The organism is Shewanella sp. SG44-2, assembly GCF_014164215.1.
Lineage (GTDB): Bacteria > Pseudomonadota > Gammaproteobacteria > Enterobacterales > Shewanellaceae > Shewanella > Shewanella frigidimarina.
In genome coordinates this window covers 115344-230686 of the sequence record NZ_JACJEU010000005.1, presented here as the reverse complement: position 1 = coordinate 230686, position 115343 = coordinate 115344, and the positions used below count along the sequence as shown (strand labels likewise).

98 protein-coding genes, 1 tRNA gene and 1 riboswitch (1 of these 100 only partly in view) are annotated in these 115343 nt (G+C 41.5%); of the genes, 44 read left to right on the top strand and 55 right to left on the bottom strand.

Translation table 11 applies throughout. The annotated features are described in order from the left end of the window. The first annotated feature begins 410 nt into the window (after window positions 1-410). Complete coding sequence (locus tag H5181_RS06040) at window positions 411-3407, top strand: UvrD-helicase domain-containing protein (RefSeq protein ID WP_182750504.1); 2997 nt, start codon at window positions 411-413, stop codon at window positions 3405-3407. A gap of 141 nt (window positions 3408-3548) precedes the next feature. Here H5181_RS06040 and fis read toward each other — a convergent pair whose 3' ends face one another. The 3 genes from fis to prmA form a co-directional block, all read right to left on the bottom strand. Beyond that, on the bottom strand, window positions 3549-3854 hold the full coding sequence (gene fis, locus H5181_RS06035; protein ID WP_011635942.1) for a DNA-binding transcriptional regulator Fis: 306 nt from the start codon (window positions 3852-3854) through the stop codon (window positions 3549-3551). A 23-nt stretch (window positions 3855-3877) separates the two neighbouring features. After that, window positions 3878-4840: a tRNA dihydrouridine synthase DusB gene (dusB, locus tag H5181_RS06030; RefSeq protein ID WP_011635943.1), complete on the bottom strand. Its 963-nt coding sequence runs from the start codon at window positions 4838-4840 to the stop codon at window positions 3878-3880. A gap of 297 nt (window positions 4841-5137) precedes the next feature. Then, on the bottom strand, window positions 5138-6019 hold the full coding sequence (gene prmA / locus H5181_RS06025) for a 50S ribosomal protein L11 methyltransferase (RefSeq protein WP_182750503.1): 882 nt from the start codon (window positions 6017-6019) through the stop codon (window positions 5138-5140). Window positions 6020-6539: 520 nt separating this feature from the next. Here prmA and H5181_RS06020 point away from each other — a divergent pair. From H5181_RS06020 to H5181_RS06010, 3 genes are read left to right on the top strand one after another with little or no spacing between them, the layout of a single operon-like run. Next, window positions 6540-7283, top strand: coding sequence for a fumarate reductase cytochrome b subunit (locus tag H5181_RS06020; protein WP_182750502.1), 744 nt, complete (start codon window positions 6540-6542; stop codon window positions 7281-7283). 9 nt (window positions 7284-7292) lie between these two features. Then, entirely contained in the window at window positions 7293-9293 is a 2001-nt protein-coding gene (locus H5181_RS06015; protein ID WP_182750501.1) for a fumarate reductase flavoprotein subunit, read from the top strand. Between the two features lies 1 nt (window position 9294). Beyond that, a complete protein-coding gene (locus H5181_RS06010; RefSeq protein WP_182750500.1) occupies window positions 9295-10020 on the top strand; it encodes a fumarate reductase iron-sulfur subunit in 726 nt (241 codons plus the stop codon). A gap of 786 nt (window positions 10021-10806) precedes the next feature. Here H5181_RS06010 and rho read toward each other — a convergent pair. Further along, window positions 10807-12069 carry a transcription termination factor Rho gene (gene rho, locus H5181_RS06005; RefSeq protein ID WP_011635948.1) on the bottom strand — a complete coding sequence of 421 codons (1263 nt, stop codon included), beginning with the start codon at window positions 12067-12069 and terminating at the stop codon, window positions 10807-10809. A 222-nt stretch (window positions 12070-12291) separates the two neighbouring features. Further along, window positions 12292-12618: a thioredoxin TrxA gene (trxA, locus tag H5181_RS06000; protein WP_182750499.1), complete on the bottom strand. Its 327-nt coding sequence runs from the start codon at window positions 12616-12618 to the stop codon at window positions 12292-12294. Window positions 12619-12771: 153 nt separating this feature from the next. Between trxA and rhlB the strand changes: the two genes are divergently transcribed. Together rhlB and H5181_RS05990 are read left to right on the top strand one after the other, a co-directional pair. Next, complete coding sequence (gene rhlB, locus H5181_RS05995; RefSeq protein WP_011635950.1) at window positions 12772-14076, top strand: ATP-dependent RNA helicase RhlB; 1305 nt, start codon at window positions 12772-12774, stop codon at window positions 14074-14076. 3 nt (window positions 14077-14079) lie between these two features. Next, the gene (locus tag H5181_RS05990; RefSeq protein ID WP_182750498.1) at window positions 14080-15021 is read left to right on the top strand and encodes an exopolyphosphatase; all 942 of its coding nucleotides are present in this window, start codon (window positions 14080-14082) and stop codon (window positions 15019-15021) included. Between the two features lie 116 nt (window positions 15022-15137). Here H5181_RS05990 and H5181_RS05985 read toward each other — a convergent pair whose 3' ends face one another. The 13 genes from H5181_RS05985 to rraA all read right to left on the bottom strand — a co-directional run bounded on the left by H5181_RS05985 (window position 15138) and on the right by rraA (window position 26700). Beyond that, on the bottom strand, window positions 15138-15689 hold the full coding sequence (locus H5181_RS05985) for a thioredoxin family protein (protein ID WP_123778068.1): 552 nt from the start codon (window positions 15687-15689) through the stop codon (window positions 15138-15140). Window positions 15690-15915: 226 nt separating this feature from the next. Continuing rightward, on the bottom strand, window positions 15916-16929 hold the full coding sequence (gene hemB / locus H5181_RS05980; protein ID WP_011635955.1) for a porphobilinogen synthase: 1014 nt from the start codon (window positions 16927-16929) through the stop codon (window positions 15916-15918). A gap of 14 nt (window positions 16930-16943) precedes the next feature. Further along, window positions 16944-18869, bottom strand: a complete 1926-nt coding sequence (locus H5181_RS05975) for a diguanylate cyclase (RefSeq protein WP_182750497.1) — start codon at window positions 18867-18869, stop codon at window positions 16944-16946. Beyond that, window positions 18869-19684, bottom strand: coding sequence for a TatD family hydrolase (locus H5181_RS05970; RefSeq protein ID WP_011635957.1), 816 nt, complete (start codon window positions 19682-19684; stop codon window positions 18869-18871). Before H5181_RS05970 ends, H5181_RS05975 begins: the two co-directional genes overlap by 1 nt. A gap of 18 nt (window positions 19685-19702) precedes the next feature. Then, window positions 19703-20239, bottom strand: a complete 537-nt coding sequence (locus tag H5181_RS05965; RefSeq protein WP_123778065.1) for a hypothetical protein — start codon at window positions 20237-20239, stop codon at window positions 19703-19705. Between the two features lie 45 nt (window positions 20240-20284). After that, a complete protein-coding gene (gene tatC / locus H5181_RS05960) occupies window positions 20285-21031 on the bottom strand; it encodes a twin-arginine translocase subunit TatC (RefSeq protein WP_011635959.1) in 747 nt (248 codons plus the stop codon). Window positions 21032-21043: 12 nt separating this feature from the next. Beyond that, on the bottom strand, window positions 21044-21448 hold the full coding sequence (gene tatB, locus H5181_RS05955; protein ID WP_011635960.1) for a Sec-independent protein translocase protein TatB: 405 nt from the start codon (window positions 21446-21448) through the stop codon (window positions 21044-21046). A gap of 6 nt (window positions 21449-21454) precedes the next feature. Then, window positions 21455-21700 carry a Sec-independent protein translocase subunit TatA gene (gene tatA, locus H5181_RS05950; RefSeq protein ID WP_011635961.1) on the bottom strand — a complete coding sequence of 82 codons (246 nt, stop codon included), beginning with the start codon at window positions 21698-21700 and terminating at the stop codon, window positions 21455-21457. Window positions 21701-21809: 109 nt separating this feature from the next. Beyond that, the gene (gene ubiB, locus H5181_RS05945; protein WP_182750496.1) at window positions 21810-23459 is read right to left on the bottom strand and encodes a ubiquinone biosynthesis regulatory protein kinase UbiB; all 1650 of its coding nucleotides are present in this window, start codon (window positions 23457-23459) and stop codon (window positions 21810-21812) included. Then, on the bottom strand, window positions 23456-24076 hold the full coding sequence (locus tag H5181_RS05940) for an SCP2 domain-containing protein (RefSeq protein ID WP_059747506.1): 621 nt from the start codon (window positions 24074-24076) through the stop codon (window positions 23456-23458). Before H5181_RS05940 ends, ubiB begins: the two co-directional genes overlap by 4 nt. Further along, complete coding sequence (ubiE, locus tag H5181_RS05935) at window positions 24076-24831, bottom strand: bifunctional demethylmenaquinone methyltransferase/2-methoxy-6-polyprenyl-1,4-benzoquinol methylase UbiE (RefSeq protein WP_182750495.1); 756 nt, start codon at window positions 24829-24831, stop codon at window positions 24076-24078. The genes H5181_RS05940 and ubiE overlap by 1 nt, the downstream gene beginning before the upstream one ends. 256 nt (window positions 24832-25087) lie before the next feature. Next, on the bottom strand, window positions 25088-26122 hold the full coding sequence (locus H5181_RS05930; protein WP_404948493.1) for a formimidoylglutamase: 1035 nt from the start codon (window positions 26120-26122) through the stop codon (window positions 25088-25090). Between the two features lie 92 nt (window positions 26123-26214). Next, window positions 26215-26700, bottom strand: coding sequence for a ribonuclease E activity regulator RraA (gene rraA, locus H5181_RS05925; protein WP_011635966.1), 486 nt, complete (start codon window positions 26698-26700; stop codon window positions 26215-26217). Between the two features lie 386 nt (window positions 26701-27086). On the opposite strand from rraA, the gene H5181_RS05920 reads away from it, so the two are divergent. From H5181_RS05920 to H5181_RS05910, 3 genes are all read left to right on the top strand, one after another. Next, window positions 27087-27335, top strand: a complete 249-nt coding sequence (locus tag H5181_RS05920; protein WP_011635967.1) for a YgjV family protein — start codon at window positions 27087-27089, stop codon at window positions 27333-27335. 456 nt (window positions 27336-27791) lie between these two features. Then, the gene (locus tag H5181_RS05915) at window positions 27792-28304 is read left to right on the top strand and encodes a phosphatase PAP2 family protein (RefSeq protein WP_011635968.1); all 513 of its coding nucleotides are present in this window, start codon (window positions 27792-27794) and stop codon (window positions 28302-28304) included. A gap of 157 nt (window positions 28305-28461) precedes the next feature. Next, complete coding sequence (locus tag H5181_RS05910; protein WP_123778060.1) at window positions 28462-29511, top strand: MJ1255/VC2487 family glycosyltransferase; 1050 nt, start codon at window positions 28462-28464, stop codon at window positions 29509-29511. Between the two features lie 72 nt (window positions 29512-29583). Here the strand turns inward: H5181_RS05910 and H5181_RS05905 are convergent, their stop codons facing one another. Further along, a complete protein-coding gene (locus H5181_RS05905) occupies window positions 29584-30051 on the bottom strand; it encodes an Rsd/AlgQ family anti-sigma factor (protein WP_011635970.1) in 468 nt (155 codons plus the stop codon). A gap of 456 nt (window positions 30052-30507) precedes the next feature. On the opposite strand from H5181_RS05905, the gene hemE reads away from it, so the two are divergent. Further along, window positions 30508-31572, top strand: a complete 1065-nt coding sequence (gene hemE / locus H5181_RS05900) for a uroporphyrinogen decarboxylase (RefSeq protein ID WP_101086245.1) — start codon at window positions 30508-30510, stop codon at window positions 31570-31572. A 652-nt stretch (window positions 31573-32224) separates the two neighbouring features. Beyond that, on the top strand, window positions 32225-32512 hold the full coding sequence (locus tag H5181_RS05895) for a hypothetical protein (protein WP_059747517.1): 288 nt from the start codon (window positions 32225-32227) through the stop codon (window positions 32510-32512). Between the two features lie 177 nt (window positions 32513-32689). On the opposite strand, the gene H5181_RS05890 is transcribed toward H5181_RS05895, so the two are convergent. The 4 genes from H5181_RS05890 to H5181_RS05875 form a co-directional block, all read right to left on the bottom strand. After that, window positions 32690-34147, bottom strand: coding sequence for a HAMP domain-containing sensor histidine kinase (locus tag H5181_RS05890; RefSeq protein ID WP_182750493.1), 1458 nt, complete (start codon window positions 34145-34147; stop codon window positions 32690-32692). After that, window positions 34147-34881 (bottom strand): response regulator transcription factor, encoded by a 735-nt coding sequence (locus H5181_RS05885; RefSeq protein ID WP_182750492.1) that lies wholly within the window; start codon window positions 34879-34881, stop codon window positions 34147-34149. The genes H5181_RS05890 and H5181_RS05885 overlap by 1 nt, the downstream gene beginning before the upstream one ends. A 110-nt stretch (window positions 34882-34991) precedes the next feature. Then, window positions 34992-35717, bottom strand: a complete 726-nt coding sequence (locus H5181_RS05880) for a spondin domain-containing protein (RefSeq protein ID WP_182750491.1) — start codon at window positions 35715-35717, stop codon at window positions 34992-34994. 11 nt (window positions 35718-35728) lie between these two features. After that, window positions 35729-36430, bottom strand: coding sequence for a spondin domain-containing protein (locus H5181_RS05875; RefSeq protein WP_182750490.1), 702 nt, complete (start codon window positions 36428-36430; stop codon window positions 35729-35731). A gap of 183 nt (window positions 36431-36613) precedes the next feature. On the opposite strand from H5181_RS05875, the gene H5181_RS05870 reads away from it, so the two are divergent. Together H5181_RS05870 and H5181_RS05865 are read left to right on the top strand one after the other, a co-directional pair. Continuing rightward, window positions 36614-37165, top strand: coding sequence for a GNAT family N-acetyltransferase (locus H5181_RS05870; RefSeq protein ID WP_182750489.1), 552 nt, complete (start codon window positions 36614-36616; stop codon window positions 37163-37165). A 40-nt stretch (window positions 37166-37205) separates the two neighbouring features. After that, the gene (locus H5181_RS05865; protein ID WP_182750488.1) at window positions 37206-38546 is read left to right on the top strand and encodes an FAD-binding oxidoreductase; all 1341 of its coding nucleotides are present in this window, start codon (window positions 37206-37208) and stop codon (window positions 38544-38546) included. 34 nt (window positions 38547-38580) lie between these two features. On the opposite strand, the gene nhaC is transcribed toward H5181_RS05865, so the two are convergent. The 4 genes from nhaC to purH form a co-directional block, all read right to left on the bottom strand. Beyond that, window positions 38581-40080, bottom strand: a complete 1500-nt coding sequence (nhaC, locus tag H5181_RS05860; protein ID WP_011635979.1) for a Na+/H+ antiporter NhaC — start codon at window positions 40078-40080, stop codon at window positions 38581-38583. A 359-nt stretch (window positions 40081-40439) separates the two neighbouring features. Beyond that, the gene (locus tag H5181_RS05855; RefSeq protein ID WP_011635980.1) at window positions 40440-40658 is read right to left on the bottom strand and encodes a hypothetical protein; all 219 of its coding nucleotides are present in this window, start codon (window positions 40656-40658) and stop codon (window positions 40440-40442) included. A 256-nt stretch (window positions 40659-40914) separates the two neighbouring features. After that, on the bottom strand, window positions 40915-42216 hold the full coding sequence (gene purD / locus H5181_RS05850; protein ID WP_011635981.1) for a phosphoribosylamine--glycine ligase: 1302 nt from the start codon (window positions 42214-42216) through the stop codon (window positions 40915-40917). A 226-nt stretch (window positions 42217-42442) separates the two neighbouring features. Further along, a complete protein-coding gene (gene purH, locus H5181_RS05845; protein WP_123778053.1) occupies window positions 42443-44032 on the bottom strand; it encodes a bifunctional phosphoribosylaminoimidazolecarboxamide formyltransferase/IMP cyclohydrolase in 1590 nt (529 codons plus the stop codon). 307 nt (window positions 44033-44339) lie between these two features. On the opposite strand from purH, the gene zntR reads away from it, so the two are divergent. Continuing rightward, window positions 44340-44801, top strand: coding sequence for a Zn(2+)-responsive transcriptional regulator (zntR, locus tag H5181_RS05840; protein WP_101086235.1), 462 nt, complete (start codon window positions 44340-44342; stop codon window positions 44799-44801). A 2-nt stretch (window positions 44802-44803) separates the two neighbouring features. Then, window positions 44804-46336 (top strand): SO_0444 family Cu/Zn efflux transporter, encoded by a 1533-nt coding sequence (locus tag H5181_RS05835; protein ID WP_182750487.1) that lies wholly within the window; start codon window positions 44804-44806, stop codon window positions 46334-46336. Between the two features lie 561 nt (window positions 46337-46897). Here H5181_RS05835 and H5181_RS20685 read toward each other — a convergent pair. Both H5181_RS20685 and H5181_RS05830 read right to left on the bottom strand, forming a co-directional pair. Next, on the bottom strand, window positions 46898-47020 hold the full coding sequence (locus H5181_RS20685) for a hypothetical protein (protein ID WP_011635985.1): 123 nt from the start codon (window positions 47018-47020) through the stop codon (window positions 46898-46900). A 273-nt stretch (window positions 47021-47293) separates the two neighbouring features. Further along, window positions 47294-48232: a LysR family transcriptional regulator gene (locus tag H5181_RS05830; protein ID WP_011635986.1), complete on the bottom strand. Its 939-nt coding sequence runs from the start codon at window positions 48230-48232 to the stop codon at window positions 47294-47296. A gap of 96 nt (window positions 48233-48328) precedes the next feature. On the opposite strand from H5181_RS05830, the gene H5181_RS05825 reads away from it, so the two are divergent. The 4 genes from H5181_RS05825 to H5181_RS05810 all read left to right on the top strand — a co-directional run bounded on the left by H5181_RS05825 (window position 48329) and on the right by H5181_RS05810 (window position 51981). Beyond that, window positions 48329-49423, top strand: coding sequence for an HlyD family secretion protein (locus tag H5181_RS05825; RefSeq protein WP_182750486.1), 1095 nt, complete (start codon window positions 48329-48331; stop codon window positions 49421-49423). Window position 49424: 1 nt separating this feature from the next. Beyond that, a complete protein-coding gene (locus H5181_RS05820) occupies window positions 49425-51056 on the top strand; it encodes a DHA2 family efflux MFS transporter permease subunit (RefSeq protein ID WP_182750485.1) in 1632 nt (543 codons plus the stop codon). Between the two features lie 46 nt (window positions 51057-51102). After that, window positions 51103-51567, top strand: a complete 465-nt coding sequence (locus H5181_RS05815; protein ID WP_182750484.1) for a GNAT family N-acetyltransferase — start codon at window positions 51103-51105, stop codon at window positions 51565-51567. 96 nt (window positions 51568-51663) lie between these two features. Then, complete coding sequence (locus H5181_RS05810; RefSeq protein WP_182750483.1) at window positions 51664-51981, top strand: putative quinol monooxygenase; 318 nt, start codon at window positions 51664-51666, stop codon at window positions 51979-51981. Window positions 51982-52176: 195 nt separating this feature from the next. On the opposite strand, the gene H5181_RS05805 is transcribed toward H5181_RS05810, so the two are convergent. Further along, window positions 52177-53220 (bottom strand): porin, encoded by a 1044-nt coding sequence (locus H5181_RS05805; RefSeq protein ID WP_011635991.1) that lies wholly within the window; start codon window positions 53218-53220, stop codon window positions 52177-52179. 790 nt (window positions 53221-54010) lie between these two features. Between H5181_RS05805 and tcdA the strand changes: the two genes are divergently transcribed. Then, the gene (gene tcdA / locus H5181_RS05800; RefSeq protein ID WP_011635992.1) at window positions 54011-54814 is read left to right on the top strand and encodes a tRNA cyclic N6-threonylcarbamoyladenosine(37) synthase TcdA; all 804 of its coding nucleotides are present in this window, start codon (window positions 54011-54013) and stop codon (window positions 54812-54814) included. Between the two features lie 22 nt (window positions 54815-54836). Here tcdA and H5181_RS05795 read toward each other — a convergent pair whose 3' ends face one another. After that, complete coding sequence (locus H5181_RS05795) at window positions 54837-56417, bottom strand: ATP-binding protein (RefSeq protein WP_182750482.1); 1581 nt, start codon at window positions 56415-56417, stop codon at window positions 54837-54839. A 230-nt stretch (window positions 56418-56647) separates the two neighbouring features. Between H5181_RS05795 and H5181_RS05790 the strand changes: the two genes are divergently transcribed. Next, on the top strand, window positions 56648-57259 hold the full coding sequence (locus H5181_RS05790) for a superinfection exclusion B family protein (RefSeq protein ID WP_059747553.1): 612 nt from the start codon (window positions 56648-56650) through the stop codon (window positions 57257-57259). A gap of 187 nt (window positions 57260-57446) precedes the next feature. Here the strand turns inward: H5181_RS05790 and H5181_RS05785 are convergent, their stop codons facing one another. After that, on the bottom strand, window positions 57447-57578 hold the full coding sequence (locus H5181_RS05785; RefSeq protein ID WP_011635995.1) for a DUF3149 domain-containing protein: 132 nt from the start codon (window positions 57576-57578) through the stop codon (window positions 57447-57449). Between the two features lie 399 nt (window positions 57579-57977). Between H5181_RS05785 and H5181_RS05780 the strand changes: the two genes are divergently transcribed. Next, a tRNA-Leu gene (locus H5181_RS05780) sits at window positions 57978-58062 on the top strand. Window positions 58063-58436: 374 nt separating this feature from the next. Here H5181_RS05780 and H5181_RS05775 read toward each other — a convergent pair. From H5181_RS05775 to H5181_RS05760, 4 genes are all read right to left on the bottom strand, one after another. Beyond that, window positions 58437-60074: a sigma-54-dependent Fis family transcriptional regulator gene (locus tag H5181_RS05775; RefSeq protein WP_182750481.1), complete on the bottom strand. Its 1638-nt coding sequence runs from the start codon at window positions 60072-60074 to the stop codon at window positions 58437-58439. Between the two features lie 198 nt (window positions 60075-60272). After that, window positions 60273-60530: a cytochrome c3 family protein gene (locus tag H5181_RS05770; RefSeq protein ID WP_165871062.1), complete on the bottom strand. Its 258-nt coding sequence runs from the start codon at window positions 60528-60530 to the stop codon at window positions 60273-60275. Between the two features lie 137 nt (window positions 60531-60667). Next, the gene (locus H5181_RS05765) at window positions 60668-61870 is read right to left on the bottom strand and encodes a DcaP family trimeric outer membrane transporter (RefSeq protein WP_182750479.1); all 1203 of its coding nucleotides are present in this window, start codon (window positions 61868-61870) and stop codon (window positions 60668-60670) included. Window positions 61871-61939: 69 nt separating this feature from the next. Continuing rightward, window positions 61940-63472, bottom strand: coding sequence for a flavocytochrome c (locus H5181_RS05760; RefSeq protein ID WP_102037321.1), 1533 nt, complete (start codon window positions 63470-63472; stop codon window positions 61940-61942). Between the two features lie 913 nt (window positions 63473-64385). Between H5181_RS05760 and H5181_RS05755 the strand changes: the two genes are divergently transcribed. Continuing rightward, complete coding sequence (locus tag H5181_RS05755; protein ID WP_011636000.1) at window positions 64386-65084, top strand: hypothetical protein; 699 nt, start codon at window positions 64386-64388, stop codon at window positions 65082-65084. Window positions 65085-65186: 102 nt separating this feature from the next. Here H5181_RS05755 and H5181_RS05750 read toward each other — a convergent pair whose 3' ends face one another. The 5 genes from H5181_RS05750 to H5181_RS05730 form a co-directional block, all read right to left on the bottom strand. Beyond that, entirely contained in the window at window positions 65187-69059 is a 3873-nt protein-coding gene (locus H5181_RS05750; RefSeq protein ID WP_182750478.1) for a S8 family serine peptidase, read from the bottom strand. Between the two features lie 293 nt (window positions 69060-69352). Further along, window positions 69353-69814 carry a transcriptional regulator AsnC gene (gene asnC / locus H5181_RS05745; RefSeq protein ID WP_182750477.1) on the bottom strand — a complete coding sequence of 154 codons (462 nt, stop codon included), beginning with the start codon at window positions 69812-69814 and terminating at the stop codon, window positions 69353-69355. A gap of 100 nt (window positions 69815-69914) precedes the next feature. After that, window positions 69915-70592 carry a bifunctional tRNA pseudouridine(32) synthase/23S rRNA pseudouridine(746) synthase RluA gene (gene rluA / locus H5181_RS05740; RefSeq protein ID WP_011636003.1) on the bottom strand — a complete coding sequence of 226 codons (678 nt, stop codon included), beginning with the start codon at window positions 70590-70592 and terminating at the stop codon, window positions 69915-69917. 94 nt (window positions 70593-70686) lie between these two features. After that, window positions 70687-70977, bottom strand: a complete 291-nt coding sequence (locus H5181_RS05735; protein ID WP_011636004.1) for a hypothetical protein — start codon at window positions 70975-70977, stop codon at window positions 70687-70689. Between the two features lie 32 nt (window positions 70978-71009). Next, on the bottom strand, window positions 71010-71429 hold the full coding sequence (locus H5181_RS05730; RefSeq protein WP_011636005.1) for a hypothetical protein: 420 nt from the start codon (window positions 71427-71429) through the stop codon (window positions 71010-71012). 577 nt (window positions 71430-72006) lie between these two features. Between H5181_RS05730 and H5181_RS05725 the strand changes: the two genes are divergently transcribed. Both H5181_RS05725 and H5181_RS05720 read left to right on the top strand, forming a co-directional pair. Beyond that, window positions 72007-72996 carry a 2-hydroxyacid dehydrogenase gene (locus H5181_RS05725; RefSeq protein ID WP_011636006.1) on the top strand — a complete coding sequence of 330 codons (990 nt, stop codon included), beginning with the start codon at window positions 72007-72009 and terminating at the stop codon, window positions 72994-72996. 100 nt (window positions 72997-73096) lie between these two features. Continuing rightward, a complete protein-coding gene (locus H5181_RS05720) occupies window positions 73097-73834 on the top strand; it encodes a dienelactone hydrolase family protein (protein ID WP_011636007.1) in 738 nt (245 codons plus the stop codon). Window positions 73835-73903: 69 nt separating this feature from the next. On the opposite strand, the gene H5181_RS05715 is transcribed toward H5181_RS05720, so the two are convergent. Then, window positions 73904-74443: a mechanosensitive ion channel family protein gene (locus tag H5181_RS05715; protein WP_102036968.1), complete on the bottom strand. Its 540-nt coding sequence runs from the start codon at window positions 74441-74443 to the stop codon at window positions 73904-73906. A gap of 151 nt (window positions 74444-74594) precedes the next feature. Between H5181_RS05715 and H5181_RS05710 the strand changes: the two genes are divergently transcribed. The 9 genes from H5181_RS05710 to H5181_RS05670 all read left to right on the top strand — a co-directional run bounded on the left by H5181_RS05710 (window position 74595) and on the right by H5181_RS05670 (window position 88470). Continuing rightward, the gene (locus H5181_RS05710; RefSeq protein WP_011636009.1) at window positions 74595-75338 is read left to right on the top strand and encodes a spermidine synthase; all 744 of its coding nucleotides are present in this window, start codon (window positions 74595-74597) and stop codon (window positions 75336-75338) included. 220 nt (window positions 75339-75558) lie between these two features. After that, window positions 75559-76128: an alkyl hydroperoxide reductase subunit C gene (gene ahpC / locus H5181_RS05705; protein ID WP_011636010.1), complete on the top strand. Its 570-nt coding sequence runs from the start codon at window positions 75559-75561 to the stop codon at window positions 76126-76128. A gap of 112 nt (window positions 76129-76240) precedes the next feature. Continuing rightward, window positions 76241-77806, top strand: coding sequence for an alkyl hydroperoxide reductase subunit F (ahpF, locus tag H5181_RS05700; protein WP_182750476.1), 1566 nt, complete (start codon window positions 76241-76243; stop codon window positions 77804-77806). Window positions 77807-78253: 447 nt separating this feature from the next. Continuing rightward, a complete protein-coding gene (locus tag H5181_RS05695; protein WP_011636012.1) occupies window positions 78254-79873 on the top strand; it encodes a methyl-accepting chemotaxis protein in 1620 nt (539 codons plus the stop codon). 349 nt (window positions 79874-80222) lie between these two features. Then, entirely contained in the window at window positions 80223-83942 is a 3720-nt protein-coding gene (locus H5181_RS05690) for an ATP-binding protein (protein WP_182750475.1), read from the top strand. Continuing rightward, window positions 83942-84595 (top strand): condensin complex protein MksE, encoded by a 654-nt coding sequence (locus H5181_RS05685; protein ID WP_011636014.1) that lies wholly within the window; start codon window positions 83942-83944, stop codon window positions 84593-84595. The genes H5181_RS05690 and H5181_RS05685 overlap by 1 nt, the downstream gene beginning before the upstream one ends. Further along, window positions 84592-85812 carry a phosphoenolpyruvate carboxylase gene (locus H5181_RS05680; protein WP_102035819.1) on the top strand — a complete coding sequence of 407 codons (1221 nt, stop codon included), beginning with the start codon at window positions 84592-84594 and terminating at the stop codon, window positions 85810-85812. Before H5181_RS05685 ends, H5181_RS05680 begins: the two co-directional genes overlap by 4 nt. Further along, entirely contained in the window at window positions 85800-86804 is a 1005-nt protein-coding gene (locus H5181_RS05675) for a hypothetical protein (RefSeq protein WP_182750474.1), read from the top strand. Before H5181_RS05680 ends, H5181_RS05675 begins: the two co-directional genes overlap by 13 nt. 406 nt (window positions 86805-87210) lie before the next feature. Beyond that, window positions 87211-88470 (top strand): dicarboxylate/amino acid:cation symporter, encoded by a 1260-nt coding sequence (locus H5181_RS05670; protein ID WP_123884128.1) that lies wholly within the window; start codon window positions 87211-87213, stop codon window positions 88468-88470. A gap of 146 nt (window positions 88471-88616) precedes the next feature. Here the strand turns inward: H5181_RS05670 and H5181_RS05665 are convergent, their stop codons facing one another. Further along, a complete protein-coding gene (locus H5181_RS05665; protein WP_182750473.1) occupies window positions 88617-89804 on the bottom strand; it encodes a hypothetical protein in 1188 nt (395 codons plus the stop codon). Window positions 89805-90009: 205 nt separating this feature from the next. Further along, entirely contained in the window at window positions 90010-91002 is a 993-nt protein-coding gene (locus H5181_RS05660; protein ID WP_182750472.1) for a class 1 fructose-bisphosphatase, read from the bottom strand. A gap of 175 nt (window positions 91003-91177) precedes the next feature. Here H5181_RS05660 and H5181_RS05655 point away from each other — a divergent pair, with 175 nt between their 5' ends. Further along, window positions 91178-93481: a S9 family peptidase gene (locus tag H5181_RS05655; protein ID WP_182750471.1), complete on the top strand. Its 2304-nt coding sequence runs from the start codon at window positions 91178-91180 to the stop codon at window positions 93479-93481. An 89-nt stretch (window positions 93482-93570) separates the two neighbouring features. Here H5181_RS05655 and arcA read toward each other — a convergent pair whose 3' ends face one another. Further along, window positions 93571-94287 carry a two-component system response regulator ArcA gene (arcA, locus tag H5181_RS05650; protein WP_011636021.1) on the bottom strand — a complete coding sequence of 239 codons (717 nt, stop codon included), beginning with the start codon at window positions 94285-94287 and terminating at the stop codon, window positions 93571-93573. A gap of 676 nt (window positions 94288-94963) precedes the next feature. Here arcA and H5181_RS05645 point away from each other — a divergent pair. From H5181_RS05645 to H5181_RS05635, 3 genes are all read left to right on the top strand, one after another. Then, on the top strand, window positions 94964-95407 hold the full coding sequence (locus H5181_RS05645) for a DUF3293 domain-containing protein (protein ID WP_182750470.1): 444 nt from the start codon (window positions 94964-94966) through the stop codon (window positions 95405-95407). 275 nt (window positions 95408-95682) lie between these two features. Then, window positions 95683-95857: riboswitch (Lysine riboswitch) on the top strand. A gap of 134 nt (window positions 95858-95991) precedes the next feature. Then, window positions 95992-97371, top strand: a complete 1380-nt coding sequence (lysC, locus tag H5181_RS05640) for a lysine-sensitive aspartokinase 3 (RefSeq protein WP_182750469.1) — start codon at window positions 95992-95994, stop codon at window positions 97369-97371. Between the two features lie 370 nt (window positions 97372-97741). Beyond that, entirely contained in the window at window positions 97742-98860 is a 1119-nt protein-coding gene (locus tag H5181_RS05635; protein ID WP_182750468.1) for a succinylglutamate desuccinylase/aspartoacylase family protein, read from the top strand. A gap of 71 nt (window positions 98861-98931) precedes the next feature. Here the strand turns inward: H5181_RS05635 and H5181_RS05630 are convergent, their stop codons facing one another. The 10 genes from H5181_RS05630 to H5181_RS05585 all read right to left on the bottom strand — a co-directional run bounded on the left by H5181_RS05630 (window position 98932) and on the right by H5181_RS05585 (window position 109571). Next, window positions 98932-100068 carry a site-2 protease family protein gene (locus H5181_RS05630; RefSeq protein ID WP_182750467.1) on the bottom strand — a complete coding sequence of 379 codons (1137 nt, stop codon included), beginning with the start codon at window positions 100066-100068 and terminating at the stop codon, window positions 98932-98934. 216 nt (window positions 100069-100284) lie between these two features. Then, window positions 100285-100665 carry a DUF4144 domain-containing protein gene (locus H5181_RS05625; protein WP_182750466.1) on the bottom strand — a complete coding sequence of 127 codons (381 nt, stop codon included), beginning with the start codon at window positions 100663-100665 and terminating at the stop codon, window positions 100285-100287. Window positions 100666-100691: 26 nt separating this feature from the next. Further along, window positions 100692-102359: a DUF342 domain-containing protein gene (locus H5181_RS05620; RefSeq protein ID WP_182750465.1), complete on the bottom strand. Its 1668-nt coding sequence runs from the start codon at window positions 102357-102359 to the stop codon at window positions 100692-100694. A gap of 177 nt (window positions 102360-102536) precedes the next feature. Next, the gene (locus H5181_RS05615) at window positions 102537-103574 is read right to left on the bottom strand and encodes a methyltransferase (RefSeq protein WP_011636028.1); all 1038 of its coding nucleotides are present in this window, start codon (window positions 103572-103574) and stop codon (window positions 102537-102539) included. Between the two features lie 104 nt (window positions 103575-103678). After that, a complete protein-coding gene (locus tag H5181_RS05610; RefSeq protein ID WP_404948492.1) occupies window positions 103679-104971 on the bottom strand; it encodes an alkaline phosphatase in 1293 nt (430 codons plus the stop codon). An 83-nt stretch (window positions 104972-105054) separates the two neighbouring features. After that, window positions 105055-106008, bottom strand: a complete 954-nt coding sequence (gene gshB / locus H5181_RS05605; protein WP_182750463.1) for a glutathione synthase — start codon at window positions 106006-106008, stop codon at window positions 105055-105057. Window positions 106009-106046: 38 nt separating this feature from the next. After that, window positions 106047-106787 carry a 16S rRNA (uracil(1498)-N(3))-methyltransferase gene (rsmE, locus tag H5181_RS05600; RefSeq protein WP_182750462.1) on the bottom strand — a complete coding sequence of 247 codons (741 nt, stop codon included), beginning with the start codon at window positions 106785-106787 and terminating at the stop codon, window positions 106047-106049. Window positions 106788-106837: 50 nt separating this feature from the next. Then, entirely contained in the window at window positions 106838-107602 is a 765-nt protein-coding gene (locus H5181_RS05595; protein ID WP_102035890.1) for an endonuclease, read from the bottom strand. Between the two features lie 93 nt (window positions 107603-107695). Beyond that, window positions 107696-108307, bottom strand: a complete 612-nt coding sequence (locus H5181_RS05590; protein WP_182750461.1) for a SprT family zinc-dependent metalloprotease — start codon at window positions 108305-108307, stop codon at window positions 107696-107698. 82 nt (window positions 108308-108389) lie between these two features. Next, window positions 108390-109571: a hypothetical protein gene (locus H5181_RS05585; protein ID WP_102035888.1), complete on the bottom strand. Its 1182-nt coding sequence runs from the start codon at window positions 109569-109571 to the stop codon at window positions 108390-108392. 568 nt (window positions 109572-110139) lie between these two features. Between H5181_RS05585 and H5181_RS05580 the strand changes: the two genes are divergently transcribed. The 6 genes from H5181_RS05580 to H5181_RS05555 form a co-directional block, all read left to right on the top strand. After that, a complete protein-coding gene (locus H5181_RS05580; protein WP_182750460.1) occupies window positions 110140-111465 on the top strand; it encodes a sigma-54 dependent transcriptional regulator in 1326 nt (441 codons plus the stop codon). A gap of 338 nt (window positions 111466-111803) precedes the next feature. Further along, entirely contained in the window at window positions 111804-112421 is a 618-nt protein-coding gene (locus H5181_RS05575) for a hypothetical protein (protein ID WP_102035886.1), read from the top strand. Window positions 112422-112446: 25 nt separating this feature from the next. Further along, a complete protein-coding gene (locus H5181_RS05570) occupies window positions 112447-113517 on the top strand; it encodes a hypothetical protein (RefSeq protein WP_182750459.1) in 1071 nt (356 codons plus the stop codon). A gap of 95 nt (window positions 113518-113612) precedes the next feature. Next, a complete protein-coding gene (locus H5181_RS05565; RefSeq protein WP_259396951.1) occupies window positions 113613-114272 on the top strand; it encodes a C39 family peptidase in 660 nt (219 codons plus the stop codon). Between the two features lie 10 nt (window positions 114273-114282). Beyond that, complete coding sequence (locus H5181_RS05560) at window positions 114283-114996, top strand: hypothetical protein (RefSeq protein ID WP_102037225.1); 714 nt, start codon at window positions 114283-114285, stop codon at window positions 114994-114996. A gap of 29 nt (window positions 114997-115025) precedes the next feature. Continuing rightward, window positions 115026-115343 carry the start of a transporter gene (locus H5181_RS05555; protein WP_219622078.1) on the top strand. It continues 1023 nt past the right edge of the window, so the window shows 318 of its 1341 coding nt (coding positions 1-318); it begins with the start codon at window positions 115026-115028; its stop codon lies off the right edge, out of view.

Below are 115343 nucleotides of genomic sequence, written 5' to 3'. Positions count from 1 at the left end.
TGAGATTGCAACAAGCCAGAGTAACAAAAATAATAGAATCATTGTGATGTCTTTTTACATAAAACGGCCATGCGGTTGTTGATGTTATTTTATAGCGTAAACGTGAAATTTTGCTTGTATGTGCTGTTTTTTTATCATGAAATTAATACAACATCATTCGCCATAGTGTCTCAAACACCGTTGATCATCAAACTGCTTACAGCATGTTAACGTTATATTGAGTCAAACTACCGCTATAAAAAATACCCGTTTTGTTTGTTTAGGGTAAGCCGAGTTTTACCAACCGTATTCCCTGAAACGCTCACAGCGGGTATTATCAAGTTAAATCCATCATTGCTCATTATTTACTGTCACGTTATCTTAAATATGAGTCGGTTACCCCCTGAAACCATTTAGTCGTAGGTTTTACTTTGTCATCAGAAAATTCAGTTAGCTTTATCCCTCATAGTTGGTTTGGGCATTTGTATCAGCGTGACGTAAATGCGATCAAATTGACGCAAGAGGGTATTACTTTTATACCTAGCCATGGCCAATTTTTAGCAAGATTTCGGCATAACAATAAACAGCTTATTATTGGGCAGTTATCATGGCAGCAATTAGATCACCCGCCACTGTTTAGTGCCAGTTTACTCGGTAACTTACTGAGTTTTAGGGCCGCTGGTGCCCATTATCAAATTCCATTTTTAAGTTATTTTGCTAAATCTGATTTTAAGCAACAGGTCGAATTACTCTGGGCTTTATCTCATCAAAAATCGCTGTGCGATTTGATATTACGAGTTGAAAAAGCCACATCGAGTCGGTATTTACGGCAGTCATTAGTAGACAAAATGCGCGCTAGAATTGAACGTGAGTACTTTCGCTGGTTCCCTTGGAGTGAAGGGGCAGAGCTACCCGCCAATATACGTACCGCATTAATTCAACTACACGGTTTTTACCACTGGAATAAAGCTGATATAGATCGCCTACGTGAAGGCTATATTCAATCGCAGTTACTCGCATTTGCAGACTTTTTTGATCATGTTGAGTCAAATCCACTAACCAATAAACAGCGTCGAGCATGTATTATCGATGATGATAATAATCTGCTGCTCGCGGGCGCTGGAACGGGGAAAACCAGCGTAATGGTGGGCCGAGCAGGTTATCTAGTGAATAGTGGTCAAGCTCAAGCTAATGACATTCTATTGCTTGCTTATGGCAAAAAAGCCGCCATGGAAATGGATCTGCGAATTAAACATAAGCTGGGCAGTGATGATATTAAGGCCAGTACTTTTCACAGTTTAGGCCTGAAAATTATTGCCGATGTTGAAGGTGTGAAACCTAGCTTATCAGCGTGGGTAAATGATGAACCCGCCAAAGACAAATGGGTGCATGATAGATTAGAAGTTTTGATTAAAAATGAATCTTATCGTAAACAACTTTTTGACTATTTCAGTCGTTATTATTACGTTGAAAAAAGCCCATTCGAATTTTCAACACATGGTGAGTATTTTGAATATTTAAATGATAATGATATTCGCTCATTGAAAGGTGAAAGAGTCAAAAGTTTTGGTGAGTTGAATATCGCCAATTGGCTGTTTACCAATGGCATTGAATATCAATATGAAGCCAAGTATGAATTTGATGTCAGCACGGTTGATTTTCGCCAGTATCAAGCTGATTTTTATCTACCTGAATATGAGGTTTATATTGAATATTATGGCATTGATGAAGCCAATAATACGGCTCCTTATATCGATCAAGCTGCATATTTAGCATCAATGGAATGGAAACGGCAGTTACATCATCAGCGCCAAACCAACTGCATCGAATTATTTTATTATCAGCACAAGAAAAGTCAGTTAATTAATAAGCTTGAACAAGCTTTAACGGTATTTAAGGTTAACTACTCACCTTTACCCGATGAAGCGATATTGGCAACTCTTTATGAACTGGGACGAGTCACTGAACTGGCAAAATTGTTTAGCCAGCTCATTGGCTTGTACAAAGCAGCTTGTGTTGACGAAGCCGGGCTGGAAAAGGTATTTGCCAATGCTGCTGATGCTACCCAAACGCGTAAAGCATTTGAATTACTCCAACCCATTTTACAGCAGTATCAACAGTATTTATCTGCTCACGGTGATATCGACTTTGAGGACATGATAGCCAAAGCGCTCGCATACCTGCAAAGTGGTCAATATGTCAGCCCATGGCGATATATCATGGTCGATGAGTTTCAAGATATTTCAGAACCCAGAGCACGTTTAGTGCGAGCCTTGCGAGATTCGCGCACGAAAAAAGGTAACAGCGATACTTCATTATTTTGTGTTGGTGACGATTGGCAGGCGATTTATCGCTTTAGTGGTGCGGATGTCCGTTTGACGACTCAATTTAAACGTTATTTTGGCCATGCCAGCGAAACGCATTTGGATCTTACTTTTAGATTTAATAACCTTATCGGTGAAGTGGCTAGCGCTTTTGTGAGTAAAAATCCGCATCAACTCAACAAAGATATCCATTCATTGGTACAAGTTGCCAAGCCTGCAGTATCAATACTTCGTCGTGGCACCAATGAGGGCGCAACTAAAGATGAGCCGAGTAACAACGCATTAGAGCAAGCCTTAAATGCTCTGGCCGTCCGCGTTACTCAAGCTGTTGATAAGCTTAAAGCTAAACCGACAGTATATTTACTGGCACGTTTCTGGTTTCAGTTGCCAGATAAAGACATGTTGCGTCAGTTAACGGCTAAATACCCGATGTTCGTGATTGAGTGTTTATCGTTTCATGCTTCAAAAGGTAAAGAGGCCGACTATGTGGTGATTATGGGGATGACCCAAGGTATACATGGATTTCCGTCGAAAAAAATAACGCCACCTTTACTTGATGCGTTTTTACCTAAAGCTGAAAATTTTGAGTTTGCAGAGGAACGGCGTTTATTCTATGTCGCGCTAACCCGTGCAAGGCACCGAGTTTACGTTATCGCCGATATGACCAATGTGAGCCCATTTATTGTGGAACTGATCCAACAAGATTATGCCGTTGAACAACGAGAATTTAGTACGTCTTTAGTGCAATCCTTGTTCGAACAAATTAACTGTGTCCGATGTACAACTGGGATATTAAAACCACGAGTGGGCAAGTTCACATCATTCTTTTCTTGCTCACACTTTCCATTATGCGATCACAAAGAAGCAGGCTGTGACGAATGCGGCAGTCCGATGACACGCAAACGTTTTGTCGGTTTCAAGGTATGCCTCAATGACAGTTGTGCCCATATGGCGCCGCTATGTAACGTCTGTGGCGGTGATATGAGCTTAAGAGAAAGTGCTAGAGGGGCTTTTTGGGGCTGCAAAAATTATCGGGGTAACAACGTGCCTAGTTGTAGCAATACCATTAATACAGCCAAAATATCTCCGCAACAGGTGCAGTAGTCATTAGACATGAATGACCGTTTCTACTCGTATTTAACACTTGCTGATAAGTGGTGTGTTACTACGAGTGTAACTGATAAAACAAAACGGGCTTATCATTGCTGATAAGCCCGTTTCATTACAATCACTTAGACGCTAGTCTTAGTTCATGCCGTATTTCTTTAATTTCTTACGTAAAGTACCACGGTTGATACCTAACATATTAGCAGCGCGCGTTTGGTTGCCACGAGTGTGTTGCATGATGATGTCTAGTAAAGGTGCTTCAACTTCGCACAATACCATTTCATATACTTCAGAAGCTTCCTGACCGTCTAACTGAGAGAAGAAGTTAGTTACGGCACGTTTAACTGCGTCACGTAATAACTGCGGCTTGATAGTGCCGTTTGCTGTTTCGATTTTGCCTACGGTAAGCTGGTGAACTTCTGTGTTAGTTGTCTGATCAAACATTCTATTCTGCTCTTTATTAAATTCTAAACTAATTCATCAAAATAACATTCTACGAGGGAATGTTGCTGGGCAGCGGTTTCAAGCCGATTGAAGTCAGCACGAAATTGGCGCTGTTCCTCATGGTTTAGGTACCACCCGACATGCTTTCTAGCAAATCGGACACCTTTGTATTCGCCATATAAGTCATAAAGTTTCTTAAGGTGTTCAAGCATCACACTGCGTTGCTCTTCTGCCTTAATTGGCGCTAACTTTTTACCTGTTTCCAGATAATGTAGGATTTCTTTAAAAATCCAAGGCCGTCCTTGTGCACCTCTTCCTATCATCAGGGCATCGGCGCCAGTGTAGTCAAGTACAAACTTGGCTTTCTCTGGTGTGTCGATGTCCCCGTTAGCGACAACAGGAATTGAGACATTCTGTTTAATTGCTTTAATGGTGTCGTACTCGGCAAAGCCTTTGTACATACATTGTCTGGTTCGGCCGTGAACGGCGAGCGAGACAATGCCACAATCTTCAGCAATTTGGGCTATTTCAACACCATTACGATGTTCAGGCTCCCAACCTGTGCGTATCTTTAACGTTACTGGCACATCTACTGCAGCAACCACAGCTTGTAAAATCTCTTTTACTAAGCTGGGGCTTTGCATTAACGCAGAACCAGCAAATTTTTTATTCACTTTCTTTGCTGGGCAGCCCATATTGATATCAATGATGTGCGCACCTTGTTCAACGTTGAACTTAGCGGCATTAGCCATTAAATCAGGATCTGCACCTGCTATTTGTACGGAGCGTATACCTTCTTCACCAGAATGCATCATGCGCTGGCGGCTTTTGTCGCTGTCCCAAACGTCGGGATTCGATGAAAGCATTTCTGATACGGCTAAAGCTGCGCCATAGCGTAAACAGAGATTTCGGAAGGCCTGATCGGTGACACCTGCCATTGGTGCCACAATCAGCTGATTAGACAGTTGATACGGGCCAATTTGCATTTCGGACTTCACCTTGCTCTCCAAAGGGGCGCTATAGTAGCCCTTTTTTACGGCCGTGAAAAGGTCAATAAATGACCTAAATGCAACTTTTTTGCTTGACTTTTATTAGCCATCACATCTTTGACTAATAAATGGCGTTTTTTGGCCATTTTTGAGCACTGGTGCGTGTTGCAGAGAGATGTTTTCCTATATACAAGTGTCAATTATGAATGTTAACAACCTGTAAACGAGAATTTACGCACTCAATTAGCTCGTAATATAGCCAATTATTGAGTGCGTTTTAGGCTTGCGAGCTGACTACTTGCGTATTCCTGTTAAGCGACTCCAGTCTTCTTTGTTACTTACTGGATCCATGATGAACCATTGGCTGTAGAAGTCGGATACTTCTTGTGCTTGTTCTTGCAATAAACCCGATAGTGCCAGTTTGCCACCTATTTTGACTTTCTCAGCTATCAAATGTGCTAGCTCTTTTAACGGGCCAGCAAGAATATTAGCGACTAATACGTCTGCTTGTAAGTTGGCTGGTTGATCTTCTGGTAAATATAGGGCCAATTTATCAACTACATCGTTACGTTCAGCATTGGCTTTTGAAGCGTCAATAGCTTGATAATCAATATCAACACCGGTCACTTTTTTGGCGCCGAGTTTAATGGCGGCAATAGCTAAAATACCAGAGCCACAACCAAAATCGATGACTTCTTGGTTTGATAAATCAAGGCTGTCCAACCATTCTAAACATAAGGCGGTGGTAGGGTGAGTACCTGTACCAAACGCTAAACCTGGATCGAGAATGACGTTAACAGCGGTCGGGTCAGGAATTTCACGCCAGCTAGGGCAAATCCATAAGCGTGAACCAAATTGGATTGGGTGAAAGCTGTCCATCCATTCGCGGATCCAGTCTTTATCTTCGACTTGTTCAATTTTATGATTAAAGCCTTTGCCTAAAAATGGCATTGATTCTAAAAACTCGATTGTTGGTGCTAAGTCAGTACCCGCATCAAATAATGCAATCATTACGGTATCTTGCCACAGTGGTGTTTCACCTAATTTTGGTTCGAAAATAGGCTCGTCTTGGCCATCTTCGTAGGTGATGGAAAGTGAACCGTGATCCATTAATAAGTCGCCAAGCAAGTCGGCGTTATCGCGATGAGTGTGAATGCGTAATTGGATCCAAGCCATGGGAATTTCCTAACTGTGGTAAAAGTAATATCAAATTGGCGCTTATTATACCCAAGTTATTTTAAGATGCTCGTTTAGGTGAGAGTTTATTGGTTTTTTGCTCGGTTAAGATGGGCCATTTTGGTCACGTTTATATTAAAAATTGCCCAGGATATTGCTGATGATTAGAAAACAGGTAAGTTAGTTGCGTTAAATTTGATCTGTTCTAGTCGCGATCATATCACCCCGGTCATGTTGTTATTACGCGATAAGTTACGTCAATATTGCCAATAATTATTACCATAAAGTCACATTTTTAGTTAAAACACGCGATTGTCTTTTCTACCGAAAACTCGTTTCGGTTTTTAGTTAACTATCAGTATTGTTTAAGTTTTTATTTGCTAGTTGGTGTGACCCGCTTCTAACTCCCGCTTAATAATAGGTGAACTTTATCACGGTTTGATCATTGTTCATTGCCGCTATTCAAAAACTCCTGATATGGTCAATACTTGTGATTGTGTATAACAGGATATGATGATTTATGGCTGCGAATTCTTTGCAAACGAAAGTCGACAGTGCGGTAAATACCGATAAAGGTTTTGCTCACCCTCTTTGGGCTGCTCGTGCTGATAAACTACAGAGTCTGTCTGGTGTATTACTGGGGCTTTTTCTAGTGATGCATTTGCATTTTGAGTCGAGTATTTTGTTTGGTAAAGAAGCCTTCTACCAAGTGGCACAGTTTCTTGAGGGTGGCATATTCAGTGAAACTGGCCATGGCTATCCTCTGGTAACAAAAATTTTTTCCTGCTTTATGCTATTGATTGTGCTGATCCATGCGGTATTTGCATTACGGCGTTTTCCGACTCAATTAGGGCAATGGCGAGCCTTACGAAATCAAATGCGTTTTTTACCCCATGAAGATACCAAAATTTGGTTTTGGCAAATGATCACTGGTTTTTTATTGTTCTTCCTCGTACCAACGCACTTATTCACCATGATAACCAACCCTGAAATAGGCCCACATCTTTCGGCTGAACGGGTGTATCACCTCAATGCTTGGGTTTTATATATCCTGCTATTACCTGTTGTAGCAGTGCATGCCGTATTTGGTTTATATCGCGTAGTGGTGAAATGGGGCTTGGTTGAGCAACGTTTTGCTATGCTCAAATTTGCCAAGGTGTTGCTAGTGTATTTAATGGTGCTAGGTGTGGCGAGTTTGCTGACGTATATTTTTATTGGCCGCTCTTTAGCATTACCTGTAGTGCCATATGTGTCGATGTTGTAAGGAATTAATATGAAAATTATTTATACCGACACCTTGGTGGTTGGCGCCGGACTAGCAGGATTAAGAGTCGCGATAGCCTCAAAAGAGCGCGGTCTTGATACCTTGGTGTTATCGCTGGTTCCCGCTAAGCGATCACACTCTGTAGCTGCCCAAGGTGGCATGCAAGCCAGTTTAGCCAATACCATAAAAGGCGAAGGTGATGATGAAGACATCCATTTTCAAGATACGGTTAAAGGTTCCGATTGGGGCTGCGATCAAGATGTTGCTCGAATGTTTGCTCACTGTGCACCCAAAGCGGTAAGAGAGTTAGCTCAGTGGGGCGTTCCTTGGACACGAATAACTAAAGGCGATAGACAAGTAATTGTTAACGCTGAAAAAGTGACCATTACCGAGGCTGAAGCGGCTCATGGACTCATCAATGCGCGTGATTTTGGTGGTACCAAAAAGTGGCGTACTTGCTATACCGCAGACGGTGCAGGTCATTCTTTATTGTATGCCGTCGATAATAAAGCCATTTCGTTAGGCATTCCTGTGCATGAAAGGATGGAAGCATTATCGCTTATTCATGATGGTGAGCGTTGCCACGGTGTAATCGCTCGCTGCTTAATTACGGGTGAATTACGCGCTTACATTGCTAAATCGACCACTATTGCCACAGGCGGATACGGACGAATCTATTCTGTATCAACCAATGCCGTTATTTGTGAGGGGATTGGCCAAGCGTTGGCGCTAGATACCGGTGTCGCGACACTAGGAAATATGGAAGCGGTACAGTTTCACCCTACGGCTATTGTTCCGGTAGGCATTTTAACGACGGAAGGTTGCCGTGGTGATGGCGGCGTACTGCGTGATAAAGACGGTTACCGCTTTATGCCCGACTATGAACCAGAGAAAAAAGAACTGGCTTCGCGAGATGTTGTGTCACGTAGAATGACCGAACATATGCGCAAAGGTAAAGGAGTAAATAGCCCTTATGGGCCGCATTTATGGCTGGATATTACTTTATTAGGTCAAAAGCACATTGATACCAATTTGCGTGAAGTTAAAGAGATTTGTGAGAGTTTTTTAGGTATTGATCCGGTTAAAGATTGGATCCCAGTTCGGCCTACACAACATTATTCTATGGGTGGTATTCGTACTAAAGCCAATGGCGAAAGCCCGCAATTATCAGGGCTGTTTAGTGTTGGAGAGGCTGCTTGTTGGGATATGCACGGCTTTAATCGACTCGGTGGCAATTCCCTAGCAGAAACGGTTGTTGGCGGAATGATTATCGGTAAGTACGTTGCTGACTTTGGTGAGCAAAATAGTTTGATCGTTGATACCAATTTAATCGCCCAGTTTGGTAAGCAGTTACAAACAGAAGTTGATCAGCTTATTGCGGGTGAAGGAACAGAAGATCCATTTAAACTTAAAGCTGCAATGCAAAAAATCATGATGGATTACGTCGGGATTTTCCGCAATGGGCCTGAACTTGAACTGGCTGTTACCCAATTAACTGAACTGCTTGAACGTTCGAAAAACCTTGGGTTAAAGTGCAAAAAACGTCACGCTAACCCTGAGCTTGTTGAAGCGTTACGCGTCAAACGAATGTTGAAAGTCGCAGTGACCGTTGCATGCGGGGCGCTTGCTCGTACCGAAAGTCGGGGCGCGCATTCTCGCGAAGATTTTCCACAACGTAATGACCAAGACTGGTTGAACCGTACCTTAACAAGTTGGCCAGATGTTAATAGTTTACGACCAGAAATCAGTTATGAAGCTCTTGATGTGATGCGAATGGAATTACCGCCTGGTTACCGAGGCTATGGTGTTGATAATGCGATTGCTCATCCTGATACCCAAAAACGTCAGCAACAGGTTGAAGCTATTTTAGCTGAATTAGGTGACGATGCTGATAGGTATACCAAGCAAGCTGCATTAATGCCTTTTGAGTTACCTGAAGAATATCAACCACGTAATCAGCGCTTCACTGATACTTTAACTAAAACCAACGCAGAGTCTGGAGAAAAGTAATATGAGCCAAGCACGCACGTTAACTTTTTCCATTTTTCGTTATGATCCGCAAGAGCCTGGCGACAAACCTAAAATGGTGACTTACAGCTTAACAGAAGCACCCGGTATGACGGTTTTCATCGCGTTGAATCAACTACGCGAAACACAAGACCCATCACTACAATTTGATTTTGTTTGTCGCGCGGGTATTTGCGGCAGTTGTGCGATGGTGATTAATGGTTTCCCGACGTTAGCTTGTCGAACTTTAACCGCTAATTATCCAGATGGACATATTAAATTAATGCCATTACCTGGCTTTGATTTAATTGGCGATCTGTCGGTGAATACCGGTAAATTTATGCGCGAATTATCTGAGCGTTTAGCGCTGTGGTTACATCCTAATAGCACAGATAATGATATTCATCGTATAGAAGCGCCGATGTCACCAGAGGAAGCCACTAAACTTTATGAGTTAGAGCGATGTGTAGAATGTGGTGTATGTGTTTCTGCTTGTGCGACTAAACAAATGCGTGACACTTTTGTTGGCGCAGTCGGTATGATGAAAATTGCCCGTTTTGAATTAGACAGCCGTGATACTCGAACCGCTGATGATTTTTACCATGTCATAGGTAATCAAGATGGTGTGTTTGGTTGTATGACGTTGCTCGGCTGCCAAGATACTTGCCCGAAAGATTTACCGCATATGCAGCAAATTGCGTATTTACGCCGGAAAATGGCATCAGTTTAGGGCTGAACGGTAACAGGCGATAGCAAGCGGAAAGACTAGATGCTAGAAACTATACGAGCTAAAGCTTTAAAGGCTGGAAGATCGATAACAAGCGGTAGAGTGATAACAGGCGATGGCAAGTGGAAAGACTAGATGCTAGAGCGCTTCGCTGCTAGAAACTATACGAGCTAAAGCTTTAAAAGCTGGGGGATCGATAACAAGCGGTAAAACGATAACAGGCGATGGCAAGTGGAAAGACTAGATGCTAGAGCGCTTCGCTGCTAGAAACTATACGAGCTAAAGCTTTAAAGGCTGGAAGATCGATAACAAGCGGTAGAATGATAACAGGCGATGGCAAACGGAAAGGCTAGATACTAGAGCGCTTCGCTGCTAGAAACTATACGAGCTAAAGCTTTAAAGGCTGGAAGATCGATAACAAGCGATAGAATGATAACAGGCGATGGCAAGTGGAAAGGCTAGATGCTAGAGCGCTTCGCTGCTAGAGGCTATACAAGCTAAAGCTTTAAAAGCGGGGGGATCGATAACAAGCGATGGCAAACGGAAAGGCTAGATGCTAGAGGCTATACGAACTAAAGCTTTAAAGACGGGCAGAGTGGTAACAAGCAGTGAATGATAACAAGCGATAGCAAGCGGGAAAGGCCAGATGTTACTGCATTTATCGCCGCGAAGCGAAGTTGCAGGACTTAGTCTGCTCTAGGTCTTAGATATATTTTATCGATAATTAGACATAAAAAATGCCGCTAAATTAGCGGCATTTTTGCGATTATTTTGCGTTTAGGTAATGAATTACTTAGCGCGCTTCATTGCAGTGAAAAATTCTTCGTTAGTTTTGGTCATAGCCAATTTATCGATTAAGAATTCCATTGCAGAAACTTCGTCCATTGGATGTAAGATTTTACGTAAAATCCACATTTTCTGAAGTTCTTCTGGCGTCGTTAGTTTTTCTTCACGACGAGTACCAGAGCGATTGAAGTCAATCGCAGGGAATACGCGTTTTTCAGCAGCTTTACGAGAAAGGTGTAACTCTTGGTTACCAGTACCTTTAAATTCTTCGTAAATTACTTCGTCCATTTTCGAGCCTGTATCAACCAGGGCTGTGGCGATAATGGTTAAGCTGCCACCGTGTTCAATGTTACGTGCAGCACCAAAGAAACGCTTAGGACGATGTAATGCGTTAGCATCAACACCACCGGTTAACACTTTACCCGATGAAGGGATGACGGTGTTATAAGCACGGGCTAAACGAGTAATCGAATCTAACAAAATGACGACGTCTTTTTTATGCTCAACTAAACGTTTTGCTTTCTCGATAACCATTTCGGCTACTTGAACGTGACGGCTGGCTGGTTCATCAAAGGTAGAAGCAATGACTTCGCCTTTAACCATACGCTGCATTTCTGTCACTTCTTCAGGACGTTCATCGATAAGTAATACCATTAACACCACATCTGGGTTGTTATAAGTAATACTTTGAGCAATATTCTGTAGTAACAATGTTTTACCGGCTTTTGGCGGTGCAACAATCAAACCACGCTGGCCTTTACCTATTGGAGAACAAAGATCAAGGATGCGAGAGGTGATGTCTTCTGTTGAACCATTACCGCGCTCCATGCGAAGACGTTCTTCTGCATGTAATGGGGTTAAGTTTTCAAACAGGATTTTATTGCGAGAGCTTTCTGGTTTATCAAAGTTGACTTCACTGACTTTCAACAGTGCAAAATATCTTTCGCCTTCTTTCGGCGGTCTGATTTTACCAAAAATACTGTCACCAGTACGCATGTTAAAGCGACGAATTTGACTTGGAGAAACATAAATATCGTCAGGACCCGCAAGGTATGAGCCATCTGAACTTCTTAAAAATCCAAATCCGTCTTGGAGGATTTCTAATACACCGCCACCGAAGATGTCTTCTCCGCTTTTAGCGTGAGCTTTCAAAATTGAGAAGATGATATCTTGTTTACGGGTACGAGCCATATTTTCCAGATTCATGCTTTCAGCAAGCGAAACTAGATCTGAAATTGGCGTGTCTTTTAATTCTGTTAAATTCATGTATGGGAGTCTTGTTTTGCGCGACGAAGCTTACCGCAATCAATCAGCAAGTTTGAAAAGATATTTTATGATTGATAAACGAGAAGAGGTTAATTGAAAAAATCTGATGAATAAATTAGCACTTTATGTGTTGGTCGTCCAGAAATTTAGCGTAAATAAAACCTAAAAATGGCACAAGTTGCTCAAAACTTGTGCCATTTAACGTTTCTAGGCTAATTCTCGTTAGATCTTAGCGTCAATGAACTCTTTTAATTGCGTCTTTGATAGTGCACCAACTTTAGTTGCTACTAGCTCGCCGCTTTTGAACATTAACAATGTTGGAATACCGCGTACGCCGTATTTCGCTGGTGAAACGTTGTTTTGGTCAACGTTTAGTTTTGCGACTGTAAGTTTGCCTGCGTATTCTTCAGCAACGTCGTTTAGGATTGGGGCAATCATTTTACAAGGACCACACCACTCAGCCCAGAAGTCGACTAATACTGGTGTTTCAGACTTTAATACGTCGTTTTCAAAGCTGTCATCGCTTAGGTATACAATTTTATCGCTCATGTAGTTCTCCAGATTTGGTTCCATTGCTAGTTTATTAATGGCTTACCATGTATATTGGGTCAGTTAAATAGCTTTTCAAGAGACCGTTTTAGTAATGTAGCTATTTCAAACGATCGAATCTTTTTTTGCAACCCCTACAGGTATGCTTGTGCTATGAGCCAAACACATTTATCGACCAAGAAATTCGCCGACTTCCCTTTAAAGCCCGAAATACTCGCGGCATTGAACGAGAACGGCTTTGAGTTTTGCACGCCAATACAGGCGTTATCTTTACCTATTTTACTTAATGCAAAAGATATTGCCGGACAAGCCCAAACCGGCACCGGTAAAACTATGGCATTTTTAGTGGCCACATTTAACCACTTACTTAATGTTGCTGCACCTGAGAGTCGCAAAGCAACTGAACCCCGCGCTATTATTATGGCGCCTACACGTGAATTAGCAATTCAGATTGCTAAAGATGCCAAGTTATTAGCGGCACATACAGGCTTAAAAGTTGGTATCGTTTACGGTGGCGAAAGCTATGAAACTCAGCGCGCTGTATTAGACAAAGGCGTTGATATTCTAATTGGTACCACCGGACGTATTATTGATTATGTGCGTCAGGGAGTGATTAGTTTAAGCCACATTCAAGCCGTTGTGCTTGATGAAGCTGACCGTATGTTTGATCTTGGCTTTATTAAAGACATTCGCTTTTTATTCCGCAGAATGCCTGATGCTAAGTCACGCTTGAATATGCTGTTTTCTGCCACGCTTTCAATGAAAGTGCAGGAATTAGCATACGATCATATGAATGATCCTGAAAAAGTTGAAATCGAACCGTTAGAAAAAACCTCTAAAAATATCAAAGAGGAAATTTTCTACCCGTCGATGGAAGATAAGATGCGTTTATTACTGAGCCTAATTGAAGAAGATTGGCCAGATAAAGCGATTGTGTTTTCGAACACAAAACACAGCTGTGAAAAGTTGTGGTCTTATTTAGAAGGTGACGGTCATCGTGTGGGTTTATTAACCGGTGATGTTCCGCAAAAGAAACGTATCCGTATTCTTGAGCAATTTACCTCTGGTGAAATCGATGTATTAGTGGCAACAGATGTAGCCGCACGTGGGTTACATATTTCTGATGTGTCACACGTATATAACTATGATTTACCTGATGATTGTGAAGATTATGTGCACCGTATTGGCCGAACCGGTCGTGCGGGACAAAAAGGTATTTCAATCAGTTTTGCTTGCGAAGAATATGCACTGAATTTACCTGAAATTGAAACCTATATTAACCATTCTATTCCTGTGTCTAATTACGATAAAGATGCGCTATTAGATGATATTCCGCCTCCGGCGCGTATTCATCGTAAGCCTCCTACATCTCGGACTCGTGATGGTGGAAGTAAAGGTGCTCATCGTAGTGGTGGAAATACTTCACGTCCGCCACGCCATAGGACCCGTAGACCATAGTCAATGTCATTGTTAACGGTATCTCAGCCCTATGCGGCGATAACATTAGGTTCTAACAGTTTTAATATGTTAGTGGCTAATTCGGTAGGTAATAAGCCGATTGTTATCGCTAAATATAAACGTAAAGTGCGCCTTGCCGAAGGTATAGGCGAAGATGGCATGTTGTCTGAACATGTTATGCAGCGTGGTTTAGAATGCTTAGCCATGTTTGCCGACATGTTAGCGCAGCACCATATCGATAGCGCTAATGTGGCTGTATTTGCTACCGCTACTTTGCGTGTTATCCGTAATGCCGATGAATTTCACCAGCGAGCGATGCCAATATTGTTGCATCCAATCGAGGTCATTTCGGGGTTGCGCGAAGCTGAACTGATTTATCAAGGTATGGTGGCCACCACTAAAGGTGAGGGACGCCGGTTAGTGATTGATATTGGCGGCGCTAGTACCGAGTTTATTATTGGTGACGGCAATCAGGTGTTGTTTAAAACCAGTTTGCCAATGGGGTGCGTGCTATTTAATCAACGATTTTTTAGTCATGCGCCGCTTCAAGCCATCGACTTTGAACAGGCCGTAGATTACGTTAATACGATTTTAGCAGAACATCGTCCTCACTTACTCGATTTAGGTTGGCAAAGTGTTGTGGGGGCTTCTGGTGCGGTTCAATCAGTGGTATCGGTGTTACAGCATCGACAACGGTCAGAAGTGATTACCCTTAAGATTTTGTTTGGTTTTCGTAATGAGATATTATCGCAAGCAGATGCCAGACTTAGTGGCATTAACGGCTTAAATGCCGAACAAGCTCCTACATTTTCTGCGGGGGTTGCGATATTAATTGCGTTGTTTGAAAGCTTATCAATTAGTCGTTTACATCTTGCTGGTGGCGCACTTCGCGAAGGCGTATTACAACTGTTAGCTGATCGCATAGCAGCAAAAGTCTCGATATAGTCACTGCATAATCGTAATAAAAAATAGGTCGCCAATGGCGACCTATTTTTTATTACGATTATTAAGTTATTACTTTTAGTTGTTTAAACAAACATTTTCAATAACTTCTTACATAACTACTTTAAAATCTCAACTAAATCGGCTTCCAATGTAGCTTGAGGGCGTTCAACGATACGGCCTAGCTCTTTGCCTTGTTGCTTAACGATAAACGTTGGGATTCGGCTGAACGCATATTTTGCCGCTAAACCTTCAGGGTCTTGTTTACTTCGATCGACACCAATGTATTCAACTTCAATATTGGGATTGGCTGCCGCTTCAATGATTCGCATAAAGTGCGGTGTTTCGCGATGGCAATCTGGGCACCAAGTGCCAATAATCACGACTATTTGCGTCGGTTCTTTAATGGCTTTGAGTACATCGATCGCTTGCGCATCAACTTGGTAATTGGTAAACCCTTCAGTATAGCCGGGTAATTCAGTTGTTAGAGTTTGTGGTTGGATTACGCCAGTTAAAATCACTTCTTGTTTCTCCTCGCTGCATGTTGCAATAAAGCCTTGTTGATCTTTTTCAAATGCGCAACCTGAATTCGCTGATGCGGCCATAGGCAGCATTTGGCTACTGAAAAAGAGCGCTGTTGTGGCCAATAATGTTCTAACGTTATTGTGCATGATAATGTCTCGGTTAAGAAGAAAATACTGTACTTGACTGTATTCAAGCATGCTTAAACAGGGCTGTTAAGAGACTATGACTTATGATGTAGAGTTGATCACGATAATGAGATGTATGAGACTTGCCTTATGATGTAATTGAATTGCAATTGACGTAGTGCGCAGTGTTAAAATAAAAAAGCCAACCCTAGATGGATTGGCTTTATAACTACGCAATATCGGAGGTTTACGAGTTTTGCTCTTTAAGCCACTGAGCAGCACGTTTGGCAAAGTAGGTTAGAATACCGTCCGCTCCAGCGCGCTTAAAGCAAAGTAATGACTCCATCACAATGGCTTTTTCTGCTAACCAACCGTTTTGAATAGCAGCCATGTGCATGGCGTACTCTCCGCTGACTTGATAAGCAAATGTTGGCACTGCTAATTCTGTTTTGACACGGTGTACAATGTCTAAATAAGGCATCCCTGGTTTAACCATTACCATGTCGGCACCTTCTTGGATATCTAATGCCACTTCGTGTAAGGCTTCGTCGCTGTTAGCTGGATCCATTTGGTAGCTGTGTTTATTGCCACCTTTTAAGTTACTAGCCGATCCGACAGCATCGCGAAAAGGACCGTAATAACTTGATGAATACTTAGCGGAGTAAGCCATGATTTGAGTATTCACAAAGCCATTTTCTTCAAGTGCTTGGCGGATTGCACCGATACGACCATCCATCATGTCTGATGGCGCGACAATATCTGCTCCTGCAGCGGCATGAGATAAAGCCTGCTTGACTAGGATCTCGGTGGTGATGTCATTCATGATATAGCCAGTGTCATCGATAATACCGTCTTGACCATGAGTCGTGTACGGATCTAAAGCTACATCCGTCATGATACCAAGCTGTGGAAATGCCTGCTTTAATTCACGGACTGCACGTTGTACTAATCCATCAGGATTGTAAGACTCTTCTGCAAGTAAACTTTTTTTATCTGCTGGCGTCACGGGAAATAGTGCAATAAGCGGAATGCCAAGCTCAACAAGCTCAGCGGCTTCTTTTAATAATAGATCAACCGAGAAACGCTCAATTCCTGGCATTGAAGCAATTTTTTCTGAGCGTTGAAAACCTTCTAACACGAACATCGGATAAATGAGATCGTTAACTGTTAAGGTATTTTCAGACATTAAACGACGGCTAAATTCATGTTTACGCATGCGGCGCATTCTGCGCTGTGGAAAGGCACTAGTAATAATATTCAATTTCGACTCCTGGTTTAGATCTCGTCTGTTTCGAGCGGGTAATAGCAGACTTTGTTTCGGCCGCTGCGTTTAGCTTTATACAGGGCTTTATCTGCTTGTTCTAGTAATAGCATTGGGTGCTCATCACTTTCGATAATTGTTTCACTGACACCGATACTGACCGTTAAGGGTATCGTGTGGCCATTATGGACAATAGTAAGCTCGCTGATGGCTTGGCGAATTTGCTCTGCAACTAGCAGGGCACCTTCAATATCTGTACAAGGTAAAATAATAGCAAATTCTTCACCACCAAAACGTGATACGAGATCCGTTGGACGTTTTACGTATTCACATAATGTATTTGCAATCATCTTTATGGTGTAGTCGCCACTAAGGTGGCCGTATTGGTCATTGATATTTTTAAATTTATCGATATCAATCATTAACAAAGACATAGGTGTTTGTTGGCGACGGCTAATACGGCCTTCTGCAATTAGACGACGATCAAAAGCACTACGATTTTTCACTCCGGTAAGGCTGTCTATAGTGTTTTGCTCAGTCAGCTTTTGATTGACCTCATTGAGTTCGCGTAAGGTAATTTCTAATTCAAGTGTTCGTTCTTGTACCATTTGTTCAAGTTTTTCACTGTTTTCAGCTTCGTTACGCAGCGCTTCTTCACGGATCTCTCTAAGTCGTTGTGCTTGTTCTAATGTCTGTTGCTGGATCTCAAATTTAGCTTTTCGCTCATCGTTATAACGTAAGGCGAGCACCGCAGCCATAGTGATTACTTCAAAAGTGAGCCCTATCATTACGGGTATCTGTGGCGATATGCTCAGAGTGATTAGGCCGAGATAAATTAGCCCTGTGATAATGCACCCAACCATTAAACCCATACGGCCTATGGCGTATAAAGGAGCATTACGTTGGCCGCCAAAAGCTTGGATCAAGGAGAAAGCCATTAAAATTGTACTGATAGTTAATACTACAAATGCTAGAAAATACAGTGCAAAACTGTAGTTAATAAATGGCATGATGATCGTTAAGCCAAAACAAAGCACTGCCATGATGCGACAAATACGCAACATCCTTTGATTATGATATTTTAGCTGTAATACTTTTTCAGTAAACATCAATGAAAATCCCAGTGTTAATGGGATGAGTATGATGAATATATACTGCTGTATTATGGGCCATTGAGGCCACAAATAGCGAAATGATACGCCATGAATTGTCGCAGTGAGTAACGTCAGTCCTAATACATAACCGCTGTAATAACTGTAACTATAAGATGCCGACGCAAGGGCAATAAATAAACTGAACAAGCAAATAGCGAGTAATAAGCCTATTTGCATACCACTAAACAAGTTCTTGGTTTCGGTTAGCCGCGTTAGGTCGTTTGATGACCACAACACTAATGGCAAACTGATACTACCTTTACTGTCTATTTTCAGATAAAAAGTATGAGTTTCACCAGGTTCAAAATTAACTGGATATAAAAAGATATTGCTTTCTAATGGTCGTTGCTTAAATGGCAAGGAGTCGCCCATGATTTCAGTACTGACCAGTTCCCCATTGATCAGGTGGTATATTTTAACACTGTCGAGTAATGGATTATCTAAGGCTATAATGCGTGATAAATGGTCGTTGGGATTAAATATACTAAAACTCACCCAATAGTTTTTAATGCCTATTTTGTATGGTTGATTGGTATCGATTTTTTTCCAGCTGTTTTCTGGCCGTTGTAATAATGTGGTTAGGTTTTCAATATCATTACTTTGATTGGCATAAACCCAGTCTTGTAACTCAATTTTTGTTATGGAATCTGATGTCAGTCTAAGCGGTATCCCAGAGAGTGTATTAGCCCAACAGTTTTGGCTAATCAACAGCAAAAACAATCCAATTAACACTCTAAAGTGATATTTACATTGCTGTTGTAACTGATGAGTTATGAGGGGCATCATCAGTTATTATTCACGTTTAGATGAACTGGCAGTTGGAAAAAATCACAACTGTTTTTATAACATTCTTGCGCCAATGTTTGCGGTGATTGTTGGCGTAAATTAGCCATATACTCGACAATATAAGGTAAGTATTGGGGTAAGTTTCTACTCGACTTAGGTTTAGGCCGCATACTACGAGGTAATAAGTAAGGACTATCGGTTTCTGCCATAATGCGATTACTAGGAATCAACGGCACTAATTGAGCGAGCTCTTGTCCTCGGCGTTCATCACAAATCCAACCTGTAATGCCAATGTATAAATCAGCCGCTAAGCATTCAAATAACTCATCTTTACTGCCAGTAAAACAGTGCAATAAAGCATTAGGGAGTTGAGCTCTGTACTCATTTACAATGGCGATAAAATCACTATGTGCTTCACGACAATGCATCAGTACAGGCATATTGAGTTCGCAAGCCAGCTCTAATTGCGCTGCAAATGCCTTTCTTTGTGCAAGACGAGGTGAAAAGTCGCGATTGTAGTCAAGTCCACACTCACCAATAGCAACCACTGTTTCTTGTGTGGCAAGCTGAGTTAAACGTGCTTTGCTGTGTTGATCCCAAGACGATGCATGATGCGGGTGAACACCTGTAGTGCAGTAGAGTTGTTGCGGGTATTGTTGGCAGAGAGATATTGAGTCGGAGCTTTCATCGAGATCGCTGCCAATAATAATTAACGGCGAAACATGATGTTTCGCCGCGTCATTGATAATAGTGTCAATATCGTGCTTAAGCCTGTCGCTAAGCAGATTGACTGCAATGTCGATGTATTGAGTCATGTAATAAAAGTGCTGTAGTTACTTTAATCGTCTAACTCGGACAGTAGCATTGCGTTCATCGCTACCCAATAAAAATGAATTCAATGCACCCGTTTCAATAAAGATGCGTTGACCTTTTTTGATTTTATAATTCTTTGAATTACTTTGCTTCCATACTTGGCCATTGCTGAGTGTTATCACAAATGCGCCTAATGCATCTTTCTTGACGCTAATGACTTCAGAATAAATCTTATCGACTTCATCTTCTATTACTTTCTTTTGTAGGCCAAAATCATCAACGCTGAGCACTTGAGGGCTTGCTGCAGCTATAGGTGCCACAACTTTTGGTGTAGCTGGCGGCCTTGGAGCTTCTGATGGAGCTATCTTAGTTGTATTTGTCGTCGTCATTATATGAGCACTGGGTTTAGCATTAGCTGCTAATTCGTCATAACAAGTTAATCGCACGGTTTTGTCCGTTTTAGCGGCACATATAGACAGTTGCTGACCAAGATTAGTATTGGCATGTGCATTAGCCGACATCAATATGATCCCGACGGCAATTAAACTTAAACGCATTGATTCTTCCTTATTATTTTAGTCAGTAGAGCCTTTCTTTATCGCTTAATTCTCAGCTTGTTCGTTTTCTGGCTCATCTTCTTTTTTGCTGTAGAAACGTGCGGCGATTAGTCCACCTTCAAACAATAACAGCATTGGTACGGCTAGCATAGTCTGCGAGATAATATCGGGCGGCGTGAGTACCATGCCAACAACAAAAGCTCCTACTACAATATAAGGACGTTTTTGGCGTAACTCATCGGGTGTGGTAACACCAGCCCAGCATAACAAAACCACTGCTACAGGTATTTCAAAAGCTAAACCAAAGGCAAAAAACAGTTTTAAAATAAAACTCAAATAGCTGCTGATATCAGTAGCAACTTGCACGCCATCTGGAACTACACTAGTGAAAAAACCAAATACAACGGGGAAAACAATATAGTAGGCAAAGGCTATTCCAAGATAAAACAACAGGGTGCTGCTGGCTAACAAGGGAACAACTAAGCGTTTTTCATGTTTGTATAATCCAGGGGCGACAAAAGACCATACTTGATAGAGTACATAGGGAATGGCGATGAAGAATGCTAGCACGAGTGTTAATTTAAAGGGTGCAAAAAAAGGCGCGGCAACGTCGGTTGCAATCATGCTGCCTGTTTCTGGAAGCGAACGCATTAGTGGTAGAGCTATGTAGTGATAAATATCGTTAGCCCAATACACAATAGTAATGAATACCAATAACACGCTGCCAATGGCTCTAAGCAATTTGTTACGTAATTCAAGCAAATGGCTAATAAGCGGTTGCTGCTGCGACATGGATTATCCGTTTTATTTAGGGGTTGAACTGTTTTCGCTAGTCGCTTCAGATGACTTAGCTTCTACGACTGAAGGAGACTCGTCAGGTGATGCTTTTGGCGCTACAGGTGATGTGTCTTCAACTTTATAAGGACGATTCACTGACTCAGCGGCTTTTTTCAGCTGATCAATCGACTCTTGTAGCTCTGGCGACAAATTGGCTAAACCTTTGCTTTCAGCTTTTTTTAAATCAGCATGTAACTGATCAATTTTAAGCTCTTGCTCAAGTTCATCTTTGACAGAGTTAGCCATGCGCTTAAGCGCGCGGATCCAACCTGTTAACGAACGTACTGCAACCGGTAGTCTTTCGGGGCCTAGTACGACTAGCCCCAAAATACCGATCAGCAGCAGCTCCATAAAGCCGATACCGTCAAACATAATAAATTACGCCTGTTTATCTTTAGATTCTGTTTCAGGTTGCTTTTCTGCAGCCTGTTGCGAAGTCGCTGCAGTTTGGTCTTTTTCTTTGTCATCTAAAGATTTATTTTCATCTTCTGGAGTCATGGCGTTTTTAAAGCCTTTTACTGCTCCACCTAAATCACCGCCCAAAGAACGCAATTTTTTAGTCCCAAATAATAGAATGACAATTAACGCTACGATTAGAAGCTGCCAAATACTGATGCCGCCCATGAAGATTTTCCTCTTTAAAGTAAAATGGTTTTTGTAGAAAAGTTATTTCAAAATCCATAATAACACTCAATTCTTTAAGTATTATGAACCTCTAATAAATTAGTGCTAGCTAAAATTTACGATTCTTTGGCCTAGATCTCCATCCTATCGCCCAAATCAATATACCTGCACCGATACAGATATATGCAGGCCATAGTGTAGCTATTTGAGTAAATAAAATTGTGCCACAGATCAATAATACAGCCGATGTGATAAGTAGATAATTACTCTTGTGCGATTTCTGTTGGTAGCGCAAGTACTTATCTAGCATTTGCTGTTGAGTGCCGAGTAATTTACGACCTAGTTTTAAATTGTCGTAAATCAATTCAGGAAACTCAGGGAGTTTATCTGCCCAAAACGGCGCATTTGATTTTACTTTATTGAACATGGCTTTAGGGCCGACTTGTTCTGACATCCAATTTTCTAGGAAGGGTTTGGCTGTTTGCCATAAATCTAGTTGCGGATATAACTGGCGGCCTAAACCTTCAATATACAATAAGGTCTTTTCGAGTAGCACCAGTTGTGGCTGCACCACAATATCAAAATGACGCGCGGTTCTAAACAGCTCCAACAGTACATGACCGAATGAAATTTCATCTAATGGTTTATTAAACATGGGTTCGCAAACTACTTTTACCGCTTGTTCAAACGCAATAATATCAGTGTGTTCCGATACCCAACCTGACTCAATATACAGCTGGGCGATACGGTGATAATCACGATTAAAAAAGGCTAAAAAGTTTTCTGCAAGGTATCGTTTATCTACTTCGGTTAACGTGCCCATAATGCCGCAGTCTAGACCGATATAAAATGGGTCGTCTGGATGTTCACGACTGATAAAAATGTTGCCAGGATGCATATCTGCGTGGAAAAAATTGTCGCGAAACACTTGGGTGAAAAACAATTCTACACCGCGTTCAGCAAGCAGTTTAAAGTTGGTACCTTGAGCTCGTAACGCTTCGGTGTCAGAGACTGGAATACCGTAAATGCGTTCCATGACCATAAGGCGTTGATAACTGTGTTCTTCGTAAACAAAAGGTACATACAGCGAATTGGAACCCAGAAAATTATTGCGCAGCTTTATGGCGTTGAGCGCTTCGAGCTTTAAGTTTAGCTCGCCTAAAATGGTGGTGCGGTAATCTTCAATCACTTCTGCTGGGCGTAAACGATTACCGTCACCTAATAAGGTTTCGAGTAAGTTAGCCGTTTGAGTCATTAACTGTAAGTCAGCTAATATCTGCTGCTCAACATTAGGCCGCAGCACTTTAAGTACCACCGCTTTACCGTTAGATTTTAAGGTAGCAGTGTGCACTTGCGATATGGATGCCGAGGCAAGTGGTGTATCGTTAAAATCGTCGAAATAGGTTGCGATAGGAGCACCAAGCTCAGCTTCGATGGCTTCTCGTGCTAAAGCGGAATCAAACGGAGGTACTCTGTCTTGCAACATGGCCAACTGATAGGCCCATTCGTCGTCAAGTAAATCACGGCGAGTCGACAACATTTGCCCTAGTTTGATGTATACAGGCCCTAAATCTTGCATCGCTAATTTTAAGCGTTCTGCTGGCGATTTAGTTTTATGTTTATTACGGACCCAAAATAAACTGTTGCGCACAATGGCGAAATACCAAGGCTTTTTGTGTTTAGGTATTAAGTCATCTAAGCCAAAATGCAGAATGGTTTTAATGACATGGTAACCACGCCTGATACTTGCAGTTGTCATTGCGTTATTTGATCTCTTAATTGGGCTATCTTGGCTTCGATACGTTCGGTTTGACTGACTAGTTCGTCCAGATTATCACGAAAGTGTAGCCATTCAATTTTATGCGGTGCCAAGCGATATTCTTCAGTGGTTAACTGGCTGATGTGTGAGCGAGTTTTTTGTAAAACCAGTTTGATATCATGGTTAAATTGTTTTGCTGTAGCAACGAGTTTATGCGTCGGAGCATCACCAATATAACGTGATAATGGTTCAGCAAAATCAACGTGAATATTCTGTAAATAATGGCTTAACGATTGCAGTAATTGAATGTCGCCTTCCAAACTGAGTTTATCTTGTTTGATAAGCTCAGTTAAATTAGCGCCTTCAGTCAGCTGATATAATGTTGATGCATCAGCTCGTACGGTTACAGCAACATCACCTTCGTAATGGCTCAGCACTTGAATTTGTTTGGCAAACACCAAATAAATGGGCCAATTTAACTGACTCAATTGAATACAAAATACTTTGCCGTGCAATGACTTTTGGCGAGCATAGTCACTTTTAGCCTGTGCTGGCAGTTGGTTAAAAGCGGTTTCAATGGCTGCACAAGTTAACAAAGCAAAGTGATTAGGGGTCATTAGAACTTATAACCTCTATGCAATGCGACAACGCCGTCTGTCATGTTGGTGTAGTCGACTTGTTCAAAACCTGCATCGACCATCATTTGTTTAAGGGTTTCTTGATCAGGATGCATCCGAATTGATTCGGCAAGGTATTCGTAGCTGTCAGCATCTTTAGTGATTAATGCGCCCATTTTAGGTAACACCTTAAAGCTATACATGTCGTAAACTTTACGCATTAATTCATGTTTAGGTGTTGAAAACTCAAGCACGAGTAGTTTTCCACCAGGCTTTAATACTCGCTGCATTGAACGTAACGCCGCATCTTTATCGGTAACATTACGTAAACCAAATGCGATAGTGATGATATCAAAATGGTTATCAGGAAACGGCAGTGCTTCAGCATTAGCTTGAACATAGCTGACGTTATTGACGATACCTTTGTCACGTAATTTAGTGCGACCGACCTTGAGCATTGAATCATTAATGTCAGCAAGAACGACTTGACCTCTATCGCCGACTAAATGCGAAAACTTAGCCGTGAGATCGCCAGTACCACCAGCTAAATCAAGCACTTTCATACTAGGTCTTGCAGCCGCTACTTCAATGGTGTGGCGCTTCCAAAAGCGGTGAACTCCAAAAGACATCACGTCATTCATAATGTCGTATTTTGCCGCGACGGAATGAAACACGTCAGCAACTAAGTCTGCTTTTTTATCAGCTTCGACAGTTTTATATCCAAAATGAGTGTTTTTCGGTTCGCCTTCAGACATCGGTATATTCCTATAATGTGCGATAATTAATAGCGAGTGTATGCCATTGCGAATGATTGCTGAAATGCTGCGGTGCGAGAGTGTGACAACAATCAATTAGTTGTCTTACCTTACACCTAAATATACATTTCACTTCAACTTGAACGCAGCAATGAGCTTCGCGTCGATTAGCCCCAATAAAAATCAGCAGTTAAGGCTAAAAAATTGCCTGCATTAGAGCATAAAATTAGCCTTTAATGAATAGCCGCAGCTGATTCTAATTCAGACAGGTTAATCGACCCTGAAGATAAGCATAAATTAACTCACTGAGACCTTGACCAGCATCGCGGTAACCCGCTTCTAACCCCGCGTGATGACATGCTGGAGCGGTTTCAGCAAAATGGGCGTAACGGCATGGACAATGCTTAGCAATATAATGCACATAATGGCACGCATCGAGTATCGATATACCGGCAAAAGTCGCTGCGCTACTGGGCATATTGGCAATCGCATCGACATCGAGCTCTAATGCTACTGGCAGTTGGGTTTGATTTAATGATTTAGCAATTTGTTTCAATGCGGTTTCTAGCGACAATTCACGCCGGATCCAAATTTGTTGAAAACTGTTCCATGTGGCGCCAATTAGGCTCAGTTGTTCTAGGGTTTCTTCGCTGTTTTTTAATTCATGCAAGCCGAGAATATGATAATGGTCGAGGGCGCCATTGGCGGCGGCATAACTAAATCCATTACCGCTGTGGCGACCTTCTCGTGGTCTAAAATCACTGTGTGGATCGAGGTTGACGGCTGCGACAGGTAGGCCTGTAGTGGCTTTTGTTGCCATTAATAAACCATAAGCATTATTGTGGCCGCCGCCGATAACGATGGGTTCTAATCCTGCTTGCATGATTTCACTTACAGCAGCAATAACGATGTCATCTAGTTGTGCGGTTGCTTGACGTAATTGTTCAACGGTAGCGGTTGTTGGTAACGATGTACCAAGACTGATTTGGCCTAAAATGGCACATTCGTTACCATTAAGAAATCGATTGGACTGTAAATTGATCAACTGTTTCATGCTAGCGATAAAGGCATCATCAGCCCCGCCTCGGCCAAGGTTGGCCCGTGGCCCCACATCTTCTGCAATGGCAATAATGGCAAACTGAGCGCCACTAGATTTAGCCCGTTGGGCATTTTGCGCTAATGACAGTTCAGCAGATGCCAGATAAACCTGTTGGCCTATTTTGGTTTCATTAGGGCGTAAATTTAATAATGCATCGCAATGCTGCTGAGTGAATGCGCTAAACATGGTTATTCTCCGAATTACAGCCGCAAAAAAACCAGCATAGCTGGTTTTTAAAGGAATTGTCTGCCAGCTTTTTACAAAGCTAAATTGGCTATGACTGATTATTCAATATCTAATGGTTCTGGAGACAGAATAACGCCAGTGTTATCAGCATAGATATGGTCACCCGGTAAGAAGGTCACTCCACCAAAATTAACTGGAATTTCGACTTCGCCCACACCGTTACTTTCAGCACCGACAGGAATCGAAGCAAGCGCCTGGATACCAATATCAAGTTCTTCAAGAGCGTCAACGTCACGTACTGAACCGTAAATGAGGATACCTTCCCAATTGTTGGCTACAGCAATTTCAGCAATTCTAGCATCGAGTAGGGCACGTCTTAACGATCCACCACCATCGACTAATAGTACTTTACCTTCACCGTCTTCTTCTAAAGCATCAGCAATCAGACCATTATCTTCAAAACACTTAATTGTACTGATTGAGCCACCGAAGGAGCTGCAACCACCGTAGTTACTGAACATTGGTTCGACGACATCGACTACATCTATATACATGTCGCAGAGTTCTGAGGTGTTGTATTCCATATTTCACTCCTGTTGGACAGCAAAGGTAAATTGCTGGGTAAAGCAAAGTTAAATGAATTATATGAGCTTTTTATGAAAATAAAAGCCTTATCAATCACTGGATTGTTATAAATCAACTTATGGTGTTACTTATGCCCAAATGACGCATTGGCCTAAATAGAGAACAAGGATCAAATTTGTAAGTAATTTTCTTTCAAATTGAACCAATTAGTCGATATATGTTGATTTAGGTCATCCTAATACGTTTTTTAATTACATTTTTGTTCAACAGTTTGTTAGCATATTGCTAGATTTATTAATGTTAGTTTACAAAATAATACTAGCTTTAGGGGCACGGATCCCCCGTTACGCATACGGAAGGCAGAGAGCCTGAAACAGAGGTTCTTATGGAAAATATCAATATTATTGAAGTCTTAGGTTATGCAGCATCAGTTATGGTTGCCATTTCACTAATGATGAAAGACATCGTTTTACTAAGATGGTTAAACTTTGTCGGCTGTTCTTTTTTTGTTGCCTACGGATATGCAATCGAAGCGTGGCCAGTAGCGGGCATGAATGCCTTTGTTGCATGCATTAACATTTTTCACTTAATTAAGATTTATCGTAATAAAAGTGCACAGCCACAAACTGCATAATTGCACGAGTCATATTAAGTTATCGTGTTAGCGAATGACGATAACACGGTCGCGATTGATAACCCCTCAAGCCAAACTTGAGGGGTTATTGCTTTAAATCGCATTAATTTAAACCACAAACAGATATCAAACCGCTTTTCATTCTACTGCCTGCGTTATAACCGCCCGCAATAAGCTCCCTATGAACGTATTAATGCTTCTTTTGAGTAACATCAATTAGTCCAATCTCTTATTATCAGTTGAAATGATCTCGCCAGTAAACATCGGCAGTTAAGCTTCTACCATGGTGACTTTCTAACGTTAAATTCAGCTCTGGGCAGTGTCATAAAACTTTAGGCTAACTGTCACCTCGTGTTCATTACCTCTGTCTATTATCTAAACTGTTAACAAATACATAACTTTAGTCGGATTAATATTAGGTAAATGATATTGCCGACGTTTGACATGGAGTCAGGCATGAAGAGTATCAGTCAGTTAGATAAATATTGGTTTTATTGGGTAGTGCAATTTAGTCGAGATAACGGCTTAAATCAGGCTGCTAAACGTGTCTCTGCAACCGGTGATGGTCACTATTATGCTTATTTATCTGTTGCGCTGTTATTTTTCCATCCCAACGGTCAGCACTTTTTTAATTTAGTGTTGGGGAGTTTCTTGGTTGAGTTGCCGTTGTATCTACTGTTGAAAAATAGCATTCGACGTCATCGTCCTTGCCACGCTTTAGCAGGGTTTGAATCATGTTTTGAGCCAGCTGATAAATTTAGCTTACCCTCAGGGCACACAGCTAGTGCCTTTGTGTTTGCTAGCGTAGTGAATCTGGTGTTTCCTGCCTTAGCACCTATTGCGTTTGCTTGGGCTTGTTTTGTTGGCTCATCACGTATTGCTTTGGGAGTGCATTATCCTGTGGATATTATCGCTGGCGCTGGTTTGGGGATCGGCTCGGTATTACTGGTCGATCAACTCATGCTGTAAAAACTTATGTTAAGAACGCCCATGTCGTAATCGCTCATGCCGTCACAGTACATGTGGTAAAGGTTCTGTAGTCACTCCTCATGTAGTAACTGTTTATGTAGAAAGAAGTACAACGTTTTAATCTTGATCATTCAGCCGTAGAGGGATGTAAGGCAATATGAAAATTTTGTACGGAGTTCAAGGCACAGGGAATGGCCATATCAGTCGCGCACGCGTGATGTCTAAAGCGCTTAAGCAACATAATATTGATGTCGATTTTCTATTTTCAGGCCGAAAACAACAACACTACTTTGATATGCAATGTTTTGGCGATTATCAGACCCGTAACGGTATGACATTCATAACCGAAAATGGTCGAGTTAATTCCGTGAAAACCGCCAAAAACAATTTAACTACTCCTATTTTCTCTGAAATTAAGCAGTTAGATTTAACGGGGTATGACTTAGTATTGAACGATTTTGAACCTGTGAGTGCTTGGGCGGCCAAACAACAAAATGTTCCGTCAATCGCCATTAGTCACCAAGCAGCATTACAATATCCAGTCCCTAAGCAAGGCAACAGTTGGTTTAATGAATTTTTGCTTAACCATTTTGCACCCGTCGATATTGCTTTAGGTTGTCATTGGCATCATTTTGGCTTTCCTATTTTGCCTCCATTTGTTGAGGTGTGGCCCAATGGTGGTGATCATAGCCATCAAATTTTAGTCTATTTACCCTTTGAAGAGCCTGATCGTATAGCGGCATTTTTAGCACCATTTGATCAATACCACTTTTCTGTTTACCACAGCACTAAACCATTGAAACCATTAGCAGAGCATGTTCATTGGCATGGCTTTAATCGTGAAGGCTTTAAACAGCATATGGCTCAATGTGGTGGGGTGATCGGCAATGCTGGTTTTGAGCTGGCCAGTGAAGCGATGACGTTAGGTAAGAAGTTATTAGTAAAACCGTTACTGGGGCAGTTTGAGCAGTCTGCTAACGTTGCAGCGTTAGAATTACTTGCCGCGGCAGAAAGTATGCAAACTTTAGATTTTGCCGTACTCAAGCGTTGGTTAAAAAGCCCATCACCTAAGCCTATTGCGTACCCACAAGTCGGCGATGCATTGGTAGAGTGGTTAAAAATGGGCGATTGGCATCAGTCACAAAATTTATGTCAACATTTATGGTCACAAGTCGAGTTGCCTGAAAACTGGCATAAACGGCAATAATGTTTGCTGCAATCAAGTTTCTGTATTAAAAAAGTGCGTCAATTTATCGCACTTTTTAATGGGCTGACTTAATTAAGGAAGACGTTGATATAGCAATTCAAGAAGCTGATCTTCTAATTCGAAACGCGACTCCATTGCTTGTGCTAAATGTGATAAATCGTTGTCTAGTTGATACAGCACTTGTTCATCAGATGCATCAGTATATTTATCATTAAAATCCAATGCCGCGTCTGTGCTTTCGCTAATCAGCGGTAATAAGGCGTTGGCTGTTTCGATGCTCGTTTCACCAAACTTCTCGCAAGCTTTAACAACGTTGTCGTAAACTTCAAAGTGGCCTTCTGACACATAATCAACTAATTGGGCACAAAATTGTTTGACTTGATCCATGCTTGGCAGTGATTTTTCGCTGCGCGAATAAGGTGCTAATCCGGCAACGATAAAATATTGGATTAATAATTTGCGGCGATGATTAAGCCATTGATCAATTAAATTATGAGAACCGCCCCAGCGTTTTTCTGCTTTTTCTAATTTTGTTAGCATGTCTTCTCTCTAATTGGCAGTCATTCTGTAACAACTAATGTATTGGACAAAGTGTATTACGATCAACTGTTTTATTTTTATTTGCTTATCGACTAGCTTGCTTTGGGGATGAAAAGAATAGAGGGCACTAAGCGGAATAATAAAAAACCCCGTGATGGCATGCCATCACGGGGTAACGAAGTTTTCAAAGGCTCGATTTATCGGGCTTCTTGATTGTTCTTGCTAGCGCACACTTTTTATACCAAACCACTTAGCGTGACGCAACTTATAATCGGATAAATTGCGATTTACACATCAGTATTGTGTGTTTTGTGAGCATAGTAGCGATTGTGTTAATAAAATCGACTATAGATTTAGGAATAGCTCACATAAATTCTGCATGAGTGGTTACATTAATCGCGTAAGTGCTAAACTAACGCCCAGCAGAAATCATAACAGTCTAGGAACAAAGTCCACATGGCAGAATTAAAGAATGATCGTTATTTACGTGCGTTGCTAAAGCAGCCTGTTGATGTCACTCCAGTATGGATGATGCGTCAAGCGGGACGTTATTTACCTGAGTATAAAGAAGTTCGTGCTCAAGCGGGTGACTTTATGTCTTTATGCCGTAATGCCGAATTGGCTTGCGAAGTCACTTTACAGCCGTTACGTCGTTATGACTTAGATGCTGCGATTTTATTCTCAGATATCCTGACCGTGCCAGACGCAATGGGCTTAGGTTTGTATTTCGAAGCCGGTGAAGGTCCGCGTTTTGAACGTCCAACTGACACCATCGATGCAATCAAAAAATTATGTATTCCAGATCCAGAAGATGAATTGGGTTATGTAATGCGTGCAGTGAGTACCATTCGTCGTGAACTGAATGGCTCTGTGCCGTTAATTGGTTTTTCGGGTTCACCTTGGACTTTGGCCACTTACATGGTTGAAGGCGGTTCAAGCAAAACTTTCGAAAAAATCAAGCGTATGGCGTATGCAGAACCAGCTGCATTGCATATGTTATTAGATAAGTTAGCAGACTCTGTGGTGTTATATCTTAACGCTCAGGTGGCTAACGGCGCACAATCGTTAATGATATTCGACTCGTGGGGCGGTGCGTTATCACATCACGCTTACCGTGAGTTCTCATTACGCTATATGCAAAAAATTGTTGATGGCTTAACTCGTTTTGCTGATGGCCGTAAAGTGCCAGTTACTTTGTTCACTAAAGGCGGCGGATTATGGTTAGAGTCTATGGCTGAAACCGGTTGTGATGCATTAGGTTTAGATTGGACTGTTGATATTGGTGACGCTCGTCGTCGCGTAGGTCATAAAGTGGCTCTACAAGGCAACATGGACCCATCAATGTTGTATGCTACGCCAGAGCGTATTCATCAAGAAGTTGATCAAATTCTAGCGAGTTACGGTGAAGGTACTGGCCATGTATTTAACTTAGGCCATGGTATTCATCAACATGTTGATCCTGAACATGCCGGTGCATTTATCAATTCTGTGCATGAGTTGTCAGGTAAATACCACAAGTAATTCAGTGGTATTGGCTAAAAAAAGCGAATCTTCGGATTCGCTTTTTTGTTGATCGTTTTTTGTTTTTTAGCTTTTGAATGTGAGCAGTTAGTTTTTCTATTTTTCTATTTTTCTATTTTACGTCTTTCCGGTAATGCTTGTGAGCCGGAATCCAGCTGTTTTTTACTATTTTGATTTAGATTTTATGGCCTGCGGCCACTAACGTCGTGGCGCTTCGCCCACACCAGACCAAGAGGAAACCAACGGCTGTTCCCTCTTTACTCTTGATAAAAAAATTGGCCTCGCCGCCCCGCAATATTTTCGCTATTTACAAAACAATAGCGACGAAAAGGTTGCCATGGAGATTGATCCAGCTTTGAACCTCGTTTTGTAGTTGGCCCAGTCCAACGAGCGATTTATGACTTTCACACAGCGCAACGCACAGATTCTAATATACGAGGCAATATATGAAACAGCAGACATACAAGAATGATAAAAACATATTGATGACGAAACATTGAGATAAGTATGGTACTTTCACTAAATTGATGCAGGGACTGCCTGTTGGTTTTCGCTACTTTATACCATTGATTCGCCAAATTCCGCACCACATTCACAACAACCAAAATGCAATTTAGCAAATCGTTATACGCATTAAATAGGATTGAGTTCAATGGAAGAACAAGCAGTTAAAATTCAACGTAGTTCAAACCTTGTTAAAGGTTTTATGGCTCTGGTAATAATATTCCAAGTAGTTCAGTTTTATCAAACTCGAATGTTAGATTTTGGCGAAATAGCTGGGGTTTTTGGAATATTATTTTTCTTGCGTGGTTTACTCTCGTCGCCATTATTATTAGTAGCTCCGCTTAAGCACTGGTTTAAATCAAATTTGGTTTTTTCTACTGCAAGCTATAAATATTTTATATGTGCTTTTGTGTTAGTTGTAGTTAGTTTGTTTTAACAATATTTATAGTCGGCTACTCGGAGGTAATCTAGTCTCCTCCGGCCTTACATGACACGATTGCTTCGCAAGCGATTTAATCATCCAGAAGTAGAGCAATAGCAGAGTATGTTGCCAAACACTGTTTATTTAGATATTCAATCGCAACAAATCTAACCTCAACCTCAACCTCAACACCTAACCCTGCGTTACAAGCTCTATCTTAAATTCGCTGCCAACGCCGGGTTGGCTGTCGATTTCAATTCTGCATTTCAATAAGCCCAATAATTGCCTGACAATGGCGAGTCCGACGCCGAGTTGTGGCAGACTTTGATTCGCTTCAAATGACAACCTTGTCATCGACAATTGCTTGAGGGCGTCAACTTCATGCTTGTGCATGCCTGCGCCAGTGTCACGAACGGTTAACCATTGTTGGCCATTGTGTTGTGCATTGACGATTTGAATCTTGCCACCAGCGGGAGTGTAGCGCAGGGCGTTATCGACCAAGTTGTTGAGTATGCGGCGCATTAGTACGGGGTCGGTATAGATTTGGCTGGCATGGTTGATGTCAAAATCTAATTTAACCCCGAGCTTTTTGGCTCGTGGGGTAAAGGTTTGTTCAATATCGCTAAGCAGTTCGCTGAGGTTAACTTGTTGCAGTTGCGCATCGATTTGACCATTTTCGAGGGCGGCCAATTCTAATAACTGTGCCAGTAGCTGCTGTAAGGTTTGGCCTGAGTTTGCTGCATATTGGATTAACGCTTCGTCCCGTTCGTGCTTGGGTAATATTAACCAAGTATCGATATAACCTAACAATGCGGTAAGCGGGGTTTTTAAGTCATGAGACAAATGCAATAAAAAGTCGTGTTTGGCCTGTTGTTGGCGTTTCACTTGCTGTTGCTGCAATTGGATTTCATGCAATAAATGATTGATATGATGACTCAGTTGGCTTATCTCTAAACTGCCACGATAGCGCTGGGGGAGCATCAGTTTGTCTGACATCGGGGTGTTTTTAAGTTCGGTTAAGTCTTGTGCGAGCTTTTGGATTGGACGGGTAAAATAGCGCAGTAAAATCACGAATAGCACTAAAGCAAAAATGATCCAAAAACCGATTGTAGCGCCCCAGATTTTAGGTTGATTTTCAGCGTTAATCAGTGCTTGCCAACTGTCGTAATCTTCACCGCCAATGATGACATACAAATAACCGCTATGAAGCCCATCTTTGGTGACAAGTTTACTGGCGGAAAAAATCTTGTGGGTATCTTCGCTACGCGGATCGGTGCCAAGTACAGGTAGGCTGTCGCCATTTAAAAACTGCTGAATGATTGTGGTATCGACTCGGTGAGTTTTAATTTTTTCTTCTTTGGCGTCATAAGCAATCACTTTGCCATCTGGATCTAAGGTGTAAATTTCAAAGCTTGGGCCTAGCAACATAAAGTCGTGAAAGGCTTCTTTAAGCGCGGCGTCTGACGTGATCCCTTGCGATAATAAAGGGTTGATGTGCGCCATGTGTTCAGCAAGTTGTAAGTGCAGTGATTGCTGAATTTGGTTACGGCTAAATTCATGGTTAAGTTGCAGCCATTGCCATAGCGCGACAAACAGTAATAACACGATGATTGTGGATGCTAAAAACAACCGATTAAATAAGCGATTCATTAGTGGGCTTGCACCTCTGGTGGTGAAAATTTGTAGCCTACGCCCCACACGGTTTTGACAAGGTCATGTTCAGGCGAGCACAAAGAAAGCTTGTTGCGTAAACGGTTTATATGACTGTTTACAGTGTGCTCATAGCCATCGTAGTGATAACCCCATACTGCTTCTAACAGTTGCATGCGGCTAAAGACTTGTTGCGGGTGTTTGGCTAAAAATAGCAGTAAATCAAACTCGCGGGCGGTGAGGGTTAATGCTTTATTAAACGCGGTAACTTCACGGGTACTGGAGTTAATGGTTACGCTGTTAAATTCAATTTGTTGGGTTTGTTCATGTTGGGCTTTGCCGCGTCTTAATAGTGCTTTTACCCGTGCGCGCAGCTCTAATACGCTAAAGGGTTTGACGAGATAATCATCTGCCCCAGCTTCAAGGCCCAGTACCACATCTGCTTCTGAATCTTTGGCGGTTAATAGCATCAGCGGGACTTCCTTACCGTCTTGGCGTAGTTGCTCACACAGCATAATGCCATCACCATCGGGGAGCATGCGATCCATTAATATTAGGTCGAGCTTTTTATGCTCGATTATGTGCATGGCTTGCTTCAAGGTGGTGGCGTGGTCGACGCTGTAGTTGAGTGCTTTGAGGTTAAGTATGATTAACTTAGCCAAGTCTTGTTCGTCTTCGACTAGCAAAATATGTTGCGGACAAACATGGCCATTATGTTTCGCGGTTCCATTCATGGTGACTTCCTCAAAGCAAATCCAGTAATTGCATTAATACTTAGACCCGCTTTGAGGAGAATAAATTTCAATGTGGTTGAAATTCATTCAGTCGATACGACCGATTAAGATTATTCAGTACGCATAATAGTGACAGCTAACACCGGGTTATCAAAACGATGCGATGCACCCAGTACCGAATCGGCTAAGCCGTCGTACATTGAAATAACACCAGGATGAATATGCACAAAGTCGACATCATCACGGCTGGCGTTAAACCCTTCGCCGCCATCAGCGGGTCCTGGCATAGTGCCTTTGGCTTCGCTGTTAGCTTCAGTGCCTGCGTCATAAGCCATAAACTTCATCGCGGTTGTTGCATCCACTTCCATACCGGCAATGGTGTAACTGTTAATACCGGTAAAGGCATCGTTAGTGTTAACCAACATGGTGGCTAAACTAATGCTCGCTACATCGGCTTCATCTAAGGTTAAGGTGAGCGTTTCTGACATCCCAGGCATTAATAAGCCTGTGCCATTAACACTGCTATTGATCACGCTTAGTGCGGCTATATCGGCAGTATCACCACCTTCAGCCATTTTCTCGAGTGCTTCGCTGGCCATTTCACCGGCGTTCCATAACATGGCATCACTAGCATGAGAGGCTAAGATAACCGGCGACATTGGCTGGTTAGCCGTCAGGTTAGTTACGGTCACCGTGAAGGTTTGCATCACTGGCGCAGGCGGGGTGACAACAACAGCAGTATCATCATCGTTGTCATCGCCACAGGCAGTAAGCAGGGTTGCAGCTGCCAGCATGGCGATTAAGCTGGGCTTAAGTGTAAAGTCAGTGCGTTTCATGGGCTACCTCCTTATTTTACTGTCACCACAACTTTGGCTACAGGGTTCAACCAGCGATGAACGCGACTGTCTAAATCACTCATGCCACCAGCTGGGTCCATGTCACCTAAAACGCCAGGGTGAGTATGTACATTGCTATTGTCAGAGTTATCCATCACGCCTGTGCCATTGGCTCCGCCGTCACCACCAGGGGCTGCGGGAATACCCGGTACGCCTGACATGCCACCGCCATTGATGATTTCATCATTGGCTTCTGTGCCAGCATCATAAGCATTGACGTACATAGTGTAAGTGCCCGCTTCGGTAGGGATTTCCCAACCATCTAGCCCCATAAAAGCATCGTTAGTGGGTAACACCATGGCTACAATAGATAAATGGGTGTTGTCGCCAGTATCAAGCATTACGCCACTAACATTAGCACCTGCGGCAAGTAACCCCGTTGCAGGATTTGCTGATGTTACGCCTGCATTGCCGGTTACCGCAGCATCTAAGTCGGCTATGTCGCCACCTTCAGCCATTTTTTGTAACGCTGCCGATGCTTCGGTGCCGACTTGAAACAGGTGGCTGTCAGCGTCGTGGGCTGCGATCAAAATAGGGGTGAAGTGATTTCCGTGAGTTAAATTGGTCAGGCTAACTTCAATATCAGCAGCCAAGGTTGGCAGGCTAAATAATCCAGCAGCCATAAGACTTGCAGTCACTAGTGTACGTTTCATAACCGAGCTCCTTTTGTTTAATTGCAGCCAGTATGAACAATGGATCTCACCTACTTATCGCCAAATTATCACAAAAGATTAACATCGTTAACTTACCGATAATGACGTGTGATATGGTGTGCTAAAACCAACAATAAGAGCTCACCTCAAGTTGAATTAAGGTGTGAAAAAAATAGGTTAATAATGATTAGACAACTTACTCCCGCTGACTTTGATGCAGTGATAACCCTAGGTGAAATAGTCCACGGCAGTGGTTATATGGATATCGCTGAACTGACAGCGATTTATCACAAAGGCATTAAAAATGGCATTAATGCCAATTTTGTCGCGCTTGAAAATGATCAACTTATAGGTTTTCGGTTAACGTATGCCGCGGGACAATGGCCGCATGATCAATGGTGCACGGTTGATCAGTGGGGCGTTGATTTTAACGATGTGTGTTATTTCAAATCAAACACTATTGCTGAATCTGGCCGAGGACAAGGGCTTGGTGGCAAGTTATTAGCGGCCTCTAAGGCTGCAGTAATGGCACAAGGGGCTAAGGCGGGGGTAAGTCATTTATGGCAGCAAAGCCCTAATAATGCTGCTGTGCGATATTTTACTAAGGCGGGTGGTAAGTTAATTAAACAGCATCCGCAGCGCTGGCATCAACGTTATATGGGTGATGATTATATTTGCGTATTATGCGGTGAAGATTGCCACTGTGTTGCCTGTGAAATGCTGTTGTTATTTTAATGTCTGCTCTCTAAATCAATAATAAAAAAAGAAGACCAATATGTACGATCCGCTGATTAACTCGCATCCTAATAATCAAACGTTTGCCCCTAGCTATTGGGCAAGCACTCAAGCCTTACCCGCACCAACTGCTGCATTGTCTGGCCGCCAACAAACCGATGTGGCTATTGTGGGTGGTGGCTACACAGGCTTATTAACAGCCTATTATTTGGCAACCGAATTCAATATAGATTGCCATGTGTTAGAGGCCAATCAAGTCGGTTTTGGGGCGAGTGCGCGCAATGCTGGGTTTGTGTTAAAAGGATCGGGGCGTTTAGGGTACGCCGCCATGACTGAGCGTTGGGACTTAGCAACGACCAAGGGCATATACGATGAATTTACCCAAGCCGTGGCTAGAGTCGATGGGTTAATTAAACAACATCATATCGCCTGTGAACCGCAAGAAGCGGGTTACTTGAAGGTGGCGCATAATCCTAAAGCCTTAGTCACGCTGCAAAATGCCGCTAATTATATTCAACAACACTTAGCCAGTAGCCAAGACTCGGGCGCCGAGTTTATTTCAAGCCAAGATTTTCGATCCCAGTATTTAGATCATCATCAAGCTTTTGGTGCGCTGCGTTTAAAAGACGGTTTTGGTCTTAATCCGCTTAAATTGTTATTAGGTTATAAGGACATGGTGCAAGCTCAAGGCGTGACTATTTCTGAGCAATCTTGCGTATTAGATTGGATTGAAGAGGGTGGTAAACATCGTTTAATTACCGATAAAGGCGAACTGATTGCCAACAAAGTGATTATGGCGGGTAATGCTTATACGCCTAAACGGTTTAACCAGCGCATAGACGATAAATTTTTGCCGATATTAAGCAATGTGATTGTCACCGAACCGCTTACCGCGCAAGAGCTTGCAGAGGCGGGTTTGCATACTCATCAAGTGACCATGGATACCCGTATTTTAAAATACTATTACCGTTTATTACCCGATAATCGATTGTTGTTTGGTGGCCGTGGTGCGGTGTGGGGCAAAGATGCTGCGAATCCCGTTTATGGTGAGCGTTTAAAAATGGCGTTAAATAAGTGCTTTCCAAGTTTAACCAGTAAAGCTATTGCTTATAATTGGACCGGATGGATTGCTGCTGCAATGGATGATATGCCCCATGTATATTGCAAAGGTGGCGTAGGGTATAGCTTAGGATATTGTGGTGCGGGAGTGTCGTTTAGTAGCCAGGCTGCATATCGATTAGCGCAAAGTATTGCCGGAGAAACATTACCCAATTTACCTTTGTATCAACAACCTTTACCTAAATTCCCCTTTACCCAAGCAAGACGGCTTGGGCAATGGGGTTATTATCATTATGGTTGGTTGAAAGATCGCTTTGGTTAACCGCCCATTTCTAGGTTAATAGACGGCTTGTTAATTAACCAACGACTTCGCCAGTGCTTATTTTAGTTTCGTCTAATGGTTCAATTTTGAAATTGAAATAAGCATAAGATGCACTGATAAACGGACAAACTAAGTTAAAGAAGGCATAAGGCAGGTAAGCGATAGTGGCTACCCCAAGTGTACTGGCCATAAAGGCACCACAGGTATTCCAAGGCACTAGCGGGCTGGTTACTGTTGCTGAGTCTTCTAACGTGCGGCTTAAATTAACTGCGGCCAACTTACGGCGAGTGTATTCCACCTTTAACATTCTGCCAGGCAGTACAATGGCAATATATTGATCGGCAGTAATGATGTTAGCGCCAATACACACACCAAGAGTAGTAATAATCAAGCTGGCCGTGCCAGTGACGACGGTAAGAATACTTTCTAAAATACGATTTAATAATCCGGTGACTTCCATCACGCCGCCAAATGCCATCGCACACAGAATAAGCCAAACCGTTGTTACCATGCTGCTCATGCCACCACGACTCAATAGATTATCTAATACCTCATCGCCCGTGTTAGCGACATAGCCGTCAAACATGGCTATCCATAAACCTTTCACTAACGCGACCATTGGCAATAATGTGTCGTCGTGTACAAAGGCAATCACGTTATCAAACTGAAATAATGCAGCGCATACCGCGCCAGCTAACGTACCTAATATGACCGTTGGAAACGCTGGCATTTTGCGGTTAGCTAAATACAACACCACTAATAACGGGATCAATAAATGTATTCCTGGGCTGTAGGTTTTATCCAATAAAGCCAATGTATCTACGAGTTGATTTTCAATTGGTACGACATCTGCTGTAAGGCCTAAAAAAGTAAAGCCAATAAGGGCAATGATAATGCTCGGCACAGTGGTCCAGGTCATGTGGCGGATATGGCTAAAAATGTCCGTTCCCGCAACAGCAGGTGCAAGGTTTGTGGTGTCAGACATTGGCGACATTTTGTCGCCAAAATAGGCGCCACTGATAATAGCGCCAGCAGTAATGTTAACGTCTAGTCCCATAGCAGACGAAATACCGACTAAGGCAATACCTAAGGTACCTGCAACGGTCCACGAGCTACCAATACTCAGTGCAACCACCGCACACAATAAACAGCAGGCAGTATAAAAGTAGTCTGGGTTAAGGATTTGCATACCATAATAAATCATCGTCGGAACTGTACCGGCTAAAATCCACGTACCAATGAGCGAACCTACGCTGAATAGAATTAATAAAGCACCGGTCGCCACTCCAATACTTTTGACGATACCTCGTTCCATTTGATTCCAGCTATAACCATTTTTATAACCGATTATCATCGCAATACATGCTGCTAACACTAATGCGATTTGATTGGCGCCTGATGAACTGTCTGAAGAAAACAGATAAACTGCTGCCGCGAGCATAAGAATAAGGGCAAAAACGGGGATAAGTGCATCAAGTAAGCTGGGTTGCTTGTGCTCCGATGAAGACGGTTTGAACGACGCCGATTGAGACATACTACTTCCTTTGTTGTTATTATTTTTGACCAATATCTCATTCGTGTGAGTTGGCTAAGTGTTATCATAATAAGTTAGTAACTTATTTGTAACAGAAGCACATCCTGACATAAAAATGCCTGTTAAGTCGAACATTGTTAGGCTTGAGTAATCATTTATTGATAGGGAAATTGTTGCAGCTTTTCAATCGTATGCTTGGTTAATTACTTTGCGTGGTTATATATGTCAAATAGGTCGGTTAATGTGAATAAATAGCCGCTGAGGATATCTGGTGGGACCAGAAGTATCCTCATGAAAACGTGCAGATTTGATCGTTCTTTGGACGCAATTTATGGCTATTAATGACAATATTAAGCCAGTTATTTATTTAAATGTTTTAAGATGGCCTTTTCGGCATCAGCTTTAGTGGCTTCACCTTGAGGAATATCAATTTTTTCTAGGGCTTTATGGCCTGTCATATCTTCTGCAATATGTAACCAATCTGGATGCCAATAGAAAGAGGTGCCCGAGAAGGTGTCCCAATTATGCACTCCGGCTTTTTCACCTTGATAAATCAGGTCGCTAGTATTAACTTTCATTTTATCCTCCAATAATCATTACGAGTACGTTATCTAAAGTTCAGGAGTTTGAATAACAGCCAAGGTAATCACACTCCTTTTCAGTTACTAGCTTGCGCCTTGAGTAGGGGCATTTTTGTGATCTAAATCATAAAAGTTGCGGGTTATGGATAATGTAAACAGTAATTAATCTTTTGCGTTACAAGCGGATATAAAAAATCCCTGTGATGTTGTTGCCATCAAAGGGATTTTCTAACAAGCTAAACCAAATCTACTATTAGGTTTTAGCTTGTTCACGAGCAATGGCGCGGTAAGCTATATCAGTACGGAAGTACACGTCATCCCAATGAATGGCATCCACTAAATCGTAAGCGGCTTGCTGGGCTTCGGTTACTGTGTTGCCCAGAGCAGTAGCGCATAATACGCGGCCGCCGTTAGTCACCACATGGCCATCTTTCATACTTGTTCCTGCATGGAACACTTTACCGTTAGTGTCGCCAAGGGTTAGGCCGTCAATCACATCGCCTTTATTGTAAGCATCTGGATAACCGCCAGCTGCCATGACAACACCTACTGCTGCACGTGAGTCAAACTCTGCTGTGACTTTGTCTAATTCTCCACGAGTTGCGGCTAAACAAAGTTCAACGATATCTGATTGCAAACGCATCATAATAGGCTGGGTTTCTGGGTCGCCAAAGCGGCAATTGTATTCAAGTACTTTGGCGCTGCCATCTGGTGCAATCATTAACCCGGCATATAAAAAGCCGGTGTAAACATTACCTTCAGCTGTCATGCCATCAACTGTTGGGCGAATAACATTAGCGATAGTCCAATCGTGTACAGCTTGTGTTACCACAGGAGCTGGTGAGTACGCACCCATGCCGCCAGTGTTAGGGCCTTGGTCTGCATTGTCGCGAGCTTTATGGTCTTGGCTGGTGGCCATAGCAAGAATGTTTTTGCCGTCTACCATTACGATAAAACTGGCTTCTTCACCTTTTAAAAACTCTTCAATCACTACGCGTGAACCGGCATCACCAAACTTATTACCCGCGAGCATGTCATCAATCGCGGCATCCGCTTCAACTTGGTTAGCTGCGATAATCACACCTTTACCTGCTGCTAAACCGTCGGCTTTAATCACGACTGGGAAACCCGTTTTAGCGGTTAATATTGCCGCATAAGCTTTAGCCGGTGCAATCTCAGTGAAGTTTGAGTAATCAGCAGTAGGAATGTTGTGGCGCGCTAAAAAGTCTTTGGTGAACGCTTTTGAAGATTCAAGCTGTGCCGCGCCTTTAGTTGGGCCAAAAATAGGTAAGCCTGCAGCATTGAAAGCATCAACTACGCCCAGTGATAATGGCACTTCTGGGCCGACGATGGTAATTGCGATGGCGTTATCTTTGGCAAAGGTGACAAGTGCGTCAATTTGTTCAACATCAATAGCCACGTTTTCTAACTTAGGTTCTAAAGACGTACCAGCATTACCGGGTGCAACAAACACTTTTGTTACTTGAGCTGATTGAGCCGCTTTCCAAGCTAGAGCATGTTCACGACCGCCACCACCAATTATAAGTACCTGCATCTTTAATCCTTTTATAGCTGCGCTATGTTCTCTATTTCTGCTTCAAGCATGCTTACTTATAAGCTGCGCGTGCTTTCATTGAACCAGAAAAAATAGCTATGCTCTAATTCGTTTAAACAAAATTTAAAAAGTATCGCTTGTTATCTATTTTTGCAAAAGCATTTAGCAAAAGTATTTAGCAAAAACATGAGTGATAAGCGATACCCATATTTGATATTAGCGTTTATTAGTGGCGGAAGTGACGCATGCCAGTAAATACCATGGCCATACCGTGCTCGTCTGCTGCGGCGATGATTTCTTCATCGCGAATTGAGCCACCAGGTTGAATGATACAACTAATACCTGCTGCAGCAGCAGCGTCGATACCATCACGGAATGGGAAGAAAGCGTCAGATGCCATGACTGAATTTTCAACCACTAGGCCTTCATCAGCCGCTTTAATTCCGGCTATTTTAGCTGAGTAAACACGGCTCATTTGGCCAGCGCCGACACCGATTGTCATGCCGTCTTTGGCGTAAACAATGGCGTTAGATTTAACAAACTTAGCCACTTTCCAGCAGAACATTAAGTCTTTTAACTGTTCAGCAGTTGGTTGACGCTTAGACACAACTTTAACGTCTTCTAAGTTCACCATGCCTTGATCGCGGTCTTGTATTAACAAGCCACCATTAACACGTTTGTAATCAAGCGTTGTGGTTTTAGTATTCCACTCACCACATTCTAATAAACGCACGTTGGCTTTAGCAGCAATGATGTCGCGTGCGGCTTGACTCACTTTAGGGGCAATGATGACTTCAACAAACTGACGGTCAACAATGGCTTGCGCCGTTTGTGCATCTAACTCTTGGTTAAAGGCAATGATGCCACCAAAGGCTGATGTTGGGTCGGTTTTAAATGCGCGGTCGTAAGCTTCTAATAAGTTAGCGCCTAATGCCACACCACAAGGGTTGGCGTGCTTAACGATAACGCAGGCTGGGCCTTCGAATTCTTTTACACATTCAAGAGCTGAATCGGTATCAGCGATATTGTTGTAAGACAAAGCCTTACCTTGTAGCTGAATAGCACTGGCAACTGAAGCTTCATCAATTTGCGTATCGACATAAAACGCCGCTTTTTGGTGGCTGTTTTCACCGTAACGTAAGTCTTGTTTTTTGACAAACTGACTATTGAAAGTACGTGGGAACGTTGAATCGTCATGACATTCGTCGTTACTGTGCGCTGGCACCATAGTACCAAAGTAGTTAGCAATCATGCCGTCATACGCTGCGGTATGTTCAAAGGCGGCAATGGCTAAGTCAAAACGCGTCTCTAAAGTAGTGCTGCCGTTGTTGGCTTGCATTTCTGCAATCACGCGGCCGTAATCTTTAGCGTTAACGACTATTGTTGTGTCTTTGTGGTTTTTAGCCGTAGAACGCACCATGGTTGGGCCGCCAATGTCGATGTTCTCAACAGCGTCCGCTAAGGTGCAGCCTGGTTTAGCAACGGTTTCAGCAAATGGGTATAAGTTAACCGCAACCAAGTCGATAGGCTTAATGGCGTTTTGTTCCATGACGATTTCGTCAATACCGCGACGGGCTAGAATGCCACCGTGAATTTTTGGGTGTAGGGTTTTAACACGACCATCCATAATTTCTGGATGACCCGTGTAGTCAGACACTTCCATTACCGGGATATTATTGTCTGCAAGTAACTTTGCAGTACCGCCCGTTGATAAGAGTTCAACACCTTGTGCATGCAGCGCTTGTGCAAACTCAAGGATTCCAGTTTTATCTGATACGCTTAATAGCGCGCGACGAATTGGTCTGACATTATTCATGTAGGTACAGGTCCGCTAGTTTGATTTTAAGGAGCTTTAGTAAAACAGAGTCAATTAAAGTCTGCTTTACCAAAGTCCCTCATAGTGTTTTTTAGATTGCTTAACACCGTCGAGGCTTACTGTGTTGTGATCAGGCGGGCGTATTTTATCGTAAACCGCTTCTATTGGGTGTTTTTTCTGTGTGATTTCACAATATTGAAATAAGAACAAAGGTACGCAAAAATAATCATCCAATAACCCTTGACCTTGGATTAAACTCCAAGGTTTATACTCAGGTAAAATTCAGATCACGATGGTGAGTTAACATATGTATCGAATAGGCGAACTTTCTGCTTTATATGACATTAAAGCAGACACATTACGGTTTTACGAAAAGCATGGTTTGTTATCACCTTCAAGTCGCTCTGATTCTGGGTATCGGTTATACAACCAAGCTGACTCTGAACGGCTCAAGTTTATATTACGCGCTAAAGCGGTGGGTTTCTCGCTTAACGATATCGCCGATTTATTATCTATCGAAGTGGACAAGTCCAATCGTGCCTGTGCAGACGTTAAAGGTTTGGTTGATACCAAGCTTGAGCAAGTCGAAGCCAAACTCGCCGAGTTACAACACTTTGCAACATCGCTAAAAAGTTTATCGAATACCTGTTGTGGTGGCCCTGATAGTGCCGAGCATTGCTCGATACTCGAAGCGTTAGAGTCGTCTGACAAACACATTATTGCTAAAAAAGAACATCATCATTTTGCTCATTCAGGTCATAAGGATTAAGTATGTTATTGACCAATTTTCTTCATTTATTTTTAGAATCTGCTCCGTGGTTGTTACTGGGCTTAGTGCTGGCCGGGTTGCTAAAAGTATTTGTGCCGATGGCATGGATGCAAAAGCAACTTGGCGGCCATGGAATGAAAACCGTCGTTAAGGCAGCATTATTAGGTGCACCTTTACCTTTGTGTTCGTGTGGTGTTATCCCCGCAGCAGTTGGTTTACGTCGAGCTGGCGCCTCAAAAGCGGCAACAACCTCTTTTTTAGTGTCTACACCCGAAACTGGCGTTGACTCAATTACCGTATCGTATGTATTACTCGGGCCTTTTATGGCGATAGTGCGTCCGATAGCGGCGATTACTAGCGCGATAGTGGCGGGTTTATTAGTGGGCCGTGATGACGATGATGGTATTCCTGCGTCAACATCTGCTAAAGCGAAAACGGCCACTGATTCATCAGCGAGTGCCAAGCCGGTATCATCATGCTGTGGATCCAAATCAACTGCTAGCTCAGACGCCAGCGCAGAAGCTAGCTCTGAAACTACATCTACAGGTAAAACAACCACTAGCACTATGCAAAATGCTGGCGTGAAAATGACAGCGATTAAATCAGAATCAGTTAATTCAGGGTCGATATTGAGCCCGATGACGGCTGCGCAATCAATCGGTGGCAGTCGTTCGCAAGTAAAGCAAAGCAGTTGCTGTGGTAGTAAAGCTGCGGATAAACCAACCGAGTCTGCACCTGCTGCCTGTTGCAGCACAAAAGCAAAAGATGACGTAATAAAAGATGAAACACCAGCAGCAACCGTTACATCAAGTTGCTGCAGTAGCAAAGCTGAGCCAAAGGTCGAAGCGATATCGACAAGCTGTTGCACAGCAACGACAGTAAACCCAGCAACAAGTGAAAGTAGTGATGAAGCCAGCTGCTGTGCATCGACTCAAGATATGGCAACAGAGTTGAAGCACAACAGTGTATTCAGCCGTGTGTTATCGGGTTTGCATTATGCCGCAACGGATTTAGTGAAAGACACTACCTTGTGGTTATTAGTCGGGTTATTTTTTGCCGCCATCGTGCAGACTTATGTACCAGCTGACTTTTTAGTCAAATGGGGCGACGGCATTCTGGCGATGTTAGTGATGGTTTTGGTGTCGATCCCAATGTATATCTGTGCTACGGCTTCAACGCCTATTGCTGCAGGCTTGCTATTAGCAGGGGTGTCACCCGGCGCGGTACTGGTATTTATGATGGCAGGCCCTGCAACCAATATTGCAACCTTAGGCGTGGTGACTAAAGAGTTAGGCAAGCGTGCATTATATGGTTACTTAGGTGGCGTTATCGGTGTGGCGTTAATTTTTGGTGTACTGGTTAATTACTTAGTGGATACATTTGGTTTTGAAGTGATGCCGCAGATTGGCGAAGAGCATGCTTTATTACCGCAAGGTGTAGTAGCTATATCAGGTATCGTGCTGGCGGTGTTAATGGCCAAAGTCTTGTGGGACATGATCCCAAAAGGCAATAAAGAGAAAGGCTGTTGCTCATAAGTTAAGCCAAATGGGTTAATCAAAGCGAGTTAAATGCATATGAAAGCCAGTGATAGATGTCACTGGCTTTTTATCAGGGTAAAATATTGCGGATGGCCCTGTTAACATTAGAGCTAGTTAACATTAGAGCTAGTTAACATTAGAGCTAGTTAACATTAGTGCTAGGTAAAAATAGCGTTGAGTTTTTCGGCAAGCCTTAATGTTTTCCAAATCGCGGTAAACTTTCGATGATACCGCCATTTGGGTTACATTTAACCGTTTTCCACCTTTCATCGTCTTTAATTTAAATGTAATACCGTTGCGCAGCGCGATCTTAAGTTTTAACGGAGCTGATTTTATCTGCCAAAGTCGACATTTTCGCTAGGCTTTTACCATTCGCCAGTTGGTTTATTTTCTGTTGAGTCGTTTGGGATAAAGTGGCTAGAGCGATTTTAATTAATATTCTGTTAAGTAGGGTGCTAATAAATAGGCTCCAAACAAAAATACCGAGCAATTAGCTCGGTATTTTTATGTGCTCAGTATGTCTACATCAAGCTATTTACTCGTTAAACGACGTGTAAATTATTTGATCTTACTGGCAAAATTTTCAGGTGAATTTTTCGATTGCTTAACCGCTCGTTTCTCTTTTAAAGATAATGCCGGTTTTTTCTTCGCTTCTTTTGAATTATTACGTTCTTTGCTCATTTGTATGACTCCTAGCACGCATAATACGTGACTAATAAATGGTAATTTGTGTTGTTAGTATCGAATGAACCAAAATTAATCAGCCACTTAAATACTGACTTAGCCTTTGAACAATTTACTGAACCAAACTTATCATTGATATTGCGAATTAATGATGTGCGAAAACTTACCTCTATGATCTAAATTAATCACCTGATTGAGTTGATATTAGCACCTAGTCAGTAAAAAATATCTATTTATTCTATAGATTATTTTGTGCTTAAAAACTCATCTTTAATTATGATTGCTTTGGTGAACAAAATCGGGAATTTCGAGCACGCCTTCACCCCAATGCTCAAACAGAGCTGCATATAAAAACTCTACAAACACTCGGTATTTTCGGGGTAAATACACACGCTGTGGAAAGCTCAAGGTGACCTTGGTTTGCATCATTGGAAAGTCTTCTAGTATCGGTATCAGTTGCTTACTGTCTATGGCTTCTTGTGCAATAAAAACCGGTACCGCAGTAATGCCTAAGCCTTCAATTGCCGCTTCTCGGGCAAAGGTGACATTATTGACTTTTAGCTGCGCAGGGGGATCGAGATCAAGCCATTGGTTACCATCAAAAATACGCCAGCCACCATTAATGTGGGCCGACTGTAATTTAATTGCGGTATGGAGCATTAAATCTTGCGGTATTTGTGGTGTGCCATGCCGCTTAAGGTAAGTTGGGCTTGCCATTAACAGCCTGCTGGCAGTGACTAATGAGTAGCTTTGCAGCTTGGGATCATGCTGTTCAGTAATTTGAAATAGAAAATCGACCCCTTCTTCAATCACATCAATTTTACGGTTAGTCAGTTCTGCATCAATGGTGATATTGGGGTAAGCCGCCAGAAACCGGGCAAGGATACGACCTAAAAATAATTGTCCTAGCTCGATAGGGCAAATCACTTTTAAGTTGCCTTTGATGTCTTGCTGGCTCGCGCTGAGAAGATCTTCGGCGTTTTGTAAATCTTGCAAAATTTTACTGATGCGATGGTAATAGCTCGAACCCGCTTCAGTGAGTTTCAATGACCTTGTGGTGCGAAACAGTAATTGCACACCAGCATCTGCTTCTAGATCTGCGATTTTACGACTCACAGTGGCTTTGGTTATCCCCAGCGCCTTGGCTGCACCGGTAAAACTGCCTTGTTCTACTACTTGCGAGAATATTTGAACGCGGTTGAGATCCATATTGTTACACCTGTGAAACAGTGGGTTGAATTTTTACTATCTAATAAACTTAAGGAAACAGTAGTAAACTAGAGCAGAATAAATTAGGAGTCAAATATGTCTATCAATAAGCGGTTAGTGTTAGTGTCAAGTATTATCGTTGTGTTAGTTGTTGCAGGCGTTTATTGGTGGTCACAAGTTCGATATATCGAGTCAACGGACAATGCGTATGTTGAGGCTGATATTTCAAATATCAGTGTAAAAGTCCCCGGCTACATTGTGCAGTCTGCTGTGGTTGATAATCAACATGTCAACAAAGGTGAACTACTGGCTCAACTGGAAGACAGTCAGTTTGTTGCCAAGCTGGCTCAAAGCAAAGCTGTGCTAGCGAGTACCCAAGCAAACTTGCAAACCTTGGCCGCAAAGGTTGATTTACAGCAAGCATTAATTAATCAAGCTAAGGCAACCGTTGTGGCCTCACAGTCAGAGCAGTTAATTGCTCAACAACAGTTGAAGCGTTCACAGAAATTAAAAATCAGTAATTACAGTTCACAAAATGATGTTGACCAACTTCAGGCTGGTTTCGATTCAGCATCAGCTCATGTAGATGAGGCGCAAGCTGCATTAGTGGCTAAGCAGCGTGAATTGTCGGTATTTAACGCGCAATTATTACAAGTACAAGCGGATGTCGATCAGGCAATGGCCAGTGTCGAGTTGGCCAATATTCAATTGGTTGATACACGTGTTACAGCACCGTTTTCAGGGATTATAGGTAAGCGTGGCGCAATGGTGGGCCAGTATGTTCAACCTGGACAAGCATTGTTTAGCCTAGTGCCAGATGCACAAGTGTGGATTACGGCTAACTTTAAAGAAACTCAAATTGAGCACATGCAAGCCGGACAAGCCGTTAAGGTGAGTTTAGATGCTTATCCTGATTATGTGTTTAGCGGATTTATCGACAGTTTAGCACCTGCATCGGGTTCTAAATTTAGCTTGTTACCCGCAGAGAATGCGACGGGTAACTTTACCAAAATTGTTCAACGTATTCCGGTGCGTATTCGTCTTGAACATGATCAACCCTCATCTGCAATTGGGCGTATTTTACCTGGCTTAAGTGCCTTGGTTGAAGTTGATACAGAGTCAGCAACTCAATCTCATGAGCTTGCTAAGGCATCTGCTGTTCAAGCAACATCTGTGACTGCAGGGCATTAATATGAACCAGTCAGCCACTGAGGCAGATGCATCGCAAGTCGGCCCTGTAAGTACTGTGGATGATAAACCGACCGGTTATCAGCGCGGTAGCACACGTTCTTGGATTGCTGTTGCTGGCGGTTTAATCGGTGCTTTTATGGCGATTTTGGATATTCAAATCACCAACGCGTCGATGAAAGAGATTCAGGGCAGTTTAGGGGCGACGCTAGAAGAGAGTAGCTGGATTGCCACTGCTTATTTAGTAGCCGAGATGATTGCCATTCCTTTATCTGGTTGGTTAAGTACTGGTTTATCTACTCGTCGTTACTTACTGTGGACTACTGCTGCCTTTATCGTTGCCTCTGTATTGTGCTCAATGTCTTGGAACCTTGAGTCGATGATCGCTTTTCGTGCCTTGCAGGGTTTTTTTGGCGGGGCATTAATTCCGTTAGCTTTTCGATTAATTCTTGAGTTTTTACCCGACGACAAACGCGCCATGGGTATGGCTCTGTTTGGAGTAACCGCAACATTTGCGCCTTCTATTGGGCCAACATTAGGAGGTTGGTTAACCGAACAATTTAGCTGGCACTATTTATTTTATATTAATGTTCCGCCAGGTTTATTAGTGATGGCGATGTTGGCTTATGGTTTAGAGCGCAAACCGATTATTTGGGACAAGTTAAAAGACGCCGATTATTCTGGCATTGTTACCATGGCGTTGGGTATGGGCTGTTTAGAAGTCGTGTTAGAAGAGGGCAATCGTAAAGACTGGTTTGGGTCAGATCTTATTCGTAATCTTGCCATTATTGCCGCGGTTAATATCAGTTTATTTATTTGGATCCAATTACGTAAAGCTCAGCCATTAGTGAATATTCGTCTGCTTGCGCAGCGAGATTTCGCTTTATCCACTGTGGCGTATTTCTTACTGGGTATGGCGTTGTTTGGGGCGATCTACATGATCCCGCTGTATTTATCACAAATTCATGATTATACCCCGTTAGAAATTGGTGAAGTCATTATGTGGATGGGCTTCCCGCAGTTACTCGTACTGCCATTAGTGCCTAAATTAATGCAGAAGTTTGATCCGCGATATTTGGCAGCACTTGGATTTGCTTTATTTGCGACCAGCTATTATATGAATAGCCATATGACCATTGATTTCGCAGGCGATCAGATGATTGCTTCGCAAATCGTACGGGCGTTAGGGCAACCGTTTATTTTAGTACCTATTGGTATTTTGGCGACAATGCATCTTCAAGCACATGAAAATGCCTCTGCATCGACGGTACTCAATGTGATGCGAAATTTAGGTGGGGCTTTTGGTATCGCGCTGGTTGCAACCTTAACTGATAATTTAGCCCGAGTTCATTTGGCCCATATTAAAGAAACGTTGCCGGCTGTCAGCTCCCAAGCTTACAACTATATTCAGCATACCAGTTCGATATTGCAAACTGCGGGTTCTGATGCGGTGAGTGCTAACTCACAAGCCTATGCTTTACTTGCTAAAAATATGTCACAACAAGCATATATACAAGCCTATAATGATGTGTTTTTTATTATGGCATGTTTTCTATTTATTGCGGTTGTGGCGGTTTTATTGATCCGTAAACCTGCGGTGAAAAGTGATACAGATCAACCTAATGAAATGCATTAATCATGTTAGTATTATCTTAATTGATAGCAATAAATTAAGGTGAGAGATGACATTAACATGGCTAGATGTTGGTTTTACTGAACTGTCTTTAGAGCAGCTTTATGGGTTAATGCAATTGCGTGTAGATGTATTTGTGGTTGAGCAAAATTGTCCTTATCCTGAATTAGATGGTAAAGATAAACACCCGCAAGCAAGACACTTACTTGGGCTAAATGACCAAGGTGAGATCCTTGCATATAGTCGCATATTAGCCCCAAACGTCAGTTATCCTCAAGCCAGTATTGGCCGTGTTGCCGTTGCTAAATCGGCTCGTGGCCAAGGAGTGGCGAATCAATTAATGCAAGGTGCCATTGCTATTGCAAAACTGCATTGGGCAAATGACAATATTCAGATTGGGGCGCAAGATTATTTACGCCAATTTTATCAACAACATGGGTTTGTAGTTAATTCAGATGTATACCTTGAAGACGGTATAGAGCATCTTGATATGTTGTTAATCTATAATAGCTAATTGGTATGAATAGCGTTGGGTTCAGAGATAGCATAATCAACTTTGAGTTGAGTCGTTATTTCTCTGGATTCGGGTAGGTCTTATTAAGGAAAAATGATGTCAGATTATGTAATTAATAGCCAGCAAATTGTTTGTGTCGCTCAATTTGTGGCGAAAGCAGGAAAACGTGATGAGTTAGTGGCGGTATTGGCAAGCTTGATCCCTGATACTCGTCGTGAATTTGGCTGTATTCGTTATGAATTGAATATCAGTGTAGATAACGACAACAAAGTTGCCTTTGTGGAAAAGTTTGTCGATCGTGCTGCGTTTGATCAACATTGCGCTAAAGATGCTATTCAGCATTATTTCCACAATGTAATGCCTGAGTTGGTTGAATCACATCATGTTGAAGTGTTTAATCAAGTGATCGCTTAATTGGCGGTAGCTGTTAAGTACGTCAATTTCGAGAGCTGTAATTTTCAAGCGCTGTAATTTCAAGTTCTGGATGTCACGATTAGATTTGAAGCGCTAGAGTTCAGCATTGGATTACAGATACAAAAATGCCAGTCTATACAGACTGGCATTTTTAATCATTTATACTGTTAAGCCGAAGCTCTTATATCATAATGATTAGAAGTCGTAACGAGCACCGACAGTGAAGATGTTGTCATCTTCTAAATCAACTGTAGCAGTACCAACTTTATGGTCGCCTTCATACATAGCATAGTGACCATAAACTAACGTTGACTTAGAAATACGGTAGTCAGCACCCACAGTAATTTGAGTGATGTTTACGTCTGTACCAGTCGCTTCTTTAATATTTTTGTAGTAGCTACCAAAACCAGCTTCATCTTGACCGTATTCAGCTTTTAAGTTTACGCCGTTTAGGTTGTAAGATACGTTAAGGAAGAAAGAATCACCTTCTTGATCAGATGTTTGGCTTTCAGTGTTTTGGTATAAACCACCAAGCTTGAACTCACCTAGCTTAACTTGTGCCACACCACGGTAAGCATCAATGCCACCAATAGTGTTATAAGCTGCAGCTACGTAGTAAGGGTGTGCTTTAAGACCTTTATCACCAAGAGTTGCACTTAATGCATATTGATCATCATATGATTCTTTACCAGCATCATCTGTGTAGTTGTCTTCCATTAAATAAGTCGCGTTTAATGTGACTAAACCACCAATAACAGGTGAGTAGTACCAAAGACCGTCAGCTTTACGTAACTGGCCGCCAATCATACGATCGATATCGGCGTTAAAGTTACCGAATAAATCGATGCCACCTTCAGACTGTTTAAATACCGTATCGTTACGGCCTACTAACACAGTACCAGCGTCACTTTTTAAACCTAAGAATGTGTTACGTGCTTTAAATACAACTTCGTCACTGCCATTCTTACCTTCAGTTTGAGTAGTATTTTCAACTTGGAATTCCATTTGGTATAACAGTTCGATACCGTTAGCAAATTTCTCGCTACCTTTAACACCCAAGTTAGAAAAGTTGTTTTCTAATACTGTGCCTTCTTTACGGTTTTGAGTAGTGGCACCTTGATCAGAATTCGATACTGCTAAATCTAAACGACCATAGAAACTTGGGCCTTCAGCAAGTGTAGCGAAAGAAACTAATGTAAGTACAGATGCTACCGATGCAGAGATTAAGGTTTTTTTCATCTTTCATGCTCCCTAGAACGTTATGTTCTATATTCCATTTTTCATGGTTTTAGTTAGTGAACTTTGTTGCAGATTCAATTCTGTAACAAGCTGGTGCAGATTTTTACAGATTTGATACCTTCATAGTGTGGCCTAGATCAAATAAACAGGGCCTACTTGAAAATTTGTGTATAAATCTGTGATAACTGCGACCATTTGTATAATTAAATAACATTATGGCGTAGATCTACCTCTTTAGGGATGTTCCTATTTGATTAGAAATAGGCTAGCGCACAACCACAAAAAGTTGCAGAAATGTATTTTAGCTCATGTTAATTTAATCGTTGTGAATATTCGATGTTAAATTTTATATCTTTAGTCTAATAAGGTTAAAAATTAAGCATGATTTAATGTTTGTTGTGATCGGAATCTTTTTGGCAGATAAATATATTTAGCTCAAGCTGCTTCTGCTCGGGTAATAGAATGTTATAAAACGGCTCTTTGTCATGTTATCTGAGTTAAATGGCTCTTATCATAGTTACACTATTAAAGGGTCAACCTATCTTGATGAGTTTAACCAATAGTTAGTGTGATATTTAAGCTGCAATAAACTAATTTTATCACTTTACCCTATATGCCATAACGAGTGAGCTGAATTACTAGCCAAGAATATGAGCATGCGGTGCTTTTTATTAAGCCAAAAATTCTCCTTAACCAAATTCATCTAAAGTGAATCATGACAAACGTTTAGCTTTGAGGAGAAATCATATAAAATTGGCCGCGAAAATAGTCGTTAATTAAGGCGTAACTAATGTTGTCAGAATCTTATACTCATCGTTTTGCTGGTGTCGGCCGTTTATACGGTCAAGCAGCACTAACGACTTTTTCGCAGGCGCATGTTGTGGTGGTTGGCATTGGTGGTGTCGGTACATGGGTTGCCGAAGCGTTAGCGAGAAGTGGTATAGGGCAGATTACACTAATTGATTTAGATGATATTTGTGTTACCAATACTAATCGCCAAATACATGCATTAACCTCGACTATTGGCCAATCAAAAGTTGAGGTTATGGCAAAGCGCATTGGCGAAATTAATCCTGAGTGTATGGTTAATGAAATAGAAGATTTTATTACCTTAGACAATCTTGCTGAACATTTTAAGCCGACCTCACAAGGTGGCAATATTGATTATGTGGTTGACTGTATTGATGCTGTAAAGCCTAAAGCGGGATTAATTGCTTGGTGTAAGCGCAATAAAATTCCCCTAGTGACCATAGGTGGTGCTGGTGGACAAACCGATCCGACTCTTATTCAAGTGACTGACTTGGCTAAAACAGTACAAGATCCATTATTGGCAAAAGTACGTAACATATTACGCAAAGATTATAATTTCACTAAAAATATTCAACGACGCTTTGCTGTCGATGCAGTATTTTCGACCCAACATTTAGTCTACCCTCAAGCTGATGGCAGCGTGTGCAACACTAAAGCAGATGCAGAGGGCAGTATGCGAATGGATTGCGCATCTGGTTTTGGTGCCATTACCATGGTAACGGGAACGTTTGCGTTTGTTGCCGTTAGCCGTGTGCTGAGTAAATTAGCCGCTAAATCCGCTTAACATCGTTGAACTAAGCTGTTGGTCATCTCGGTACGCTAATCACGAACATGGGCCCACCAAGTGGTGAAATAGGTACATAACTGATATTGCCTTTAAGCTGAGCCACTGCGTTAAACGCTGCCGCGAGCCCTAAACCTACTCCTCCTTTATGACGAGCTGTAGTGAAGAAGGGTTCGAAAATATGTTCGACGATGTCATTAGGAATAACCGCGCCATTATTTTGAATTTCTATATGAATACTCTCTGGCTCAGTAACGACATTAATGTGGATCTTTGCTTGAGTAACATCTTTAAATGCATGTAAAAATGCATTTGATACCACGTTAGTGATAGCCTGGCTTAATAAACTGGCATTGCTATTAAGTTGTAATTTTTCATCCAAGTTTGTGGTTATTTCCACGTCTAAAGGCGAAAATATCATTAAAGATGAATCAGTAATATCGCGTAATAGATGGCTCAAATTAAAGACTGTGTTTTTCTCATGACTTTGTTCCGCGGCAATAGATTTAAATTGTTGGATCAAATAACTCGCACGAGTGATATTACTGACGATTAACTGACTGCTTTGTTGATATTGCTCTAAAATTTCATTTATTTGTTCTAAAGTGGCATCATCGCTATGGATCAATTTGATCAACTCTTCTATATGAGACAATTGCGAGCTGGCAGCCGTTAAGCAAATACCAATAGGGGTATTAATTTCATGGGCTACGCCAGAAACTAAGCCACCTAATGCAGCCATTTTTTCTTTTTCTATAAGCACTTGTTGAGTTCGTTTCAACATTTGCAGTGATTGTTCAAGTTCTTTGGTTTGTTCTTTAACTTGGCGCGCGAGCTCATCTTTATAGCTGCGTTCTAACAACAGTAAACGATCGCGATCTTCAAGAGCATGCTGCAGATCGACTTTTGATTGGCGCAATGCTTGATAAGAGCCTCTGATTTGCCGTTGCATAGTATTAACCGCATCTGCTACTAAACTGAATTCATCATGTTGCGGCTTTCGATTAAAATCCAAGGGAGTAAAGTTGTGGTCTAAGTTAATATCATCACAATATTTACTTAAATGACGAAGGTGCTTTGTCACATTGAACCACACTAGAAACAAGATAAAACCTGCTACCAAGAAGGTTTTAATCGCGTTGGATAATAAAATCAGTATTGCTTTATTATACAAACGATCATAAATGACATTTAGATCGGCTTGTACGATGAGCGTACCAACAGGAATGTTTTCATTATTGGTATAAATTAATGGATATTGTTTCTCAATAACAGCCGTGTTCTTATATTCACCAAAATGCCATTCTTGATTACTGTCATCACGGATAGAAATATAGTTTATGTCAGGTAATTGACTCAAACCACGGAGTTGCGTGTCGATCAAGTGTTCATCTATTACCCATAAGCTGGCTGCCAGCACTTCTAAATTTACCGCTTCTATATTCGAAAAAACGCGATCAATTCTACTTACATCATTTTGATAATCACTTACTAGCTGATAAGCCGTCGTCACTAGCGTAATTAAAGAGCTAAAGATCACGATCGAAAGCGTTAATTTTCGAGCTATAGGACTTTGTAATAACTGTCTTATGGATATCAGCATAGTTTCTTCATTGTGATTTATTAATAGGGAGAATCTACTTATGAGAGTATTGATTCTACAATGTATTTCGCTGGTGTTAGTTCGGGTCTCATACCTTTGGTTCAAGCATAGCCTGATAGGCAATATATAGTGATGAAAAAATAAATAAATATCAGCTAATCAATTAATTTTTCTGGCATATATTTTGCTTTGTCTTAGTAAGCTCAAAAATCTGACACTGCGGGTAAGCTATGATGAAAATTAAAGTAGGTTCAATAAAGTTATTGAATAGTAAGCGTTTGTTCGTAAGTTCTATGTCATGGCTTATCGTAGCATGTGCAAGTTTATTGTTTGCGCCTAAAGATTTATTGGCGTTTTTATCATTAGACCAACTCGTACATCAATATGGTCAGTTTATTGGCTTAGGGTTGATTATGGGGGTTGCATATTTTTTAAGTCAGATTTTTGCCTTTATCGTCGATGAAGCAATCGTATATTTACGTCAAAAACGTACCGTAGAAACCATTGACGCAAAAGTGAAACTGCTGGACCCTGCTGAAAGAGCCTTGCTACGGGAATTCTTTTTACAAGGACAAACAATTTTAACCTTGCCACAAAATGAATTAGCGGTTAAAAATTTAGTTAACACCAGTATACTTGAAATGCTTGGTAACGAGCGTCACTATGCGATTCAAGGGCCAACGGCTGAATACAAAATTTCGATGCAGGCCCGTAATTATTTAAATCGTGATGTACTACGTTTACCTGCAGGTGAACCCAGTGCAGAAGAAATGAGTCATTTGATTAAAACGCGACCACATTTTATTAATGGATTGATTCAATCGCGTAAGCATGCGGTGTAATAGCTAATAGCGCGGAAAATCGTGCTGCAGATGAATAAGTAAATGAATAAAAAAGATGGGGGCATTTACGGCCCCCATTCTGGCATAAAAACGCATCATGTGTTTTGTCGCCAATGTATCATTCACAAGGAAGTATCCATATTGAATATGAATAATAAGCAGTAAAAAACTTAGCCTATTAAGAGACTCACTTAGTAGGTGCAGACTTCACAATAAACATCCACATTAGATAAGACATTATTCCAAAGGTGCAAAAAATTACAGTCATAGAAAGTAATCCTATCGCGTTACCAAACATTAAATCTAACCAAAATGCCATGATATTTATCCTTTAGAATGTGAAGACACGATCATCATAAAGTCAAAATAACGTCGTTATACTGATCTTGATCAATCTTCAGCCGTCATGATGTTAACTTAGTGTAAAATTGCCAATTAGCTCACAAAAAACTACTATCCTTCTCAATTGAGGGGGGATGAATGACTTTTGAGCAGTTGAGTGTTTTTTATAGAAAAGAATAGGTAAAGGGCTTGCCATTATGAAATGCAACGGTATAATCGCCAGCACTTAATTGTGACAATGATTGTTGCAGTAATTACTGTTTAGTTAGTTTTAAATTGAGTGCTCGCAGTTAGGGTTAAATTACGAGTGTTGTTTTGCAAAGATATTTGGATTTATCAGATTACTTTGCAAAGCGAAAATAGCTGCTAAGTCTTTGCCTGAGTGATGAAATTGGTATACATGGGGGATTCAAAATCCCCTGCTTCACGGCGTGTCGGTTCGAGTCCGACCTCAGGTACCATCATTTGAAAGCCCCGTTCTTAATTGAACGGGGCTTTTTTATATCTGCGATTGATTGATTTTATTATTTCTATCAGATGGACTTATTTGTAGCCGTGTTTGTTGGACTGGTTTGTAACATGGTACCAATGTTGAGCCTTCCCGACGTCGACTCGATAGCACCTGAAACTTCTTAGCTCATCAAGATGACAAAACTCTTAATCTATTTGTTATTCAAACAAACTTAATGTCCAGTGTATTCATTGCTTGATTCATGTCCGTCGTACAATGATTGCTCGGTGAATAAAACATCGTGATGGTAGTCTATCTTTATCTCTTTGTTACGTAGATTTAGATTATATCGCTGTCTTTTAATAGTTTACTAAATGATTTATGTTAATCGAAATTTTGAAGTTCATCATATTCTTTCAACTTTCGATATAGGGTCGCGAGGCTCATTCCGAGTTTTTTGGCTGTGAGTGCTTTGTTATTATTTAGGGTTTCTAATACCGAGACTATATAGTCTTTTTCAATGGTATTAAGTGGTTTAATACCATTATTTATCGATGGTTTAGTGATATTTTGATGAAATTCTTCTGGTAAGTCTTCAGGCATAATCTGTGGCCCAGGACTTAACACTACCGCCCGTTCAATCGTATTGGCGAGTTGACGAATATTGCCTGGCCAGTCGTAGTTGAGTAATAAATCTGCTGTTTTGTAGTTAAAACCAGTGATTTTTCTACCCAGTTTTTCATTGAAATCGGACAGAAAACAGCGCGCTAAGGGTAAAATATCTTCTCCTCGATTCCTTAGTGGAGGGATTTTGAGTTCGATAACATTGAGTCGGTAGTAAAGGTCTTGACGGAAATCACCGGCTTCAACCGCTGCTTCTAAATCTTTATTGGTTGCCGATATGATTCGAACATCAACATCTTTTATATTGTTGTCACCTACTCGACGGATTTGTTTTTCTTGAATCACTCGCAGTAGTTTAGTTTGCATCGAAGGAGAAAGTTCGCCGACTTCATCGAGGAATAGTGTTCCACCGTTGGCACTTTCGATCAATCCCATTTTGTTATTTTCAGCCCCTGTAAACGCGCCTTTTACATGGCCAAATAGTTCACTATCTAACAGAGATTCAGTTAGTGCACCGCAATTTATTGCCAGTAAGGGTTTATTATTTCTATCGGAGTGGCGATGAATAAAATCAACTAATTTCTCCTTACCTACGCCACTTTCACCTGTGACTAAAATTGATGTGGGCACCTTAGCCACGTTAATGGCCATTTCGATGAGTTTTTGCATCGGATGGCTATTGCTGATGGGGTAACTACTGTGGGAAAAATTGTTTTTAGCGCTTAAATTGATATTAGAGTCTCGAGGAAAATACTCTTCAATTTTTAATATGTCTTGTACTTCGGATTTAATGTTGTCGTTGTTGATCCCATTATAATATTGCAGAAGGGGTAAGGCTTCATCACCCCATTGATCGATATAATTTCCGACTAGGCGGCAGTGACAGTCGCCTTTTGCTTGGCATTCTGGCTCAATAAAATAAACTGTGCGTTGTTGTACATTTGAAACATAACCGCTTGCGAACCCCACTTGCTCCCAACAAGCGACATCAGTAGATTGTCCATTTAAGCGAAGTTCCTGATCGGCTTCATATGAACCAATAAAGTAAGTTTCAACCAGTGGTGAGCCTGACAGTCCATCGGTGCGCTGACTCGTAAGTACTTCGCCAAAACCAAACATAGAGCAAATCATTGGGCCTAATTTTCCCTGACGCGCTTCTGACCATACTTCAGGCATTTTTCGTTTTATTTGTTCTGCTAATAGCCAACCTCTTATAAACCCAGAACGAGTTATTATCGTTCGTGTAGCTTCTTCCCCTATGGTCTTGAGTAACTCTTTTCTAAGCATACCGTGAGATACCATGTCCGTAAGGTATGCCCTTTGGTCAAGAAAACTCATTGTGCCGCCATGAGGTTTAAATGCTAAAAGTTCTCGAAGATCCAATTGTGACGTTTTCATCTACATCCATTTATTTAACTGTTGTAGGGAGCGTAACATCACTAATGTTGCATTTCAGTGAGGGTCTTCTTACTTATATGATTTAAAAAAGTATCTTAATTGTTACTGACTAAAAAGAGGGGCGACGCCTTAAATATGTCTAAGGCGTTATTTGTAGTGACTTGTTTATAATTAAAAAATTATAGACATGTTAATTATTTAAGGTACGTTAAATTCAAACTCATGGCAGTTATTACAAAAGTTTTCTGATGTTTCGTGTTCTGCATGACAGTTCTCACACTCAAGTTCTACGCCGTAATGAGGTGAGTCATGTTTATCGGGGGCACCATGATAGTCTTGTTTTTTTTGCGGTAATTCGTGGCACGTTAAACACTGTTCCATTGGTGCAGCTTCAAAAGGTTTGCTGATGTGACAATCTGCACAGTTCAATCCCGCATTTTTGTGGTGGGATTTCATTGTTTTAGCGTTTGCATAGTGTGTAAAAAAAAGCGTGAGTACAGTAAGTAACGTTAATATCAGTTTTTTGTCCATAATGTTCATCCAGTCAGAGTACACGCAGCGGTTTTTACTGTCACCGCTGCAATATTGGTTTGTTAGAAGGTATATTTCACATAAGTTTGAAAGCGTGTCATATCACCTTCTTTTTCGGCCATGTTTTCGACATCACCCATGGTGACGCCTACTGCCCATTCAATATCCGGTGTAATGTTCCAAAATAGGTTTGTGTGCCAAGAGAAGGCTGTTTTATTGGCATATTCAGTAAGAATACCGTCTTCAAGGCCTTTCTCGTCTTGTTCTGAATAACCTGCACCAATGGCTAATCGCATATTTTGTTGAAGCGCAAAAACGACTCCGCCAGTAATGCTGCTGTATTCTAAGGTATCTGTTTCCCCATCAGCATTGATACCGGCACCGGCATTAAAACCTAGACCAGCATAACGACCAATACCATCACCGTACATTAAGCCGAGAACTGCCTTATGACCGTCTCCAAATTTAAGGCTAGTGTTTAATGCTAGGCCATAACCAAAAGCATCATCACCTTCTAGTTCAAATCGACGGATCACGACTCTTGGTGAAAAAGTAACTCTACTATTAGCGTAAAAGTACTTGGCAATAATATCTGGCATGACATCTTCACTTGAACCGTTATTCACTAGGGTATAAGGGCCTGCGGCTGTTAGTCCAAGCGTTGGGTTTTCAAGACTGATCGAAGTGTATTGACCTTTACCTATATTGTATTGGTAGCGAACTTGAGGCTGGCGGACAAACGTGGTTCCAGGATCGGTGGCGAAATCCATCGATGGCATGATGCCTGCAAAATCCATGAAGTTAGACCATGTTTGCCCCGCTAGAACCACGTGTTTACCCATGGTCATCTCACCATATGCATGGCGGATCCTGAAGCCGTTACTATTAGACCAAGTTGGACCATCACTATCGATGTCGGCAAAAAAGTCTCCTTCAACATAAGTCTTTAATGTGCCATATTTATTTTCTGATGCGGTTTTAATGAATACGCGGCTTTCTCTTGCCGTCATGTGTAAATCCGATTTTTCTGCGTTGGCAGAGCCATCAATTGGAGTGGTATAAACACTATAAAGATCGCCATTAAATGGGGCCGTTATCGTACCGTCAGTATCGTAATTTACCATTAGTTTGGCGTAACCACCGACAGTCACTTTAGTGTCTGCGATATCAAATTCGGCCGAATTAACTGAGGCAGTGCTAAGCATAAGCGGTATTGCAATGGCGACAGCTGTTACTAATGGTTTACGTGAATATAATTTATTCATAATGATTTTTCTCTTTCATAAGTTCATCAATATTTGTCGACTGGGCATTTTGCCCAGTCGTTATAGTTGTTATGCTTTTGCTACATTTTTACCGGCAATACGGCCAAACACGATGCAGTCGGGAATGGCTACAGTACCTAGGCGACAAGCACCATGTGTCCCCCCAGTAGATTCACCACATGCAAACAATCCTGGAATGGTTTCTCGTGTGGCAATGTTGATGACTCTTGCTTCTGTATCGATTTCAACACCGCCCATTGTGTGATGTGCTTTAGGCCATAAACGAACAGCATAGAAAGGTGCTTCGACAATTGGTTGCTGATTCATTGAGAACGGTTTATTAAACTCAGGGTCATTTTTTGCTAAAACATAGCTGTTATAACGTTGTATTTGTGCCTCTAGCGTTTTAGCCGACATATTATAGTGAGCAGCTAGAGCTTGAATGGTGTCAAAGGTATGTACTACTTTTCGGTCAAGTAGCTTAGGCATAACATGCATAGAAGCTTTGACTCCTTTTGCATCACAAATCGCAACGGCAACATTACCTGTTTTGATAATGGCATCGGCACGCACTTTACGGTCAGCAAGTTCGTCAACAAAACGTTCACTAGTTTCAGGATTAACCATTACCCCGTGAGTAAAGGCTGAGTAAGCAGCGAAAATAGGAGCAAGCCCAAAGCCTTTTTCATCTGGTGAAGCCCATGGTCCTAGCTGGACCCATGAAAGTTGCACTGGATTTGCGCCAACACGGATCATTTCTTTTAAACATTCAGAAGTGGCTCCCATGTGATTTGTTGTTGCAAGCTCTTCTGTTAATCTAGGATCTTGTGATGAGCGATACACCACGTCGGCAGCAAAGCCACCAGATGCCATTACAACGCCTTTATTGGCTTTGATGAAATGTGTTGCAGTAGAGTTTTCTTTACCAGGCTTGAATTTAGTGATCACCTCAAGTCCTACAATTCTGCCTTCTTTATTGCTTATTAGGCGTTTTACGAAGACTTTCTTTTTGAGTGGGATACCTAGTTCTTTTGCTTTTTCTAACATTGGGTGCACGATACCTGAACCAGATTGGTTATAAGTGGTATGTGTTCTTGGGATTGAGTGCCCGCCGAATTGTGCGAGTTTTTCTTTGAATTTCACACCAAGATAATCTCGGCACCATTCAAATGCATCGTTAGATTGTTCGGCAACCATACGTGCTTGTTTAGGGTAGTTAAGACCAAGACCCGCTTTATACATATCAGCAAGCATTGCATCAACAGAGTCTGTTACACCATTGGCTTTTTGAATATCACTGCCGACGACGGCCATACCGCCACCATTGATGGTTGAGTTGCCACCAGGAACAGGCATTTTTTCAAGTACCACAACTGATGATTTAGCATTTTTAGCTTCGATGGCGGCAGATAAACCTGCAAATCCACTACCGACAACAACGACATCATAGGTCTCATCCCATTTATCTGGTAATGACGTGCAGCTTGACTCTGTTTTGGCAGAAGCAAAGCCGGATAAAGCTAATCCAGCTGTTGCGGTAGTAATACTGGTTGCTTTTAAAAAGTGGCGTCTTGATAGATTTGTTTTAGTGTCTGTACTCATTATCGTCCCCTTAATATTAATGATTTTTAAACGAGGTGAATATTTACCTATTAACCTGTTTATTCATTTTCTTGTTTGAAAATGTAAGCATTAAAGTAAGAGCATGTAATGTGCCAGTTATTTTTTGTTTTTAATTAATTGATTTGTTTAGGTAAAGTTATAATGTGTGATGTTGGTTACTGTATTGTTGAGAATTAATTTCTCACAATAATGTATCGAGGGTTTTACTTATAATTGATACAGATCACGCCTTTGTTTTGCTGACAAGCCGTATAGGCGCTTCTATAGCGAGCTTATTGAATCTTGATACAACACTGCTTAGTGGAGCAACGGATTGTGAGATATCATTTATTATTCCAAGTTGAGGCCAACTATCAGGCAAACGGTTATCGCTTTAAATAAGTTAAGAGGAAAGTTAGGACTGTAGTGTTTACCACAAACTATGTCGGCAGTTATGAGTGTCGTGGTGGTACTGATAAAACCTATTTTTTGTGTCCATGCTTTTAAAATGTGAAGCTTCTTGGATAGTCAGTCAGCTTGTTAGCATGGATAACTGATCATGAGGGGGCGTAGTGATTTTACTAATAAAGTTAACATGTAGAGTTAGGGGCGAAATAAAAGGCGTGAATCATTATAGATTTTCTTAGTCATGTCTAATTCTATTACTATTCAAGATAAAATGTGATTTGTTTCATTTATGAGCTAAATTTATATCATATAAACAAAGTTTAATATAATTGTTAATATATTATTATTTTTAATAAAGCATTATGAATCATGTCTTTATATTTATTTAGTTCTCTATCGATACGACATGGTTTGTTTTTGCACGTATACAGTATTGCGATTGTACATGTTGGGTATTAGTTTGACCTGTCTTCGTCACTTTTGACGCTTATAAGAAGGAGTTTCCATGCAAGCACAATTTAATGTTCAAATTGGTTCTTTTCGTAAAATCAATAAGATCCCGAATGCTTGGTCAAATGAAGACTACCTTCAGTTGATGGCTATTATGGGCTTAGATGATGGCCTAGAAGGAATGGAGGCTACTGAACTTAGAGAAATGTGCATGATGTCTCTAAATGATTTAGAGGCCAATGAAGCCGCTAAAATCGTCTTGACGCATTTATTCAGTGAATTGACTGAAGGGAAAATTGATCAATTAAGTAATGACATGATCGGTGACAGAATGTGGGAAGAATATTCTGATTGCTTGCTCCATGAAGGTTTTTTTAGCGCTTATGCCTTATTGAGAGAAGCATTTAATGGTGTTTTTGCCGAGCCTACCGGTGTTGAGTTTATGGTTAATGTCACAGCAGCTGACGCAGCAGAGCTAACTATTTTTGATGAGTCATTACATGCATCAATGGTACGTCTTCTCGCATCTGGGCTATCTCCCGATGCGCTCTTACATCGATTATATGAAGACCAAATTACCGGTACGCAATTTCCAGAAGCCTTAGGGATATTGTGGAAGCTAGAATTAGTATCAAGTGAAGGTTTATCTCGTCAGTTTAAGATGGTGAGTTCAGATTTCTGGTTTGGGAAATTGGCGAATGTAGAGCAGTTTGAAGCTTCTGCTCATGCTGATGAATCGGATGAAAATGAATAACTAACGCTACCTAGTTTCATATTTTTATCCCATAAAAAAACCAGCTGATAACAGCTGGTTTTTTCTTATATTAATTTGGCAATGCCAAATTAATGATTACTATTATGAGTGCTTACGACGACGTAATGCAGCTAATGGAAGTAATAGTGCAGTTAACCAACCCATAGAACCACCAGAAGATTGCTCTACTTCTTCGGTGACATTAATGGTTGCTGTACCCGGTGCACTTGTCAGCTCACCGTCAGATGCGGTTACTGTGAAAGTGAAGGTGTCATCACCAACTGGAGCAGTAAACAGAATTGATGGACCACCGTTAGTAAAGCTAACACTCTTACCACCAGTTTGAACCCAATTATAAGTTAAAGCATCACCATCAATGTCTTTACCATTTGCTTTTGCTGTTACTACGAATCCACCAGCGCTATTCATTCCTGAAGGCGCAACCGTTGGGGCATCATTAACGTTATTAACAGTAATAACAACTTGTGTAGGCGTACTCAAATTCCCTTCTTCATCAGTTGATGTATAAGAGAATGTATCGGTGCCAGTGAAGTCTGCAGTTGGTGTATAAGTAAATGCACCATCTGCTGCTAACGTCAGTTCGCCATTAGTCACTTCATCAACAAGAACAACAGTGTCTAATTTCCCAACTGGAGACACATCGATTAAGCGTTGAGCCTTAGCCGTCATGCCATCACCCGTTACTTGAGTACGAGCTACTTTTTGGTCTGGCTTAGTATCATTATCTAATACATTACCTTCCATAGAAGTATCTTCATCAAGTGAAGGAGCGTCAGCTTGGCCGAAGCTAAACTCAGTAACCATTGCTTTATAAGCAAGTTCAACACTACCTGCTGTAGTTGATTTAACTTCTACCCAATCATCATCTGTAACAGATGTGCCTACACCGTTAAAGTAATGAGTTGTACCTATGTTACCACCGATGTTTTCAGCGCCAATCGTTACGTTAGCTGGCATACCAGGAATATCGTAATAATTGAATGTGACTTCTTCAGTATCGCCAGTTTTGAACCACACACTAAAGCTATACTGATCACCTGATGGATCTCCCCAAAGCTGTGCATCATTCCATTCAACAACTAAGAATGAATCTGTTCCAGTGTTCACGACACCAAGAGAGAGTGCTCCACCACCAGTATCAGTAACATCGCCAGAGCCATCGCTTAAATCAAAGTCAGACCAGAAAGGTGCAACAATATTATTAGGATTTGAGCCATCTGGCAGCTCTTTATTTGCATAAGTACCTGCGGCTGAACTACTACCTGGAATCACAATACCATTAGGAGAGATCGAAATTGAGGTATAAGTTTGGCCATTGTATTTATAAGCTGGAACACCATATACAAGTGTATTTTCATCACAACCGTCTAAACAAGCAGGTGTTTGACTTAAGCCAAGAGCGGTAATATTTGGATATGCACCAGTGCCACTAGTCGTGACCATTTCAGGTAAATCCATTGAACCAACCCAAGTGATAACCCCCGTGTTTTCATCAACAGATAGTCCATTTTGCGAAGCGCCGTTCAGGACCACAGATACATCATCTTTTGAGGTAAGCTTAGTGCCTTTAGGAGTCGTAGCCGTCAGAGTTACCGTGTTTTCAAACATAGTGTTATTCACAACAGATTTTATTGTGAAAGGATCTGCAACAGAAATATCAGTGTCAGTTGTAAAAGCTGAAATTAATGATGAATCGCTTGATTCTTTAGCGAGTACAGCCAATGGAAGGTGAGCATTTTGCTTTCCTTCAGTACTAGTAATCATGACATTACCGAAAATCCAGTCACCGTATTCACTAAATGTTGAATCAACAGTGACTGTGAAGGTTGCTGATGCACCTGCTTCAAGTTCAAGTGTTGAAGGTGAAATCATTAGGCCTGCAGTACCAGAACTTGCAGAAAGTGCCCAAGATGATTTTTCATCACTCTTGTTGTAAACCGTACGAGTAAAGGTACAGATACCAACACATGAGTCTGCAGCTATAGAAGGCTTATCAAATGTTAACACTGCTTTTGCTGCAGCATCTAAATCCATACGACCTGCACCCATAGCAAAAGGCGTTGCTGGTGTTGATGAGTCGTCATCTAGGATGCCATCAATTTTAGATGTAGATGTTAGCGCGGTCTTAATATCAGTTGCTGACCATGTAGGATGTAGCTGACTTAAAAGCGCTGCAGCACCGGCAACATGTGGACTAGCCATACTAGTACCAGAAATCATATTAAAGTCTTCTCCACCATCATCAGGTGAGAAAGCCGATAAAATGTTGGTGCCTGGAGCAGCTAGGTCTGGCTTGAGAATATTTTCATTACCATTTGGACCACGAGAGCTAGACTCATTGATAGAATCTGCAAGACCACTGGCCATGATACGTTTAATGTCAGCGCCAATAGTACCTTGAGTAGCTGTATCACCCATAGAATCTAAAATCGCCATGCCGTCATCTTCGCCGATCATAACTGAAGGGAAGGTAATACCCGGCACTGACATGGTGATTGGTGCACCAGCACGGTTGTTATAAACAACAACGGCAGTTGCGCCAGCAGCTTCAGCGTTAGTTACTTTATTGCTAAAGTTACAAGTACCACGTGAAATCAGTGCTATACCATCTTTAAATGAATCTGCAGCGAATGGTTTACAACCTTCAAAGTTTTCGGCATCAATATTGAGTGCTGAAATAACAGTTCCGGTGATGTCCATATCAATTTCAGTATCAGAACCTGGAATCGCTAATAAATCATCACCACCAGTATTGAAGCTGTTAGCGAAGTAACGGCCTGTAGTGCTGTTAGCCACTGTGATACCAGACTCAATACAACCAGGGCAACCTACTGTTTTTGCTGCATTACCATCATTACCCGCAGCACTTACCACTACAATGCCTGCAGCTTCGGCAGCTTCAAACATCGTTTTGTATGGGCTACTTGAAGGATCAGCGCCAGCGCCACCACCCCATGAATTGTTAATGACGTCAGCGCCATCATTAACAGCATGCTCTAATGCTTCCATTAACATGATGTTTGAACCACTACCACCAGTACAGTCAGCTTTAGAATAAAGTGCTTTGTAAGCCATTAAATATGCAGCTGGAGCAACGCCTGATAATGTAACGTCAACACCTTGGAATGTTGTTTCTACTTTGTTACCAACAGCTGTACCAGCAACGTGAGTACCATGACCACCAAATCCTAGTGGGCTCATGTATTCATCTGGACAGACTTGGGATGTAGGTTGCGACCAACGTGCAACAATCAGTTTGTCGTTACAAAATGAACTATCAACCGTTGAACAGTAGTCATCTGTTGGCATCATACCTGTTGGCGCTTCAAAACCTTCTCCTGAGAACATTGGGTTTTCAGGACGAATACCACCATCAATAATGGCAACTCGGATACCTTTACCAGCGTTTTCCATGCCATCTACAGCATTCCACATAGCTTCACTGTTGATTATTTCATGTGAAGCATCCATGTTTGTTTCGTACATTACTTCAGGATATACAGAGATAACTCCTGGAATAGCCATTATTTGTTCAACAGTTAACCCTTGGCCAACAATCGTGACACCGTTAAATAATGTTGTAAATTGACGTTCAACTTTAGCATTTGAAGCCGCCTTTGAAAGGGCTTTTGTAAATGCAGCTTGCTCGGCCTTAAGATGAGACGCATAACTCTTAACTGGAGCTGATTGAATATCTAATTTGCTATTTTTATCTTTAACAGCGGTAGAGGCATAAGTTGAAATACCACCTTGATATTTTGCAACAGCAGGTGATTCTAGTTCAATGATATAACGCTGAGGAGCTTTGACATCGTTAATTTTTATCGCAGGTTTTTTATGATGGTCAGCTGAAAGCAGTTCAATGCCTGCATGGTTAGAGCTATATTGAGTATTTGCATAAGTAGCACTTGATATTAGTGCTGCCGAAATGGCTAGGGCTAATTTTGTCTTCACAACTTCTTCCTTGTTTTTAGACACCACTCAATTAGAGAGGGATATCGCTGTAACACGATGAATATTAAGTGGTGGTGTTTATAATATTTTCGGTTTTTTGCTGCACTCTATGGCGCATCAATAGCATTTGTAGCACAAAGATTTAACAAAAGTAACACTGTAACTTAAAAAAATGGCAATCAATTGTTAATAAGTATGTGCTGGTTTGTGATTGACGTCGTGCTATTTATTAGTGGGAGTTGACAGTTCTGAAGTTAACTCGGGGGCTTGAGGGCTACTTAGCCCTCGATGGTCTATGGCTTTACTAATCTTACGATGGGATTTTGTAGGCTAATAAGTGTTTCAGTAGACTGGATTTCATCAATAGATTGAATACGATTAATCAGCACATGCTGCAATCCATCGATAGATTGGCACATTACCTTTACAAATACCGAGTAATTTCCGGTGGTGTAATACGCTTCCACTACTTCTTCTAATTCATTTAGCTTGGCAATAGCAGCGGGATAATCGCCAGCACTCTTCAAGTTGATACCGATAAAACAGCAAACATCATAACCGAGCGCTTTGGGGTTTACGGTAATTTGCGCACCAGTAATAATGCCAGCTTGTTTCATTTTTTCAACGCGAACATGAATCGTCCCAGCACTGACATTAAAACGTTTTGCCAGTTCCGCAAAAGGTGTTCTGGCGTCTTGCATAAGTGCGGTGAGAATATGATTGTCTAATTCATCACGTTGAAATGAGCTATCCACGGTATAAAGCCTAATAAACCATTAATTGGCCATAAATCTACGACTTTCATTGCATAATAGCTACTAAAATTAGCATGGTTATTAACAATGTTTAATTTTGTTATTGATCAGCCGTTGGAGTCATGAACGTGACGGGGGACTCAAAATGCATTACTTGCTGAGAGTAGGGATGAGTTATCGATAATGCCGCGGCATGAAGGAGTAATCTAGGTGATAAGCTTTTTGCTAAAGGATCGGCATAAAATCCATCGCCCAGAATCGGGTGGCCTAATGCCATCATATGAACTCGAAGCTGATGTGAGCGTCCAGTAATAGGAGTGAGTTTGACTAATGTAGACTTAGCACCATAGCTCACGACTTCAACTAACGTCACCGAAGGTTTACCAACTGTGTGGTCGACTTTTTGTTTGGGTCTATTAGGCCAATCACAAATTAGTGGTAAATCGACTTTCGAGATATTGGATTTCATATGACCAGCCACTCGAGCAAAATAGGTTTTGGCTGTTTCTCTATCACGAAATTGACGTTTTAATTCTCGTTCAGCACTGCGCCGTAGTGCGACGACAATGACTCCAGAGGTTGCCATGTCTAATCGGTGTACAATTTGTGCATTTGGATGTTCAGCTAAAACTCGAGAATAAATACTGTCATGGTAAATAGCTTCTCTTCCTGGAACCGATAGTAGTCCAGAGGGCTTGTTTGCGACCAGAATATCCTTGTCTTGATACACAATATCTAACCAAGGGGTGGTAGGTGGGGTGTAAATGAAATCAGCCATAGTTGCTCTCGTGAGTCAATTCGCGGCAAAGATACCGCTAGGGCTTATGATGTGCAAGTATAGAATGGTATTGCTGGGAGACTAAAATAACGATTTAAGAGAATGCATTACCGTTGACGTGCATGATGGTGAATGTCCACACTACAAATGCGAGTGGGATATGTACCAACGCATAAAAGCATTGATCAAGACGGCTCATGCCTTTTGCTTGCCAAATTAAATATAGATGCGCACCAATAACTGTCGGAAATAGCGCTAACAATGGATAAAGTGAAAATGGACTGGCATCAGTAAAAATGGCATGAGTCATCAACGCCCAAACTACCATCAAAGCGGTAGTCATTGGCGGCATAGCAACGCGATATTGATCTGGGTAAGGGAACATCCCATGTCCTTAAAGTCATCTGTTGTGGCGTATTAGCCTTTTATTTCTTTTTTGCTCTGAATCACTTTTCGATGAACTACCGAGTAATGGCGTAATCCAGCAGGTCCGTGAGATACAATAACAGATAATAAAATAATAAAGATGACTAATTCAGAATGACACTGACTTATTTGAATAAAAAAACCTAGCAATATCACTTTTAGTAGGGTTAACACTCCTTTGAGTTGTATCAGCCAGCGCCAATCTCTAATGATTTCCCAACTCATTAGTAATACACCGGATATGATTGCAACAAGCCAATAATTCAACCATAGAGATAACTCAAGATTAAATATTATGCCACCACCACTGCCGACTACACCAATAATATGTAGTGCTCTGAGTGCAGTTTTGCTTATCCGTTCAATCCAAAATCGACGGTCTGATACTGGCAAGTTTTTTTTCTGATTCATAGTTTCGTTGTTAGATTAACATTGCGATAACACTAGCAATGTTAACTCGTGAAAACAGTGATGGGTACAGCAATTCTTCTCATTCTCAATAGTGATTATTCAATTTATTAAGTTAACGCCGTAAATAGATATTCTTTGCCATGTGTTCTTGCAATTTTTGTATAGCTTAAGAGGTTAATTCTCTCTTGAGTATTCGCGGATCGTGAGAAGAGAATATGTTGATGTAAGAATGCAATCTACACTCGTTATTTTAGCTTTTGGCGGTATCACAGGAATAGTGAATGCGGCTCCAGATAACTTGGCTGAATCCATGTTGATATGGTTAAGATATGGATGATGTTTATAACGTCAATAAGTTGTTTTTTTTATTGGCATTATAAGCAAACTATACAGTAGAGTGATTATTGTTGTTGCTATTCACAAGGCCTAGCCTGGATCACAATTTCATCTTTATCCCGTGTGATATTGACGACAATAACTGTTAATTCACATACAATTAACTTCTGTTTTGAGCGCGACTATTGCGGTAAATCGTTGTAAACGATCGCGATAGCGCCATTAACGCATTTGGAGCCTTATGAGAATTGGATTTTTTAGCGCAAAGCCTTACGACATCCGCCATTTCAATAGTATTAACGAAACCTTTAAGGTTGATATTGAATTCTTTGATTACCGACTTTGCATGCAAAACGTAAAATTAGCAGAAGGCTATGAAGTTGTGTGTGCGTTCGTCAACGACTCTTTATGTGAAGAAGTGTTAGTTGAGTTGGCAAAAGGCGGTACAAAAATTATTGCCATGCGTTGTGCCGGTTTCAATAATGTTGATTTAATCGCTGCCGAGCGACTCGGTATGAAAGTCGTTAATGTACCAGCATATTCACCTGAGTCAGTTGCCGAGCATTCGGTGGCCTTAATGTTGACCTTAAATCGTAAAATTCATAAAGCTTACCAACGTACTCGTGACGCCAATTTTGCTTTATCGGGTCTTGTCGGTTTTAACATGTTTGGCAAAACCGTTGGGGTGATTGGTACTGGTAAAATTGGTTTGGCGACCATTAAAATTTTGCTCGGCTTTGGCTGTAAAGTGATCGCCCACGATCCTTATCCAAACCAAGCGGTAATCGACTTAGGTGTTGAATATGTCGATTTAAATACCTTATACCCACAATGCGATATCATTAGTTTGCATTGCCCGTTGACCAAAGATAACCATCATTTACTCAACAAGGTCAGTTTTAGCCAAATGAAGCAAGGCGTAATGGTGATAAATACCAGCCGCGGCGGATTACTTGATGCATTTGATGCTATGGAAGCGTTAAAAGATGGCCAAATTGGCTCGTTAGGGCTAGATGTATACGAAAATGAAAAAGGATTATTTTTCGAAGATAAATCAAATGAGATTATTCAAGATGATATCTTCCGTCGCTTGTCTGCTTGTCATAATGTGATTTTTACTGGTCACCAAGCCTTTTTAACTGAAGAAGCATTAAATGCGATAGCCTCAACAACATTAACTAATGTGACGCAGTTGACCACTGGGCAAACTTGTAATAATGAGCTGTTTTAATTCGAATGGGTTAACCTAAATACTTACGAGTTTATAAACTATAATCACATTCTGTCCAGCCTGATAAAGATTAGGCGCAGAGCACAATAAATGGAACATTATGATTACAACAACAGAAATCCACGACATTAAAACGGCTACGGGCTTAATGCGTACCACGCTTTATCGTCCAGACACTAAAGGCCAATTTGCGACCATTATTTTCTACTCAGAAATATTTCAGCAAACCGCGCCTATTGCTCGCTCAGCAGCAATCTTAGCCGGTCATGGTTTTGTTGTATTAGTACCAGAAGTGTTCCATGAGCTAAATCCTATCGGAACCGTGTTGGCGTATGACGAAGCCGGTAAAGATAAAGGTAATGCAGACAAGTGGGCCAAGCCTTTGGAACATCATGATAGTGACACTTGTGCGTTAGTTGACTTTGCACGGGCACAGTCATTTTGCAACGACAAAGTCGGAGCTATGGGCGTTTGTATCGGTGGTCACTTAGCTTACCGCACCGCACTTAATCCAGACATCAGCGGTGCTTTTTGTTTATACCCAACCGACATTCATTCAAACACATTACCTTGCCAAGAAGGTAATGACTCACTGAGTCGAACTGGCGATATAAAAGGCGAGTTAGTGATGGTGTTTGGTAAGCAAGACCCGCATGTTAGTAAAGAAGGGCGAAAGCTTATTTACCAAAAGCTTGAACAGGTAAATGCAAACTTTACTTGGCAAGAGGTCAATGCACAGCATGCCTTTATGCGTGATGAAGGCGAGCGTTATGATGCTGCTTTGGCTTTGCAAATGTACTTACAAGCTGTGGCATTTTTTCACAGAGTGTTAAACTAGCTATGTAAGATACAATCAAAAAGGCGCTAAATGCGCCTTTTTTGTGTCTGAATATGCGGGAAATAACGGTTATTTACGTTTAGGTATCACACGTTTTATCGGCTGTACTTTCTTTGCTGGCATTTCATTTGGCAGTTTTATAACCCCTTTTTGTAATAGCAGGCTGTTAGGGTAAGTCATCACGTCACCGGACTCGCGTTTAATTAAAATGTGAAATAATGCTATTTCTACAATCACCCCAGACATATCTTCGTCTTTTTCAACAATTCTAATTCTGTCGCCAATGCGATACGGAAAAGCAAAAAATATTAGTACCCCAGCGGTAATGTTACTGAGGATTGACCACTGGGCAAATAATGCCACGCCTAAAACGGCAAACGCCGAAGAGACAAATAACGATACCTCTTGATAGCCTAAACCGAGCGATATCGCCATGATTGAGATTGTGACAAAAAACATAAAGTAAGAAATAAGCCGAGTCACTAAGCGACTGCGCACTTCGTTAACCTGTTTTTTCTCAGCTTGTTGCCTAATCCATTTACTCACTTGGCGCTGAGCAAACAAAAATACCGCTAAATACACAATACACATCAGCAACTGGTTAAGCATGTAAATTCCCTGTCGAATAATGAAGGCCAATAAATTCTATCATCAGTAATAAATTGGCTAATAAGGCTCAGACTTGGTACTTCATTCTGAGGTACAATGCGGTTTTATTGCTTGCATAATAATGATTGCAAGCCAGCCAACAGAGTGAAGTATGTCCGATTATAAAGTATTGCATGTCGACAGTGATAGTGTTGGTGATTTTTGTGTGCTCGATGATGGTGATTTTAGAGTGTTATCTTTTGGAGATAACGACGAGCAAAGCAAAATGGATAAAGCCCAACCACATGTGCCGCAGCATACTTATGTTCAGGCAATGCTTGCGGTATTATTATTTACTCAACCTAAAAGTGTGATTATTTTAGGCTTAGGCGGCGGAGCATTAGTCCACTCGCTTCGGCATGTTGATGCCGCGATTAAAATTACTGCAGTAGAGTTACGAGAAAGGGTAATTGAGGTAGCCAAACGATTTTTTCAATTGCCACTGGGTAAAAAATTGAACTTAGTTCATCAAGATGCCAATGTCTTTTTGGCCAATGCAGAACACAAAAAAGTCGATGTCGTTTTTGCCGATATATACAGTAACAAAGGTGTCGATAAGCAACAGCTATCAACGCTGTTTATTGGTCAAGCAAAGCAACTTTTAAAAACGGATGGTTTTTTAGTGCTTAATTGTTGGAAAGAGCATAGCCGTGACACCCAACTGCGTGACACTCTTTATAGCCATTTTACCCATGTTTATGCTTGTTTAACTGGCGGTGGTAATTGGGTTGTATATGCCACTAATGGTCATACTGGGTTTGCCGCCGCGAACAATAAGCAAGCCTTACAAGCATTATCGCAAAAGCTCGATACCAACATCAGCCGCGTATTAACTCGTTTTGGTATTTGGGAATAACTCACCTTGATAATAGAACGTTGATCATTACGACGTTCTGTTTTATCGATTAACATTAAGTTCAATATGAAAAATCGATTAAGGTGATAGTTTTTATCCGTTATACTTAATTCATCTCCATCGCTATTATGATTCACACCAGATGACGAGCACATGTTCATCATCACCGACACCACATGGTATCGGGTTAACGTAAATCTTAATTCCAATGGAGCATGACATGACACAATCTATCATCAATAGCACTATCAAACCTTTCAAAGCAACAGCATTCCACAATGGTGCTTTCGTTGAAGTTACAGAGCAAGATTTATTAGGCAAGTGGGCAGTAGTATTTTTCTACCCAGCTGATTTTACTTTCGTATGTCCAACTGAATTAGGCGACATGGCTGACCATTACGAGAAGCTACAGGCAATGGGCGTTGAAGTTTACTCAGTATCAACTGACACTCACTTTACTCACAAAGCTTGGCATTCAAGTTCAGACACAATCGGTAAAATTACTTACCCAATGATAGGTGACCCAACTGGCGCAATCACTCGCAACTTTGGTGTGATGATTGAAGAAGACGGTTTAGCCCTACGTGGTACTTTCGTTATCAACCCTGAAGGCCAAGTTAAAGTAGCTGAAATTCATGACCTAGGTATTGGCCGCAGCGCTTCTGAACTAGTTCGTAAGATTCAAGCTGCACAATATGTTGCAACTCACGATGGCGAAGTATGTCCAGCTAAATGGCAGCCTGGTGAAGAAACATTAGCTCCTTCAATTGACCTAGTCGGTAAAATCTAACCGCTAAGTTCACCCTTAGGTTAGTAATATCATCTCCAGCTAGTCGGTGTTCCCCCGGCACTGACTAGCACTTTTAAACTCATCGATTATTGCCCATTTTTTAGGAGTTGTTATGTTAGATGCGAATGTAAAAAATCAACTGAAAACCTATCTGCAAAACCTCAAGCGCCCAGTTGAACTTGTCGTATCTGCAGATGACTCAAACAAAGGCAAAGAATTAACCAGCCTAGCCCAAGACATTGTTGACTCATCAGACTTAGTTTCAGTCACGTATCAGCAAGGCAAGCGCACACCAAGCATGAGTGTGATTAACCCACAAGCTGCAACCAACATAACCTTTGCTGGATTGCCAATGGGCCATGAATTTACCTCACTGGTGTTGGCGTTATTACACAGCGGCGGACATCCGATTAAGTTGGATGCGGATATCATTGAACAAATCCGTCAGCTACCTGGTGAATTCCATTTTGAAACCTATATTTCGTTAAGTTGCCAAACCTGTCCAGAAGTGATCCAAGCACTTAATATGATGGCGGCAATTAACCCAAATATTACTAACGTGATGATTGACGGTGCGCTTTTTCAACAGGAAGTCAGCGATCGCAATATCATGTCAGTTCCATCAGTATTTTTAAACGGCGAAGCCTTCTCTGTCGGTGCCATTAGCGTTGTTGAAGTACTGAATAAATTAGATAAAAATGCTGCGGGCAGACAAGCCAAACAATTAAACCAAAAATCAGTTTTTGATATGTTAGTGGTTGGCGGCGGCCCGGCAGGTGCAGCCGCGGCAATTTATTCTGCTCGTAAAGGCTTAAACACCGGTATTGTTGCCGATAAATTTGGCGGACAAGTCGCCGAAACAGTAGGTATTGAGAACTTTATTTCAGTGTCTAAAACTGAAGGTCCTAAACTAGTTGCTAACCTTGAAGACCACGTTAAAGATTATGACGTCGACATTATGCAAAACCAACGTGCGTTGAGTTTAGCTAAAAATGGCCTGTTTGATGTGACCCTAGAAAGTGGCGCAACCCTAAGCAGTAAAACGATAATCTTGGCAACGGGTGCACGTTGGAGAGAAATGAACGTCCCAGGTGAGCAAGAATACCGTAATAAAGGTGTAGCGTATTGTCCACACTGTGACGGACCATTGTTTAAAGGTAAGCGTGTTGCGGTTATCGGTGGTGGCAACTCAGGAATTGAAGCGGCTATCGATTTAGCCAATATCGTTGAACACGTCACCGTACTTGAGTTTGACAGTAAGTTACGTGCCGATGAAGTGCTACAGCGCAAAGCTAAATCAATGGGTAACATCACGATTATTACCCAAGCGATGACCACAGAAGTAAAAGGTGATGGTACCCGCGTAACCAGTTTGATCTACACCGATCGTGCAACAGGTGAAAGCAATACCGTTACCTTAGCCGGTATCTTTGTGCAAATTGGTTTAGTGCCCAATACTGAATGGTTAAAAGGTGTGGTTGATATGACACCTCGTGGCGAGATTATTGTCGATGAGCGTGGTCAAACCTCAATTCCAGGGGTATTCGCCGCAGGTGATGTAACCAATACCCCGTTTAAGCAAATTATTATCGCTATGGGCAGCGGCGCAACAGCATCACTGGGTGCATTTGATTATCTGATCAGACATTCAGAAGAAGAGGATGTAAAAGCTGCATAGCAGATTGTAAGATTTGTTATATGTGGTTTTATTTCAACCACCGAATAAGAATAGCCCGCATTTTTGTGGGCTATTTTTTTGTTTATTCATTTACAATTTTTCATCGTAGGGATTGGCAGTTTATCAATAACTGATAAAGAAATTGATATATTAGAAAAGTTTCAAGTATATTGGACTTAGGTCGATAGCCTTTACGTACATATAGACATAGATAGTCATTTACGCATGAGCTTTATTTCGTTAGAAAGTATTTTTATAACAATAAAATAGTACCAGCTATGGTGAATTGACTAAAGATTGATGTGAAGCGGTATCCGTAGCAACACAATAAACAACCTCAAGGATTGAGACTAGGCATCACAGTTCTCAATAGCAATATCTCAGTAGCTGTATTGATAAGCTCTACATTGGTTTTATCTTCATTTGATTATCGCTTGGGGGCGGAATATGAATTGGTTTAGTAACATGTCAATCTTTAAAAAGGTTGGATTGATTTTTGTGTTATCGGTTATTATTTTTGCCGTTAACCTTGGTATCAGCACTGTTGCGATTAATAAAAATCGTGACACCTTGTCTTTCATGGAAACCAAGGTGGCACACCGGGTTGAACTTGCAAATCAAAATGTCATTTATGTACAACGCTTAGATGAGTTATATACTCAAGCGGTATCGTTTGCAGATGAAGATTTACTTGAGAACGCCAATAAAACGTTTGTTTCACTTAACGATAATTTAACCGACTTATCAACTACCGATCAGCAAGAAACTGCAGTTTTATCGCAATTATCTAACAACCTCAATGAATACAATACCATGACACTATCATTGGCTAGAGGCATGCTTGATGGCACGATCGATATGGCAGATGTGGGACAAATTAGTCAGAAAAAAGCTAAGATTTTCGATAAACTGACCAACGGAATTACTGTTTATAAAGCCGACAAAGTGGATGAGTTTAGCTCTACCATTAAAGAAGCTGGCGACCGTTCAGAGCAAAGTTTATATCTTTCATTTAGCATCGGTATCGCATTATTGGTATTTATGGCACTTGCTACCATTTCTATTGCACGTGCCATCAGTGGTTCTGCTGGTGATGTTGCAAACTCATTGGGTGAGTTAGCAGATGGTAAAGGTAACTTACGCCACCAATTGACGGTTGCAGGTACTGATGAACTGGGGCAAGTATCGAGTAATTTTAACCGTTTTTTACGTTTATTAGCGGACTCTATTCAACGTGTAGTCAGTGTAACCAGTCCATTATTAGACAGTGCGTCATCGCTAAAAGAACGTATGGCTGTAGCGACTAAGGCAACCAAGCAACAAAGCCACGATGCTAAAGCCGTGCATATGTCGATGGAAGAAATGCGCCACTCGGTGAATGACATTTCACATAGTGCCCAGCAAGCGGCAGAAGCTGCGCAAGTTGCTGAACGAGAAGCGACGGAGGGCTTGGCTGTAGTACAACGTACAGTGAGAATTTCACAAGAACTTAACTCCGGTATTGAGCTGGCATCTAACTCCATTCATGAATTAGCCAAAGATACCGAAAGTGTTGGCTCTATTTTGAACGTAATTACCTCTATTGCAGATCAAACAAACTTATTGGCGTTAAATGCCGCTATTGAAGCAGCTAGAGCGGGTGAGCATGGGCGAGGTTTTGCCGTTGTTGCTGATGAAGTTCGTGCACTTGCTTCTAAAACGGCAGACGCGACTAAAGAAATTCGTGGTGTACTAGAGAAGCTTAAAATCGCCGCTGAATCATCGGTAAGTACTATGGATGTGGCGATTACTAAGTCATCAGAAAACGAGCGTTATGCTAAAGATACCGGTGAAGTATTAAGCTCAATTCAATCTAAAATTGTCAGTATTAATAGTATGAATACTCATATTGCTTCAGCCACTGAACAGCAATCTTTGGTTGCTGCACATGTGGCGAATAATGTGGTTGAAATGAATGCATCATTTGAACAAACATTGGGTATTCTTGCAGAAGTGCAGGGCATTTCAGAAGGATTAGATGGTTTTGCTAATGAGCTTAACCACGCTACCTCACAGTTTAAATTGTAATATTGCTGACAATTCAGATCCAAATGTGAGTGGTACACCATAAAAAAACGCACAGAGAAATCTGTGCGTTTTTTATTTTATCCCGAACCAAAAAGCCTTCTGCTCCGCAGTGTTTATCCTCTCTGCCTGACGACATATGTTGCACATAAACAGTTTCTGGCTGTTTGCTGCATTGTTAGCCGCCATTTTTGAATTATTTAGCGTATTATAAAGCCAATTTTTGTGGGGGAAAATTGCCTCCAGCCTGCGTTTGTTTTACTTTATTTAAATTGAATAAATAGACGTTATTTTTTCATCCGTATTTTGCTTCTTTGTCACTGCAATGTGAGCTGTTTGGAAAAGGATTATCATGCCAAGCTTGATTAGAATCGTGTTAATTAATACCCACCTACCAGGTGTGGTCGAACTGTTATTAAATGGTCACACTAATATTTGTGGTACCAATGCCTCTGGTAAAACAACCTTACAACGGTTAGTGCCGGTATTTTATGGCGAGTACCCTAGCCGTGTTGTGCCGTCAACGCGTGACAGTTTCGAACGTTGGTATTTACCCCATGACTCAAGCTACATTATCTATGAATATCAAAAAGATGATGGTTTACTTTATCAAGCGGTTTTAGCATCAGCGGGTGACGGTAAAGGGGTAAACTACCGCTTTATTGGCCGTGCTTTTGAGTTAGAGCATTATATTAAGTCGCGTAATGGCGACACCATCATTTGTCATTCAATGGCAGAGTTGGGCCGTGAAGTAAAACGTGATGGCGTAGCCCATACAAACTTGTTAAACACTCGAGAGTTTCGAGCGATCATCCAGAACGATCGTAGCTTATTAAATACCGGCAGTAACCGCAATGAGCTGCGTACTTACGCGCGTCAGTTCTCGTTGTGTGACGGTGAACATAGCTTGCGTCATATCGAAAAACTCGCCAAAGCAGTGCACTCGAAAGAGGGCAAAATGGAAACGGTTAAATCAATGATCGCAGCCATTTTAGAAGAAGATGGGGTAAACCCACCGACGTCTAGACTGAATCCGCAACGAGTAGAAACGTGGATCCGTGAAAGTCAGCTGGTGCAAGGTTTTGAACAAATCCGCCCCGAATACGAAAAGCTCGAACAAGAATTTAATCAGTTATTAAGTGCAAAGTTACGCTTAGCCAGTTTATCGCGCGGTTATCGCGCTGACGAAACCTTAGAAGCTGAGCGTCAAGATCGTAACCAAACTCATGGTAAAGAACTAAACCTCAAGTTGCGCTTATTAGATGATGAGTGGAAAGATGTTCGTGATGAGTTAAACCAGGAATTATCTGCTGCTAAAGGTGACGCTGGCAAGTTTGAAGATGAACTTAATGCCATTGAAGACCAGCATGCTGCCTTTTTAGATGCCGACATTGAACAAGCCAAAGCTGATTTAGATAATTTGCCTAATTGGCGCAGTGATGTTGAAAACCTTAACGAGCGTCATAAATTACAAACCGAAAAACACCAAGATATTGAAGCCGCCTTTAATGCCCGCCGTAGTAAAATTGCTGAGCAATTACATCGCGAACTTGAAACGCTACATCTTGAGCAAGACACCCAACGTGAAGCGCGTGATAAGCAACGTGAGCTTGCCAATGACGATATCGCTAAACTAGAGCTGCAATGGCGTGAACAAACTGATGCTGGTAAAGCTAAATTTAGCGAACAAGAATATCAACTTAAATTAACCGCTGCCGAGCTTAAGCATCAAGTTGATGGTGTGACTTACACCGAAGATGAAAAAATGCGCTTAGCGATTTTCGATGAGCGTATAAGTCTAGCTGATGAAGAGCAAGAAACCTGTAATCAAAAGGTCGATCGTTTAACCACAGAAGAGCGTAAACAACGGGCCAAGCGCGACCAAGCTAACGAAGCGCTGCGTATATCCAGCATTCGCGTTAGTGACCGAGAAAATGCCAAAGAAGAACTGCACCATATGTTGTTCCCACAGTCGCATACCTTGTTGGAGTTTTTGCGTAAAGAAGCCCACGGTTGGGAGCACACCTTTGGTAAAGTTATCGCGCCAGAGTTGTTGCATCGCAGCGATCTACACCCAAGCCTAACCAAAGACAGCAGTGAAGCATTATTTGGGGTTAACCTCGATCTTAAAGCCATTGATGTACCTGAGTATGCCGCTACAGAGCAAGATTTACGTATTCGTTTAGCCAAAGCAGAAGAAGCACTAAAAAGTGCGCAAGAAATGCATGCCGAAGCGGAAGATCAACTGGTTGCTATGAATACGGCGCTCGATAGCATCACCCGCGAACTGACATTTGCCCGTACAGCGTACAAAAATAGCCGTGAAGATTTACGCCGCCTATTTGATGAAAAGCGTAACGAACAACAAAAAATCAATCAAGCTGTGGCAGATCGTAAAGCCGATTCGAGCAAGCGATTAGTACAACTTGATAATGAACTTAAGCTGCTTAGCAATCAGCACCTTGGTTGGTTAAGCGAGCAAAAAGAGCAGGCGCTTGAAGCGCGCATGGAAAAAAATGCCTATTGGCAAGAAGTGGTCGGCGCCATTGATAATCAATTAGGCCAGATTAAAGCCAATATCGAACAACGCCGTGCAAATGCAAAAACCGAGCAAAAAGCAGGTGAAACTTGGTACAAAAATGAGCTTAAATCACGTGGTGTTGATGAAGGCACCATTTTGGCGCTTAAAAAACAGATCCGCGATCTTGAAGCCTGCATCAGTAATGCAGAACAACGCCGCAGTGAAGTGCTGCGTTTTGATGATTGGTATCAACATACCTGGCTTGTTCGAAAGCCTAAAGTGCAAACTCAATTAACTGATGTTAAGCGCGCTACGCTGGAATTGGAGCAACTGCTAAAAGCGAAAACGGCAGAAATAAAACACCGAAGAGACAGTTTAGAAACCGAACGTAAAGCCTGTGATGCCGCCCAAGTAGAGGCGTCTGAAAACCTCACTAAGCTGCGTGCAGTGATGCGCAAGTTAGCTGAGCTCAAATTGCCAGCTAATAACGATGAAGCGATGGGCAGCATTGGCGAGCGTTTGCGCCAAGGCGAAGATTTATTGCTAAAGCGTGACTACTTAATGGGTTCTGTTAAACAATATGTTGAACACTTTGACTCGGTCATTGCCAGTAAATCAGGTTCAAGTTTGGCCGAATTTTGGGAGCGGGCCCGTGATGAGTCTAGCTTTGTTAACGACAAAGGTATTCGTCTACTCGACTATCGCAAGTTAGTCCCACAGCTTGAGCAGTTATTGAATGTGATGGTGCCGCAATCGTTAATGGCGATCCGCGAACAAGGGCGTATTTTTGGTATCGACTTAACCGCATTCTATGACGTGTTAACCGATATTGACCGCCGTATTGCCAGCCAAAGCGCGCGTATTACCCGTGAAGTGGGTGAAGAATTATTCCTCGAAGGAGTATCAGAATCGGCTGTGCGAATTCGCTCTCGCATCAGCGAACTGGAGTTTTGGCCTGAACTTGAAGTGTTTGTTAAAGCCTTTAAAGCGTGGAAAGCAGATGGTTTCAGCCAACTACCGGACGAGCATTACACTAACTCAATGCGCCGTGCATTAGACATTATTGGCCGCGCAGCATTAACCGGCGGTATTGCGAAACTGTTAGAAATCGAACTGCGTTTAAAAGAAGGTAACAGCGACTTAATTATTCGTACCGACCGTCAGTTAAACGAGTCTTCAAGTCATGGTATGGCTTACCTTATTTTATGTAAGTTTTTATTGGCCTTCACCCGTTTATTGCGCGGCAAAGCCAATGTCACTATCCATTGGCCAATTGATGAGTTAGGTACGCTACATCACACTAACGTGAAGAAAATCTTCGATGCCTGTGAGAACAACAATATCAGTGTATTAGGGGCTTTCCCAAATCCTGAATCTGAAGTGCTAAGTCTATTTGCTAACCGTTACATCATTAATAAGCAAACTAAAAAGCTGCAGGTCGTTAAACCTAAAGCCAACCCGTTAGCGGCACGTTTATCGCAACGTAACACTAAAACCGAAATGCCTACGGCGGAAATGACTCGCGCTGAAACTTCTAAGGAGCACATCTAATGTCTGAATCGACTGAAACTACCTTAGTAGGTACTGGCGCATTAATAGAGCAATTGTTGCGTGGTGAGTTTATTTGCCGAGTGACAAATGAAGACGGTTGGCGGGCATTAAAAAACAACAGCACTCGCGACAGAGTTGAAACCTACCTTAACCAAATTAATCGCACCATTGCCAGTGCTGGTGAGGGTGAAGTCTTTTTTTGTGGTTATTTGCAGCTAGGCGAGGTTGAGCGCAAAGTTATTTCATCGCAATTTAAAGATATTTGCTCAGGACTTATTCCATTAGTGGAATGGCTAGTATTAGTGCAAGAAGCCAGTGGTCAAGATGCTCCGCTGAGCGAAGGCGCGCCGATCCGCTTAACCGATTTACAAGCGCGTATTGAAGACACGCCAGCTTTTAGAGAGCAACTCACTAAGTTGAGCCATTACCGATTATTCGGTTCAAGCAGTACTAACGTTGACGGCCAAATTAAGTTGGTGTTTAAGCGATTAGTAGAACTGGGTTATTTAACCAAACCCAATAGTGAGAAACAGATTTATATCGCCACGGGTAAGTTAGATTATCTATACGAAGTTATCCGCTTTATTGATGAGACCGAAGGCTTAAGTCTTGAGGCTCAGGCAGAAACCGCGACCCAAAGGGACTTGATATGAGCAGTAACTTACACCAAGCTGGGGTAAAGCTGCTCAAACAACTTGGGCGCCATGCCGATGTTGTCATGGATGCATATTTGGCTGGGTCGATTAACGATACAGCCCATGATGCTGGCGTTATCGAAAAACTGAAAAAAAGTGGCATTTTATGGCGACCAGAACCGGATCAAGAACTGCGCTTAAAGCGTTCGGTGCGGGCATTATTGGAAGAAGCATTAAGCGACGAACGTAATCGACAGATTGATGCCAACGTCGGCTCAGCGCTAGCGACAATAAAAACCTTAGCCGATCATTATAAAGAGGCGCGCCGTGATGTGGATTTCAGTGCTGCGGAAGCCTATTTAGCCGATTTAAATGAACATGTGTACAGCTTTACCGACAGTTTACGTTATTCAATTCGGGTGTTATGGAGCCGAATTAACAACGAATTTGGTTATGTTGGGACTATAAGTGCCAAAATTCGCGAAAACGAGTTAGCCCAAAGCCAGGTGTCAGAGCTGCTAAACGGCTTAGAAATGTTTCAATTTAGCGAGTTAGGTGAAATTGCTGGCGATATTCGTGAATTGCGCCGTTTATTGATGACCAGTTTGCAAGAAACCTTAAGTCAATGTACTCAAGAGTTGAGTATTGTCCAAGCGAGATTGTATGAGTTACTTGGACGATTTAGGCAAATACAAGGGCGCACCCGATTACTAAAAGGTTGGTTACTGCACACCAACATGCATCCTGATTATCAACCTGAAAACCATGTAGTGCATAAAGCGGTGCCGATATTATTTAATTGTGCTGAAGCGCTGATAGCCCCTGCAAGTGTTGATGTGTCAAACCCTCATCACGAACTAGAGCTGATGGGGTTAGTGGCACAAGTTAAAGCCATTAGTCGCGACTCGTTACCTGCGGTACTGCGTGAGCACAACGTGACCTTTGAAATGGGCGACAGTGAGGATTTCGATATCCCTGAAAATCCCCTTAAAATAGCCGTGGATGAATATTTTTGTGAAGTGATTGATTCTGGTTTACGTCAATCGGCATTAAGCTATTTGCAAGAGAAGCAATTAACATGGGATGCAGAAAGCTGGCTATATCAAGTGATTGGCGGTTATGAAGGCCTAGCCGATGAACATAAAAATTACTTTGAGCTTGAACCGATAGGAAAACCTGATCCGGTTTATAGCGGTAACTTTATCATTAACGATGTTGAGTTATGGCTAGCCTAAGCAAAAGACAGTTACAGTTAATGGAACACGCGGCAAAGCAGCGCTTGCCGCGAGTGAAGTTCACTGCCGATTGGAAAAAATTGTATCAATTGTGGCAAATAGGTGAGACCGATGGAACTGACAAATACTTGTATTTGACTGCAAACGATTATGTTTTACTGCGTAACATGGCCCAAATTGATTCGGGCTTAGATATTCTGGCCCTTGATTTTGATGTGCCCCGCCAACAGATGTCACATCTTAGCGCTAATGAAAAATACGCTAACATCAGCCCTGAAGCTGACTATGTATTAATTAAGCTAGCGCCTAGTTTATCTCAAGACCAAGTGACTGATTTAGCGCCAGGTTCCGTTGCCGATTTATTATCTGTACATAATTTTTCACTGCGATTAAAGGTCGACAGTGCGATTGCGCTTTGTCAGCAACTCAATCTAACGAACCTCATCGTGGTAGAGAACCTCGACAGTTTTGATCACTTTTTTGCTAATTCATTTACCCCAGATTTACAGGCCATCATTAATAACTGTATGGTGTTATACCGTGGTAGTCATGACTATTCGCCAGCAGGTCGAAAGCGTTTTTTACACTTACTTCAACCACTCAACATCAATGTAATTAGCTTTACTGACCTTGATCCTGCAGGATTAATGATTGCTAATACCCTTGAGTCTTGCAGCAGCATAATAGTGCCGCAACTTGCGCTAGCGTCGCCTGATAAGTTATTAGCGTTAGCCCAGACAAATTCGACGGATGATTTTCATAAACAACACAAGCAATGGGCTTACCTTAATAACTTACATCGAGATGCACATTCTGGCGAACAATCAAAGTCTCTATCTGCTTATCAATCTTCCTCTCAATCAATAAAATACAGCTCGCAGTGGTTAGCGTTAGTGCAATGGCTCGGACAACATTGCGTGAGCATTAAACAACAACATATGTTAGCCAAATCCATGTCACTGACGTTGCTTAATATCCACTGTTCAGAATAAAACCACTGTGCAGAATAAAAAAACACTACGCTGATTGAGCCGGCTACCCCCATTTATTAAACAGAGTCGAGCTCACTTAATCAGCAAGCAAAACCTTCAAACTGATTGTTACTCTCGTTGTCGGCTTGATTTTAATGCTATACGCACAAATTTTAGCTGTTTTCGTAGTAAATCTGTCACTGGTTATACCATCGTTAATGATTAACTAAGTATATAATCTGTTGTTATATCTAACTTTTATATTGCACGCTTGTTAAGCGTCGATTAAGTAATCACTTTTGTTCATAAGGTGATTGAAATATATTGCGCTATGTCTCAGTATTTCAGCGCTCGAAAAGAATAAGCACCAGGATTGGTATAACAATAATTAGCAACAGAAGTTGCCATTTCGAAGGGAAATTTATAGATGACAAAATCACTTTCAGCACGGATCTTTATCGGTCTGTTTTTTGGGGTTCTGCTTGGTAGTATTGTGCAGTTTTTACTGGCAGATAATGCTTTTTTTGGTGGCACGTTAGTTAGCCTAGCCAGTGGTGTTGGCACCATGTTCGTCAATATGATTATGATGCTAGTGGTTCCACTGGTGTTTGTGAGTATTGTGTGCGGTGTGTGTGAGTTACAAGATTTAAAAAGCTTTGGCCGTTTAGGGGGTAAAACCTTTGGGTTTTATATTATTAATACCATGGTAGCGATTTTAGCTGCTTTTACCGTCGCAATGATATTTGAGCCCGGTAAAGGCGTGGATATGTCGAGCAACGGTTCGCTGGATATTACCGCCACAGAACTGCCTGATTTAATGTCGTTAATTGTGAGTATTGTACCAAACAACCCGTTTTCAGCCTTTACCTCTGGCAATATGTTGCAAGTGATTTTTATGGCGCTATTAATGGGCGGTGTCATTAAATCAATGGGGCAATCGGTTGAGGGAGCAGTTAAAGGATTTCAAACCGCCAATAAAATCATGATGCGTTTAATTTCAGTGGTAATGAGTTTAGCGCCATACGGTGTATTCGCCTTAATGTTTAAATTAGGCGCAACCTTAGAGCCTGAAATTTTTGTCAGTGTAGTTGAATATTTAGTGCTTATTTTGGCTTTATTATTGATTTGGATTTTTATCGTATACCCATATTCTGTTAGCCTGTTCACTCCAATTTCAGCGAAAACTTTCAGAGATAAAACTCAAGAACAAATTCTATTCTCATTGTCTACTGCTAGCTCAAACGCCACTATTCCGGTAACTATGCGTACCCTTACTGACAAGCTAGGTGTGAGTCAAGCTGTGGCTGGTTTTGGTGTGCCACTGGGCGCGACCATGAACATGGGCGGGGTGTCGATTTATATTACCATTGCAATCTTCTTTGTCGCGAATGCCTTTGGTATGCCAATCAGTAATGATCAAATTCCATCGTTATTGTTCAGCGTATTTTTACTGTCGGTGGGTGCTGGTGGTGTTCCTGGTGGTGGGATGGTGATGATTGGGGTATTGATTTACCAATTAGGCTTACCAGCAGAGGCATTTGTGATTGTTGCAGCATTAGACCGTATTATTGATATGGTATTAACCTCATGTAATGTGGTCGGTGATACTGCGGTACTAACCATTGTGGATCAAACTGAACAAGCGCATCAGCTTGAGGCTGCAAAAGCTGCAGCTGAGGAAGTATAAGATTCGTTTAGCAGTATGAATAAAATGGCCTGCTATGCAGGCCATTTTTTATGTCTAAGGTTTAAGGCCTTATGTTTAAGGTCATATGCTTAAGGCTTTAAATTGACGAATCTGTTACAGGGTCGTTGTGTCGAAAATAGTAGATGCTATCTATGCTGCATTTTATTTTCTATCTTGGTCATCAGCTTGAATGTCGTCTTTTCTAAATCATCTAAACCGCGATGAGCGACCTGCTCGTAAGAGCGATTAATATAGCGATAAGCTTGTGGGTAGTTGAACTCAATCACCTCAAGTTCTGCCAATTCATTCAGCGCCTGTGTTTGTCCTATGGGATAGTTCATCATTTGATGATATTCAATGGCTTTTTTAAACTGCTCTCTGGCTTCATCATTACGACCTATGCGCTGGTTTATCATGCCCGCAAGCTGTGAAATATAGCCCAATGTTAGCCAGTCTTTCACTTTAGCAGCATTGGTTTTGGCAATGGTAAGTACACCTAATGCTTGTTCTATTCTGTCCGTTTCGGTGTAGCTTTGCGCTAATAACAATCTTAGTCTGGCTAGCTCTCGCTCATCTTGCTGATGCGTAGCTAGATCGATTGATGCTATCAATGTTGTATTAAGCTGTTCATATTGCTGTTGCTGCAATTGGATGCTGGCTAGCAGACGTATGGCAACTAAGTTGTCTGGTGTGGAGCGTATGAGCTTGGATAAGTGCTGCTCAGCAGCCTTAGTGTCGCCAAGTTGTAGCTGTGTTATTGCATTGAACAACAGAGGGGAACTAAGACGTGAATGGTATTGAGTTGCTGTCTTCTTATTTTGTTGCTTCTGTTGTAAATTGAGCTGCTCAGTAATCTCGTTTGCTGCTGTTAATAACGCTTGCTCGATACTTGAAACGTTAATTACTCCCACTTTTGTATGATGCTGCTGATGTAATGTATATGCTAATTGATATTGATTATTCGCGCCGGTAATACTGGATTCAATCACCAACTCCGCACCAGAGACAGCCATTAATTGCTGAATGTCGACAGTTTGGCTCAAGTGGTCATTAGCGATAAGCGAGATGATATTTATAATATCTTCGGTTTGCAGCAATGGGTAACTAACACCGACATTGAGCTTATTGATAAGCATATCCATCGCGGCATAGCGATTCCATTGTAAGTCTGTATTGTCTGTTGCGAGTTGCACTGGAAGTACTAAAATAGTGCCAGTTTCTATTGTAGGGGTTTTAGTGGACATCAGATAAGCATAAGCGCTCATGCTAATAAGCAATAAGAGTAAAATAGCCGCAATATATTTATTTTTATTCGATGATCTGGCGGGCGGCATCGTTATAGTCCTTTATTAATTTCCTTAAAATAACTTAGTGGGTATTTAAGTTATTGTAAAGAAATGATTCTTTACTCTCGTTTCCTGACAGAATGCATCATTGCGGTTCACTATGTTTATTCGCATCAGTTAGATCATCAATGAGTTCAACAGCAGCGCATAAATGAAAAAACCGCCAAAAGGCGGTTTTCTACAGCATAATCAATTAATCAATTGATGGTTCTTCGCTGTAATCAATACCGTGGTAGCTCAAGCAGGTATCAACTTCGTTAGCGCTACCTAAAATTACCGCAACGCGCTGATGGATTTCGATTGGCTGAATGTCCAAAATAGTTTCATAACCTGTTGATGCCTTACCGCCAGCTTGCTCAACTAACAATGCCATTGGGTTGGCTTCATACATTAAGCGTAACTTAAACGGTTTGGCTGGGTTTTTATTGTCTGTCGGGTAAGAAAATATCCCGCCACGGCACAATACACGATGCACATCACCGACCATTGCTGCAATCCAACGCATGTTAAATGATTGCTCACGAGGTCCTATTTCTCCGAGTAATAAGTCGGCAATATAGGTTTGCATTGGTGCTTCCCAAAAACGCTGGTTTGACATATTAATGGCAAACTCGGCAGTGTCTGGGGTTATTTGCACGCTATCGTCGGTCAGTAAAAACTCTTGGCTGTCTGGAGCAAGAGTATAAAACTGAGTGCCTTGGCCTGTGGTTAGCGCCATCATGGTTGATGGGCCATACAACACATAACCCGCAGCAACTTGTTTGCGGCCAGCTTGTAAAAAGCTTTGTTCATTTAACTCACCAGCGGGTGCAGGTAATACTGAAAATATAGTGCCCACTAATGAGTTGATGTCGATATTTGATGAGCCATCGAGTGGATCAAAACACACCAGGTATTCACCTTTAGCATTCACCTCAACCACATAATCTTCTTCTTCAGACGCTAAACCACGTACATTGCCATCGGCTTTAAGGGCATCTTTAAGCATGTCATTGGTGATTACATCCAGTTTTTTCTGGGTTTCGCCTTGAATATTTTCTTGCTCTGTTGCACCCAAAACGCCCGCTAATGCCCCGTGACGAACCGCACCACTAATGGCTTTTGAGGTGTCAGCTAAGGTTAATAGTAGTTGTGTTAAAGACGCGTTTACGGCTTGTACGCTAAGGGTTTGTGCCAAAGTCTGCATGATTTTTCCTATGAGATTTTGCGAGGTTAAGGTCGATGTTGTTAATTCTTATCAGTTATGTGCAAATCATACCCCACAATGACGCTAATTTCAGCGATTGTTATCTGAGGTTTTGGTTTTACTGTTAATTGAGGCAAAATGTGGGCGGATTGAATTGCCCCAAGGATTAATAATAATGACAACAACATGGAAGCATCATGCTTTAGCGGCAGTGTCTGCCGTGCCACTTCTTTTTACTAGCTCGGTTTTTTCAGCAACAGCAACCGCTCAAGGCAGCATCATGAACTCATCAACTACCGCGACACTGACTGCAATCAACGGTAGCACTACACCACTGACCATTGAACGTATTCATGCGTCACCAGCCTTAGCAGGCTCAAGCCCTCGTGGGTTGGCATTATCGCCTAACGGAAAACGTGTAACCTATTTATCGAACCGAGCCGATAATCAGCATTTGTATGATTTATGGCAAATGGATATCGCTACGGGTAAGCGCAGTGTACTGATTAATGCTGATCAATTAGAGGCTGGAGAACTGTCTGATGAAGAAAAAGCTCGCCGAGAGCGCCAACGAATTTATGGCCAAGGGATCATGGAGTATTTCTGGTCTGAAGACAGCCAACATATTTTAATCCCTGCAGCGGGTAAGTTGTATTTATATGACGTTGCCAGCAATAAGGTGGCTGAGCTTGCAACCGGTGACGGTTTTGCAACCGATGCGCGTTTGTCTCCAAAAGGTCACTTTGTGTCGTTTGTGCGCGATCAAAACTTATTTGTATTGTCATTGGATAGCCAAAAAGTAACGGCACTCACCACAGATGGTAAAGGGCCAATTAAAAATGCCATGGCAGAGTTTGTTGCCCAAGAAGAAATGGACCGCATGACAGGCTATTGGTGGGCGCCCGATGAGTCTGCAATTGCCTTTACTCGTATCGATGAATCCGGTGTTGAGTTAGTGACTCGTAATGAAATTTACGCCGAGGGGATTAAATTAACCGAGCAGCGTTACCCTTATGCAGGTAAAGCCAATGTTGAGATAGCACTGGGTGTCGTGACCTTAAAAGATCGCTCCATTAGCTGGATTGATTTAGGCAAACAAAAGGACATGTATTTACCTCGCGTAGATTGGCTACCCGACAGCCAGCATGTGTCGTTCCAATGGCAAAGCCGCGATCAACAAACGCTAGATCTACGCATTGCTGCAATCTCTCAGCCGACACAAGCTAAAACGGTGATTGAAGAGCGCAGCAAAGCATGGGTAAATTTAAACAATGATTTACACTTCCTAAAGCAACAAGCGGCCTTTATTTGGGGCTCTGAGCGTGATGGTTTTAATCATCTGTATTTATTTGACTTACAGGGCAAACAACTTAAGCAATTAACCCAAGGTGATTGGGCGGTTGATGCGCTTGAATTTGTCGATGAAGCGACAGGCTGGGTGTATTTTAGCGGTCGAAAAGACAGCGTTTTTGAGCGTCATTTGTATCGGGTTAATTTTAATAAAGGTATGGATTCTATTGAGCGAATTAGCCAGGCGTCGGGTATGCATGAGGCTGTATTTGCGGATAAAAAGCCCGTTTATTTAGATTACTTTAGTAGTTTACAGCAACCGCCGCAGATAAGTTTACACAATGACTCAGGCAAGCAGTTAGCTTGGGTTGAGCAAAATGACATTGATAAAAATCATCCGCTTTATGATTATGCAGGTTTATGGCAAATGCCTGAGTTTGGTCAATTAAGCGCTGAAGATGGTCAAGCATTGCAATACAGATTGTTTAAACCAGTGCCTTTTGATGCCGCTAAGCAGTATCCGGTTGTGGTGCGTGTATATGGCGGGCCGCATGCTCAGCTAGTGGTCAACAGCTGGAGCGAAGCAGATTATTTTACTCAATATTTACTGCAGCAAGGCTATGCGGTATTTCAATTAGATAATCGTGGTTCAGCGCACCGTGGGACTCAATTTGAACATGTGATTTATCAAAACATGGGTGATGCTGAAGTAAACGATCAAAAAGTTGGCGTTGATTACTTACGTAGCTTGCCATTTATTGATGGTGACAACATTGCTATTTATGGTCACAGTTATGGTGGTTATATGGCGTTAATGAGTCAATTTAAGGCACCAGGTTATTTTAAAGCGGCAATATCGGGGGCGCCAGTAACGGATTGGCGTTTGTACGACACTCATTATACTGAGCGTTATATGGGTAACCCACTAACCAATAAAAAAGGTTACGACGCTAGCAGTATTTTACCTTATGTAAAAAATTATCAATCGGGCTTATTGATGTATCACGGTATGGCTGATGATAATGTCCTGTTTGAAAACAGCACTAGAGTATATAAAGCGTTACAAGATGAGGGTAAGTTATTCCAAATGATGGATTACCCTGGGTCTAAACATTCAATGCGTGGCGAGAAAGTACGTAATCATTTATATAAATCATTAGCGGCATTTTTAGATCAACAGCTGAAGTAATCACTATGGCGTTCCATGATTAACTAAAAAGCAGATATAAAAAAACCAGGTGATTCACCTGGTTTTTTATTGCGGCTAACCTTAAAAGATTATGCTTCTAAGTCACCACAAAAACGATAGCCTTCACCGTGAATTGTCGCGATGATTTCTGGCGTATCAGGCAAACTTTCAAAGTGCTTACGGATACGACGAATTGTCACATCAACAGTGCGGTCATGGGGCTTTAATTCACGGCCAGTCATTTTTAACAACAAGTCAGCACGTGTTAAAATTTTACCTGGGTTTTCAACAAAGTGAAGCATCGCACGGAACTCGCTGCGTGGAAGCTTATAAGCTTCGCCCTGTGGGTTTACCAAAGAACGGCTATTGATTTCTAAGCTCCAACCGTTAAAACGGTAATACTCAACAGAACCTTTTTCTTCAGTTTCTGCTGCAGCATTATTAACGCGAGTTAATAGGTTGCGAGCACGAATCGTTAATTCGCGAGGGTTGAACGGTTTAGTGATGTAATCATCAGCACCAATTTCAAGACCTAGAATCTTATCAACTTCATTGTCACGGCCAGTCAAGAAAATAAGACCGATGTTATTAATTTCACGTAGCTCACGAGCTAATAATAAGCCGTTTTTGCCTGGTAAATTAATATCCATAACAACAAGGTTAATCTTATTGTCTTGCATGGCTTTATGCATTTCTGCGCCGTCGTTAGCTTCAGTGACAACATAACCTTCAGCTTCAAAAATACTGCGTAATGTATTACGAGTTACAGCTTCATCTTCAACAATTAAAATGTGCGGATTTTGCATGATATTTACCTGATTTTATAAAATTCGATTCTAGCCACTGTTTGCTAACTGTGTGCTAATTAGATTGCAATAGCGCTTTAGCTAATGCGCTAACATTCCGATATTTTTTGGTGTTTATCTATGTCTACCCTGAATTAAACACTCTCTATAAACTCTATTATGTAACACTTAATGCTGGTTACTGAGTCTGCTTACGTCGATTAATTTCCACTACGCCAAGGTACGTGTTTGCACTTATGCATGATGGTGTAAAATTTGTTGCACTTAAGCTTACTTACTATGAATGCGATTTAGAAAGATAGTTCCTTCTATAGCAAACTTATTTAATCGTATTAATGTTTTATCAAATGTAGAACAATTTTAGTACGACTGTAAACTTTACATCAAAAAATCATCACACTCACAACAACATTTGCTGAGTTTTTGAGGTGTATGTAGCTAACTTTGCTACAGTGATTTAATAGTGCGTGATGGTTATTGTACTCGTTTTAGGCATTTGTTAACAAATTAAATGTTAAAAAATTAATATAACGCTCAAGTATATGAAAGATTAACCTTGCTAAGGTAATAATAATTAATGATTTTCTAATATAATACTGTTGATTTAGATAGCAAACCTTTTAGAACTCTAACCTATCTGCTAGACTAATTTTGGCTTAATTGACGAAAATTTATTATGGAAAATGTTATAGATACATTGTGGAATGAGTATCAAAGCACTCATTTTTTGTTCACTCAACGCCTTTCACATGATTTCCCATTTGCTATTGTTACTGCTCATAACCCTCGTGGTTCAAGACTCTCTCCTAGTCAAAATCGCTTACTCGATCGTCAGCTTCAATCTAAAATTCAACAATATAACCGCCCCTATCGTGCGCTAATCGGTGCAGCACCTGATTTGTCGTATATGGAAAAGAGTTGGGCGATTTTTATTGATAAAGAACAATCTGTTGAGCTTGGTAGAGAGTTTAATCAACATGCAATTTACTACGTTAATCAAGGTTTACTATCTTTGATTGCGTGCCTTGATATTATCAAACCTGAAGTTGATATGGGGATTTTTAACCACCGATTAAAGTTGGTGAGTGAGTGGCCTGAGATAGGCTCGTATACTGGGTAAATAATGGTGTAATTTAAACTGCACCGCTGTAGAAGAATAATTGACGTGTTATTTGAGGACAATCAATGTTCGATTGTCTCGGTAATTTACTGTTCATAATATTTTTTGCATATATATTGGCGTTTTTTCGTAATAGAGAACAATCATTAATTAGAGGGCACAGCAACAGAATATCTTAACGCAACGATATTTTTTATCGCAGCAGTGTATTTTTACTGTGTTTGCTGATTGACTTGATAGGGGATTTGTTGCTATTTTCAACTCACTCCTTCGGGAGGAACAGAAGAGGAGCGTTAACTAGGTAGTAAGTGAGAGGATGCCAATCCGATGACCACTTATGATGGAGATTAGCGCCGAGGTATCAGTTTGTTTGGCAAACATTGATATCGGTCGATTAGGCTGAATCCTAACGATTGTCACCTATTTTTTTGGTGGAGAGCTTCTGGTGATGATTGCTGTTTCCCTTCTATAAGGGTGCGTTATCTTAGCACCAGGCTCTTCGAACGTAGTGTGTTCGGAGCGTATATCATGTTAGTAAATCACATCTTATTTTTTAGTCTTTCGCAAACAGCGGAGGCATCAGTATGAGCTTTGTTCAGTCTGAAATAGATACCCCAGAATTAGTCGTTGCCAAATTTGGCGGCACGTCAGTTGCTGATTACGCCTCTATGAGCCGTTGTGCAGATATTGTGTTGGCTAATCAAGCTACTCGTCTTGTGGTAGTAAGCGCCTCCAGCGGAGTGACCAATTTATTAGTTGAGTTAACTCAAGCTAATGTTAATGATGAACGCCGTTTGGTATTGCTTAAGCAAATTGCTCAAATTCAATATGCGATATTAGATGAACTCGGTTGTCCACAAGACGTGGCAGCCAGTATTGATAAAATACTCAGTCGGATGTCTGTACTCAGTGAATCGCTAGAACTGAATCGCAGTAAAGCGGTTATGGACGAGTTACTGTCGACGGGAGAGCAATGTTCATCGATTTTATTTTCTGCGGTTATTCGGGAAAAGGGCACCGCTTCAAATCATTTTGATGTGCGCCAAGTATTACGTACCGACAGTCACTTTGGTCGTGCAGAGCCACAGATTGAAGCTATTTCAACGTTAACGGGTGATTTTTTACAGCCATTACTCGCGCGTTACGTTATTGTTACCCAAGGCTTTATTGGTGCAGATGAAGAGGGGCGAACCACAACATTAGGCCGTGGTGGCAGCGACTATTCGGCGGCATTACTTGCCGAAGCGCTTCGAGCCACAGCGGTTGAGATTTGGACCGATGTAGCCGGTATTTATACCACTGATCCACGCCTTGCCCCTAATGCCCGCCCGATTGCTGAAATTAGCTTTAATGAAGCCGCTGAGATGGCGACCTTTGGCGCTAAAGTATTGCATCCCGCCACCATTTTACCGGCAGTAAGACAAAAAATTCAGGTGTTTGTGGGTTCAAGTAAAGCGCCTGAATTGGGCGGTACTTGGATACGTCATCAAGTTGAAGATACTCCAGTGTTTAGAGCGGTGGCATTGCGCCGCGATCAAACTTTACTTAACTTGCATAGCTTGCAAATGTTACATGCTCAGGGCTTTTTGGCTGAAACGTTCGCGACATTAGCTCGACACAAAATATCAGTCGATTTAATCACGACCTCGGAAGTTAACGTCTCGCTAACCCTAGATAAAACGGGTTCTGATTCAAGTGGTCAAGGGTTACTCAGTGAGTCATTACTACAAGAGTTATCGCAACATTGTCGTGTAAGAGTTGAGGAAGATTTAGCGTTAATCGCCATCATCGGTAATCGTATTGCTTCGACGGCTGGCATTTGTAGTCGGGTATTTAAAGTGCTTGAAAACCATAATGTTCGGATGATTTGCCAAGGTGCAAGCCCACATAATTTATGTGTGTTGGTAGCAGAGTCGGAAGCGGCGCAAGTGGTTAATGCTTTGCACCAAAACCTGTTTGAGTAATACCAATCCTATTAAATATGCGCTCTTTGAGCGGGAGTTCAAAGTGCTGTAGGCAAGGCAGATGATTGAAGCGAATAGTAATTCTCGGTAACAAGCTCCTGCGTTACTCTACCTCCAGTATCTGACCGCCATGGATAGTGGGAGTGTCTTATTTTTTATAGAAAAAAATAGACCATGCAGTCGTATTTTGAAAACATCTAATGAAGCATAAAGTACTTTGAAACCTGCCAGAATAGAGTCTCTCAGGTATTCAACTTCTGTGTTGCATCGATTTAAAAGGGAACAGCCATTTCTACATCAATGCGCCTTGAATTGAAAAACCTAAGAGACTCTGAACTGACCAGATATTTAATGAGATTGGTATCATCATATGACTAAAGCAATACAATCGTCAGTTCAAGTTGGAGAACTGGCGACAGGGCAAACATTGACCGTTCCAATATATTCATTCATGGGTAGCGAAAACTCAGCGCCGAGTGTGTATATTCAGGCCAATGTTCATGGCGCAGAAGTGCAGGGTAATGCGGTAATTTATCAACTGATGACCTTGTTGGAAGGTTATCAGGTTTTAGGTGATATTACGCTTGCACCCTTAGCCAATCCTTTAGGAATTAATCAAAAGAGTGGTGAGTTTACTTTAGGGCGTTTTGATCCCATTACAGGGGTTAATTGGAACCGCGAGTATTTTGATCACAACGTCGATATTCAAAATTGGTATTCCGAGCACCAACATTTAACCAATAGTGAACTGTTTTGCGCCTATCGTTCAATGTTGGTAGAAACTTGCCTGGCGCGTCTAACTCATTCTTTTGGGATTTCTACAGGTCATCGGTTAGCGGTAAATTTACAGGCTATGGCACACCAAGCAGACATCGTGCTTGATTTGCATACCGGCCCTAAATCATGCAAACACTTATACTGCCCCGAGTATGACATTGATGCGGCGAGATTTTTTTCGATTCCATATACATTGATTATCCCCAATAGCTTTGGCGGCGCGATGGATGAAGCGACCTTTTGTCCTTGGTGGCAATTAGCCGAGTATGCGACCAGTCAAGGCCGAGAATTTTCCGTACCAGTGTCTGCATTTACCTTAGAGCTTGCAAGCCAAGAACGGATTGATTTAGCAGATGCGTTAGAGGATGCCAAAGGCATATTGGCTTATTTAAGCCACCGCGGCGTGATTGCTGAAAAAGTTAATCCAGCCGGTATGGAAAGGTTTGGGTGTTACTTGAAGGATTATAAGAAGTTTTATGCTCCTAAAGCTGGCTTAATTGAGTATTGTGCGAGTGTTGGCGAACCATTAACAGCTGGCAAACCTTTAGTGAACATTTTACGCATAGACTTGTATGGTTCTGAGCAGGCTTACCAAGCCATTAGTTTACCCATGGATTGTGTGCCTATTTTGCACTTTGCTTCAGCATCGGTACTTCAAGGAACGGAGTTGTATAAGGTGATGACTAATGTGTTTTCATTACAACCTAGTTGATTAACAGCTTTGGCTAAGTAAAACAAAAATGCCTGCAATTGCAGGCGTTTTTGTAGATGTGTAAATTACAATTAACTGCCTAAAATCTGCAGCGGAATCGCTAACATTTCGTCGCCAGAAGCCGCAAAATACCAAATAATACCCACTAAACTTGCTACCGTGAGCAAATACCATACTGTAGAGAAAATTTGCCCGTAACGATCTAGCGGCAATAAATGACTTTGATGACGACCGCGCCATTCAAATACAATTTCTACACTGCCGATCAGTAACAAAAAGCCAAGTAAGGCGAGCCCTAAGCTATAGCTAATGAATACACCAATAGCGGCACCAGCAATACAAGCAACTAGACCAACAACACTATTCATCGAAAAGCTGATACTTTTTAAAATATGCCCGCCATCGAGAGGTAAAATGGGCAGTAAATTAAACAGATTTAGCAGCGCATTGAATGCCGCTAACCCAGCAAAGAATACGTTACCAGTTAACCAATAAAGTCCTAGTGAGATAATCGATAAAATGAGTCCAAAAGTGGGGCCCATAATCGAAATATACACATCTTGCCAGCGGGTGTTGATGCGTTCATCACTTAGCGCTAAGCCGCCAACAAAAGGGATTAAATAGATCCCTTTGGTTTTCATGCCGAAATGTTTCATCGCTCGAATATGACCATATTCATGAAATACTAAGCAACCGATAAGCGCTAAGGCAAATTCAAATGAAAATAACCAAGAATAGGCGGCAACACTGGCTCCAGCAAAAAGGACCTTAACCACCTTGGCACTTTTTAGTAGCTTAAAACCTAATGATGCCAGCCCAACAACACTGAGCTTTTGATTTTTTACTGCTGCAATTTCAGGTGTTTGACGCTCAATATCTTCAACGGTTCGTTGACCTTGGGCTATGGATTCATCATCTATTAATAAACAATAATCCAGTTGAAATGGTTGCCAGTTAACATCGATTTCTAATCGTACCGGTAGTGAACCAATATTGGGGTTAACGGGTTCGTCGTTGTTGATATTTGTTTCAGTCGGTACCGATGTTTGAGTGGTCAGTTCAAATGAATGGATATGAAAGGCTTGGTCACTAGCGCTTGCAGACTTTTGCGATACCAGTTGATTATCCCAATAAAGTTGCTGCCAACCCGCAATCGAGCCTTCTAGTCGCAGACGTTTACCTAGACATTCAATATTTAGTAATTCCATTAAGGATTCTCAGGGTTTATGGACGGTGAGCATGGGGGCATTTTGCCAGAGCTATGTGTGTTGCTCAATGGGTTCGACAATTATATTCGTTAATCATTAGCTTGGCTTTATGATTGAGTTCAGGTTAAGTATTAAACATGAGCCCGTTGTTAGTCAGTTAAAGGTAGGTAATGCTAAAAAGGAAGTATTATGTAAATTTTCAGTCTGAATACGTTGCTAATAAAGCTGTTCTAATTCAGCCACAGTCGCAATGCCTTGCTCAATGGTGGTAAAGACTATTTTTGCACTGCAGCAATGCCCTTGAAACTGACCATACTGGCGCACAAGGGGGAGTAACTGTAACACGCTCATATCTTGATTAAGTTTAACCAGTACGGGCAGTTCTGCCACACTGGGGTCCAGTGGCGGATGTTTTTGGATGCTATACACATGGCCAGCGCTGTCGATAAGTTTATCTTCAGCCTGGACCGTAAATTGGTTGGCACAAATAAAGCCCAACCAATCCTGATAGTTAACCAGATACATTAGCTCATCATCTTGATCAAACTGCAGTATGGCTGGCCAATTTATTTGTTGCATAGTTACCTGTTTATCCACATTTGATTTACCTAATCCACTAATAGCTAGCGATTGCTGTAATCGAATGATACTTCTTGATTGACGTTTTTTACAATACACGGACCATGTTCACGTTGGCTGCGTTTGAATGCAGCACCTATATGAATTTCGACGTTGGTGAAAATGTGTTTTTCAGCTTTGATGACGTAATTATTATAATAACCTTCAACTTCGTTAAGATGTTGCGTGTACTCCACTTCTTCTTTAATGCGTTCTGCTGCCATTTGATTTTTTTGATCGAGCATCATTTTGACTTGCTCAATCATGCCGGCATCGCTTTGCCATTCGGTTTTGGGCGGTAATTTACGTAATCTTGCTTCAATTTCTAAGCCCGCAACAACCATGCCTTTAATGCTGTCATCTAATTCTTTAAGCTCTTGTTTTAATTCACCTTGATGCATGGCACAAAACAGCTCAGTTTTGGTGCCGGCAGTCGCTCCAAATGCAATGGCTCTAATGCCTTTTGCCGCAGTAGCAATACCGCCGACTAAGTCGCCACGTCTTCCTTGTGGATCACTCACGGTTATAGTGTCACCTGATGTTGAGTTACTGTGAAGTAACTGCTTGGTGACCAGAATATTACCGAGAGCCTCTAAATGGGAATACTGCACAAACTGGGCACAAATTTGCCCGGTAGCTTTTATTTTGGTGCTGAGTTCGTGCTCTTTAATTAAACGGCCAATAACACCTTTGCTGACAATGACATCACCTTGAGCTTCAATAGAAGCAGACTCAACAAAGCCCATCACGGTCACGTCACCACTAGCTTTTACTTCCATGCCTTCGTGTACATCGCCGGTGATTAAAACACTGCCTTTAAAATTAACGTGACCATAGCGCACGTCTACATCTTTAATTTGCAGCATATCGTCAACTTGCATACCGTTGCGATTTTCAACCGGTTGACCTGACACTGTTGCGATGAGTTTATGTTGATCTTTAGGGTGTAAGCTGGTGCCTGTGCCAGGTTCCATTGGTTTATCTTTACCTGGAATTTGTTGCAGTACATCGCCGTGAACATTAAAACCAGGGGTACCGATGGTTGAAGGGTTTTTAACCATCAAGACATCGTTGGGCTTAACAGTAATCAATGCGCCTAAATTACGCATATCGACTGAGCCATCTTCACGTTCTTGTGGTTGTAATAAGCGCTCACGAGCTAAAGCAACTTTACGGGTTAATATCGCATTTTCGCCGTTAACGGCCGCTTTGCCGCAGGCGATGATGCCTTCACAGCTTTCTCCTGGTGGCAATATCGACAAACGTTGCATGAGTGCCATGATTTTAGGTTTACTCAATCCCATTTTTATTTTTTGATTTTTAAGGGTATTAAGCACATCTGGTAGGGTGATATCTTTGCCGCCCCAGGCTGAAGTGATTTTCATGCTAGCTTGCATTTTATCGTCGCTGACATTGATATTCACTACACCGTCTTTGCGCTCTGCAATGGCGAAAAATAGTTCGTGATCCCCAGGGTTTTGACCGCAAAGGGCATTAACTTCCGCTACAGCTTTAGTAATTGCTGGGGTAATAGGAAAAAGCATAGCAAAAGCAGCCTGTGTGAGTAAGGCGTTGATATCCTCTGCTGACACAGGGCCGTGAGTATTGGGAATTATACGTAATTCCACTTTATTTTTATCTGCACTTAGTGCGACGAGTGAAGGCTCTAGCATAACATCCTTTGTTTTTATTTTTATATCAGGTCATAAGAGGCAAATAGAATACCAACGAAATGAATCCGAAAATGTGCGTTATTTTGCCTTTGAGCCAATTTAGCTGATATTAATCTGCATTTCCAGCAGTAAGCTAGCTTTGTCGCTTATAAGTGAAGCTGAGTCGCGTTGTTGGAATTATCGTTGATGGAGATACAATTTATACTTATTGTTTTCTGCTACCACATTCACTTTGCCAAAATGCGTCGCTATAGTCTCTGAATAAGGTAAATGACGATTTGCGACAATTTGCCATATGCCATTTGATGTTAGCCTAATGGCACTTTGCTGGACAAATTGTGTAGCAATATCTGTCGTGCTGGTTAACCCATCATGAAACGGCGGGTTGGAGATAATGCCATCGAACTTGCCTGTGATTTGATTAAATCCATCAGAAGGATAGACCTTTGCTTGCATACTATTGGCTGCTAGGGTTAATTCACATGAGAGTAACGCCATTGCATTGATATCAATGCACTCAATGGTTAACTCTGGATTGGCTTTTAGCAGCGCAGCTGTAATGACCCCAGCACCACAACCAAAATCGAGTACTCTGCCGCGTAAGTTATCCGGTAAATGTGACAGCAGTAAATCGGTACCCTGATCAAGACGTTTCTCGCTGAAAACACCGACAGCATTACAAATTTGCAGTGTTCCCTGTGGAGTCTCTAGTGAATATTGGCTTACCCAATCTCTTATCGATAGCGTTGGTGCTGCTTGGATTAAATAACTGACATATACCAAGCAGTGGCGGGCATTATCTTGTTTGATTGGCTGCGAATAATAATCAGGTGTGAGTTTTGCAATCGATTTAATCCCACCTTTATTTTCACCCACAATGATCAATTGGCCGTCAACATTCAAATGCTGTGCAGCCAGTTGCAGTAAATAACCCATTAACGGTTTTGCTTTGGGAAAGTAAATAATGACGCTATCAAATTTTGTATCAGCTAATGACTCTGGCAGTTGATGACCAAAATAGCTTTGTAATTTTTCATTGGCGCAAGAGGACAATGTGAGGTGATGATTATAATCTAGCGCTAGGGCGGTGACATTATCGGCAAACTCAAGACATTGATGTGCAAAGGTATCAGCTTCATAATTGAGCACTAACACACTATGTTGCTGAAAGTATTTACTGTTTCTAATTAACGCTTGAGATGGATTTGTTAACACGTCGGTTGCTCATAATGCTAGTGATAAGATAAACACACTGATATTAACACAACCCTTCACGTTGATAGCGGAGGATTGTGTTAGACATAGCCGTCAGTCATTGATTAAGGTGTTTGCACCGATTGTGGCAATAAGCTAAACATTTTAATCGCAATATCAATATTGTCTTGATGACCGCTAAATAATCTAGCGCCAGGGCCTTCAGCAAAGACTTGGACATCCATAGCGGTATGACCGCCACTTGTCCAACCGGTATTCGATTGAATATCAATTAGCTTACGCAGTGCGATTGATAATGGTTCATTACCTTGCATGCGTGCGCTTTGTAATTGACTGTATTGCGCTTCATTTGGAGTAAAGCCAAGAAGCGTTGCCGTTAAAGGCTGCCAATTGTCTTCGGCAATAGCACTGGTAGCAATGACATCAGGGCTGGCTTTAACCTTATGCAGTACTTCAGGGTGCCATTCGTATTTGTCATGTGCGCCAACTGATAATCCACCGGTATTATGATCTGCTGTCACAACCATCAAGGTGTCTTTACTTTGACGAACAAATTGTTCAACCACTTCGATAGCGGATGCAAATTCATCCATTTCACCCATAGCGGTAGCAATATCGTTACTGTGGCCAGCCCAATCAATTAAGCTGCCTTCAACTAACAATACAAAACCTTGCTCATTTTGTGACAGTAAATCTAATGCCTTTTGGGTCATATGACTGAGTTTATGCGCTTGTTTATCATTAATGGCCCAAGGCAATTGTACATCTGCAAACAGCCCCAATACTTTTGGCGTAGTCACTGATGCTAGCTCAGAGAATTCACTGATGTGCTGGTAGCCTTTAGCGCTAAATTGCTCAAGTAATGTTGGAGTGAAATATTGCTGGCCACCACCAAGAATCACATCAGCATCAGATGTTAAATAAGCCTCAGCAATATCTATATAATTACTACGGCTTTCATTATGAGCCAAAAATGCTGCAGGTGTAGCATGGTTTACTTGGGATGTAACTGCTACACCCGTTGACAAGCCTAATGCTTTGGCTTTTTCCATTAAGGTTGTGAGTGGGCGTTTTTCGGTATCAACGGCAATGGCACCATTATAACTTTTAACCCCAGTTGACAGTGCTGTGGCAGATGCGGCAGAGTCGGTGACATAACCACTGACGGAAGCTGGGTAAGTGCTTGCCATACCAACGAGTAAGCGATCAAACACAGTTTGTTCAATCTCTTCTGTGTCAGGATTATCTTTATAATAACGATAGGCGGTGGTGTAAGCTGGTCCCATACCATCACCTATCATAATGATGATATTTTTAGGTCTTGATGGACCCACGGTTGGTACATTATTACTTGCTGTATTAGCAACTGCAGGCGACATAATGACTTCATCAGCCATAGCCCCCGTTACGATCAAGCTAGATACCAATAATAATCTGCTGATTATCCGTTGGTAGGTAGATAAAAAATGCATGATTAATCCTATTTTAGCTGACTAATACGGGCTTCGATGGCATCCATAAGCATGCCGGTAATATTAACGTCGAACGCTGCTTCAATTTCTTTAATGCAGGTTGGGCTAGTTACATTGATTTCAGTTAACTTATCGCCAATAACATCTAAGCCGACAAAAATAAGGCCACGCTTTTTCAATTCAGGACCAATAGCACGCGCAATTTTCCAATCACTTTCTGACAATGGTTGGGCTACACCACTGCCGCCAGCAGCTAGGTTGCCACGGGTTTCACCTTTCATCGGGATACGGGCTAATGCATAAGGTACCGGTTCACCGTCCACCACTAAAATACGCTTATCACCTTGAGTGATTTCTGGAATAAAGGCTTGCGCCATTGCGTACTGTTGACCATAACTGGTTAATGTTTCGATAATCACACCAACGTTAGGGTCATCTTTTTTCACTCTAAAAATAGACGTGCCGCCCATACCATCTAGTGGTTTTAAAATGATGTCTTGTTTTAGCTGGTGAAATGCTCTGATACGTTTCGCATCACGAGTCACAATGGTTTCAGGTGTAAATTCAGAAAACCATGCCGTAAACAGTTTTTCATTGGCATCACGTAAGCTTTGCGGTTTGTTAACAATCAACACACCTTCTTCTTCCGCACGTTCAAGCATATAAGTCGCGTAGATGAATTCGGTATCAAATGGTGGGTCTTTACGCATTAAGATCACATCAAGTTCGGCCAACGGAGTATCAACAGACTCGCCTAATGTAAACCATTGATCAGCATCTTGCTTAACCGATAATTCACGCATCGTGGCCATGGCTTTACCGTTGACCATAGCAAGGTCATGCATTTCCATATAAAACAATTGATAGCCGCGTGCTTGTGCGTCTAATAACATCGCAAAGCTCGAATCTTTTTTGATGTTAATGTCGCTGATCGGGTCCATAACAATACCGAGCTTAATCATGTGTGTATCCTTTAATAATGTGCAGGGAAGATATCGGTTTACCCAATATCACCAAATTTAACTTGTAATGCGGTAATGGCAGTCAATGACGCAGTTTCTGTTCTAAGTACCCTTGGCCCCAATAAAATATCGGTAAAATGTTGGGTTTCTGTCATGGCAATTTCTTCGTCAGACAAACCGCCTTCTGGGCCAATTAATAATCTTACTTTCTGGTGTTGACCAGATAACTGCAAGCCATTAATACCGTGTGAGGCTCTCGGGTGCAAATTCAGTTTTAAGGCTTCGGTGGACTCTTCACACCATTGCGCCAATGTCATTGCTGGACGAACAAGCGGAACAATACTGCGGCCAGATTGTTCACAGGCACTGATAACAATTTTTTGCCATTGTTGCAGTTTTTTCTCTAAGCGCTCACCACTGAGTTTGACACCACAACGGTCAGAAAATAACGGAGTAATGGTTGTTACGCCCAACTCTACTGACTTCTGAACTGTAAACTCCATCCTGTCTCCGCGTGAAATCACCTGACCTAAATGTAGGTCTAATGGTGATTCGCTATTATTAGCTTCACAACTTAAGACCGTGACAGCGATCGATTTCTTACTGGTTTCAATGATTTCAGCTAAGTAATCGTTGCCATCACCGTTAAACAAGCTGATTTGGTCACCCATCTCCATTCGCAATACTCGGCCAATGTGGGCGACACCATCCTCATCTAATTGAAGAGTTTGCCCTTGCTGTAAATTGTCTAGGGGCTGAAAAATACGTGGGACTCTCATCAGTGTTGACCTTATTTAACCAATTGTTCAAGGGAAAGCTTGATCGCCAATTAGCGAACTAAGCCGTTATTTTGGCATTGTTTGAATACAAAATCATTATGATTACCTTGGTTAGCAGCGATTAAGGTATCACGCTTGCACTCAGTTGCCGTCACTGGCTGCATTTTGTCCCATGCATTAAACAATTTTTGCTGACTGCTGCTAATTTGAAGACCATAGATTTTTTGCATATAAAGGTAAGTGCGAGCAATAGGACCTCTTGCTCGTTTAGGCGGTTGTGCTTTGCGGCCTTTAAAGTCGACAATCATTTCACATTGCCCGTATTGATCCGCTTTTCCACCCCAATCACTAAACCTAAAGTTGCTGCGATCGCCATTGACCTCACCGACAGCAGGAACGAGATTATGTAAATCGGCTTCCATTTTTTTGAATTTCTTGTTGTTTTTACCACAATTTTTACGGCCGCCATCTTGCCAACATTGCAGTTGATGACCAAATTCCCAAGCGGGAACCACATGCTCCCATTCAATACGGTTGGCTCTAATAATTTGTTTTCTAACCTGATAGCCACAGCTAGCATGATCTGCTTGCCATAATTTGCCTGCTATGGCGATGTCGCAGCCGCAATAAAAGGAACTGAGAGGTAGGTGTTGTTGGTAAATCTTTTTGGCAACTTTTTTCGCTTTACCAAAACTACTTGGATGTTCTGCTGCGATAAGTGTGGATGAAAAAATGCCGCACAGAAGCGACACCCCAAATAACCAAGAGTGTGTGGATGATAAGCGCAAAATAAACCCTAAAATTAACAAAAACATCGTTACAGCGCAGGCTTAGCCTGTCATTTTTGCTGATGTTAAGCCATCAGATGCGATGACGCAATTGATACTGTTTATTATTACGAGCAAAGGTTATTTAGGGTTAAAAGAGGTTAATGTTTGTTGGCAGTGGCGACAGCGATATTGAGTTTGGCCTCGGACAATTCTGTTGTGACGTCTTATGGTTAAGTTGATGCTGCCACAGCCACAAAAATATTCGAATTGTTGTCCGCTGACCGATTGAGTATTGAGTTGATGAGTGGTCTTGGGAGTAATTTTAAATGTTGTCAGCATTACGCTCTGCCATTCTTTACCATGAGGTTTTACTTTACCAAATAGATGGAAACACAACAGGTGGCTAATTTCATGTGGCACCACTTCGTTAATGAAAATGTCATGATTTTCAGCGAGTAACACTGGGTTAAAACGTAATTTATTGGTTTGTAAGTGCGCCGTTCCGGCGCTTTTTCCACGCAAGCTGAAATCTACACTAGGGCGTGGGAATTGACGTTTGAAATGTTGTTCGGCTAACAGGTAGTCAGCTTCTACTTTGGCCAAGATCTGCAGTTGTAATGGATTACTCACGGTAGTGTTCTGCGTTTGGTGGGGGCAAGGCCCTGTTGATAATGAAGACCCCTTTTCGTGAACATCTTGCGTTAGTGCTTGGTGCGCGCGCTGGGTGAGATTGAAAATATTTTTAAACATGTTGGTGAGCTTCACTTGCTTGAATGATTAATGAAAGATTCAGGCAAGTAAAGTATTGGCCTGTTAAGTTAGTTTGTAGGCATTACAGTGTGCTCGCTGCTGCAGCTATCATGGCGCGTATCTGCTCGACAATGTCTGACTCTACTTGTGAGTCGTAGCCTTTAATACGTGGAGTATGAATGTGTCCTACCGGTAAATTCAAGTTAAATTGATCTCGAAGTAAAATACTGCGATAGGAAATTTCATTGGATAAATAGCCGCCACCAGAGCCTTCTACAGAAATTTCATTTTGTAATTCTGCCAGTGATGATGCCTTAAATTGGCCCCGAGATAAGGTGCTAATTTGGTTATTGTCATTGACACTCCAATGACCTTTCACTGCCGCCATTGCTTCAATAGGCAAAGAGAATTGCACAAATTCAGGGCCATTTAATTTGCCGTCAGTAGATGCTCCATTATTAAATAATGGTGCTTTAGGGTGGCGCTGACTGGCACCGGTTAAGACATTTAAATTGTCTGGAGCTTCTGCACTGCGGTTACGTCCAGGAAAACGTTCAATATCGAAGTTCTCACGACCCATACTGATGGTAAATACCATGTCGACACTGTTGTCACGATAAAACGGTGTGAGTAACGACTCGATAATACCATTGTCGAAATCGGCATATCTTACTGGAATCATCACCGTTTCGATCTGTGCTTTTTTACCATTAACGTCAAAACGATAGCCATCGAGTGCTAACGCTGCTAAACCTGATGGATTGCTTTGGCCGATGTTTCTATCAAGGAAAAAAGGGTCAAAACCGGTCACTAAAATATTAATTTGTGTATCGGGAGAAAACTCAATATCACTAAAACCGCGAGAGGATTTTTCAACAGCTTTGACTAAAATATCACGTTGCCAATCGGCCACATTGAACCCAGCTTTTTCTTGCTTTAGGACGTTACGCATACTTAAACGACTCCAGTACAAGGAGCGATCATCACTGTGTCCCGATTGCACATCACGTACAGCTTGCTGCCATAACCTATGCCCTTGATGCGCGGCCATTTCGGTAACCGCTAACTCATCAGTGGATTGGGCTAACTTGACCTCTACAGTATCACTGATAGCTTGATAACGATTAACCACATTAGGCATTGTTTGCCCAGCTTTTGATACTCGCATCTCTTCAACATCTTTTGAGAGCGGCCCTGCATTAACTGCAGTAGATAAGGTTAATGCCAATGTACTTAACATTATAAAAGCACTGTGTTTAATCATTATGGTTCCTTTAGGACCCTAGATGGTTATCTTTGGGTTGCATTTAACGACTTTACTGCCCGTGAGGCATCTACGTTATAGTTATAACACAGTTGTTTAGGTGGTTTAATAGGGTTTTGAGACTTGTGTCAGTAAATCGATTTTAAATTATGGATTGAAGTTAACCACTTTGTAGGGGGGTAAATGTTGCAGATATGACAGTTTAATGACTATTTTTCTATACTATTAGCGCTTCTATACCATACTAAGAGCATAAGAAAGATGTAGCAGGGATAACAGGTACACTGAAATTACTCATCATACGGTTAATCTGGGGTGATAAGTCGATAAGAAGATGGTTAAAAATGCACTAAGTGTGGTTTTGATCATGTATTCATATTCAACCAAATAATGATACAACTTATGAGTTAATACGTTGTTTATGTATTTAGTTACCGAAGATATAAGCGATTAGCGAATGAGCAGGATTTTTATTTCAGTAATATTATCCAGTTATATCTAGAGATAAGGTGCACAAACTAATCTTGTGCCAGCACTTTGGTGTTCACTGTATCGGAAGGATATCAACATGGAACCATTACTAATGGCAGGCTTTCAGTGTAATGAGCTAAATGAAGTACTTTCTCGATTAAACTTTCAGCTTCACTACATCGATCAGTATGATCAAAACAAAATACCCATTAATTGTGCTCTGTGCTTAATCGATCTTCGAAAAGACAATACTATAAATGAAATCAATTATCTGGTTCGGGAATTAGACCCTAGGGTTCATATCATTGTACTCATCAATAAATCACAACTCGACATTGCTGATATTACTACTTTTATTGCGCAATATGCTTGGGACTTTTGCACTAGCCCTATTGATCCAGAAAGGTTAGAAAAGTGTTTAGGTCATGGTATTGGCTTGTCTAAATTAAAGCAGCAACATCATGTTCCACAGCTTGAGTTCACGGGTAAAGAAACCGAAAACGCTGTGTATCAATCAGACGTAATGCAACAGTTATTCCGTCAAGTTGAGCGCGTGGCACCTACTGATATTCCTGTGCTTATTCGAGGAGAATCTGGCACTGGTAAAGAATTAGTGGCGACCAAGTTACATCAATTATCTTCCCGAAAAGATGGACCATTTATTACGGTTAATTGTGGTGCTATGGCGGCGGGCTTAATTCAATCGGACTTATTTGGTCATGAAAAGGGGGCTTTTACAGGCGCTACAAGTACCAGAAAAGGCAAGATAGCATTGGCTAATGGTGGAACACTATTTTTAGATGAAATTGGTGACCTCCCCGCTGAGCTGCAAGTTAATTTATTACGATTTTTACAAGAAGGTTTATACGACTCCGTTGGTGGCGGTACTCCGCAATCGGCTGACGTGCGTATTTTAGCGGCGACTCATGTGGATTTAGAAAGTGCCATTGATCAAGGTAATTTTAGATTAGATCTCTATTATCGTTTGAATGGCATAACCATTAACACCCCAAGATTAAAAGAAAGGCGTGATGATATCATCGGTTTAGCCAATCGATTTATTCGAGTGTATTCGAATGAATATGGACTAGTGACTAAGCCTTTATCACAAACTGCTTGCCATGCATTACTAAACTATCCGTGGCCTGGAAATGTCCGCGAGTTAATCAACCGTGTTCGTCGAGCTGTGGTATTGTGCGACACGCCACAGATCAGTGCACAAAACCTAGAGTTAGCGAATATAGAAAAAAAGCGTCACATTGCTTTATCGCTTAAAACCTTAAAAGACAATGCTGAAAAACAAGCATTACAACAGGCTATGCTAATTGCCGACGGTCAAGTTGAACTGGCTGCAAGTTATTTAGATATTTCACGAGCGACCTTTTATCGACTTATGGACAAGCATGATTTACAACTAATTTAACTTTGCTAGTATCTAACCAAATGTCGGTTTATTCCTTTATCTACATACTCAACCACTTTATATAAGTCAGTTATTCCCAACTCTGTTTATTTATTCTATTCACTTACTCTATTAATCTGAGTTGAACCTCGTCAAAAAATACTGCTGGCACATTCAGTCTTATTACTAAGATTTAGCTTTTATTTTAAATTAAACATAATTTCAACAACCTAGCGGTTTATATTCTTAATATTGAGAATATACTTTCACTGTTAAAGTATATCCAATTGAAAAATAAAGTTTTTATTTTTGGCATGAGGGTTGCTATATCCATGTATCGAGCATGGAAGGAATCTCTTATGGAAATCATGAACCGGGTACATTGCAAATTATTGCATTTATCATTGAAGCGAGGAGTACAGCTAAGTGCGTTATTGCTGGCTGCTCATTCTTATGCTGATGATTCTTCGGTGATTGGTTCACATGTGATGCAAGGTGCAGGTCGGGCAAGTATCAATCAAGCTGCTGGTGATTTTAATATTCAGTCTAACAGTCATGCATTAGGCCATCGTGCTTCCATTCAAATAATTAATTATAACCAATTGCCACAATCTACTTCTATTACAGAGGTGAGTAAGCAACTCACCTCTGTAATAGACAGCCAAGCCTTTGCCCAATTTCAGGGCTTAGCCAGTATTAATCAAGTCAGCGGTGAGCAAAATATGCAAGCTAACATAGGCAGTATTGCCATGGACTCGACCTTAGAAACCATCATGGGCCAGGGGTTAAATGATGAAGGGTTAACTCAAGTATCGAGCCAAATAGCACCGTCATCTTATCAACTATCACACTATCAAGCCGACATCGCTCCAGACAGCTTTTTGGATGCGCAGGGCGTGATGCAAGTTAATCAAATTTCTGGTGATAACAATGTCGCCATTAACCAGTTCTCGTTGCAGTTACCAAGCGGGAATTAATAATCATCGATCGGAGGAATGGAAGATGAAAAAACTCACTCTAGTGCTAAGTATTGCAGCAATAATGAGTAGTTCTGCATACGCAAATGGAATGACTGATTCAGACAGTAGTGTTGAATTAGATAAAAAAATAGACGTATCTAAAGAGCTTAAATATAAAGGTAAAGTTGCCATCGAGGGCACTATAACGGCTAATGGTTTAGGCATGGCTGTGGTTGAAAATGTGCAGGAAACTAGTGCAAATTTAGTTGAAAATTATTATCACGATAACGACGCTAAAATATCTGGTAATGCATTTGAAAACTCTAGCGGTAATATTGGTGTTAACCAAGCAGCAGGTGATTTTAATGCGCAAAGTAACTCTGCTGCATTAGCCTCTATTGATGCCGGTTTTGCTTTTGGCTCTGGTGATGCTGAAATATTCAGTACGCAAATGGGTGGCTTTAATGGTGTGTGGAACGAAGCCTCAACTAATACATCAACCATCAATGGTGCGTCGTTCATGAATGCCTCAGGTAATATTGGTGTCAACGTGGCTGCAGGTAACAACAATATTCAGGCCAACAATATGGCCGCGTCTTCATACAATGGTCGTTTAGGTGAAGCTAGTGTGTCTAATGTGCAAAGCACTGGGCATAACGGCACGATGAATATGGGGGTTGTTCAAGATAGCGTTGAATATGTCGATGTGAATCTTGCCCTAAATGGTGAAGGAACTTATGAAGGTACGTCTGCTTTAAATGACGCCTATTATCCTGAAATTATTTTAGAAGGGGATGGGGAACACAATTCAGGAACCGGAACTGTGGTGGGCCATGTTGATTTTGATACAGAAAATCCATCTGGTGCTGAAGTGATGACCTTTGATGAAGAAGGTGATTTAGCGCTTAATGGTACTGTGAGCGGCCAATTACCTTTCTTCGTACAAACGGTAATTCAGAAGTCTAATAACTCTTCATTACTAGCTGGAACAGCATTCCAAAATGCATCGGGTAACATTGGTGTTAACTTGGCTAGTGGTACAGGAAACTTACAGTCGAATAACCTTGCTTTAACTAGCATTACAGGTGCTTCAGACATTGTTTCTGGCGAGTAAAGCTTCAGTTAAACGTTATGAATAAGGTAGGGGGCAAGTCCCCCCTAATTCATCTTATGCGCAACATTATCCAATTGATTATCTCTGTATTAATCATGTTAAGTCTAACTCACTACAATTATGCTGCTGAAATCCCATTAACAGGTGTTGTGCCAGGTATGGGAACTTATTCTAAATCTATCCAGAGTATACGTGAGCGAAAATTTGAACATGTAATAGAGCAAAAAACCGACTTTTCATGCGGTGCTGCTAGTCTGGCTAGCTTGCTGAAATTTGCCTATGACCGTCAAGATATAAATGAGCAGGAAGTGTTAATTGGCATGCTAGAGCATGCTGATCTGACCTTGGTTCAAGAACAAGGATTTTCACTGTTGAATATGAAACGGTATCTGCAATCTCAAGGATTAAGGGGGCGAGGATATAAAGTTGGTGAAGCTGAAATGTTGTTGCTCAAAATACCTGCCATTGTATTACTTAATGATGGTGGCTATAGCCACTTTGTGGTTTTTCGTCGTCATGATCGCGGAGAAGTCTATTTAGGTGATCCTGCTTTGGGTAATCGGATTATGACAATGGATGAGTTTAATCGGAAGTGGAATGGGGTTGTTTTTGTGGTTATTGGACAAGAGTATCAACGTGATAACCCATTACTGCATCCAAGAGCAAAACTAACGTTTAAAGCACTCGAACCGCTCTCACCTATGACGGATGCTGAGCTACTCGAATTTGGTTTTTCTTATTCAGATATGCTTTAAGGAGGAAGGTATGAAATTAAGCATGATGCTACTGCTGGCTATCGCAGCGCCTGTAATGGCCAGCCCACCTTCGCTGTCTGTGTTCAAACACAGCCAAGTGCTAACAGACTTCGAATTGGAATCAATGAAAGGCAAATACACTAATAATGGCCAAGACTATTATTTTGGCTTACAGATGCAAACGCAATTTATTCAAGCAAATGGCATTCAACAGCAAGTCGGTATGCAAATCGAATTTGCTCAAGTAGATAATCAACCTTCAGTGAATATTACTATCAGTGATCCTAATGCTATTAGTAGCAATAATGGGTTTCAGTTAGATGCTTTGGGTCAAACAGCAGGGTTACAACAACGAATTCAAATCGCCGGAAGTGAAAACGTAGCCGTCAATGAATTAGATATGGCTCAAGGACGATTAGCACCGCTACTGCAAGGTATTAATGTTGCGGTCGGCACAACGCTTGTGAGCAATAATGGCAATACCACGTTTTCGGCTAACGGTAACACAGTTGGCTATCAGGTCGAATTGGCCTCAGGTAGAGCAAGTCAAGGTATTAGTTATCAAAATGGAAATGGGCAGTTAGTTCAAAGCATTTTTATTGATGGACTCAGTCATGGAGTAATAAACCAGTCTACACTAAGGTATGACGGTATGCCTGTTGGACCAATTCAGTCAAATATACTTGGTAGGCAAATCAGTGATTTAACCGCACTAGGATTTTAATTCATTCTGTACCAGCCAAGGATGTATATATGAATAAGAAATGGACCTCAGCTGTCGCAGTGATACTGCCCGCAATATTGGCAGTACCTGCGTATGCTGCAGACAAGGATCCTCAACCAGCTTTACAATCAAGCTTATCTGAACAAGATATCGCTGTGCTTAAACAAAAACTGATCCAGTTGAATCAACAAATTAAATTACAGCAACAGACCATTAATCAGATGGCTCAACAAGTGCTCAAGCAAGAGGCATTAAACAGACAAGCCAGCACGGAAAATGTCGCCTCAACAACTCAGCAACCAGCATCTGCATCAACATCAACATCATCATCGGCACCACCACCATCA

What these genes read in the sequence shown, in the direction of transcription:
- rsmE (WP_182750462.1), bottom strand. Translation starts at nt 106,787, where the DNA reads ATGAGAGTCCCACGTATTTTTCAGCCCCTAGACAATTTACAGCAAGGG.
- H5181_RS05760 (WP_102037321.1), bottom strand. Translation starts at nt 63,472, where the DNA reads ATGAGTACAGACACTAAAACAAATCTATCAAGACGCCACTTTTTAAAA.
- H5181_RS05875 (WP_182750490.1), bottom strand. Translation starts at nt 36,430, where the DNA reads ATGAAACGTACACTAGTGACTGCAAGTCTTATGGCTGCTGGATTATTT.
- H5181_RS05790 (WP_059747553.1), top strand. Translation starts at nt 56,648, where the DNA reads ATGATGAAAATTAAAGTAGGTTCAATAAAGTTATTGAATAGTAAGCGT.
- H5181_RS05975 (WP_182750497.1), bottom strand. Translation starts at nt 18,869, where the DNA reads ATGATGCCCCTCATAACTCATCAGTTACAACAGCAATGTAAATATCAC.
- hemE (WP_101086245.1), top strand. Translation starts at nt 30,508, where the DNA reads ATGGCAGAATTAAAGAATGATCGTTATTTACGTGCGTTGCTAAAGCAG.
- H5181_RS05915 (WP_011635968.1), top strand. Translation starts at nt 27,792, where the DNA reads ATGAAGAGTATCAGTCAGTTAGATAAATATTGGTTTTATTGGGTAGTG.
- dusB (WP_011635943.1), bottom strand. Translation starts at nt 4,840, where the DNA reads ATGCAAATTGGCCCGTATCAACTGTCTAATCAGCTGATTGTGGCACCA.
- H5181_RS05655 (WP_182750471.1), top strand. Translation starts at nt 91,178, where the DNA reads ATGACAACAACATGGAAGCATCATGCTTTAGCGGCAGTGTCTGCCGTG.
- rluA (WP_011636003.1), bottom strand. Translation starts at nt 70,592, where the DNA reads ATGGCTGATTTCATTTACACCCCACCTACCACCCCTTGGTTAGATATT.
- H5181_RS05855 (WP_011635980.1), bottom strand. Translation starts at nt 40,658, where the DNA reads ATGAAAGTTAATACTAGCGACCTGATTTATCAAGGTGAAAAAGCCGGA.
- rho (WP_011635948.1), bottom strand. Translation starts at nt 12,069, where the DNA reads ATGAATTTAACAGAATTAAAAGACACGCCAATTTCAGATCTAGTTTCG.
- H5181_RS05675 (WP_182750474.1), top strand. Translation starts at nt 85,800, where the DNA reads ATGGCTAGCCTAAGCAAAAGACAGTTACAGTTAATGGAACACGCGGCA.
- H5181_RS05910 (WP_123778060.1), top strand. Translation starts at nt 28,462, where the DNA reads ATGAAAATTTTGTACGGAGTTCAAGGCACAGGGAATGGCCATATCAGT.
- H5181_RS05940 (WP_059747506.1), bottom strand. Translation starts at nt 24,076, where the DNA reads ATGACCCCTAATCACTTTGCTTTGTTAACTTGTGCAGCCATTGAAACC.
- H5181_RS05965 (WP_123778065.1), bottom strand. Translation starts at nt 20,239, where the DNA reads ATGCGTTTAAGTTTAATTGCCGTCGGGATCATATTGATGTCGGCTAAT.
- H5181_RS05985 (WP_123778068.1), bottom strand. Translation starts at nt 15,689, where the DNA reads ATGCACAATAACGTTAGAACATTATTGGCCACAACAGCGCTCTTTTTC.
- nhaC (WP_011635979.1), bottom strand. Translation starts at nt 40,080, where the DNA reads ATGTCTCAATCGGCGTCGTTCAAACCGTCTTCATCGGAGCACAAGCAA.
- arcA (WP_011636021.1), bottom strand. Translation starts at nt 94,287, where the DNA reads ATGCAAAATCCGCACATTTTAATTGTTGAAGATGAAGCTGTAACTCGT.
- tcdA (WP_011635992.1), top strand. Translation starts at nt 54,011, where the DNA reads ATGTTGTCAGAATCTTATACTCATCGTTTTGCTGGTGTCGGCCGTTTA.
- H5181_RS05715 (WP_102036968.1), bottom strand. Translation starts at nt 74,443, where the DNA reads ATGCTTAACCAGTTGCTGATGTGTATTGTGTATTTAGCGGTATTTTTG.
- H5181_RS05895 (WP_059747517.1), top strand. Translation starts at nt 32,225, where the DNA reads ATGGAAGAACAAGCAGTTAAAATTCAACGTAGTTCAAACCTTGTTAAA.
- H5181_RS05870 (WP_182750489.1), top strand. Translation starts at nt 36,614, where the DNA reads ATGATTAGACAACTTACTCCCGCTGACTTTGATGCAGTGATAACCCTA.
- H5181_RS06010 (WP_182750500.1), top strand. Translation starts at nt 9,295, where the DNA reads ATGAGCCAAGCACGCACGTTAACTTTTTCCATTTTTCGTTATGATCCG.
- ubiB (WP_182750496.1), bottom strand. Translation starts at nt 23,459, where the DNA reads ATGACAACTGCAAGTATCAGGCGTGGTTACCATGTCATTAAAACCATT.
- H5181_RS05880 (WP_182750491.1), bottom strand. Translation starts at nt 35,717, where the DNA reads ATGAAACGCACTGACTTTACACTTAAGCCCAGCTTAATCGCCATGCTG.
- ahpC (WP_011636010.1), top strand. Translation starts at nt 75,559, where the DNA reads ATGACACAATCTATCATCAATAGCACTATCAAACCTTTCAAAGCAACA.
- H5181_RS05660 (WP_182750472.1), bottom strand. Translation starts at nt 91,002, where the DNA reads ATGCAGACTTTGGCACAAACCCTTAGCGTACAAGCCGTAAACGCGTCT.
- H5181_RS05920 (WP_011635967.1), top strand. Translation starts at nt 27,087, where the DNA reads ATGGAAAATATCAATATTATTGAAGTCTTAGGTTATGCAGCATCAGTT.
- H5181_RS05825 (WP_182750486.1), top strand. Translation starts at nt 48,329, where the DNA reads ATGTCTATCAATAAGCGGTTAGTGTTAGTGTCAAGTATTATCGTTGTG.
- lysC (WP_182750469.1), top strand. Translation starts at nt 95,992, where the DNA reads ATGAGCTTTGTTCAGTCTGAAATAGATACCCCAGAATTAGTCGTTGCC.
- H5181_RS05890 (WP_182750493.1), bottom strand. Translation starts at nt 34,147, where the DNA reads ATGAATCGCTTATTTAATCGGTTGTTTTTAGCATCCACAATCATCGTG.
- H5181_RS05795 (WP_182750482.1), bottom strand. Translation starts at nt 56,417, where the DNA reads ATGCTGATATCCATAAGACAGTTATTACAAAGTCCTATAGCTCGAAAA.
- H5181_RS05785 (WP_011635995.1), bottom strand. Translation starts at nt 57,578, where the DNA reads ATGGCATTTTGGTTAGATTTAATGTTTGGTAACGCGATAGGATTACTT.
- tatA (WP_011635961.1), bottom strand. Translation starts at nt 21,700, where the DNA reads ATGGGCGGCATCAGTATTTGGCAGCTTCTAATCGTAGCGTTAATTGTC.
- ahpF (WP_182750476.1), top strand. Translation starts at nt 76,241, where the DNA reads ATGTTAGATGCGAATGTAAAAAATCAACTGAAAACCTATCTGCAAAAC.
- H5181_RS05595 (WP_102035890.1), bottom strand. Translation starts at nt 107,602, where the DNA reads ATGTTTTTGTTAATTTTAGGGTTTATTTTGCGCTTATCATCCACACAC.
- rhlB (WP_011635950.1), top strand. Translation starts at nt 12,772, where the DNA reads ATGAGCCAAACACATTTATCGACCAAGAAATTCGCCGACTTCCCTTTA.
- ubiE (WP_182750495.1), bottom strand. Translation starts at nt 24,831, where the DNA reads ATGTCTGAAGGCGAACCGAAAAACACTCATTTTGGATATAAAACTGTC.
- H5181_RS05690 (WP_182750475.1), top strand. Translation starts at nt 80,223, where the DNA reads ATGCCAAGCTTGATTAGAATCGTGTTAATTAATACCCACCTACCAGGT.
- H5181_RS05635 (WP_182750468.1), top strand. Translation starts at nt 97,742, where the DNA reads ATGACTAAAGCAATACAATCGTCAGTTCAAGTTGGAGAACTGGCGACA.
- purH (WP_123778053.1), bottom strand. Translation starts at nt 44,032, where the DNA reads ATGAATAATGTCAGACCAATTCGTCGCGCGCTATTAAGCGTATCAGAT.
- H5181_RS05725 (WP_011636006.1), top strand. Translation starts at nt 72,007, where the DNA reads ATGAGAATTGGATTTTTTAGCGCAAAGCCTTACGACATCCGCCATTTC.
- H5181_RS05755 (WP_011636000.1), top strand. Translation starts at nt 64,386, where the DNA reads ATGCAAGCACAATTTAATGTTCAAATTGGTTCTTTTCGTAAAATCAAT.
- H5181_RS05565 (WP_259396951.1), top strand. Translation starts at nt 113,613, where the DNA reads ATGTTAAGTCTAACTCACTACAATTATGCTGCTGAAATCCCATTAACA.
- H5181_RS05885 (WP_182750492.1), bottom strand. Translation starts at nt 34,881, where the DNA reads ATGAATGGAACCGCGAAACATAATGGCCATGTTTGTCCGCAACATATT.
- H5181_RS05575 (WP_102035886.1), top strand. Translation starts at nt 111,804, where the DNA reads ATGGAAATCATGAACCGGGTACATTGCAAATTATTGCATTTATCATTG.
- H5181_RS05765 (WP_182750479.1), bottom strand. Translation starts at nt 61,870, where the DNA reads ATGAATAAATTATATTCACGTAAACCATTAGTAACAGCTGTCGCCATT.
- tatB (WP_011635960.1), bottom strand. Translation starts at nt 21,448, where the DNA reads ATGTTTGACGGTATCGGCTTTATGGAGCTGCTGCTGATCGGTATTTTG.
- H5181_RS05580 (WP_182750460.1), top strand. Translation starts at nt 110,140, where the DNA reads ATGGAACCATTACTAATGGCAGGCTTTCAGTGTAATGAGCTAAATGAA.
- gshB (WP_182750463.1), bottom strand. Translation starts at nt 106,008, where the DNA reads ATGATTAAGCTCGGTATTGTTATGGACCCGATCAGCGACATTAACATC.
- H5181_RS05610 (WP_404948492.1), bottom strand. Translation starts at nt 104,971, where the DNA reads ATGGCTGATGAAGTCATTATGTCGCCTGCAGTTGCTAATACAGCAAGT.
- H5181_RS05770 (WP_165871062.1), bottom strand. Translation starts at nt 60,530, where the DNA reads ATGAAATCCCACCACAAAAATGCGGGATTGAACTGTGCAGATTGTCAC.
- zntR (WP_101086235.1), top strand. Translation starts at nt 44,340, where the DNA reads ATGTATCGAATAGGCGAACTTTCTGCTTTATATGACATTAAAGCAGAC.
- H5181_RS05970 (WP_011635957.1), bottom strand. Translation starts at nt 19,684, where the DNA reads ATGACTCAATACATCGACATTGCAGTCAATCTGCTTAGCGACAGGCTT.
- H5181_RS05620 (WP_182750465.1), bottom strand. Translation starts at nt 102,359, where the DNA reads ATGCTAGAGCCTTCACTCGTCGCACTAAGTGCAGATAAAAATAAAGTG.
- H5181_RS05830 (WP_011635986.1), bottom strand. Translation starts at nt 48,232, where the DNA reads ATGGATCTCAACCGCGTTCAAATATTCTCGCAAGTAGTAGAACAAGGC.
- H5181_RS06015 (WP_182750501.1), top strand. Translation starts at nt 7,293, where the DNA reads ATGAAAATTATTTATACCGACACCTTGGTGGTTGGCGCCGGACTAGCA.
- H5181_RS20685 (WP_011635985.1), bottom strand. Translation starts at nt 47,020, where the DNA reads ATGAGCAAAGAACGTAATAATTCAAAAGAAGCGAAGAAAAAACCGGCA.
- H5181_RS05775 (WP_182750481.1), bottom strand. Translation starts at nt 60,074, where the DNA reads ATGAAAACGTCACAATTGGATCTTCGAGAACTTTTAGCATTTAAACCT.
- H5181_RS05630 (WP_182750467.1), bottom strand. Translation starts at nt 100,068, where the DNA reads ATGGAATTACTAAATATTGAATGTCTAGGTAAACGTCTGCGACTAGAA.
- H5181_RS05570 (WP_182750459.1), top strand. Translation starts at nt 112,447, where the DNA reads ATGAAAAAACTCACTCTAGTGCTAAGTATTGCAGCAATAATGAGTAGT.
- H5181_RS05680 (WP_102035819.1), top strand. Translation starts at nt 84,592, where the DNA reads ATGAGCAGTAACTTACACCAAGCTGGGGTAAAGCTGCTCAAACAACTT.
- H5181_RS05585 (WP_102035888.1), bottom strand. Translation starts at nt 109,571, where the DNA reads ATGATTAAACACAGTGCTTTTATAATGTTAAGTACATTGGCATTAACC.
- fis (WP_011635942.1), bottom strand. Translation starts at nt 3,854, where the DNA reads ATGTTTGATCAGACAACTAACACAGAAGTTCACCAGCTTACCGTAGGC.
- H5181_RS05590 (WP_182750461.1), bottom strand. Translation starts at nt 108,307, where the DNA reads ATGTTTAAAAATATTTTCAATCTCACCCAGCGCGCGCACCAAGCACTA.
- rraA (WP_011635966.1), bottom strand. Translation starts at nt 26,700, where the DNA reads ATGGAATACAACACCTCAGAACTCTGCGACATGTATATAGATGTAGTC.
- purD (WP_011635981.1), bottom strand. Translation starts at nt 42,216, where the DNA reads ATGCAGGTACTTATAATTGGTGGTGGCGGTCGTGAACATGCTCTAGCT.
- H5181_RS05710 (WP_011636009.1), top strand. Translation starts at nt 74,595, where the DNA reads ATGTCCGATTATAAAGTATTGCATGTCGACAGTGATAGTGTTGGTGAT.
- H5181_RS05820 (WP_182750485.1), top strand. Translation starts at nt 49,425, where the DNA reads ATGAACCAGTCAGCCACTGAGGCAGATGCATCGCAAGTCGGCCCTGTA.
- tatC (WP_011635959.1), bottom strand. Translation starts at nt 21,031, where the DNA reads ATGTCGCAGCAGCAACCGCTTATTAGCCATTTGCTTGAATTACGTAAC.
- H5181_RS05665 (WP_182750473.1), bottom strand. Translation starts at nt 89,804, where the DNA reads ATGCCGCCCGCCAGATCATCGAATAAAAATAAATATATTGCGGCTATT.
- H5181_RS05735 (WP_011636004.1), bottom strand. Translation starts at nt 70,977, where the DNA reads ATGTTCCCTTACCCAGATCAATATCGCGTTGCTATGCCGCCAATGACT.
- trxA (WP_182750499.1), bottom strand. Translation starts at nt 12,618, where the DNA reads ATGAGCGATAAAATTGTATACCTAAGCGATGACAGCTTTGAAAACGAC.
- prmA (WP_182750503.1), bottom strand. Translation starts at nt 6,019, where the DNA reads ATGGCTTGGATCCAATTACGCATTCACACTCATCGCGATAACGCCGAC.
- H5181_RS05720 (WP_011636007.1), top strand. Translation starts at nt 73,097, where the DNA reads ATGATTACAACAACAGAAATCCACGACATTAAAACGGCTACGGGCTTA.
- H5181_RS05645 (WP_182750470.1), top strand. Translation starts at nt 94,964, where the DNA reads ATGGAAAATGTTATAGATACATTGTGGAATGAGTATCAAAGCACTCAT.
- H5181_RS06020 (WP_182750502.1), top strand. Translation starts at nt 6,540, where the DNA reads ATGGCTGCGAATTCTTTGCAAACGAAAGTCGACAGTGCGGTAAATACC.
- H5181_RS05905 (WP_011635970.1), bottom strand. Translation starts at nt 30,051, where the DNA reads ATGCTAACAAAATTAGAAAAAGCAGAAAAACGCTGGGGCGGTTCTCAT.
- H5181_RS05810 (WP_182750483.1), top strand. Translation starts at nt 51,664, where the DNA reads ATGTCAGATTATGTAATTAATAGCCAGCAAATTGTTTGTGTCGCTCAA.
- H5181_RS05670 (WP_123884128.1), top strand. Translation starts at nt 87,211, where the DNA reads ATGACAAAATCACTTTCAGCACGGATCTTTATCGGTCTGTTTTTTGGG.
- H5181_RS05685 (WP_011636014.1), top strand. Translation starts at nt 83,942, where the DNA reads ATGTCTGAATCGACTGAAACTACCTTAGTAGGTACTGGCGCATTAATA.
- H5181_RS05730 (WP_011636005.1), bottom strand. Translation starts at nt 71,429, where the DNA reads ATGAATCAGAAAAAAAACTTGCCAGTATCAGACCGTCGATTTTGGATT.
- H5181_RS05560 (WP_102037225.1), top strand. Translation starts at nt 114,283, where the DNA reads ATGAAATTAAGCATGATGCTACTGCTGGCTATCGCAGCGCCTGTAATG.
- H5181_RS05805 (WP_011635991.1), bottom strand. Translation starts at nt 53,220, where the DNA reads ATGAAAAAAACCTTAATCTCTGCATCGGTAGCATCTGTACTTACATTA.
- H5181_RS05865 (WP_182750488.1), top strand. Translation starts at nt 37,206, where the DNA reads ATGTACGATCCGCTGATTAACTCGCATCCTAATAATCAAACGTTTGCC.
- H5181_RS05695 (WP_011636012.1), top strand. Translation starts at nt 78,254, where the DNA reads ATGAATTGGTTTAGTAACATGTCAATCTTTAAAAAGGTTGGATTGATT.
- H5181_RS05990 (WP_182750498.1), top strand. Translation starts at nt 14,080, where the DNA reads ATGTCATTGTTAACGGTATCTCAGCCCTATGCGGCGATAACATTAGGT.
- H5181_RS05835 (WP_182750487.1), top strand. Translation starts at nt 44,804, where the DNA reads ATGTTATTGACCAATTTTCTTCATTTATTTTTAGAATCTGCTCCGTGG.
- H5181_RS05815 (WP_182750484.1), top strand. Translation starts at nt 51,103, where the DNA reads ATGACATTAACATGGCTAGATGTTGGTTTTACTGAACTGTCTTTAGAG.